At 74.5% G+C, this 95,023-nt stretch carries 81 protein-coding genes, 1 tRNA gene and 3 riboswitches; of the genes, 48 read left to right on the top strand and 34 right to left on the bottom strand.

The genetic code is table 11. The features are described 5' to 3' along the window. Positions 1-122: 122 nt before the first annotated feature. A complete protein-coding gene (locus ABKW28_RS03285; RefSeq protein ID WP_348606333.1) occupies positions 123-1,337 on the top strand; it encodes an MFS transporter in 1,215 nt (404 codons plus the stop codon). On the opposite strand, the gene ABKW28_RS03280 is transcribed toward ABKW28_RS03285, so the two are convergent. Together ABKW28_RS03280 and ABKW28_RS03275 are read right to left on the bottom strand one after the other, a co-directional pair. Beyond that, the gene (locus ABKW28_RS03280) at positions 1,334-2,089 is read right to left on the bottom strand and encodes a hypothetical protein (protein ID WP_193667492.1); all 756 of its coding nucleotides are present in this window, start codon (positions 2,087-2,089) and stop codon (positions 1,334-1,336) included. The two genes, ABKW28_RS03285 and ABKW28_RS03280, sit on opposite strands and share 4 nt — an antisense overlap. A gap of 9 nt (positions 2,090-2,098) precedes the next feature. Continuing rightward, entirely contained in the window at positions 2,099-2,671 is a 573-nt protein-coding gene (locus tag ABKW28_RS03275; RefSeq protein WP_193667491.1) for a cob(I)yrinic acid a,c-diamide adenosyltransferase, read from the bottom strand. A gap of 58 nt (positions 2,672-2,729) precedes the next feature. On the opposite strand from ABKW28_RS03275, the gene ABKW28_RS03270 reads away from it, so the two are divergent. The 5 genes from ABKW28_RS03270 to ABKW28_RS03250 are packed head-to-tail and all read left to right on the top strand — an operon-like array spanning position 2,730 to position 6,646. Continuing rightward, on the top strand, positions 2,730-3,368 hold the full coding sequence (locus ABKW28_RS03270) for a hypothetical protein (RefSeq protein WP_348606331.1): 639 nt from the start codon (positions 2,730-2,732) through the stop codon (positions 3,366-3,368). A gap of 59 nt (positions 3,369-3,427) precedes the next feature. Continuing rightward, on the top strand, positions 3,428-3,736 hold the full coding sequence (locus ABKW28_RS03265) for an STAS domain-containing protein (protein ID WP_193667489.1): 309 nt from the start codon (positions 3,428-3,430) through the stop codon (positions 3,734-3,736). Between the two features lie 51 nt (positions 3,737-3,787). After that, positions 3,788-5,815, top strand: a complete 2,028-nt coding sequence (locus ABKW28_RS03260) for a protein meaA (RefSeq protein WP_193667488.1) — start codon at positions 3,788-3,790, stop codon at positions 5,813-5,815. Between the two features lie 49 nt (positions 5,816-5,864). Beyond that, a complete protein-coding gene (locus ABKW28_RS03255) occupies positions 5,865-6,095 on the top strand; it encodes a hypothetical protein (RefSeq protein WP_193667718.1) in 231 nt (76 codons plus the stop codon). 35 nt (positions 6,096-6,130) lie between these two features. Further along, positions 6,131-6,646: a ferritin gene (locus tag ABKW28_RS03250; protein WP_348606329.1), complete on the top strand. Its 516-nt coding sequence runs from the start codon at positions 6,131-6,133 to the stop codon at positions 6,644-6,646. A 31-nt stretch (positions 6,647-6,677) separates the two neighbouring features. Here ABKW28_RS03250 and ABKW28_RS03245 read toward each other — a convergent pair whose 3' ends face one another. After that, entirely contained in the window at positions 6,678-7,748 is a 1,071-nt protein-coding gene (locus ABKW28_RS03245; RefSeq protein ID WP_348606327.1) for a hypothetical protein, read from the bottom strand. 112 nt (positions 7,749-7,860) lie between these two features. Between ABKW28_RS03245 and ABKW28_RS03240 the strand changes: the two genes are divergently transcribed. Then, positions 7,861-8,778, top strand: a complete 918-nt coding sequence (locus tag ABKW28_RS03240) for an FAD-dependent oxidoreductase (RefSeq protein WP_193667485.1) — start codon at positions 7,861-7,863, stop codon at positions 8,776-8,778. Positions 8,779-8,783: 5 nt separating this feature from the next. Here ABKW28_RS03240 and ABKW28_RS03235 read toward each other — a convergent pair whose 3' ends face one another. Further along, the gene (locus ABKW28_RS03235) at positions 8,784-9,314 is read right to left on the bottom strand and encodes a DUF952 domain-containing protein (protein ID WP_348606325.1); all 531 of its coding nucleotides are present in this window, start codon (positions 9,312-9,314) and stop codon (positions 8,784-8,786) included. 39 nt (positions 9,315-9,353) lie between these two features. Then, on the bottom strand, positions 9,354-10,031 hold the full coding sequence (gene nucS / locus ABKW28_RS03230) for an endonuclease NucS (protein ID WP_193667484.1): 678 nt from the start codon (positions 10,029-10,031) through the stop codon (positions 9,354-9,356). A gap of 93 nt (positions 10,032-10,124) precedes the next feature. Here nucS and ABKW28_RS03225 point away from each other — a divergent pair, with 93 nt between their 5' ends. From ABKW28_RS03225 to ABKW28_RS03210, 4 genes are all read left to right on the top strand, one after another. Beyond that, positions 10,125-11,678 (top strand): alanine/glycine:cation symporter family protein, encoded by a 1,554-nt coding sequence (locus tag ABKW28_RS03225; RefSeq protein WP_348606323.1) that lies wholly within the window; start codon positions 10,125-10,127, stop codon positions 11,676-11,678. 59 nt (positions 11,679-11,737) lie between these two features. Continuing rightward, the gene (locus ABKW28_RS03220) at positions 11,738-12,211 is read left to right on the top strand and encodes a GNAT family N-acetyltransferase (RefSeq protein ID WP_348606321.1); all 474 of its coding nucleotides are present in this window, start codon (positions 11,738-11,740) and stop codon (positions 12,209-12,211) included. A gap of 76 nt (positions 12,212-12,287) precedes the next feature. Beyond that, positions 12,288-14,105, top strand: a complete 1,818-nt coding sequence (locus ABKW28_RS03215) for a 3-hydroxybutyryl-CoA dehydrogenase (RefSeq protein ID WP_348606319.1) — start codon at positions 12,288-12,290, stop codon at positions 14,103-14,105. Positions 14,106-14,144: 39 nt separating this feature from the next. Then, positions 14,145-14,894: a hypothetical protein gene (locus ABKW28_RS03210; protein WP_348606317.1), complete on the top strand. Its 750-nt coding sequence runs from the start codon at positions 14,145-14,147 to the stop codon at positions 14,892-14,894. On the opposite strand, the gene ABKW28_RS03205 is transcribed toward ABKW28_RS03210, so the two are convergent. Both ABKW28_RS03205 and ABKW28_RS03200 read right to left on the bottom strand, forming a co-directional pair. Beyond that, entirely contained in the window at positions 14,891-15,250 is a 360-nt protein-coding gene (locus ABKW28_RS03205; RefSeq protein WP_193667480.1) for a response regulator transcription factor, read from the bottom strand. The two genes, ABKW28_RS03210 and ABKW28_RS03205, sit on opposite strands and share 4 nt — an antisense overlap. 113 nt (positions 15,251-15,363) lie before the next feature. Beyond that, positions 15,364-15,879, bottom strand: coding sequence for a CGNR zinc finger domain-containing protein (locus tag ABKW28_RS03200; RefSeq protein ID WP_227491273.1), 516 nt, complete (start codon positions 15,877-15,879; stop codon positions 15,364-15,366). Between the two features lie 62 nt (positions 15,880-15,941). Between ABKW28_RS03200 and ABKW28_RS03195 the strand changes: the two genes are divergently transcribed. Both ABKW28_RS03195 and ABKW28_RS03190 read left to right on the top strand, forming a co-directional pair. After that, positions 15,942-16,913 carry a DMT family transporter gene (locus ABKW28_RS03195; RefSeq protein WP_348606315.1) on the top strand — a complete coding sequence of 324 codons (972 nt, stop codon included), beginning with the start codon at positions 15,942-15,944 and terminating at the stop codon, positions 16,911-16,913. A 188-nt stretch (positions 16,914-17,101) separates the two neighbouring features. Beyond that, the gene (locus ABKW28_RS03190) at positions 17,102-17,503 is read left to right on the top strand and encodes a GNAT family N-acetyltransferase (RefSeq protein WP_348606313.1); all 402 of its coding nucleotides are present in this window, start codon (positions 17,102-17,104) and stop codon (positions 17,501-17,503) included. Between the two features lie 25 nt (positions 17,504-17,528). Here ABKW28_RS03190 and ABKW28_RS03185 read toward each other — a convergent pair whose 3' ends face one another. The 4 genes from ABKW28_RS03185 to mce form a co-directional block, all read right to left on the bottom strand. Then, on the bottom strand, positions 17,529-18,695 hold the full coding sequence (locus ABKW28_RS03185) for an AI-2E family transporter (protein WP_348606311.1): 1,167 nt from the start codon (positions 18,693-18,695) through the stop codon (positions 17,529-17,531). Beyond that, positions 18,692-19,930: a hypothetical protein gene (locus ABKW28_RS03180; protein WP_348606309.1), complete on the bottom strand. Its 1,239-nt coding sequence runs from the start codon at positions 19,928-19,930 to the stop codon at positions 18,692-18,694. The genes ABKW28_RS03185 and ABKW28_RS03180 overlap by 4 nt, the downstream gene beginning before the upstream one ends. 271 nt (positions 19,931-20,201) lie before the next feature. Then, positions 20,202-21,539, bottom strand: a complete 1,338-nt coding sequence (gene ccrA, locus ABKW28_RS03175; RefSeq protein ID WP_348606307.1) for a crotonyl-CoA carboxylase/reductase — start codon at positions 21,537-21,539, stop codon at positions 20,202-20,204. A gap of 93 nt (positions 21,540-21,632) precedes the next feature. Continuing rightward, on the bottom strand, positions 21,633-22,100 hold the full coding sequence (gene mce / locus ABKW28_RS03170; RefSeq protein ID WP_204797312.1) for a methylmalonyl-CoA epimerase: 468 nt from the start codon (positions 22,098-22,100) through the stop codon (positions 21,633-21,635). 180 nt (positions 22,101-22,280) lie between these two features. Here mce and ABKW28_RS03165 point away from each other — a divergent pair, with 180 nt between their 5' ends. From ABKW28_RS03165 to ABKW28_RS03150, 4 genes are read left to right on the top strand one after another with little or no spacing between them, the layout of a single operon-like run. After that, positions 22,281-23,471 carry an acetyl-CoA C-acetyltransferase gene (locus tag ABKW28_RS03165; protein WP_348606305.1) on the top strand — a complete coding sequence of 397 codons (1,191 nt, stop codon included), beginning with the start codon at positions 22,281-22,283 and terminating at the stop codon, positions 23,469-23,471. Further along, positions 23,455-24,420 (top strand): methylmalonyl Co-A mutase-associated GTPase MeaB, encoded by a 966-nt coding sequence (meaB, locus tag ABKW28_RS03160; RefSeq protein ID WP_348606301.1) that lies wholly within the window; start codon positions 23,455-23,457, stop codon positions 24,418-24,420. Before ABKW28_RS03165 ends, meaB begins: the two co-directional genes overlap by 17 nt. 60 nt (positions 24,421-24,480) lie before the next feature. Further along, the gene (locus tag ABKW28_RS03155) at positions 24,481-25,599 is read left to right on the top strand and encodes a glycosyltransferase family 1 protein (RefSeq protein WP_348606299.1); all 1,119 of its coding nucleotides are present in this window, start codon (positions 24,481-24,483) and stop codon (positions 25,597-25,599) included. Positions 25,600-25,603: 4 nt separating this feature from the next. Beyond that, on the top strand, positions 25,604-26,764 hold the full coding sequence (locus tag ABKW28_RS03150; RefSeq protein WP_348606297.1) for a glycosyltransferase: 1,161 nt from the start codon (positions 25,604-25,606) through the stop codon (positions 26,762-26,764). On the opposite strand, the gene mptB is transcribed toward ABKW28_RS03150, so the two are convergent. After that, positions 26,703-28,118, bottom strand: coding sequence for a polyprenol phosphomannose-dependent alpha 1,6 mannosyltransferase MptB (gene mptB, locus ABKW28_RS03145; protein ID WP_348606295.1), 1,416 nt, complete (start codon positions 28,116-28,118; stop codon positions 26,703-26,705). The genes ABKW28_RS03150 and mptB overlap by 62 nt on opposite strands. Positions 28,119-28,275: 157 nt before the next feature. Between mptB and ABKW28_RS03140 the strand changes: the two genes are divergently transcribed. Further along, positions 28,276-29,589, top strand: a complete 1,314-nt coding sequence (locus ABKW28_RS03140) for a UDP-glucose/GDP-mannose dehydrogenase family protein (protein ID WP_348606293.1) — start codon at positions 28,276-28,278, stop codon at positions 29,587-29,589. A 37-nt stretch (positions 29,590-29,626) separates the two neighbouring features. On the opposite strand, the gene ABKW28_RS03135 is transcribed toward ABKW28_RS03140, so the two are convergent. Both ABKW28_RS03135 and ABKW28_RS03130 read right to left on the bottom strand, forming a co-directional pair. Next, positions 29,627-31,048 carry an FAD-binding oxidoreductase gene (locus ABKW28_RS03135; protein WP_348606291.1) on the bottom strand — a complete coding sequence of 474 codons (1,422 nt, stop codon included), beginning with the start codon at positions 31,046-31,048 and terminating at the stop codon, positions 29,627-29,629. Positions 31,049-31,102: 54 nt separating this feature from the next. Continuing rightward, on the bottom strand, positions 31,103-34,228 hold the full coding sequence (locus ABKW28_RS03130) for an AAA family ATPase (RefSeq protein ID WP_348606289.1): 3,126 nt from the start codon (positions 34,226-34,228) through the stop codon (positions 31,103-31,105). A 91-nt stretch (positions 34,229-34,319) separates the two neighbouring features. Here ABKW28_RS03130 and ABKW28_RS03125 point away from each other — a divergent pair, with 91 nt between their 5' ends. The 4 genes from ABKW28_RS03125 to ABKW28_RS03110 all read left to right on the top strand — a co-directional run bounded on the left by ABKW28_RS03125 (position 34,320) and on the right by ABKW28_RS03110 (position 38,397). Beyond that, positions 34,320-35,291: a tetratricopeptide repeat protein gene (locus ABKW28_RS03125; protein ID WP_193667465.1), complete on the top strand. Its 972-nt coding sequence runs from the start codon at positions 34,320-34,322 to the stop codon at positions 35,289-35,291. Positions 35,292-35,295: 4 nt separating this feature from the next. Beyond that, positions 35,296-36,054, top strand: coding sequence for an EI24 domain-containing protein (locus ABKW28_RS03120; protein ID WP_348606287.1), 759 nt, complete (start codon positions 35,296-35,298; stop codon positions 36,052-36,054). 74 nt (positions 36,055-36,128) lie between these two features. After that, positions 36,129-37,301 carry an ATP-grasp domain-containing protein gene (locus ABKW28_RS03115; RefSeq protein ID WP_348606285.1) on the top strand — a complete coding sequence of 391 codons (1,173 nt, stop codon included), beginning with the start codon at positions 36,129-36,131 and terminating at the stop codon, positions 37,299-37,301. Continuing rightward, entirely contained in the window at positions 37,294-38,397 is a 1,104-nt protein-coding gene (locus ABKW28_RS03110; RefSeq protein WP_348606283.1) for a GNAT family N-acetyltransferase, read from the top strand. The genes ABKW28_RS03115 and ABKW28_RS03110 overlap by 8 nt, the downstream gene beginning before the upstream one ends. A 125-nt stretch (positions 38,398-38,522) precedes the next feature. Here the strand turns inward: ABKW28_RS03110 and ABKW28_RS03105 are convergent, their stop codons facing one another. From ABKW28_RS03105 to ABKW28_RS03080, 6 genes are all read right to left on the bottom strand, one after another. After that, the gene (locus tag ABKW28_RS03105; RefSeq protein WP_348606281.1) at positions 38,523-39,455 is read right to left on the bottom strand and encodes an NUDIX hydrolase; all 933 of its coding nucleotides are present in this window, start codon (positions 39,453-39,455) and stop codon (positions 38,523-38,525) included. Positions 39,456-39,519: 64 nt separating this feature from the next. Then, positions 39,520-41,727 (bottom strand): 1,4-alpha-glucan branching protein GlgB, encoded by a 2,208-nt coding sequence (gene glgB, locus ABKW28_RS03100; RefSeq protein WP_348606279.1) that lies wholly within the window; start codon positions 41,725-41,727, stop codon positions 39,520-39,522. Beyond that, positions 41,724-43,241 carry a hypothetical protein gene (locus tag ABKW28_RS03095; protein ID WP_348606277.1) on the bottom strand — a complete coding sequence of 506 codons (1,518 nt, stop codon included), beginning with the start codon at positions 43,239-43,241 and terminating at the stop codon, positions 41,724-41,726. The genes glgB and ABKW28_RS03095 overlap by 4 nt, the downstream gene beginning before the upstream one ends. Next, positions 43,238-45,043: a maltose alpha-D-glucosyltransferase gene (treS, locus tag ABKW28_RS03090; RefSeq protein WP_348606275.1), complete on the bottom strand. Its 1,806-nt coding sequence runs from the start codon at positions 45,041-45,043 to the stop codon at positions 43,238-43,240. Before treS ends, ABKW28_RS03095 begins: the two co-directional genes overlap by 4 nt. Continuing rightward, positions 45,040-47,025: an alpha-1,4-glucan--maltose-1-phosphate maltosyltransferase gene (locus ABKW28_RS03085; protein ID WP_348606274.1), complete on the bottom strand. Its 1,986-nt coding sequence runs from the start codon at positions 47,023-47,025 to the stop codon at positions 45,040-45,042. The genes treS and ABKW28_RS03085 overlap by 4 nt, the downstream gene beginning before the upstream one ends. Before the next feature lie 317 nt (positions 47,026-47,342). Then, positions 47,343-50,804: a M36 family metallopeptidase gene (locus ABKW28_RS03080; RefSeq protein ID WP_348606272.1), complete on the bottom strand. Its 3,462-nt coding sequence runs from the start codon at positions 50,802-50,804 to the stop codon at positions 47,343-47,345. A gap of 143 nt (positions 50,805-50,947) precedes the next feature. On the opposite strand from ABKW28_RS03080, the gene glgP reads away from it, so the two are divergent. Continuing rightward, positions 50,948-53,551, top strand: a complete 2,604-nt coding sequence (glgP, locus tag ABKW28_RS03075) for an alpha-glucan family phosphorylase (RefSeq protein WP_348606270.1) — start codon at positions 50,948-50,950, stop codon at positions 53,549-53,551. 10 nt (positions 53,552-53,561) lie between these two features. Here the strand turns inward: glgP and glgX are convergent, their stop codons facing one another. Continuing rightward, positions 53,562-55,769: a glycogen debranching protein GlgX gene (glgX, locus tag ABKW28_RS03070; RefSeq protein ID WP_348606268.1), complete on the bottom strand. Its 2,208-nt coding sequence runs from the start codon at positions 55,767-55,769 to the stop codon at positions 53,562-53,564. A gap of 97 nt (positions 55,770-55,866) precedes the next feature. Here glgX and ABKW28_RS03065 point away from each other — a divergent pair, with 97 nt between their 5' ends. The 4 genes from ABKW28_RS03065 to ABKW28_RS03050 all read left to right on the top strand — a co-directional run bounded on the left by ABKW28_RS03065 (position 55,867) and on the right by ABKW28_RS03050 (position 59,030). Next, positions 55,867-56,655 carry an enoyl-CoA hydratase-related protein gene (locus tag ABKW28_RS03065; protein ID WP_348606266.1) on the top strand — a complete coding sequence of 263 codons (789 nt, stop codon included), beginning with the start codon at positions 55,867-55,869 and terminating at the stop codon, positions 56,653-56,655. 36 nt (positions 56,656-56,691) lie between these two features. Further along, positions 56,692-57,114 carry a hypothetical protein gene (locus tag ABKW28_RS03060; RefSeq protein ID WP_307823094.1) on the top strand — a complete coding sequence of 141 codons (423 nt, stop codon included), beginning with the start codon at positions 56,692-56,694 and terminating at the stop codon, positions 57,112-57,114. A 152-nt stretch (positions 57,115-57,266) separates the two neighbouring features. After that, positions 57,267-58,064 (top strand): electron transfer flavoprotein subunit beta/FixA family protein, encoded by a 798-nt coding sequence (locus tag ABKW28_RS03055; protein WP_193667455.1) that lies wholly within the window; start codon positions 57,267-57,269, stop codon positions 58,062-58,064. Between the two features lie 12 nt (positions 58,065-58,076). After that, positions 58,077-59,030: an electron transfer flavoprotein subunit alpha/FixB family protein gene (locus ABKW28_RS03050; RefSeq protein ID WP_348606264.1), complete on the top strand. Its 954-nt coding sequence runs from the start codon at positions 58,077-58,079 to the stop codon at positions 59,028-59,030. Between the two features lie 143 nt (positions 59,031-59,173). Here the strand turns inward: ABKW28_RS03050 and ABKW28_RS03045 are convergent, their stop codons facing one another. Beyond that, positions 59,174-59,716 carry an SGNH/GDSL hydrolase family protein gene (locus tag ABKW28_RS03045; protein WP_348606262.1) on the bottom strand — a complete coding sequence of 181 codons (543 nt, stop codon included), beginning with the start codon at positions 59,714-59,716 and terminating at the stop codon, positions 59,174-59,176. Positions 59,717-59,772: 56 nt separating this feature from the next. On the opposite strand from ABKW28_RS03045, the gene ABKW28_RS03040 reads away from it, so the two are divergent. The 7 genes from ABKW28_RS03040 to ABKW28_RS03010 all read left to right on the top strand — a co-directional run bounded on the left by ABKW28_RS03040 (position 59,773) and on the right by ABKW28_RS03010 (position 65,756). Continuing rightward, positions 59,773-61,041, top strand: a complete 1,269-nt coding sequence (locus ABKW28_RS03040) for a glutamate-5-semialdehyde dehydrogenase (RefSeq protein ID WP_348606260.1) — start codon at positions 59,773-59,775, stop codon at positions 61,039-61,041. A gap of 42 nt (positions 61,042-61,083) precedes the next feature. Further along, positions 61,084-61,248, top strand: a complete 165-nt coding sequence (locus ABKW28_RS03035; protein WP_348606259.1) for a hypothetical protein — start codon at positions 61,084-61,086, stop codon at positions 61,246-61,248. 10 nt (positions 61,249-61,258) lie between these two features. Next, positions 61,259-61,891: a nicotinate-nucleotide adenylyltransferase gene (nadD, locus tag ABKW28_RS03030; protein ID WP_193667450.1), complete on the top strand. Its 633-nt coding sequence runs from the start codon at positions 61,259-61,261 to the stop codon at positions 61,889-61,891. Then, positions 61,888-62,280 (top strand): ribosome silencing factor, encoded by a 393-nt coding sequence (gene rsfS, locus ABKW28_RS03025; protein ID WP_193667449.1) that lies wholly within the window; start codon positions 61,888-61,890, stop codon positions 62,278-62,280. Before nadD ends, rsfS begins: the two co-directional genes overlap by 4 nt. Continuing rightward, positions 62,277-62,897, top strand: a complete 621-nt coding sequence (locus ABKW28_RS03020) for a histidine phosphatase family protein (RefSeq protein WP_348606257.1) — start codon at positions 62,277-62,279, stop codon at positions 62,895-62,897. Before rsfS ends, ABKW28_RS03020 begins: the two co-directional genes overlap by 4 nt. 77 nt (positions 62,898-62,974) lie before the next feature. Next, a tRNA-Ala gene (locus ABKW28_RS03015) sits at positions 62,975-63,047 on the top strand. Between the two features lie 102 nt (positions 63,048-63,149). Further along, on the top strand, positions 63,150-65,756 hold the full coding sequence (locus ABKW28_RS03010; protein ID WP_348606255.1) for a hypothetical protein: 2,607 nt from the start codon (positions 63,150-63,152) through the stop codon (positions 65,754-65,756). On the opposite strand, the gene ABKW28_RS03005 is transcribed toward ABKW28_RS03010, so the two are convergent. After that, entirely contained in the window at positions 65,728-67,107 is a 1,380-nt protein-coding gene (locus ABKW28_RS03005; protein ID WP_348606253.1) for an FAD-linked oxidase C-terminal domain-containing protein, read from the bottom strand. The genes ABKW28_RS03010 and ABKW28_RS03005 overlap by 29 nt on opposite strands. 16 nt (positions 67,108-67,123) lie before the next feature. Continuing rightward, a complete protein-coding gene (locus tag ABKW28_RS03000; protein WP_193667445.1) occupies positions 67,124-67,447 on the bottom strand; it encodes a putative quinol monooxygenase in 324 nt (107 codons plus the stop codon). Positions 67,448-67,541: 94 nt separating this feature from the next. Next, a riboswitch (cobalamin riboswitch) is annotated at positions 67,542-67,662 on the top strand. 27 nt (positions 67,663-67,689) lie between these two features. Here ABKW28_RS03000 and ABKW28_RS02995 point away from each other — a divergent pair. The 9 genes from ABKW28_RS02995 (at position 67,690) to ABKW28_RS02955 (ending at position 78,617) form a co-directional block, all read left to right on the top strand. Next, positions 67,690-68,727 (top strand): ABC transporter substrate-binding protein, encoded by a 1,038-nt coding sequence (locus tag ABKW28_RS02995; RefSeq protein WP_348606251.1) that lies wholly within the window; start codon positions 67,690-67,692, stop codon positions 68,725-68,727. A gap of 68 nt (positions 68,728-68,795) precedes the next feature. Further along, positions 68,796-69,770 (top strand): iron chelate uptake ABC transporter family permease subunit, encoded by a 975-nt coding sequence (locus ABKW28_RS02990; RefSeq protein ID WP_348606335.1) that lies wholly within the window; start codon positions 68,796-68,798, stop codon positions 69,768-69,770. After that, positions 69,767-70,585, top strand: coding sequence for an ABC transporter ATP-binding protein (locus ABKW28_RS02985; RefSeq protein ID WP_348606249.1), 819 nt, complete (start codon positions 69,767-69,769; stop codon positions 70,583-70,585). The genes ABKW28_RS02990 and ABKW28_RS02985 overlap by 4 nt, the downstream gene beginning before the upstream one ends. Then, entirely contained in the window at positions 70,582-71,328 is a 747-nt protein-coding gene (locus ABKW28_RS02980) for a (2Fe-2S) ferredoxin domain-containing protein (protein ID WP_348606247.1), read from the top strand. Before ABKW28_RS02985 ends, ABKW28_RS02980 begins: the two co-directional genes overlap by 4 nt. Position 71,329: 1 nt before the next feature. Next, positions 71,330-71,450, top strand: a riboswitch (cobalamin riboswitch). Between the two features lie 44 nt (positions 71,451-71,494). After that, positions 71,495-75,106, top strand: coding sequence for a cobaltochelatase subunit CobN (gene cobN / locus ABKW28_RS02975; RefSeq protein WP_348606245.1), 3,612 nt, complete (start codon positions 71,495-71,497; stop codon positions 75,104-75,106). After that, positions 75,099-75,872, top strand: coding sequence for a precorrin-6A synthase (deacetylating) (gene cobF / locus ABKW28_RS02970; protein ID WP_348606243.1), 774 nt, complete (start codon positions 75,099-75,101; stop codon positions 75,870-75,872). The genes cobN and cobF overlap by 8 nt, the downstream gene beginning before the upstream one ends. A 32-nt stretch (positions 75,873-75,904) precedes the next feature. Then, positions 75,905-76,438 (top strand): 2'-5' RNA ligase family protein, encoded by a 534-nt coding sequence (locus ABKW28_RS02965; protein ID WP_348606241.1) that lies wholly within the window; start codon positions 75,905-75,907, stop codon positions 76,436-76,438. Then, complete coding sequence (locus ABKW28_RS02960; protein ID WP_348606237.1) at positions 76,438-77,898, top strand: cobyric acid synthase; 1,461 nt, start codon at positions 76,438-76,440, stop codon at positions 77,896-77,898. Before ABKW28_RS02965 ends, ABKW28_RS02960 begins: the two co-directional genes overlap by 1 nt. After that, positions 77,895-78,617, top strand: a complete 723-nt coding sequence (locus ABKW28_RS02955) for a cobalt-precorrin-6A reductase (protein ID WP_348606235.1) — start codon at positions 77,895-77,897, stop codon at positions 78,615-78,617. The genes ABKW28_RS02960 and ABKW28_RS02955 overlap by 4 nt, the downstream gene beginning before the upstream one ends. Here the strand turns inward: ABKW28_RS02955 and ABKW28_RS02950 are convergent. Continuing rightward, on the bottom strand, positions 78,565-79,509 hold the full coding sequence (locus tag ABKW28_RS02950; protein WP_348606233.1) for a cobalamin biosynthesis protein: 945 nt from the start codon (positions 79,507-79,509) through the stop codon (positions 78,565-78,567). The genes ABKW28_RS02955 and ABKW28_RS02950 overlap by 53 nt on opposite strands. An 11-nt stretch (positions 79,510-79,520) precedes the next feature. On the opposite strand from ABKW28_RS02950, the gene ABKW28_RS02945 reads away from it, so the two are divergent. Further along, positions 79,521-80,045 carry a bifunctional adenosylcobinamide kinase/adenosylcobinamide-phosphate guanylyltransferase gene (locus ABKW28_RS02945; protein WP_348606231.1) on the top strand — a complete coding sequence of 175 codons (525 nt, stop codon included), beginning with the start codon at positions 79,521-79,523 and terminating at the stop codon, positions 80,043-80,045. Positions 80,046-80,050: 5 nt separating this feature from the next. On the opposite strand, the gene ABKW28_RS02940 is transcribed toward ABKW28_RS02945, so the two are convergent. Genes ABKW28_RS02940 through ABKW28_RS02915 form a run of 6 tightly spaced genes read right to left on the bottom strand, consistent with a single transcriptional unit; the run spans position 80,051 to position 87,593 of the window. After that, positions 80,051-80,806: an adenosylcobinamide-GDP ribazoletransferase gene (locus ABKW28_RS02940; RefSeq protein ID WP_348606229.1), complete on the bottom strand. Its 756-nt coding sequence runs from the start codon at positions 80,804-80,806 to the stop codon at positions 80,051-80,053. Beyond that, positions 80,799-82,940, bottom strand: a complete 2,142-nt coding sequence (gene cobC / locus ABKW28_RS02935; protein WP_348606227.1) for an Rv2231c family pyridoxal phosphate-dependent protein CobC — start codon at positions 82,938-82,940, stop codon at positions 80,799-80,801. Before cobC ends, ABKW28_RS02940 begins: the two co-directional genes overlap by 8 nt. Further along, positions 82,933-84,300, bottom strand: coding sequence for a cobyrinate a,c-diamide synthase (locus ABKW28_RS02930; RefSeq protein WP_348606225.1), 1,368 nt, complete (start codon positions 84,298-84,300; stop codon positions 82,933-82,935). Before ABKW28_RS02930 ends, cobC begins: the two co-directional genes overlap by 8 nt. Continuing rightward, a complete protein-coding gene (cobO, locus tag ABKW28_RS02925) occupies positions 84,297-84,911 on the bottom strand; it encodes a cob(I)yrinic acid a,c-diamide adenosyltransferase (RefSeq protein ID WP_348606223.1) in 615 nt (204 codons plus the stop codon). The genes ABKW28_RS02930 and cobO overlap by 4 nt, the downstream gene beginning before the upstream one ends. 1 nt (position 84,912) lies before the next feature. Then, positions 84,913-85,533, bottom strand: a complete 621-nt coding sequence (gene bluB, locus ABKW28_RS02920; RefSeq protein WP_348606221.1) for a 5,6-dimethylbenzimidazole synthase — start codon at positions 85,531-85,533, stop codon at positions 84,913-84,915. Between the two features lie 23 nt (positions 85,534-85,556). Further along, positions 85,557-87,593, bottom strand: a complete 2,037-nt coding sequence (locus tag ABKW28_RS02915; RefSeq protein ID WP_348606219.1) for a VWA domain-containing protein — start codon at positions 87,591-87,593, stop codon at positions 85,557-85,559. A gap of 22 nt (positions 87,594-87,615) precedes the next feature. Next, a riboswitch (cobalamin riboswitch) is annotated at positions 87,616-87,785 on the bottom strand. Between the two features lie 16 nt (positions 87,786-87,801). On the opposite strand from ABKW28_RS02915, the gene cbiE reads away from it, so the two are divergent. The 4 genes from cbiE (at position 87,802) to ABKW28_RS02895 (ending at position 91,983) form a co-directional block, all read left to right on the top strand. Beyond that, a complete protein-coding gene (gene cbiE / locus ABKW28_RS02910) occupies positions 87,802-89,049 on the top strand; it encodes a precorrin-6y C5,15-methyltransferase (decarboxylating) subunit CbiE (protein WP_348606217.1) in 1,248 nt (415 codons plus the stop codon). After that, a complete protein-coding gene (locus tag ABKW28_RS02905; RefSeq protein ID WP_348606215.1) occupies positions 89,046-89,792 on the top strand; it encodes an SAM-dependent methyltransferase in 747 nt (248 codons plus the stop codon). Before cbiE ends, ABKW28_RS02905 begins: the two co-directional genes overlap by 4 nt. 126 nt (positions 89,793-89,918) lie before the next feature. After that, positions 89,919-90,446 (top strand): GNAT family N-acetyltransferase, encoded by a 528-nt coding sequence (locus tag ABKW28_RS02900; RefSeq protein WP_348606213.1) that lies wholly within the window; start codon positions 89,919-89,921, stop codon positions 90,444-90,446. Between the two features lie 193 nt (positions 90,447-90,639). Next, positions 90,640-91,983 carry a DUF222 domain-containing protein gene (locus ABKW28_RS02895; RefSeq protein WP_348606211.1) on the top strand — a complete coding sequence of 448 codons (1,344 nt, stop codon included), beginning with the start codon at positions 90,640-90,642 and terminating at the stop codon, positions 91,981-91,983. On the opposite strand, the gene ABKW28_RS02890 is transcribed toward ABKW28_RS02895, so the two are convergent. From ABKW28_RS02890 to ABKW28_RS02880, 3 genes are all read right to left on the bottom strand, one after another. Beyond that, positions 91,965-93,497, bottom strand: coding sequence for a precorrin-2 C(20)-methyltransferase (locus ABKW28_RS02890; RefSeq protein WP_348606209.1), 1,533 nt, complete (start codon positions 93,495-93,497; stop codon positions 91,965-91,967). The two genes, ABKW28_RS02895 and ABKW28_RS02890, sit on opposite strands and share 19 nt — an antisense overlap. Then, on the bottom strand, positions 93,494-94,159 hold the full coding sequence (locus ABKW28_RS02885; RefSeq protein ID WP_348606207.1) for a precorrin-8X methylmutase: 666 nt from the start codon (positions 94,157-94,159) through the stop codon (positions 93,494-93,496). Before ABKW28_RS02885 ends, ABKW28_RS02890 begins: the two co-directional genes overlap by 4 nt. Continuing rightward, positions 94,156-95,023 (bottom strand): precorrin-3B synthase (locus ABKW28_RS02880; RefSeq protein ID WP_348606205.1); only part of this gene is annotated, 868 nt, incomplete at its 5' end. The genes ABKW28_RS02880 and ABKW28_RS02885, both read right to left, overlap by 4 nt.

Genomic DNA, 95,023 nt, shown 5'->3' with positions numbered 1-95,023 from the left:
GTCACTCCAGGCCAACGGCGTCTCAGGAGTGTCGTACTTCCGTATCAGACGGTTGCTGCGCAACCTCCTCAACCAACAGGGGCGCCTTGGCTGGTTGACCGGTCAACTGGCACGATGGGCGGATGCCCCGCACCGCCGAGCGGGCCGTCGATCGGCCCGATACGACCCTGCTGCGTGCCCGCAACGCGGTGGCGCTGACCTTCGTGCTCAACGGGCTGGTCTTCGCCTCCCTCGTCTCCCGGCTGCCCGACGTGCGCGAGCGGCTGGCCCTGAGCAACGGCTCGCTGGGGCTGCTGCTGCTCGCCGTCGCGGCGGGCTCGCTGGTGGCCCTGCCCAGCACCGGCCACGTGATCAACCGGATCGGCGCCGGTGCCACCGTGCGGCTGGGGGCCGGGCTCGACACGTGCGGGCTGGGCCTGGCAGCGCTCGGGGTGAGCACCGGGTCGGTCCCGGTCACCGCGGCGGGGCTGCTGGTGCACGGCACCGGCACCGGCGTGTGGGACGTGGCCATGAACGTCGAGGCCGCCGAGGTGGAGCGGGGCCTGGCCCGCACGATCATGCCGCGCTTCCACGCCGGCTGGAGCCTGGGCTCGATGATCGGCGCGGGCCTGGGGGTGCTGGTCGTGGCCCTGGACGTGCCGCTGCTCGTCCACCTGACCGGCGTCGCCGGCCTCGCCTGGGCGCTGGCCTGGGGGAGCGCCGCGCGCTTCGCCCCCGCCCGCCCGGCGGCCGGTGGCCACGACCCGGCGCCCGGGTCCCCGGCGCGCCGCTCGGCGTGGACCGAGCCGCGCACCCTGGCGATCGGCCTGATGGTGCTCTGCTTCGCGATGGTCGAGGGCACCGCCAACGACTGGCTCTCGCTGGCCCTCATCGACGGCTACGGGGTCGAGACGTGGGTCGGGGTGTCCGGGTTCGCGCTCTTCGTGGTGGCGATGACCACCGGTCGCCTGCTGGGCCCGCTGCTGCTGGACCGCTGGGGCCGCTCCCCGGTGCTGCTGGGCTGCGCCGCCCTGGCGGGCGCCGGGACCCTGGCCACGGTGCTGGGCGGCTCGCCCGTCGTGGTCGCCGCCGGCATCCTGGCCTGGGGGCTGGGCGCCTCGCTGGGTTTCCCGGTCGGGATGAGCGCAGCCGCCGACGACCCGCAGGGCGCCGCGCTGCGCGTCTCGGTGGTCTCGACGATCGGGTACGGCGCGTTCCTCGCCGGCCCGCCGCTGCTGGGTCGGCTCGCCGACCGGGTCGGGACCCTCGAGGTGCTGCTGGTCGTCGCCGTGCTCATGCTTCCCGCGGCGCTCAGCGTCGGCGCCACGCGGGACCGCACGGCCGGCGTGGCGTCCTAGTCCTCGGTCAACGAGACGAGCATGGTGACCACGGCCTCGACGTAGGCCTCGGCGCGGTGGGGGTCGGCGGTCATCGCCTCGACCGGGACGACGAGCACGACGTGCTCGGCGGCGTCGGCGTCGGGGAAGGCGCTCAGCGTCGCCTCGTCGGTGTCGCGCACCACGACGTGCAGCTCGAGGCCGGCCACGGCGGCTCGACGGTGGTGGAACTCGGGGTCCTCGGCGAGGCGCTGCAGCGCCTCGTGCCAGTGCGGGTCGTCGGCGGGGACGCGTCCGAAGGCGGGGTCGTCGCCGAGGACCCCGTCGATCTCGGCGACCTCCTCGCCCCAGCTGGTGAGCACCCCGTCCGGCACCTGCACCGAGCGCCACTGCAGGTGGACGCCCAGCTGCTCGGCGAGGTCGCCGACGCCGTCGTGGGGCTCCTCCTCCGCGACGAGCCCGGCCACCAGGAGCCTCTCGGCCTCCTCCCAGCGCCACCGGCCGGGGTCGAGGGGGGTGTCGAGGGCGAGCTCGCGCTCGTAGGTGTCGCGCCCCGCGGCGACCACGGCGGCCGCGAGGTGCTCGGCGGTGTCGCCGGCGTGCGAGCCCGGCACCTCCCGTCGCGCCAGCAACCGGTCGACGTGGTCCTGCACCGCGTCGGCGAAGGTCTCGTGCTCACCGGGCGCCAGGGCCGCCTCCAGCCGGGGGACGGTCTCCTCGTCGGCGGTGCCGGCGAGCAGCTCGACGAGGCGCCAGAACCGGTCAGGGGTCACGACGTCGCCTCAGCGCTCGCCGCCGGGCACCCACAGCACGTCGCCGCGCTCTCGGTTGGCGTGGCGGGCCAGGATGAAGACCAGGTCGGAGAGCCGGTTGAGGTAGGTGATGGCCAGCGGGTTCATGCTCTCGCCGTGCTCGGCGTGCGCCGCCCAGGCCGAGCGCTCCGCGCGGCGTACGACCGTGCGCGCGACGTGCAGGTGGGCGCCGCCGACGGTGCCGCCGGAGAGGATGAAGGAGCGCAGCTTCTCCAGCGGCTCGTTGTAGTGGTCGCACCAGCCCTCGAGCCGGTCGACGTAGTCCTGGGTGATGCGCAGCGGCGGGTACTCCGGCTCGGCGACCACCGGGGTGCAGAAGTCGGCCCCGACGTCGAAGAGGTCGTTCTGCACGTGCACGAGCAGCTGCACGACGTCGTCCTCGAGGCCGCCCTGGGCCACGGCCAGGCCCAGGTGGGCGTTGGCCTCGTCGACGTCGGCGTAGGCCTGCAACCGGGTGTCGGTCTTCGTCGTGACGCTCATGTCGCCGAGCCGGGTCTCGCCGGCGTCGCCGGTGCGGGTGTAGATGCGCGTCAGGTTGACCATGGCTGAAGGGTAGCCACGGGTGGGTGCAGCGCCTCCGGGGCGTGCGTAGGTTCGGCGCATGGCACGCCGACTCCTCTGGCCGCTGGCGCTGGCACTGCCGGGCCTGACCCTGGCCGCCGCCGGCCTGTTCCACCCCCACGGGCTCTCCTACGACACCGCGTGGCGGTGGTTCGCGCTGCACGTGCCGGGCCTGCTGGTCTTCCCGCTGGTCGGCGTGGCCCTGGCGGTGCTGGTGCGGGGGCGCACCGACGCGGTCGCCTGGGTGGTGCGCCTGTCGGCCTACGTCTACGCCACGTTCTACACCGCGCTCGACGTGGTGAGCGGCATCGGCGCCGGCTGGGTGACCCACCAGCTCGGGCCGGGCGTGGAGCGACCGGCCGCGGTCAGCCAGATGTTCCGCATCGGCACGCCGCTGGGTGAGGTGGGCTCGTGGGCGCTGCTGGTCTGCGTGGGGGTGCTGGTCGTCGACCAGGTCGTGCGCCTGCGCGCGCCCGTGCTGGTCGGCCTGGTCGGGGTGGTGCTGCTGGCGGGGGCCTGGCTGGTGCACGTCGGGCACATCTTCGCGCCCGAGGGGGTGGCCGGGATGGCCCTGCTGGGGCTCGGCACGGGTGCGCTCGCGCTGGTCGGTCGCGACACGGAGCAGAAAAGTGGCCGCGCGGTGCAACCATCCGGGCCGCCGACACGTCAAGGTGTGTGAGGACGACCACGCCGAGTCGCGTTCCACCGGGGGAGCGGGGCCAGCGGGCGGGAGGGCACATGCGGATCAGCAGGGACGGAGCCACGCTGCGGCTCGAGGGCGACCTCGACGTGCGCAGCACCACCGAGGTGCGTGCCGCGGTCTACGACCACCTGGCCCGCCACGGGCACGTCGTGGTCGACCTCTCCGCGGTCTCGGGCGCCGACGTCACGGCCCTGCGGGTGCTGGCCGTGGCCAGCAGGGCGGCCGACCTGCGCGGGGGGCACCTGACCCTGCGCGGCTGCGGCCCGGCGGTGCGTCGGCTGCTGCACCTCTCGCACCTGATCCGGGTCGTCGACGTCGACCGCGCGGCCCTGGGTGTCGGATAAGCCACACCCGAGCCGGTTACCAGCGCGTAGATCCCGTTCTACCCTCTGTCCATGACGGAGAAGGACCGACCCCTGCTCGCGCGTCCTGAGAAGGACCGCCCCTGGGTGATGCGCACGTACGCCGGCCACTCGACCGCGCAGGCGTCGAACGAGCTGTACCGCAACAACCTGTCCAAGGGGCAGACCGGGCTGTCGGTGGCCTTCGACCTGCCGACCCAGACCGGCTACGACCCCGACTCGGTGATGTCGACCGGCGAGGTCGGCAAGGTCGGGGTGCCGGTGCCGCACCTGGGCGAGATGCGCCACCTCTTCGCCGACATCCCCCTGACGTCGATGAACACGTCGATGACCATCAACGCCACCGCGATGTGGCTGCTGGCGATGTACCAGGTGGTGGCCGAGGAGCAGAACCCCGACCTGACGCCCGAGGAGGTCGCCGCCCAGCTGGCCGGGACCACCCAGAACGACATCATCAAGGAGTACCTCTCCCGGGGCACCTACGTGTTCCCGCCCGAGCACTCCCTGCGCCTGATCAGCGACATGATCGCCTACACCGTCCACCAGATCCCGAAGTGGAACCCGATCAACATCTGCAGCTACCACCTGCAGGAGGCCGGGGCCACGCCCACCCAGGAGCTGGCCTACGCGCTGTGCACCGCGATCGCGGTGCTCGACCAGGTCAAGGAGTCCGGCCAGGTCGCCGACGAGGACTTCGAGAAGGTCGTGGGCCGGATCAGCTTCTTCGTCAACGCCGGGGTGCGCTTCATCGAGGAGACGTGCAAGATGCGCGCCTTCGTCGAGCTGTGGGACGAGATCACCCGCGAGCGCTACGGCGTGCAGGACCCCAAGATGCGCCGCTTCCGCTACGGCGTGCAGGTCAACTCGCTCGGCCTGACCGAGGCCCAGCCCGAGAACAACGTGCAGCGCATCGTGCTCGAGATGCTCGGGGTCACGCTCTCCAAGAACGCGCGCGCCCGCGCCGTGCAGCTGCCGGCCTGGAACGAGGCCCTCGGGCTGCCGCGCCCGTGGGACCAGCAGTGGTCGCTGCGGCTGCAGCAGGTCCTGGCCTTCGAGTCCGACCTGCTCGAGTACGACGACATCTTCGACGGCTCGACCGTCATCGAGGCCAAGGTCGCCGAGCTGGTCGCCGGCGCCAAGGCCGAGATCGACCGGGTGCAGGCGATGGGTGGCGCGATCGCCGCGGTCGAGTCCGGCTACATGAAGGAGGAGCTGGTCTCGGCGCACGCCGCCCGCCGCGCGCGCATCGAGGAGGGCCAGGAGGTCATCGTCGGTGTCAACCGCTACGAGACCACCGAGCCGTCGCCGCTGACCTCCGACCTCGACGGGGCGATCATGACCGCCGACCCCCGCGCCGAGCAGTCGGCGCGTGACTCGGTCGAGGCCTGGAAGGCCCAGCGCGACGAGCAGGAGGTCGCCGCAGCCCTGGCCGCGCTGGCCGAGGCCGCCCAGGGCGACGAGAACCTGATGGGGCCCACCCTGGCCGCCGCCCGCGCGGGGGCGACCACCGGTGAGTGGGCCGGCACGCTGCGCGAGGTGTTCGGCGAGTTCCGGGCCCCGACCGGCGTCTCCGGCGCCGTGGGCGTGGCCGAGGCCGGCACCGAGCTGACCGCCGTGCGGGAGCGTGTGCGGGCCACCGGCGACGAGCTCGGCGGCCGACTGCGCCTGCTGGTCGGCAAGCCGGGCCTCGACGGCCACTCCAACGGCGCCGAGCAGGTCGCCGTGCGCGCCCGCGACGCCGGCTTCGAGGTCGTCTACCAGGGCATCCGCCTGACCCCGCAGCAGATCGTCTCCGCGGCCGTGGCCGAGGACGTGCACTGCGTGGGGCTCTCGATCCTGTCGGGCTCGCACATGGAGCTGGTGCCCGCCATCCTGGCGGGGCTGCGCGAGGCCGGCGCCGGGGACATCCCGGTCATCGTCGGCGGGATCATCCCCGACTCCGACGCCCGCCGGCTCGCCGAGCTGGGTGTCGGCGCGGTCTACACGCCCAAGGACTTCGGGCTGACCGAGATCATGGGCGGCATCGTCGACGTCATCCGCGCGGCCAACGACCTGGACTGACGCGGAACGGCAGGTAAGCCTCACCTAACCCCGTGCTACCGTGAGCGGCATGGGCAAGGGCAAGGGCGCCAAGCACGGCTCCAAGAAGAGCGGCAAGGGCTCGACGGTGGTCAAGCTGCCGAAGACCGAGTGCTGCGAGTCGCGCAGCAAGTGCGGTCGCTGTCCCCTGCGGATGCTCAAGGAGGGCACCCTGCCCTCCGGCTACACCGTCAAGAAGCGCAAGCTCGTGCGCCTCGACGGCTCGAAGGTGACCAAGAAGCAGCTGGCCGCCTCGGCCTGAGGGCCACCAGCCCCGCCAGACCACCGGAGGAACCCGTGCCCGCACCGCGCTTCGTCGAGCAGCTCAACGCCCAGATCGGCAACGAGCTGGCCGCGCACCAGCAGTACCTGGCCTGCGCCGTTCACTACGACGCCGAGACGATGCCGCAGATGGCGGCGTTCTTCTACGCCCAGGCGCTCGAGGAGCGCGACCACGCCATGATGATGGTGCAGTACCTGCTCGACACCGACTCGGCCGTGGTGATCCCCGGGGTCCCCGCGCCGCTCTCCTCCTTCGACGACGTCGTGGGCCCGGTCGCCCTGGCCCTGGAGCAGGAGCGCCAGGTCGCCGAGCAGATCTACGACCTGGTGCGCACCGCCCGCGAGGAGCAGGACTTCGCCTCCGAGCAGTTCCTGCAGTGGTTCATCAAGGAGCAGGTCGCCACGATGTCGGACCTGCTGGCCGTGGTGCGCCGCAACCTCGACGACGTCGAGGACATCGAGGAGTACGTCGCGCGCGAGCAGGACTCCGGGCTCGACGACCCGACCGCACCTCGGGTCGCCGGCGCGTAGGCGCGGACCCGGCCGTCCCCGTCCGGGGTGCCTAGCCGCGCTCGCCGAGCGCGGCCAGGAAGGCCAGCACCTCGCGACGCACCTGCGGGGCTCGGCGCTCGAGGGGGAGCGCGCTGGCCGTGCCGCGGAAGGTGCGGGTGCGCACGGACTCGCTGGAGCGGAAGCGACCGGCCTGCTGCTCGGCGGCGCCCGCGCGGGTGCGCGCGTCCTGGTCGCCGTACAGCAGCAGGGCCGGGGCCTCAATGTCGCCGGTGCCCAGGGTCAGGGCCGTCACCATGCCGGCGAGGCTCAGCACGTCGCCGCACGGCACGTCGTTGCGCAGTCGGGCGGCGCGGCGCTGCACCTGCGCGGGGGCGGAGCCGAAGAGGAGCGAGCGGAAGTCGGCGCGGCTCTCCCCGTAGCGGGCGTAGTCGGCGCTCAGGCAGGTGGTGCCCTGGCGGGCGGACTCGGCGAGCGCACGCTGCGAGAACTGGTTGTCGGTCCACGACATCAGGACCAGCCCCTCGACGTCGTCGAAGGTGGAGGCCTCGAGCTGGGCGACGGCGGCGCCGGTGCCGTGCCCGTGGACGACCACGTGGCCGGCGTGCGGGGTCGTGGTCCCGACGGCACCGGTGAAGCGGTACTGGCCCGACCTCAGGTGCTGGACCACCTGGTGCAGCATCGTGGCCTGGGCGCCCAGGCAGGTGTCGCGCCCCGAGCCCAGCCGGTTCTCGTCGTAGCCGAGCCGGGTGAGCACCAGCGAGGTCTCGCCGCGGCGGGCCAGCTGGCGGGCGTAGTCGTAGCGGCGCGGCGAGCCCGCGCCCCAGAACCAGCCGCCGGTGCCGGCGTCGTGGACGAGCAGGTTGATGCGCCGCGCGCCGGCCCGGCCCAGCACCTGCTGGCGCGGGCCGACGAGCCGGGCGCGCACGACGTAGTCCTCGCCGTCGGGCAGGCAGAGCAGGTCGGTGTCGTTGGTGTTGACCAGGTCGAAGGCCACCTCGCGCGAGATCACCGTGGGCCGGGCGCCTTCGGCGCTGGCCTGGCCGGCCAGGGCCCCGAGCAGGGCGCCGCTGAGCGCTCCCACGACGAGACCGACGAGAAGGGTGCGCAGGGTCCGGGTCATGGTGTTGAACGTATGTCAACAAGGCCCGCGTTCACAGACCGTCGGTATGTGACGTGTGTGACGTCCGTCGAGGCGGCTGCGGCGCGACGGGCGCGGTGCCAGACTCTGGGCCATGAGCAGGGTCGTGGTGGTCGGTGCCGGTGTCGTGGGGCTCAGCTGTGCGGTGCGGCTGCTCGAGGCGGGTCACCGGGTCGACGTCGTCGCCCGTGACCTGCCGCTCGAGACGACGAGCGCGGTGGCCGCGGCCATCTGGTACCCCTACCGGGCGCTGCCGCAGGACCGGGTCACGGCGTGGTCGGCGACCTGCTTCACCGAGCTGGCCCGCCTGGCCGAGGTGCCGGGCACGGGGGTGCGCCTCCAGGAGGGCTCCGAGCTGCTCCGGCTGCCGGCGCCCGACCCGTGGTGGCGCTCGGCGGTGCCCGACCTGACCAGGGTCGCCTCGCCCCCGGAGGGGTACGCCGACGGCTGGTCGTTCGTGGCCCCGGTGGTCGAGATGCCGGTCTACCTGCGCTGGCTGCTGGGGCGGGTCGAGGAGCTCGGCGGCACGGTCTCGCGGCTCAACCTGTCGGCGCTTCCCGTGCCCGGGCGGGCCTCCGGGCTGGACCTGGTGGTCTCCTGCGTGGGCATCGGCGCGCGGCTGCTCGGCGCCGACCCGAGCGTGGTGCCGGTGCGGGGGCAGGTGGTGCGCCTGGCCCAGGTCGGGCTCGAGCGGTGGGTGCTCGACGGCGAGGGACCGACGTACGTGGTGCCGCGCGAGCACGACGTCGTGGTCGGCGGGACCGCGCAGGAGGGGGAATGGAGCCGCACGCCCGACCCGCGGACCGCCGAGCAGGTCCTGGCCCGCGCGACGCGGCTGGTGCCGCAGCTGGAGGGGGCGCGGGTGCTGGCGCACCGGGTCGGGCTGCGCCCGGCCCGGCCCTCGGTGCGCCTGGAGCGGGTGGGCGACGTCGTGCACTGCTACGGGCACGGCGGCGCCGGGGTCACCCTGAGCTGGGGCTGCGCCGACGAGGTCGCCTCGCTGGTGGGCTGAGGCCCTCAGGTCCGGGCGCGTCGCCGGCCCAGGACCCGCGCCACGACGACGCCCAGCGCGGCACCGGCGACGGCGCCCACCAGGACGCCCCACCCCCCGAGGGTCTCGTCGAGGAGCAGCGCGCCGACGGCGGCCAGGACGACCACGAGCAGGCCGAGCAGTGCGGCTCGCACCAGCTCGCGCAGGAACAGGCTGCTGAAGGACGTGGCGGCGAGCGCCTCGGGCACCGGCACGGCGCGCAGCACCGCCGCGGGCTCGATGGGCCCGTAGACGTGCGGGAAGGTCTCGGCGCCCCCGGCGAGGGCCGGCTCCTCCACCACCCGGCTGCGCAGGCGGTCGGTGTCGATCTCGAGCAGCACCAGCGGCTCGTCGGCGTCCGCGTAGTAGCGCGCGTGCACGTCGCGCCACTGCTCGGCACGGGCCGCGTGGACGAAGCCCTCCTGCTCGAGCGTGCGGCCTCGCGTGGAGGTGGTGTAGGCCCCGCTGGCCAGCGCCGCGCTCCAGTCTGCCGCCGTGGCGATGTGGAAGATCAGCACGCCCCGACCCTACGGGCCCCGGGGCTCGCAGGGGGGGGCTCAGAAGAGGCGAGCCTCGGCGTCGTCCATGCCGCGCAGCGCGTCGTAGTCGACGACCGCGCACGAGATGCCGCGGTCGGTGGCCAGCACCCGCGCCTGCGGCTTGATCGCCTGGGCGGCGAAGATGCCGCGCACCGGCGCGAGCAGCGGGTCGCGGTTGAGCAGCTCGAGGTAGCGGGTCAGCTGCTCGACGCCGTCGATCTCGCCGCGGCGCTTGATCTCGACCGCCACCGAGCGGCCCTCGCCGTCGCGGCACATCAGGTCGACCGGGCCGATCGCGGTGGGGTACTCGCGGCGCACGAGCACCAGGCCCTCGGCCAGCGTGGCCGGGTGCTCGGCCAGCAGCTCCTGCAGGTGCTTCTCGACGCCGTCCTTGACCAGGCCGGGGTCGACGCCCAGCTCGTGGGAGGAGTCGCTGTGCACCTCCTCGAGCAGGATCCGCAGGCTGTCGCCGGTCTTGGTGGAGGTGACCACCCACTCGGCGGTGCCGTGCTCGTCGTGGCCCTCGGCCAGCGTGCACGGCGGCGACATCCAGTTCAGCGGCTTGTAGGAGCCGCCGTCGGAGTGCACCAGCACCGACCCGTCGGCCTTGATCATCAGCACCCGGGTCGCCATCGGCAGGTGCGCGGTGAGCCGACCGGCGTAGTCGACCTGGCAGCGGGCAACGACGAGTCTCACGGGGCCGGAATCTACCTCCCGACGAGATCCGGGCCGGTCCCGGGCGGTGTGGATGATTGCGCTCACAGGTCTGGTCGGGTTGAGTAAACGTCCATGACGACCATGCTGATCCCGCTCGCAGCGGAGTCCGACGGTTTCCTGGGCGGTGTGGAAGAGGCGATCAACAGCGCCTTCGAGCCGGTCGCGACCGCCGTGACGGATGTGATCTTCTGGCAGGTCCCCCTGGGGGACTACTCCTTCCCCCTCATCGTGTTCTGGCTCGTCGCCGCGGCCACGATCTTCACGATCTACTTCCGGGGCATCCAGTTCACCTCCCTGAAGACCGCCAAGGACCTCGTGCTGGGCAAGTACTCCCGGGCCAGCGACCCCGGTGAGGTCACCCACTTCGCTGCGCTGTCGTCCGCGGTCTCGGGCACGGTCGGGCTCGGCAACATCGCCGGTGTCGCGGTCGCGGTCACCGTCGGCGGGCCGGGTGCGACGCTGTGGATGATCCTGGCCGGCCTGCTCGGCATGTGCACCAAGTTCGTGGAGTGCACGCTCGGGGTGCGCTACCGCGAGGTGCACGAGGACGGCACCGTCACCGGTGGCCCCTTCAAGTACCTGCCGGTGGCCTTCGAGCGCTTCGGCGCGACGGCCAGCAAGATCGGTGTCAGCATCTTCGCCGTCGCGCTGATCCTCTTCGGCGCCCTGGGCGGCAACGCCTTCCAGTCCAACCAGACCTACGCCCAGGCGGTCGAGATCACCGGTGGCGAGGACGGCTGGCTGGCCTCCGACGGCGCCGCCCTGATCTTCGGCATCGTCCTGGCCTCGCTGGTCGGGCTGGTCATCCTGGGCGGCGTGCGCTCCATCGCCCGGGTCACCTCCAAGCTGGTGCCGCTGATGGGCATCCTCTACATCGGCGCCTGCCTGCTGGTGATCTTCGGCAACGTCACGCAGATCCCCGACGCGGTCGGCACGATCGTCTCCAGCGCCTTCAACCCCGAGGGTGTGACCGGTGGTGCGCTCGGTGTGCTCATCGTGGGCTTCCAGCGTGCGGCCTTCTCCAACGAGGCCGGTGTCGGCTCCGCGCCGATCGTGCACTCGGCGGTCAAGACCAAGCACCCGGTCTCCGAGGGCTTCGTGGCGATGCTCGAGCCCTTCATCGACACTGTCGTCGTCTGCTCGGCGACCGCACTGACGATCGTCATCGCCGACGTGCCGCTCTACAACGACCTGCTCGACCGGGCCGCTGCCGGCGAGTCGGTCACCAGCGACACCGGCGTGGTGCTGACCTCGCGCTCCTTCGACTCCTTCCTGCCGGGCTTCGACAACGTGCTCGCCGTCGCCGTGGCGCTGTTCGCCTTCTCGACGTTGATCACCTGGAGCTACTACACGCTCAAGGCCTGGACCACGCTGGTGGGCCGCAGCAAGGGCAAGGAGAACGCCTTCAAGCTCATCTTCTGCATCTTCACCGCGCTGGGCGCGGTCGTGAACCTGGGCTCGGTGCTCAGCTTCGCCGACGGCATGCTCTTCGTCTGCGCGATCTTCAACCTGCTCGGCTGCTACCTGCTGCTGCCGAAGGTCAAGGAGGAGGTCCGCAAGTGGCGCGAGGGTCGCGCCAGCGGCGAGATCACCGAGGTCCCCTACGACGAGCGAGCGACCACCTGAGCGGCTCGGGCCCGGTCCTGCGTGCCGCCCGTCCCTCCGACCTGCGCCACCTGGCGTCGGTGGAGGAGGCGGGCGGTGCGCTGTTCCGCGAGCACCTCGACCAGCTGCCGCCGGCCCTGACCGGCCCGGCCCCGTCGGGTGGGCAGCGCGCCGACCAGCCCGGCCACCTGCTGGTGGCGGTCGTGGACGGCGAGGTGGTCGGCTTCGCCCACGTCGTGCTGCTCGACGACGGCCACGAGACCAGGGCGCACCTCGAGCAGGTCTCCGTGCTGCCGGAGCACGGGCGGCGCGGCACCGGTGCCCGACTGGTGCGGGCCGCGGCGGAGGAGGCACGGTGGGACGGGTTCGGCGAGCTGAGCCTGTGCACCTACCGCGAGGTGCCCTGGAACGCGCCGTTCTACGCGCGGCTGGGCTTCGAGGTGGTGCGGCCGGTCGGCGTCCTGGCCGATCTGCGGGTCCGGGAGCAGGAGCGGGGCCTCGACGAGGCGGGGGAGCGGGTCGTGATGCGACTGGTGCTGCGCCGCCAGGAGTGAGTGTGGCGGGCATCACGTTACTCGCGAGTGAACTACGCCACGGTGCGACGGCCCTCCGCGTGCCATGATGCGGGCCATGACGACCTCCCCTGAGACCGCCGCCACACCCGCCGCCTCCCGCGAGTTCACGACCATCGGGGTCGTGGGCCTCGGCACGATGGGCGCCGGGATCGCCGAGGTCTTCGCCCGCCACGGCTTCGACGTCGTGGGTGTCGAGCTCGACGACGAGGGCGCGGCTCGCGGCCGCCGCCACCTCGAGGCGTCGACCGGGCGCGCGGTCGCGCGCGGCAAGCTCACCGAGGAGGAGGCCGCCGAGCTGGTCGGGCGGATCCGGACCACCACCTCGCTCGGCGACCTGGCCGGCGCCGACCTGGTCATCGAGGCCGTCGTCGAGTCGGTCGCGACCAAGCAGCAGATCTTCCGCGAGCTCGACTCGATCGTCGACGCGAGCACGATCCTGGCGACCAACACCTCGTCGCTCTCGGTGACCGAGCTGTCGACCGCCACGTCCCACCCCGGTCGCGTCGTGGGCATCCACTTCTTCAACCCGGCCCCGGTCCAGCAGCTCGTCGAGGTGGTGCGCACGGTCGTCACCGACCCGGTCGTGCTGGCCGACGTGCAGGCCGTGCTGGGCCGCCTGGGCAAGAGCCCGGTGGTGTGCGGCGACAAGGCGGGGTTCATCGCCAACACGCTGCTCTTCGGCTACCTCAACCACGCCGCCTCGATGTTCGAGGGCAAGTACGCCTCGCGCGAGGACATCGACGCCGCGATGCGCTTCGGATGCGGCTACCCGATGGGCCCGCTGGCGCTGCTCGACCTGATCGGTCTCGACACGGCGTACGAGATCCTCGAGACGATGTACCGCCAGGGCCGCGACCGGCTGCACGCGCCCACGCCGATCCTCAAGCAGATGGTCACCGCGGGCCTGCTGGGCCGCAAGACCGGCCGCGGCTTCTACACCTACGAGGCGCCCGACAGCCCGACCGTGGTGCCCGACGCGGCGACCCCGTCGGCCGACGACGCGGCGCAGCTCAAGCACGACATCCGCACCGTCGGCGTCGTCGGCACCGGCACCATGGCCGCCGGCATCGTCGAGGTCTTCGCCAAGGCCGGCCACGACGTGGTGTGCGTGGGGCGCGCCGAGTCGAAGGTCGAGGGCGTGCGCGCGGCGATCACCAAGAACTTCGACAAGCAGATCCAGCGCGGCCGGGCCACCGAGGAGCAGAAGAGCGAGGTGCTGGCGCGCGTCAGCGGCACGACCAGCCTCGACGACCTCGCGCAGGTCGACCTGGTCGTCGAGGCGATCGCCGAGGACCTGGCGATCAAGACCACGCTCTTCGAGAACCTCGACGAGATCTGCCGGCCCGGCGCCATCCTGGCCACGACCACCTCGTCGCTGCCGATCATCGAGATGGCCCGGGTGACCTCGCGTCCCCAGGACGTCATCGGGATGCACTTCTTCAACCCCGCCACGATCATGAAGCTGGTCGAGGTGGTCTCGACCGTGGCCACCGACGACGACGTCGCGGAGACCACGCGGGCGCTGTGCGCCAAGATCGGGAAGGTCGCGGTCTCCTGCGCCGACCGTGCCGGGTTCATCGTCAACGCGCTGCTCTTCCCCTACCTCAACGACGCGGTGAAGATGCTCGAGGCGCACTACGCGACCGCCGACGACATCGACACCGCCATGAAGCAGGGCTGTGCGCTGCCGATGGGTCCCTTCGAGCTGCTCGACGTGGTGGGCAACGACGTGTCGCTGGCCATCCAGCGCGAGCTCTACCTGGAGTTCCGGGAGCCCGGCTTCGCGCCCGCGCCGCTGCTGGAGCACCTGGTGACGGCCGGCTACCTGGGTCGCAAGACCAAGCGCGGCTTCCGCGACTACAGCAGCCGCTGAGGCCCGCCCGCCCGCGGTGGGGGTCCGTAGGATGACGGCATGCCCGACCTGCTGATCGTCCTGCTGGCCCTCGCCGCCGGCGGCGGCCTGCTGCTGTGGGTGACCCAGGCGGGCCGGCGGCGTGCGGAGCAGGCGCGGCAGGCCGAGCTGGCGCCGGTGCGCCAGCTCGTCTTCGAGGATGTCACCGCGCTGGGCACCGAGCTGCAGGACCTCGACGGCGAGATGCTGGGGCACACGCTGGACGCGGGGGCCAACGCCGACTACCAGCGCGCCCTCGACGCCTACGAGGCCGCGAAGGCGGCCGGCGAGGCGATCACCAGCCCGGACCAGGTCGAGGACGTCACGAGGATCATCGAGGACGGGCGCTACGCCGTCGCGTGCGTGCAGGCCCGCGTGCACGGCGAACCGCTGCCGACGCGGCGACCACCGTGCTTCTTCGACCCGCGCCACGGCCTGTCCACCACCGACGTGCCGTTCACCCCGTCCGGCGGCGCCCGCCGCGAGGTGCCCGCCTGCGCGTTGGACGCCGAGCGGGTGCGGGCGGGGGCCGAGCCCGACGCACGCCAGGTGATGGTCGGGACCCGGCGAGTGCCCTACTGGCAGGGCGGTCGCGCCTACCAGCCCTACGCGCAGGGCTACTACGGCGCCTTCACGCCCATGGACTGGATGTTCGCGGGCCTGCTCTTCAGCGGGATGGGCGGCTTCGACGCCCTCGGCGGGATCGGCGAGGGCATCGGTGAGGGGCTGGGCGGGATCGGCGAGGGCTTCGGGGACCTCTTCGACTTCTAGGCCGGCTGGGCCAGGCCGTCCACCGCGCCGAGCAGCGCGGAGGTGCTGAACGGCTTGCCGAGCACCTGGTCGATGCCGGCGGCCCGCGCCGTGGCGTGGTCGGGGAGCGCGGTGACCATCAGCAGCGGGAGGTCGGGTCGCTGCAGGTCGCCCCGGATGGCCGCGCACAGGCCGAGGCCGTCGAGCCGCGGCATGTTCCAGTCCAGCACCACGATGTCGTAGTCGCTGGTGCCCAGGAGCGCGAGCGCCTCCACGCCGTCGCCGGCGGTGTCGACCTCGTGACCGCCCTGGCGCGAGAGCACCAGCGCCATCAGCATCGACAGGTCCGGATCGTCGTCGACGACGAGCACGCGCATCAGGGCCTCCTTCTCGTTCGGGGCCAGTGTGGCACCCGCAGGCTCCGGATGGCGGGATTCGCCGACGCCGACGCCGACGTCGACGTCGACGGGAGGCGGGCGGCGAGCGGAGCTCAGGCCGTGTCGCTCTGGCGCGCCCGGTAGGCGGCGACGGCGTTGCGGTTGCCGCAGGTGGTCGAGCAGAAGCGCCGCGACCGGTTGCGCGAGAGGTCCAGGACGATGCCGTCGCAGTCGTCGTCGGCGCACACGCCCAGGCGCGACATCTCGTCGGTGCGGATGACGTCGATCATCGCCATGGCCGTCTCGACGCTCATGCGTGTGACGAGGTCGGCGTCGGGGTCGCAGGCGTGGATGTGCCAGTCGTAGCCCTCGTGGCGCACCAGGCGGGGCACGGCTCCGGCCTCGGCGAGCATGGTGTTGACCAGCTCGACGGCGTCGTCGCGCTCGGCCAGCATCAGCCCGCGCAGGACCGGGCGCAGCGCGCGCACCTCGTCGAGCTCGTCGAGCGTCTGCTCGTGCCGCCCGCTGTACTGGTGGGTGCTGTAGAACTCGTCGAGCTCCCCGACGGTCGTCAGCGTGTCCGGCTCGAGGGCGGTGTTGGCCAGGGTCACGGCGGCCTGGAGGGACATCTCGGTGTCATGAGCGAAAACCACATTGACACGTTACCAAACCCCCTCTAGCGTCATGACCCATGACGACGTTGACCCATGACGCACCGGTGCCCGCCGCCGCGACGTCCCGCCTGGGGGCCGGCCTGGCCTTCGCCCTGGTCTCGGCCCTCTCCTTCGGGCTCTCGGGCGCCCTGGCCCGGGGCCTGCTCGACACCGGGTGGAGCCCGGGCGCGACCGTGCTGATCAGGGTCGCCATCGCCGCGGTCGTCGTGCTGCCGCTCGGACTGGTCTCGCTGCGGGGACGGTGGGGGCTGCTGCGGCGCAACACCGGCCTGGTGGTGACCTACGGCGTGCTGGCGGTGGCCGGAGCGCAGTTCTGCTACTTCTCGGCCGTGCAGTACATGCAGGTCGGGCCGGCGCTCCTCATCGAGTACACCGCCCCGGCCGCGGTGGTCGTGTGGCTGTGGCTGCGCCACGGCCAGCGGCCCAGCGCCGTCACCCTGGTCGGCGCCGCGCTGGCCGCCGCGGGCCTGGTGCTGGTGCTCGACGTGGTCTCCGGGGCCGACATCAGCCTGCCGGGCGTGGCCTGGGGCCTGGGCGCCATGGTGGGCGCGGCGACGTACTTCGTGATCTCCGCCGACGAGGACAACGGGCTGCCGCCCTTCGCGCTCGCGGCGGGCGGGCTGGTGGTCGGGTCGCTGGTGCTGGCCGGGCTGGGCCTGTCCGGGCTGATGCCGATGACGGCCGGCACCGCCCCGGCGACGTACGCCGTCGGCGAGGTCGCCTGGTGGGTGCCGGTGCTGCTGCTGGGCCTGGTCACCGCGGGGCTGTCCTACACGAGCGGGATCGCGGCCGGGCGGCGCCTCGGCTCGCGCCTGGCCTCCTTCGTCGCGCTGACCGAGGTGTTGGCGGCCGTGGTCTTCGCGTGGGTGCTGCTCGACGAGCTGCCGCGCCTGGTCCAGCTGCTCGGGGGCGTGCTGGTGCTCGCGGGCGTGGTCGTGGTCAAGCTGGGGGAGTCGCGCGTGGTGCGCACCGAGCCCGTCGTCACCTGAGCCTCCCGGGCGGTCCGTCGGGACGGCTCTCCCGATTCGTCGATCGTTCGATCAACGGGATGGGCCGTTGGTCGAACGATCGACGAACTCGCAGACGGCTCTCTGGTGAAGCTGTTGTCGTGGGTCGCCCAGGCCGCTCCGCGACCTCCTCGCCCAGGGCGGTCGGGGTCGCGCATACCCTGCCTGCCATGGCGATCGCCGACATCCGCCCCTACCGCGACCAGGACCACCGTGACGCCCGGGCCATCTCCCGGCTCTCCACCACCGTGCAGTGGCCGTCGCTGACCGACGCCGAGGTCGTGCACCGGGTCTGCACCGCGCCGGGGGCGGCGGCGTACGTCGCCGACGTCGACGGCGAGCTGGTCGGCTGGGCGCAGGCGCTGGGCGACGGGGTGCTGCAGTCGCACCTGGGTTTCGTGGCCGTGCACCCCGACCACCGCGGCCGGGGCATCGCGCGGCTGCTGGTGGTCGCGACCTTCCAGGCCACCGGGACGCTGCGGATGGACCTGATCACCGACACCGCCACCGGCCTCTACGAGTCCTTCAGCCACACCCGGATGCAGGGCTACCGGATCTACCCCGGCGCCTGAGCGAGGAACTGGCGCCGGCTCGGGGCTACGCGGTGTCCTGGCGGCGGACGAAGACCTCGCGGACCAGCATCAGGATCGCCGCGGCCGTCGGGATGGCCAGCAGCGCACCGACGACGCCGAGCAGGGCCGCGCCCACCAGTGCCGCGATCACGATGACCGCGCCGGGCAGGTCGACCGAGCGCGACATCACCCGCGGGTAGATCACGTAGTTCTCGACCTGCTGGTAGACCACGTAGAAGATCAGGCACGCCAGCCCGATCGTCGGGTCGGTGGCGAAGCCGATGGCGGTCACGATCACCGCGCCGATGGTCGCGCCGATCATCGGGATCACGTCGAGCAGCGCCACCACGAAGGCCAGCGCGACGGCGTACTCACCCAGGCCCACGACGAACAGGAAGACCAGCGAGGACAGCCCGGCGGCCAGGGCCACCACGAAGGCGCCCGAGACGTAGCCGCCGACCCCGGCCAGCACCCGGTCGCCCAGCTTGGCGACGCGCTCGCGGCGCGAGGCGGGGGCGAGCTGGTAGAGCGCGGCCTTGGTCGAGTTCATCGAGGCCAGGAAGTAGAGGGTCAGCACCACGATGATGAACGCGTTGAACAGCGCCCCGAGCACCGCGAGCCCGATGCCCAGCGCCCCTCCGAAGAGGGTGCCGACGAAGTCGCCGCCGCTGAGGTAGTCGCGGGCCTTGTCGAGGACCTGGTACTCCTCGTTGAGCTGCTGGACCCGTTCGTTGCGCTGCAGCTGGTCGAACCAGCCGGGTGCGTTCTGGGTGATCGCGGCCACCTGGTCGGTGATCACCGGCACGATGGCCACGGTGAACAGCCCCACGGCCACCAGGAACACCACGATGACGGTGAGCACCGCCAGCGAGCGGCGCATGCCGCGACGCACCAGCGCCTCGACCGCCGGGTGCAGCCCGGCGGCGAGGAAGAGCGAGACCACGACGAGCAGCAGCGTGCTGCTGATCGAGAGCAGCGTCGAGCCCAGCCACCACGCGGTCAGCGCGCCGAGACCGCCGAAGAAGCCCAGGTAGAACGGGGCGCGCCGGTCGAGCGGGGGCCCGGGGGTGCCCAGGTCCTCGCGGTCGCCGGGCTTGGGCCCCGAGTCCGCGGCGGCCCCGTCGGGCGCGGGGGTCTCCTCTGCTGGGGCCTCCGGCCCGTCGGCGACCTCGTCCGCGTGCGTCCCGCTCACGAGGCGGGGCCGTCTGCCTTGGTCTCCTCGTCGTCGCCGAAGGCGTTGACCAGGTCGGCCAGCGAGGCCAGCTGGGCGGTGATGCCGTCGCGGCGCTTGCGCAGCCGCTCGACCTCGGCCCGGACCTTGGCCAGCTCGCGCTCGGCCTCGGCGGTGCTGGTCGAGCTGATCGACTCCGACTGGGTGCGCGCCGAGACCACGATCTGCTCGGCCTCGCGGCGCGCCCGTCCCAGCAGCGCCTCGGCCTCCTTGGTGACCTGCTCGCGGTGCTGGGTGGCCCGGGCGGTGGCCTGGGCGGCCCGCTCCTCGGCGGAGCTGGCGCGCTGCTCGGCCTCGGCCACCAGCCGCTGGGTCTCGGCCATCGCGGTGTGGTGGTGGTCGCTGGCCTCGCGGGCCAGGCGCTCCTTCTCCACCGCCAGGGTGCGTCGCGCCTCCTGGACCTCGCGGTCGGCGGCCGCGCGGGCCTGCTCGACGGCGCGCTGGGCGGAGGTGCGCATCTCGGTCGACTCCTGCTCGGCGGCCAGGCGCAGCTGGTCGGACTCGCGGCGTGCGGCCGCGAGCACGTCGGCGGCCTCGCTGCGAGCCAGGCTCAGCTCCTGCTCGGCGTCGGCGAGGACCCGGGTGCGGTGCTCCTCGAGCTCCTTGAGCTGCACCATCCGCATGTCCTCGGCCTCGCGGGAGGCGTCGGCCCGGATCGCCTGGGCGTCGCGGGTGGCCTGCCCGCGGATCTCCTCGGCGTCGCGCTCGGCGGTGTCGCGGATCTCGGCGGCCTCCTCCTCGGCCAGGCGCAGCATCGAGCTGGCCCGCCCGCCCAGCCCGGCGTACGACGGCCGCTCGCTCTCGGCGAGCTCCTCGCGCGCCGTGGCGACCTCGCGCTGCAGCTCGGCCACCCGGCGCTCCGACTCGGCGAGCGCGCTGGAGAGCCCGCTCTTCTCGCCGACCAGCTGGCGCACCTTGGTGTCGACCGCGGCGGCGTCGTAGCCGCCGCGCCGCACGGTGGGGAAGGTCGGCGTCTCGGGACGGCCCGCCCCGGCCGCCGCGCCACCGGTGGTGCCGCCCGAGGGCTTGGCCGCCGACGCGCCGCGCTGGGCGCCGGCGCCGGGCCGGGAGCCCGACGTCGCGCCCGCCGGCGCAGCCGGACCGCTGCCGACGGTGGGGATCACCTGGGTCTTGTCGCCGTCGCCCGAGGGGCGCTCCGGCTCGTCGTCGAAGATGGACAGGCCCTGGTCGCTCATCGAGAAAAACCCTTCTTGCCGCGCTGGGGGGAGGAACTGGTGTCGCGCGCCCGAGTCGGCGTGCTCCCGGTGCTCATCTTTGCCGATCCGCGGCCCGGATCACACCTCGCCACCCCTGCTGGCGCCTGAGATCTCGCTGTGAGTGCGACGGAGTGGGCGCGGCGCTACGCCCGGACGCGCAGCGACCCGCCTGCAGGGCCTGCAGGCGGGTCGCCGGACGGTCCCGGACGGGCCCGGGACAGAGGTGGGAGAGGGGTGGGAGACGGGTGGGTCAGACCCCGCGGAACCGGTTGATCGCGTCGAGGTGCTTCTCGCGCATCTCGTGGTCGCGCACGCCCAGGCCCTCCTCGGGGGCCAGGCACAGCACGCCGACCTTGCCCTGGTGCAGGTTGTGGTGCACGTCGAGCGAGGCCTGGCCGACCTCGTCCATCGTGTAGGTGCGCGACAGGGTCGGGTGGATCATGCCCTTGGCCACCAGGCGGTTGGCCTCCCACGACTCGCGGTAGTTGGCGAAGTGGCTGGAGACGATCCGCTTGAGGTTCATCCACAGGTAGCGGTTGTCGTACTCGTGCATGTAGCCCGAGGTCGAGGCGCAGGTGGTGATGGTGCCGCCCTTGCGGGTCACGTAGACCGAGGCGCCGAAGGTCTCGCGGCCCGGGTGCTCGAAGACGATGTCGATGTCCTCCCCGCCGGTGAGCTCACGGATCTTGGCGCCGAAGCGCTTCCACTCCTGGGGGTCCTGGGTGTGCTCGTCCTTCCAGAACCGGTAGCCCTCCTCGGAGCGGTTGATGATCAGCTCGGCGCCCATCGAGCGCGCGATCGCGGCCTTCTCCTCGTTGGAGACCACGCAGATCGGCACGGCGCCGCCGTTGAGGGCGTACTGGGTGGCGAACCCGCCGAGGCCGCCCGAGGCGCCCCAGATCAGCACGTTGTCGCCCTGCTTCATCTGCCCGGCGTTGCGGGAGACCAGCTGGCGGTAGGCGGTGGAGTTCACCAGGCCCGGCGAGGCGGCCTCCTCCCACGTGAGGTGGGCCGGCTTGGGCATCAGCTGGTTGGACTTGACCAGGGCGATGTGGGCCAGGCCGCCGAAGTTGGTCTCGAAGCCCCAGATCCGCTGCTGCGGGTCCATCATCGAGTCGTCGTGGCCCTCGGCGTCCTCGAGCTCGACGGACAGGCAGTGGGCCACGACCTCGGTGCCGGGCTTCCACTTGGTCACGCCGGGGCCGGTCTGCAGCACCACGCCGGCGAGGTCGGAGCCGACCACGTGGTAGGGCAGGTCGTGGCGCTTGGTCAGCTCGGAGAGGCGGCCGTAGCGCTTGAGGAAGCCGAAGGTGGAGACGGGCTCGAAGATCGAGGTCCACACGGTGTTGTAGTTGATCGCCGAGGCCATCACCGCGACGTACGCCTCGCCCGGGCCGAGCTCGGGCAGCGCGACGTCCTCGACGTGCAGCGACTTGCGCGGGTCCTTGTCACGGGTGGCGACGCCCTCGAACATGTCGACCTCGTCCTCGTGCACCGTCACGGCGCGGTAGGACTCGGGCAGGTCGAGGTTCGCGAAGTCGTCCGGGGCGGTGCCGCCCGCCATGATCGCGTCGAGGATGTGCTGCACGTGGGCTCCTGTGGGTTGGCCGGGCTCTGCGGGGTGTTGGTCGCGAAGATTACTGCTGGGTAACCACGGGGTCGACCCCGTGTGACCCACGGCTCAGTGCTGGGCGGCGGGTTCCACGATCTCGACGAGCACGCCGCCGGCGTCCTTGGGGTGCACGAAGTTGATCCGGCTGTCGGAGGTGCCGCGGCGCGGCTCGTCGTAGAGCATCCGCACGCCGCGCTCGCGCAGCACCGCGCTGACGGCCTCGACGTCGGTGACGCGGTAGGCCACCTGCTGGCAGCCGGGGCCGTTGCGGTCGATGAACTTCGCGATCGTCGACTCCGGCGACAGCGGGGCGAGCAGCTGCACGTGGGAGGTCGAGTCGCCCACGGCCATCATCGCCTCGCGCACGCCCTGCTCCTCGTTGACCTCCTCGTGGGCCAGGCGCATCCCGAAGGTGTCGCGGTAGAACGCGATCGCCTCGTCGAGGTCGGGCACCGCCATCCCGACGTGGTCGATGGCGGTGAAGAGGTGGCCGGGCACGCCCAGCGGACCGGGTGCCGGAGCAGGGGAGGAGGTCATGGCCAGCATGGTCGTACGCCGGGGCGCTCCGCGACAACGGTCCCGGCACAGTTGTGACGTGTGCCTCACGACCGGGGCCCGGCGCCCGGTACCCACCGAAGTGACTCGTCGGTATCGTCGAGGTGAGGCGTGGTCCGCACCACTGCCGACCCGCCCGCAGTCGTCGTCCTTGGAGGAAACATGTCCGGAACCGTCATCGTCGCGGGGGCCCGCACCCCGATCGGCCGCCTGCTCGGCGGGCTGAAGAGCCAGACCGCCGCCGACCTCGGTGGCGTGGCCATCAAGGGGGCCCTCGAGAAGGCCGGTGTCACCGGCGAGCAGGTCGACTACCTGATCATGGGCCAGGTGATCCTGGCCGGTGCCGGCCAGAACCCCGCCCGCACCGCCGGGCTGCTGGCCGGCCTGCCCGCCAGCGTCCCCTCGATCACCGTCAACAAGGTCTGCCTCTCGGGCCTGAACGCGATCGCGACGGCCGACCAGATGATCCGCGCGGGCGAGGCCGACATCATCGTGGCCGGCGGCATGGAGTCGATGACCAACGCACCGCACGTGCTGCCCAAGTCGCGCGAGGGGTTCAAGTACGGCGACGTCTCCCTCGTCGACTCGATGGCCTACGACGCCCTCTTCGACCAGGCCACCCAGCAGGCCATGGGCGGGCTGACCGAGCAGTGCAACGCCCAGGGCACCAACCTGACCCGCGAGGAGCAGGACGAGTTCTCGGCCCGCTCCCACCAGCGCGCCGCCGAGGCGTGGAAGAACGGCGTCTTCGACGACGAGGTCGTGCCGGTCGAGATCCCGCAGCGCAAGGGCGACCCGGTCGTGGTCTCCCAGGACGAGGGCGTGCGCGGCGAGACGACCGCGGAGTCGCTCGGCAAGCTGCGCGCCGCCTTCGCCAAGGACGGCACCATCACCGCCGGCTCGGCCTCGCAGATCTCGGACGGCGCCTGCGCCGTGGTCGTGATGAGCAAGGCCAAGGCCGAGGAGCTCGGCCTGACCTGGCTCGCCGAGATCGGCGCCCACGGCATGGTCGCCGGGCCCGACTCCACCCTGCAGATGCAGCCCGCCAACGCCACCGCCAAGGCCTGCGAGAAGGAGGGCATCGCGCCCGCCGACCTCGACCTGGTCGAGTTCAACGAGGCGTTCGCGGCCGTGGGCATCGAGTCGGCGCGCAGCCTGGGCCTCGACGAGGCCAAGGTCAACGTCAACGGCGGCGCCATCGCGCTGGGCCACCCGGTCGGCATGTCCGGCGCCCGCGTGGTGCTGCACCTGGCCCTCGAGCTGCAGCGCCGCGGCGGCGGCGTCGGCGCGGCCGCCCTGTGCGGCGGCGGCGGCCAGGGCGACGCCCTCATCGTGCGTGTCCCGACGAGCTGACCACCTGGTCCCGGACCTCGTCGAGCGCGCCCGCGCCGGCGAGGTCCGGGCCGTGGCACGCCTGATCTCGCTGGTCGAGGACGAGTCCCCGGCGCTGCGCGAGGTGATGGCCGCGCTGGCCCCGCACACCGGCCACGCCCAGGTCGTGGGCATCACCGGCTCGCCCGGCGTGGGCAAGTCGACCTCCACCAACGCCCTGGTCGGCGCCCTGCGCGCCACCGGCAGGCGGGTCGGGGTGCTGGCCGTCGACCCGTCGTCGCCGTTCTCGGGCGGGGCACTGCTGGGCGACCGCATCCGGATGCAGGACCACGCCTCCGACGACGGCGTCTACATCCGCTCGATGGCCTCGCGCGGCCACCTCGGCGGGCTCGCCTGGAGCACCCCCCAGGCCGTCCGGGTGCTCGACGCCTCCGGCTTCGACGTGGTGCTGGTCGAGACCGTCGGCGTGGGCCAGAGCGAGGTCGAGGTGGCCGCGGCCGCCGACACCACCGTCGTGCTGCTCGCGCCGGGCATGGGCGACGGCATCCAGGCCGCCAAGGCCGGCATCCTCGAGGTCGGCGACGTCTTCGTCGTCAACAAGGCCGACCGCGAGGGCGCCGACCGGGTGCGCCGCGACCTGCGCTCGATGCTCTCCCTGGGCGACCGGCCCGCCGACGCGTGGCGACCCGGCATCGTCAAGACCGTCGCGCAGACCGGCCAGGGCGTCGACGAGGTCGTCGCCGAGCTCGACCGGCACCGCGAGTGGTCGCAGCGCACCGGTGCCCTGGGGCGGCGGCGTACCCGACGGGCGCGCGTCGAGGTCGAGGCGATCGCCGTCACGACCCTGCGCCGGCGCTGGGCCGACGTGGGCGGTCGCGAGGAGCTCGACGAGCTCGCCGTGGCGGTCGCCGAGGGCCGCACCGACCCCTACACCGCGGCCGACGGGCTGCTCTCGGCGTTCACCGACTGATCACCCGCGCGCCGCCCCGCCGCTCCTGAGCCGTCCACCGGCGCCCCCGAGCCTGGGGGCATGCGAGTCGCCGTGGTCACCGAGTCGTTCCTGCCCCAGGTCAACGGGGTCACCAACACCGTGCGCCAGGTCGTCGACCACCTGCGCCGCACCGGGCACGAGGCGATCATCGTCGCGCCCGGCCCCGGCCCCGCGTCGTACGACGGGGTGCCGGTGGTGCGGGTGCGCTCGGTCGGGCTGCCGACCTACCGCTCGTTCCCGATCGGGCTGCCCGATGCCGCGGTGCACCGGGCGCTGGTCGACTTCGACCCCGACGTGGTGCACCTGGCCTCCCCGATCGCGCTCGGGGCGGTCGGGCTGCGTGCCGCGCGGCGGCTGGGCGTGCCGACGGTGGCGGTCTACCAGACCGACGTGGCCGGCTTCGCGCGCCACTACCGCGTGCGCGCCGACCTGCTCGCGGGTGCGTGGGTGGGGCGCCTGCACCGGCGCGTCGACCGCACCCTGGTGCCCTCGACGACCTCCTACCGCCAGCTCGCCGCGCTGGGCGTCGGCGACCTGCACCTGTGGCGGCGCGGGGTCTCCCTCGACCTCTTCGGGCCCGCGCGGCGCAGCGCCGCGCTGCACGAGCGGTGGGCACCGGGTGGCGAGACCCTGGTGGGCTACGTGGGCCGGCTGGCCCCCGAGAAGCAGGTACGCCGCCTGGTCGAGGTCTCCCGGCTGCCCGGCGTGCGGGTGGTCGTCGTCGGCGACGGGCCGGAGCGGGAGTCGCTGGAGCGGCGGATGCCCGACGCCGTGTTCACCGGGATGCTCGGCGGAGCCGACCTGGCCCGGGCCTTCGCGACCCTCGACGTCTTCGTGCACCCCGGCGAGTCGGAGACCTTCTGCCAGACCGTGCAGGAGGCCCAGGCCAGCGGGGTGCCCGTGGTGGCGGTGGCCGCCGGGGGGCCGCTGGACCTCGTCGAGCACGGCCGCACCGGGCTGCTCTACGACCCGCGCGCCGAGGGCGCGCTCGCGCAGCAGGTCGCCCGGCTGGTGGCCGACCCGGTGCTGCGCCACGAGCTGGCCGACCGGGCCGCGCGCGAGGTGGCCCAGCGCGGCTGGGCGGCCGTCGTCGACCAGCTCGTCGAGCAGCACTACCGGGCGGTGCTGCGCCCGGGACCGCACCGAGCGGCGGCCTGAGCGGGTGCGGATCGCCCAGCTGGCCAACTTCGTCGGGCCCGCCTCCGGTGGCATGAAGACGGCCGTGCAGACCCTCGGCGCGGGCTACGCGGCCGCCGGGGTGCCCCGGCTGCTGGTGGTGCCGGGCCCGCGCGACCGGCGCACCACCACCGAGCACGGCGACGTCGTGCAGCTGCGGGCCCCGCGCGTCGGCGGCGGCTACCGGCTGATCGTCGAGCCCTGGCGGGTCGGGGAGGTCCTCGAGCAGTTCGCACCGACGTCGGTGGAGGTCTCCGACAAGGCGACCCTGTGGCCGGTGGCGCACTGGGCGCGGCGCCGCGGGGTGCGCTCGGTGCTGTTCTCCCACGAGCGGCTCGACGCGATGCTCTCGCTGCGCACCGGCCGCGAGGCCGGGACCCCCGGGATCGCCGCGCCGGTCTCGGTGCTCAACCGGCTGCTCGCACGCAGCTTCGACGAGATCGTGGTGACCTCCGAGTTCGCCCGCCGTGAGCTGCAGGAGGTCGCCGGCGCCGCCGGCACCCGGCTGCACCGGGTCGCCCTGGGCGTCGACCTCGCCACCTTCGCCCCGCCCGAGGCCCGCGATCCCCGTGGCCCGGTGCTGCGGCTGGTGCACGCGGGACGGCTCTCCCGGGAGAAGAGCCCGCACCTGGCGGTCGGTGCCGCCGTCGCCCTGCACCGGCGCGGGGTCGCGGTGCACCTCGACGTCTACGGCACCGGGCCGCACCGCGCCGAGCTCGTCGAGCTGGCCGGCGGCGCGCCGGTCACCTTCCACGGCCACGTCGCCGGGCGCCGGGCGCTGGCCCAGCACCTGGGCCGCGCCGACGTCGCGCTCTCGGTCTGCCCCGGCGAGACCTTCGGCCTGGCCGTGCTCGAGGCACTGGCCTGCGGCACCCCCGTGGTGACGGCGTCGTACGGCGGGGCGCGCGAGCTGGTCGACGACGTGTGCGGCGCCTGGGGGCGCCCGGTCCCCGACGACCTGGCCGACGCGGTGCTCGCCCTGGCCGCGCGACCCGAGGCGGTGGCGCGCCCCGCGGCCCGGGCGCGCGCCGAGCACTTCGCCTGGGACCGCACCGTGCACGACATGCTGGCCGTGCACGCCGGGCTCACCCCGGCAGCGAGGGACGGACGCGACGACGAGCCGGGGGCGGCAGCGCGGACGGCCTGACCGCCCAGGTCAGCGCGATCGCCAGGCCCACCACCAGGGTGGCCGTCAGCGCGATCGCCACGTGCAGGCCGCGCAGCTCGGAGTCGAGGGGCGCGGTGATGCCCAGCGCGAACGAGAACCACACCAGCAGCGCCAGTGCCCGGCCCCGCAGGTGGCAGGCCGCCGCCAGCGGCAGGCACCACAGGGCGTACCAGGGGTGCACCACCGGGCTGAGCAGCACCGTCGCGGTCAGCGCCAGCGCGCTCGCGCGCAGCGCCGCCCCGGGGTCGCCGGTGCGCCCGCGCAGCGCCAGCCAGGCCACCAGCGCCAGCGCGGCGGCCTGCGCCAGCAGCCGGGCGCCGGGCAGCAGCAGCTCGAGGGTGGCGCTGAGCGCCAGCGGCGTGTGCACGGTGCCGGGCACGCCCAGGGCGTGCACCCAGCCGCTGCCGGTGCCGGCCACCACGCCCACCCCGACCAGCGTCGCCACGCTGACGAGCGCGACCTGGGCCCCGCGACCCACGCGCTCGCGCAGGCCGGCGTCGACGGGCAGCGACACGAGCAGGACCCCCAGGCAGACCAGGCCGCCGGGCAGCTTGACCGCCGCGGCCAGCCCGCCCGTGGCGGCGCCGAGCAGCCAGCCCCGCTCGGTGGCCACGACCAGCGCCGCCGCCCCGAGCCCGGCCACCAGCAGGTCGTTGTGGAGGCCCCCGACGCCGTGGGCCAGCACCAGCGGGCTCGGCAGCACCAGCGCCGAGACGAGCGCGGCGTCGTACCGGGTCCACGCCGCCAGGCGCGGCAGCGCCCAGGCCAGCACCGCCAGCCCGGCCAGGGCGAGCACGCGGTGGCCCACGACCATCGCCCACGGCGAGTCCACCAGCCGCGCGGTGCCCGCGCCCCACAGCAGCGGCAGCGGACCGTACGGCGTCGGGGTGCCCAGCCAGCGGGGGTCGACGGCCTCGACCACCGGGCCCGAGAGCACGCCCGGGCCCCAGCGGTAGGGCGAGAGGCCGAGCCGGGTCAGCTCGCCCTGGGCGGCGTAGCTCCAGCCGTCCCGGCTGAACAGGGGAGGGGCGAGCAGCAGGGGTGCGCTCCACAGCACGGTGGCCGTGCGCACCAGGCGCAGGTCGGCCCGGCCGTGCCCGGCGGCCCGCCAGAGCCGGATCCAGGCGGCGCTGAGCAGACCCAGGCCGCCGACCACGACCACCAGCCCGCTCATCCGCCCCGGCATCGAGTGCCGCCACGGCAGGTCGGCCACCCACGAGCTGGCGGGCACCGCGCTGATCACCAGGCCACCGACGAGCACCAGCAGCGAGCCGAGGACGCCGAGGTGCAGGGTGCGCCGTGAGGGGCTCGACCGGCGGGCGGGGTGGGGCACGCGGTGACGCTAGGGGCCCCCGGCGGCCGGTGGCGCACACGCCGGTGAACGCTGCGGCAACGGCGCGCGACCGGGCCCCGCAACCGTTCCGCAGCCGTTCACCGCACCTCCACGGCGGCGCTGCGCGGGTGTCGGGCGCGCTGCCCACGGTGGGTCCATGCGACTCACCGTGATCGGCACCGGCTACCTGGGCGCGACGCACGCCATCTGCATGGCGGTCCTCGGCCACGACGTCCTGGCCCTCGACCGCGACGGCGAGCGGCTCGCCGCCCTGGCCGCCGGGCGGGTCCCCTTCCACGAGCCCGGCCTGCCCGAGATGCTGCGCAAGGCGCTCGACTCGGGCCGCCTGCGCTTCACCGACGACGTCGTGGAGGTCGCGGCCTTCGGCGAGGTGCACTTCGTGTGCACCGGCACCCCCCAGCTGGCCGGCTCGATGGGCGCCGACCTGTCCCAGGTCGAGGGTGCGGTCGCCGCGCTCGCCCCGCACCTCGAGCGACCCTGCCTGGTCGTGGGCAAGTCGACGGTGCCGGTCGGCACCGCCCAGCGGCTCGCCGGCCTCCTCGCCCGGCTCGCGCCGGCGGGTGCGGCGGCCGAGCTCGCCTGGAACCCCGAGTTCCTGCGCGAGGGCCACGCGATCGAGGACACCCTGCGGCCCTCGCGCCTGGTGCTGGGCGTCGCCTCCGAGACGGCCCGGGCCGTCCTCGAGGCCGTCTTCGCGCCGCTGCTCGCCGCGCAGGTGCCCTGCGTGGTCACCGACCTGGCCACCGCCGAGCTGGTCAAGGGGGCGGCCAACTCGTTCCTGGCCACCAAGATCTCCTTCATCAACGCCATGGCCGAGGTGTGCGAGGCCTCCGGCGCCGACGTGCACCAGCTCGCCGCGGCCCTCGCCCTCGACGACCGCATCGGCGGGCGCTTCCTCAAGCCCGGACTGGGCTTCGGCGGTGGCTGCCTGCCCAAGGACATCCGGGCCTTCGTGCACCGCGCCGAGGAGCTCGGCACCGGGCGCAGCGTGCGCTTCCTGCGCGAGGTCGACGACATCAACCGGCGTCGTCGCCTGCGCACCGTCGAGCTGGTCCGCGAGCAGGCCGGCGGCGACCTGCGCGGGGTCCGCGTGTGTGTGCTGGGCGCCGCCTTCAAGCCGCACTCCGACGACGTGCGCGACGCCCCCGCGCTCGAGGTGGCCCAGCGGCTGCACGACGAGGGTGCCCAGGTGGTGGTCGTCGACCCGCAGGCGCTCGACAACGCCCGCCGCACCCACCCCGACCTCGAGTACGCCGACTCCGCGCTCGAGGCCGCGGCGGGCGCCCGCGTGGTGGCGCTGCTGACCGAGTGGGACCAGTTCCGCGGGCTCGACCCGCTGCGCCTGGGAGAGGTCGTGGCGCAGCGTGCGGTCGTCGACGCGCGGGGCGCCCTCGACCCCGACGCCTGGCGCGCCGCCGGGTGGAGCGTCCGGGCGCTGGGCGCCGCCTGAGCGACGCCCGGCGCGACGGCTCGGCGGCTCCCGCGGCTCAGGCGGGCCGGATGTTCTGGTTGACGTGGAAGAAGTTGGTCGGGTCGTAGGCCGTCTTGACCTGGACCAGGCGGGCGTAGTTGCCGCGGTAGGCGGCCCGCACCCGGTCCTCGCCCTCGTCCATCATGAAGTTGACGTAGGCGCCCCCGGCGGAGGTCGGGTGCAGCTCGGACCAGTAGCCCTTGGCCCACTCGGTCATCGCCGGGTTGTCGGCGGGGTCGGGGCTGACGCCGACCATCACCCCGGCCCAGCCGCCCGAGCGGTAGGCGAAGGCCGTGGCGTCCTGCGCCACCCGCGAGGCGGCGCCGTCGATGGGGTAGAGGTGCATGGTGGAGTGCCCGGTCGGCAGCGCCTCGCCGAACCGGCTGTGCACGTCGACCGCCTCGTCGCTGATGGACTCGTACATGTCCGCCCGCCAGTACCACTGCAGCCCGGCGGGGTAGAGGGCGTTGAAGGCCGACTGCAGCACGTTGAAGGGCATCTCGTGCATGCCCACGACCAGCGGCCGGCCGAAGGAGCGGACCGGGTCGAGCAGCTCGTCGGCGCGGTCGTGCGGACCCGTGTAGCACCAGACGATGCCGCACGCCTTGCGGCCCCACAGCTCCTCAGGGAAGGGGGCGGCGGGCGGGATGGTCAGCACCCCGAACCAGCCGCTGAGCTCCTCGGGCAGCGAGGGCAGCAGCTCGCGGTACCAGCGCAGCACCTCGCTGGTGTCCCCGATTTCGTAGAGGACCGGGCCGCCGATCACCACGCCCCCCTCGCCGACCGGGTGGCAGCGGAACTCGAAGGAGGTGACGACACCGAAGTTGCCCCCGCCCCCGCGCAGCGCCCAGAACAGGTCGGGGTGGTGCTCGGCGTCGGCGGTCACCAGGCGCCCGTCGGCGAGCACCACGTCGGCCGAGAGCAGGTTGTCGACCGTGAGGCCGTAGCGACGGCTCAGGTAGCCGACCCCGCCGCCCAGCGTCAGGCCGCCGACGCCGGTGGAGCTGAGGAACCCCGCGGGGGTGGCCAGGCCGAAGCCCACGGTCGCGTGGTCGACGTCCTGCCAGGTGCAGCCGCCGTCGACGCGCACGGTGGCCGCGGTGGGGTCGACCCGCACCGAGCGCATCAGCGACAGGTCGACGACCAGGGCGTCGTCCCAGACCCCGAGGCCGCCGGCGTTGTGGCCGCCCCCGCGCACGGCGACGTCGAGGCCGTGCTCGCGGGCGAAGCCGACCGCCGCCACCACGTCGACGGTGTCGCGGCAGCGCGCGAGCGCCGCCGGCCGCCGGTCGATCATGCCGTTGTAGACCGCGCGGGCCTCGTCGTAGTCGTCGTCCCCGGGCAGCACGAGCGGGCCGCGCAGCAGCGGTGCCAGCTCCTCCCAGGGCACGGGGCCCGCGGCGTGGGTGCCGGGACTGGTGGGTGCGGTCGTGGTCATGTCAGGGCTCCTGGATCGGTGGTGGGACGAGCCGTTGCCCGTCGCCGACCGACGCTAGGGAGCGGGGCGTTCGGCCAGCGTTCGGCCGGTGTCGAGGTCGTCGCAGCAGCGTCGGAGCAGCGTCACGCTGCCGTGGTCGCGCGCCAGCGCCGCGGCCTGCTCGAGCATCGCCGTCGCCGCCGAGGGGGGCAGCAGGGCGGCCCGGCGGCGCAGCACCTCCGGGAGCCACCAGACGTCGTGGTGGGTGCGCGCACTGACGGTGGCGGCGTCGAGCAGCGCCACCACCCGGACCGGGTCGGTGGTGCGCTGGGCCAGCAGCTCGAGCCAGTACGGCATCCGGGTGAAGGCCCCGGCCCGGCGCAGCCGGGCGACCGCGTGCTCCATCCGGGCCGTCCCGGCGCTGCTGTCGGCGCTCCACCCGGCGAGCACCTCGCCCCAGTCGGCGTAGTAGGCGAAGCCGTGCCGCCGGCTCAGGGCCGCCAGCTCGTCGGTGCAGGCGGTGAGCCGGGCGGCGTCGTCGAGCAGCTGCTGGGTGAGCGCGGCGTAGCCCAGGGCGATGGCCAGGCTGTAAGGGTGGGCGAGGGCCCGGGCCCGCTCGACCGCCTCCTCGGCGTGCCGACGCGCGGTCGCCGGGTCGCCGAGCAGCCAGTGGGCGTGGGCCGACCAGGCGTGGGCGTGCACCGTGGGGTGGCTGCCGATGCTCAGCGACGCCTCGTCGGCGGCGAGGGCGGTGGCGCCGTCGAAGTGCTGCAGGGAGTCCGCCGCGCCGCCCAGGGAGAGCAGCGAGCCGGCGCAGGCGAAGTGGGCCTGCGAGCGCAGCAGGTCGGCCGCCGGGTCGGCGTCGCCGGCGGCCTCGCTCAGGGCCAGGGCGCGCAGGGCGATCGCGTGGGCGCGCGGGATGTCGCCCTGCACGAAGCGGGCCGCCCACAGGCCCACCAGGGCGTCCATGGTGGCGCCCACCAGGCCGGCACGCTCGCCCAGGTCGACCGCCCGGGTCAGCGTCGCGGCGAGCTCGGGGTCGGAGTAGCCCCGCGAGGCGTTGAGCGCGCGCGCCAGCCCCGACAGCGCCTGCAGCTCGCGCCGGTCCCGGCCCGGGCCCGTGGGCAGGTCGGCCAGGAGCCGCAGCGTGCGACGGTGCAGGCGGGCGGCGTCGGCGTGGGCGAAGACGGAGTCGGCCAGCAGGGCAGCACGCTGGTAGAGCTCGCAGGCGCGCTGCGTCGAGCCCGCCCGGGCGTACTGGTCGGCGAGCTGGTCGGCCACCGGGTCGAGGTCGCCGGCGTGCAGCTCCTCGAGGCCGGCGGCGAGCCGGCGGTGCAGGAGCCAGCGCGCCGCCGGCGTCAGCTGCTCGTACGCCGCCTGGCGCAGCAGGTCGTGGGAGAAGTCGTAGCGCTCGCGGTGGACGGAGAGGATGCGCAGCCGCCACAGCTCGTCGACGGCCGAGACCACCGCCTCGGCGGACAGCTCGCACGACGCGCGCAGCAGGTCGAGCGGGAAGTCGCGTCCCACCGCGGAGGCCAGCTCGACGACGGCCCGGCAGTCGGGGCCCAGGTCGTCGAAGCGGCCCCGCAGCAGCGCGGCCAGGTCGGGGGAGGCGGCGTGCAGCCGCGCCAGCCCCGGGTCCCGGCGCACCGCCTCGACCAGGTGGAGCGGGAAGCCCCCGGTGACGTCGTGGAGCAGCCGGGCCTGCTCGTCGCCGGCCTGCGGGCAGAGCTGGCGCAGCAGGTCGGCGCTGGCGGCGGGGGGCAGCGGCCGCAGCGCCAGCTCGCGCAGGGGGGCCACCGCGCGGGCGCGGCGTACCCACCCGTCGAGGGCGCGGTCGGCCGTCGGGTCGCCGCTGCGCGCGGTGAGCACCAGCAGGAGCGGCCAGTGGGGCTCGAGGCTGCGCAGGAACCCCAGCAGGTCGAGGGTCTCCAGGTCGCACCACTGCGCGTTCTCCAGGACCAGCACCACCGCTCGTCCGGGTGGTCGCAGGGCCTCGGCGAGGCCACGGAAGAAGTGGTGGCGACGCCAGGTGTCGACCACGCCGCGGGTGTCGCCCCCGGCGGCCGCGCCCCCGCCGGGCAGCAGCCGGTCGACCTCGTCGCGCCAGCGGGCGGGCAGCGCCTCGAGCCACCGCTCCAGCGCGGGCTCGCCGAGCCACTGCACGACCGGTGCCAGGGGCATCGGGTCGAGACCCGCGTAGCACTGGGCGAGCGCCACGCAGGCGCCGTCGGCGGTGGCACGGTGGGCCAGCTCGGCGACCAGCCGGGTCTTGCCGACCCCGGGCTCGCCACTGACCAGCACGGTGCGCACGCCGCCGCGCTCGACGTCGTCGAGGGCCCGCTCGAGCCAGGCCAGCTCCTGGTCGCGGCCGACCAGGCCCACCGGTCCCACCGGTCCCACCGGCGCCGGCCCCGCCGGCGCCGGGGACCCGGCCGAGCGGGGCACCGTCTGCGGTGTCGACCCCCGGTCCCCGCTCACGAGGGTGTCGCGCAGCTCGCGGGTGGCCGGGTCGGGCGCCACCCCCAGCTGCTCCTCGAGCACGTCGGCGCAGCGGTGGTAGGTGCTCAGCGCCCCGGCCCGGTCGCCCTGCGCGGCCTGCAGGCGCATCAGGTCGCGGTGCGCCGTCTCGTCGAGGGGGTCCAGCGCGACCCGGCGGCGGGCCGCGCGCACGGCCAGGTCCCAGCGCTGCGCGGCCCCCGCGGCCACGGCCAGCGCGCCGCACAGCTCGCGGGCGCCCTCGACCAGGCTCGCGCGCTGGGCGAGCACCCACTCGTCGTACAGGCCCGGCAGCAGGTCGCCGCCGTACGCCGCCAGCGCGAGCTCGCCGTGCTCCAGCAGGGCGCCCGGGCCGTCCGTCGCGTGGACGAGCGCCCGGTCCCGCGCCGTGAGGTGCTCCACGAGGTCGACGACCACGTCACCCTCGCCCGTCCACGTCAGGTCGGTGCCGCTCACCACCACGGCCTCGCCCGCGCCGGGCAGCCGCCGCAGCTGGTGCAGCTCGCGGCGCAGGTTGGTCAGCGACTGCTGCTGGGCCGAGTCGGGCCAGAACGCCTCGGCGATCCGGACCCGGGGCTGGGGGGTGCCCCGGTGCAGCGCCAGGTAGGCGACCAGCGCGATCGAGCGCGCCGAACGGGTGAGCACCTCGCCGGTCGCGTCGTCGACGGCGCTGCGCTCTCCGAGGACCCGCACGCGGAGCATGCCTACGAGACTGCGCCCTCGCGGGCCCCGCGTCGAGACATGGGCCGGACCGGTCCTCGCGACGCGCGCGAGGATCCCTAGCATGGGGGACATGACGCAGCAGCCGTTCTCCCGTCCCGGTGCGATCGACCTCTCCGCGCTGAAGCGCCCTGCCCAGGCGCCCCCGGCCGCCCCCGGAGCGCCCGGTGCGCCCGGCGCGCCCGCCGCCGGTGGTGCCCCGGGAGGCGCCGGCGGCAGCGGCGCCTACGCCGTGCAGGTCGACGAGCAGAACTTCCAGACCACCATCGAGTCGTCGATGACCGCGCCGGTGCTGCTGGCCTTCTACTCACGCACCCAGCTGCCCGAGAGCGGCCAGATGGCCGACGACCTGGCCTCCCTGGCCGACGAGTTCGACGGCCGCTTCCTGGTCGGTCTCGTCGACGTCGACACCTCCCCGCAGATCGCCCAGGCCGTGCAGGTGCAGTCGCTGCCCTACGTCGTGGCCGTCCTCGAGGGCCGCCCCGCGCCGCTGCTGCAGGACGTCGTGCCGCTCGAGGAGCTGCGCGGCGCGCTCACCCAGGTCGTCCAGCAGCTCACCGCGCAGGGGATGACCGGGCGGCACCAGCCGCGGGCGGGTGCCCCGGCGGGTGACGAGGAGGAGACCGAGCAGGTCGACCCGCGCTACGCCGCCGCCCAGGACGCCCTCGGGTCGGGCGACATCGACGCCGCGGTCGCGGAGTACCAGAAGCTCGTCGACGCCAACCCCGCCGACGCCGAGGCCGTCGCCGGCCTGGCGATCGCCAAGGTCATGCAGCGCACCCAGGGCGTCGACCTCCACGCGGCTCGCGCGGCCGCGGCGGCCGACCCCGACGACGTCGAGGCGCAGACGCTCTGCGCCGACCTCGACCTGGCCGGCGGGCACGTCGAGGACGCCTTCAACCGGCTCGTCGACCTGGTGCGGCGCACCAGCGGCGACGACCGCACCAAGGCGCGCGAGCACCTGCTGGGCCTCTTCGCGGCCGTCGGCAACGACGATGAGCGGGTGCTGCGCGGGCGCGGCAACCTCGCCTCCGCGCTCTTCTGAGCCGGTGGGCCTGCTCGCCGGGGCGGCGTACGTCGGCGCCGGCCTGGGCATGTGGCGGCGGCGCCCGCGGCTGATGCTGCTGGGGATCGTGCCGGCGCTGCTGGTGCTGCTCGCGGTCCTGGCGGCCCTGGTGGGGCTGCTGGTCAACCTCGGCGACCTGGTGGCGTGGGCGACCCCGTTCGCCGACGGGTGGGCGGAGGTGCTGCGCGGGCTGCTGCGGCTGGGGCTGGCCCTGCTGGTGGTCGTCGGCTTCCTGGTGCTGACCTCGGTCACCTTCACCGCGGTGACGCTGACGGTCGGCGACCCGTTCTACGAGCGGATCTGGGTCGCCACCGAGACGATGCTGGGCGGGCCGGTCCCCGACGAGGGGTCCTCGGCCTGGCGCTCGCTGGGCGACTCGGCGGTGCTGGTGCTGCTGGGCCTGGTGACGGCGGTGGGCGTCTTCGCGGTCGGGCTGCTGCCGGTCGTCGGTGCCGTCGTCGGCGCCGGCGTCGGCCTCGTGGTCTCCGGGCGGCTGCTGGCCGGTGAGCTGCTCTCGCGGCCGCTGGCGGCCCGGGGGATGGACCGCGCCGCCCGGCGCGAGCTCCTGCGCGCCCACCCCGGCCGGGTGCTGGGCTTCGGGGTCGCCACGCAGGCGTGCTTCCTGGTGCCGCTGGGCGCCGTGGTCGTGATGCCCGCCGCGGTGGTGGGCGCCACGATGCTGGCCCGCGACCTGCTGACCCGGCCCGGATCTCGCGCTGACCCGGCCCGGATCTCGCGCTGACCCGGCCCGTATCTCCACCTGCGCCCCCTGCCCACGGTGGTGGTGGGCGGGCTGCCGGCTGGCAGGATGTCCCGGTGCTCCACTCCTCCGGCCGGGCCTCGGCGACCGGCCAGGCGCCTCGTCGTGCCCTCGTCGTGCACAGCGGCGGGGTGCACGTGCTGGCCGCGGCGCGCTCGCTGCACGCCGCCGGCTGGGAGGTCGGGGTGGCCTCCGCCCACGGTCAGCTGGCCCGGTCCCGGGCCGTGCACCGGGACTTCTCCGTGCCGGCGCCCGAGCACGACCCGGACGCGTTCGTCGCCACCGTCGCGGCGCTGGTGGCCGAGCACGGCTACCACGTGGTCTTCGGTGCCGACGACATCGAGGTGCTCCTGCTCTCGGCCCGTCGCCACGAGATCGGCTGCGTCGTGCCGTACGCCGCACACGCCGACGTGGTGCGCGCCATCGACAAGCTGGCCCTGGTCGAGGCGGCCGGACGCGTCGGGCTGGCCGTGCCGCACACCGAGGTCGCGACGCCCGCCTCGCTGGCGTCGGTCGACGGCCCGGTGGTGGTCAAGGCCCGGCTGCACTGGGACCCCGCCGCCGGCGGCAGCGCCCGGCACCTGATGGCCCGCGTCTGCGCGGGGCGCGACGAGGCCAGGCAGGTCGCCGACCAGATGGCCGCCGCCGGTGGGGGGCCGCTGCTGCAGGAGGTCGTCGACGGGCGGCTCTCGGCCCTCAGCGTCGTGGTCGACCAGCAGGGCCGGCTGCTCGGGGCGGCGCAGCAGTGGAGCCCACGGCTCTCCAGCCGCCTCACCAGCTGCCGCGCCGTCACCGTGCCCGTCGACCCCGAGCTGCTCGACGGGGTGCGCCGGCTGCTCGACGAGATGGGTTGGTGGGGCCTGGCCAACCTGCAGTTCATGTCGGCGCCGGACGGACCGCCTCGGCTGATCGACCTCAACGGCCGCTTCTACGGCAGCCTCGCGCTGGCCGTCGGCAGCGGCGTACCCCTGCCCGACCTGTGGGCGCGCGCGGCGCTCGGCGACGACGTCGCCCCGGTCGCTCCCGGACGGGTGGGAGTGCGGTTCCAGTCGTTCTTCGAGGACGTGTCGCGGGCCCGGCGAGAGCGGCGCGGCGGCCTCCTGCGCGACCTGGCCTCCACCCTGGCGCACGCGCCGGGGGCCGTGCACCCGCACGCCGACCTGCGCGACCCCGGGCCGTTGCTGGCGGCACTGCGCGAGCGGGGCCGGCGCCGGGGGAGCCATGACTGAGCCGGCGCGCCGCCACGCCCGCCTGGTGCCGCTGCGCGAGGTCGACCCGCCGCTGCGCGACGCGTGGGACGCCCTCGCCGCCCGCGCCGTCGAGCCGAACCCGTACGTCGAGGCCGGGCCGGTGCTGGCCGCCGCACGGCACCTGCCCGACGGCGCCGGCGCCGAGCTGCTCGTCGTCGAGCGCGCCGGCCGGCTCGAGCTGGCGCTGCCGCTGCTGCGCTCGCGCGGCTACCGCCGCGTGCCGGTGCCGACCTACCGCGCCTGGGGCCACGACGACTGCTTCCTCGAGACCCCGCTGCTCGACAGCCCCGACCCCGAGGCGACCTGGGCGAGCGCGCTGGGCCGGCTGGCGTCGGGCACGACCGGCTGGCTCTCCTTCGAGCAGCTGCCCGGCGACGGGGTGGTGCGCTCCTCGCTCGATGCGGCGCTCAGCCGCCGTGCCGACGCCGTGGTGCTGGCCTCGACGGAGCGTCCGGTGGTGCACCGCCGCGCGGAGGCGACGTACCTCGACGGTCGGCTGAGCTCCTCGCGGCGCCGCAAGCTCGGTCGCACCCGTCGACGGCTCGAGCGCCAGCTCGGTGCTGAGGTGTCGCTCGTCGACCGCAGCGGCGTGGACCCGCAGGCTGCGCTGGGTCGCTTCCTGGAGCTCGAGGCCGGTGGCTGGAAGGGCGAGGCGGGCACGGCCGTGGCGGCCTCGTCGGCCCGGGGGACGGCGTTCACCGAGACCTTCGTGGAGGCCTGCGCCGCCGGGCGCGCCCAGCTGTGGGAGCTGCGCGGCGGCGAGACGGTCGTCGCCTCGCTGTGCGTGCTGGTCAGAGGCGGCGGTGCCTTCCACGTCAAGACGGCCTTCGACGAGGCCTACTCGTCGAGCTCCCCGGGCCTGCAGCTGGAGGTGGCGGTGCTGGAGGACTTCCACGACGACCCGGCGCTCGGGTGGATCGACTCGGGTGCGGTGGAGGACTCCTCGAGCCCCTCCACGCTGCTCTACCCCGACCGGCGCCGCCTCGACGCCGTGGTCGTCCCGCTGCGCGGGCGCTCCTCGCGCCTTCCCGCCCTGGCCCTGCGCCGCTGGCTGCAGCACCGCGCCCGCCGCTGACCCGGCCCGAACTTCGCACTGACCCGGCGCAAACTTCGCACTGACCCGGCCCGGTTCGTCCAGCGGGAAGTTCGGGCCGGCTCGGCGGGAAGTATGGGCCGGCTCGGCGGGAAGTATGGGCCGGGTCAGGGGTGGCTGCGGCCGCTCTCGGTGTACGCCGCGGCCTCGCCGTCGAGGTTGGCGAGCGCGGCCGCGACCCGTCGGGCGGTGAACTCGGCCGCGTGCTCGTGGACCTCGTCCATGGTGCAGAAGCGGGCGCTGCGGATCTCGCGGGCCTGCTCGACGATCTGCTCGGTGATCGAGGCGTCGTGCTCGCCCCCGTCGAAGACCAGGCAGATGGCGTCGTCCCAGCCGCCCCACGTGGGCAGCCAGTCGGTGAGCAGCAGCCGGCCGGCGGGGATCTCGAGAGCCAGCTCCTCGGTGACCTCGCGGGCCACCGCCAGCTGCGGCGACTCGCCGACCTCGACCACGCCGCCGGGCAGGTCCCAGTCCTGCTTGTAGGTCAGCTGGCACATCAGCACCCGGCCGTCGCGGTCGCGCACCAGCATCTGGCTGATGGCGCGCTTGCGGGGCAGGAAGGAGTTGAGCAGCGCCCGGAACGCCCCGGGGTCGCTCAGCGGCGGGTCGGTGGCCAGTCGTGCCAGCACGACGTACCCCTCGGTCGTGCTCTCGCCCGGCACCACCCGCTCGACGCCCTCGCGGCGCAGCCCCGCCCGGGTCGCGGCGCGCAGGGCGCCCTCGGCGTCGACGGGGATGCGCGACTCGACGCGGGTGGCTCCCAGCCCGCCCTCGTGCTCGGCGGTCAGCGACCAGTCGACCAGCACCCGCAGGGCACGGGTGGCGTAGCCGTGGCCCCGGTGGGCGTCGTCGAGGCCACCCTCGAGCCAGACGGTGGTGGCGTCCTTGCGCACCACGCCGAGGCTGCCGACGGTCTCGTCGTCGACGACGACCGAGAACAGCAGCGCCGCATCGTCGTGGGGCGACATCGGGTGGTCGGCCGGGGCCGCCGGCCGCAGGGTGACCGTGCCGTCGGTGAGTGTGGGGTGCTCGTCGGTCACGCCGCCACCCTAGCCAGCCGCTGCCAGCCCCGCCCCGCGCCCGGCCCCGTGCCCAGCCGCGCGCTCAGGACCGCGCCCGGAACCACACCGTGGCCAGCGGCGGCACCGAGATGTCGGCGTGCGCCGGCTGGCCGGCGTGCTCACCGGCGACCGCGGTCACCGAGCCGTAGTTGCCCACCCCCGAGCCGGTGTAGGTCTCGGCGTCGGTGTTGAGCACCTCGTCCCACTCGCCGGTGGCCGGCAGCGCGAGCCGGTAGCCGTGGTACGGCACGGCGGAGAAGTTCGAGACGCACACCAGGTCGGGCTCGCCCGGGGCGCGGCGCACGAACGAGAAGGTGTTGCGCCCGGCGTCGTTGCCGTCGAGCCACATGAAGCCCTCGGGGGAGCTGTCGCGCGCCCACAGCGCCGCCGAGTCGGCGTACGTGCTGTTGAGGTCGCGCACCAGGCTGTGCACGCCGCGGTGCTCGGGGTGGTCGAGCAGCCACCAGTCGAGCTCGCGGGCCTCGGCCCACTCCGACTCCTGGCCCAGCTCGACGCCCATGAACAGCAGCTGCTTGCCCGGGTGGGCCCACATGAAGCCGAGGTAGGCGCGCAGGTTGGCCAGCTGCTGCCAGCGGTCGCCCGGCATCTTGCGCAGCAGCGAGCCCTTGCCGTGCACGACCTCGTCGTGGCTGATCGGCAGCACGTAGTTCTCGGAGAAGGCGTAGACCAGCGAGAAGGTCATCTCGCCGTGGTGGTAGGAGCGGTGCACCGGGTCGTTGGCCAGGTAGGCCAGCGAGTCGTTCATCCAGCCCATGTTCCACTTGAACCCGAAGCCCAGCCCGTCGTGCTCGGTCGGGCGGGTCACACCCGGCCACGACGTCGACTCCTCGGCGATGGTGACCACGCCGGGCACCCGCCGGTAGACGGTGGCGTTCATCTCCTGCAGGAACTGCACGGCCTCGAGGTTCTCGCGCCCGCCGTGGATGTTGGGGGTCCACTCGCCCTCCTCGCGCGAGTAGTCGAGGTAGAGCATCGAGGCCACGCCGTCGACGCGCAGACCGTCGGCGTGGAACTCCTCGCACCAGTAGATGGCGTTGGCGTAGAGGAAGTTGCGCACCTCGCGGCGCCCGAAGTTGAAGATGTGGCTGCCCCACTCCTTGTGCCAGCCGCGCTGCGGGTTGGGGTCCTCGTAGAGGGGGGTGCCGTCGAAGCGGGCCAGCGCCCACTCGTCGGTGGCGAAGTGGCCGGGCACCCAGTCGAGGATGACGCCGACGCCGGCCTGGTGCAGCCGGTCGACGAGCAGCCGGAAGCCGTCGGGGTCGCCGAAGCGGGCGTCGGGGGCGAAGTACGACGTCACGTGGTAGCCCCACGAGCCGCCGAAGGGGTGCTGCATCACCGGCATCATCTCGACGTGGGTGAAGCCGAGGTCGACGACGTAGGCGACCAGGTCCTCGGCCATCTGCTCCCACGACCACATCGACTGGTCGTAGTTCTTCTTCCACGAGGCCAGGTGCACCTCGTAGACGCTCATCGGCGCCTGCACCGCGGCCTTGTCGGCCCGCGCGGCCATCCACTCCTCGTCGCCCCAGGTGTAGGAGGACTCGAAGACGCGCGAGGCGGTGCTGGCCGGCTTCTCCGCCCAGGAGGCCATCGGGTCGGCCTTGTCGCGCCACTGCCCGTCGGGGCCCAGCACCGCGAACTTGTACGACGTCCCGGTCCCGGCCTCGGGCACGAACAGCTCCCAGACCCCCGAGGTGCCGAGCTGGCGCATCGGGTGCTCGCGCCCGTCCCAGGAGTTGAAGTCGGCCTTGACCCGCACCCCGCGCGCGGAGGGCGCCCACACCGCGAACGAGGTGCCGGAGACGGTCCCGCCGGCTGCGTCGTAGTGGTGCACGTGGGCGCCGAGGACGGTCCACAGCTGCTCGTGGCGGCCCTCGTTGATCAGGTGCAGGTCCATCTCGCCCAGCGTGGGCAGGAACCGGTAGGGGTCGTCGGAGTCCCACGGCTCGCCCTCGTAGCTGACCGACAGCGAGTACGCCGGCACCTCGGCGACCGGCAGCACGCCGACCCACACGCCCTCGTGCTCGTGGTCGAGCGGCGTCTCGCCCCACTCGCCGCACACGGTGACCGAGGAGGCCAGCGGGCGCAGCACGCGCACGGTGACCGCGCCCTGGTGCGGGTGCGGGCCGAGGACGGCGTGCGGGTGGCCGTGCTCGCCGCGCACGAGCTGGTCGAGCTCGGCGCGGTCGACCGGCTTCGGGGTGGTCTGGACGGGCTGCTGCGGGGTCATGGTGCTCCGATCTCGGCGACGGCCTGGAGCGGGATGTCCACCCAGGTCGGCCGGTTGCGGGTCTCGTAGACGGTCTCGTAGACGGCCTTGTCGGCGACGTAGGCGTCGAGCAGGGTCCGCTGCTCGTCGCCGATGTCGCCGTCGGCGTAGGCGTACAGGAAGTGGTTCTTGCTGCGGTTGGCCCACTCGGCGGCCTTGAGGGCGCGGACGTCGGCGCCGTCGGGGTCGTCCTCGGCCCAGGTGCGCTCGACCACGCGCGGGGCGTAGTCGAAGGAGCGCAGCATCCCGGCGACGTCGCGCCAGGGGGAGTCGGGCAGCAGCCGCTCGGCGAGCGGCTTGGCGGGCTCGCCCTCGAAGTCGACGACCTTCCAGCCCAGCGCGGTGCGCAGGGTCTGGCCCAGGTGCAGGTCGCCGTGGATGCGGGTCACCGGCACCTCGCCGAGCTCGCGGACCCGGGCGAAGAGCGCCTCGAGCGACGCGCGGTGCTCCTCGAGGCCCGGCGCGGCCGCAAGGGCAGCGGGCAGCCGCCCGGCCATGGTGTCGGCCAGGTCGGCGCCCCGCACCGTCGCTGTGGGGAAGTGCTCGGCCATCAGCAGGTGCACCTCGCGCAGGGTGCGCCCGAGCCGGGTCGCCTCGCCGGCGAAGTCGCCGCCGGCCTCGGAGGCGTGCAGCTCGGGCTGGCGGAACAGGTCGCGCACGCTGGACAGCGCCAGGTCCCAGCCGTCGGAGGCGGTGCGCAGGAACTGCTGGAGCATCGCCAGCTGCATCACCCCGCCGCCGGTGTCGGCCGGGTCGTCGGCGTCGTGCCGGTCGCCGGCCCGCTGCTCGGGGTCGACCCAGTCGAGCCAGCCGTAGAGCGCGGCCACGTCGGGGGAGCCGACCCGGCTCAGCACCTCGTGGACCTGCACGTCGGGGTTGACCCCCGGCGTGACCTTGCGGAAGACCTTCATCAGGGCGTCCTCGCCGAAGGCCACCGACGAGTTCGACTGCTCGCCCGAGAACAGCGTCGAGTGCGACTCCAGGTCGAGGTCGTGGCCCGGCAGCCGGTGGAAGGCCAGCGAGCTGGCCTCGTCGACCAGGTTGCCGCCCGGCTCACCGCCCGCGCGGTCGAAGGAGCGCAGCCAGCAGGCCATCGCCTCGCGGTCGTGCAGCGCGTCGTAGCCGTGCACCCGCCCGGCACCCGGGTCGTCCCAGGTGGCGACCAGCGCGTGCTCGAGCCGCTGCTGCGGCTCGGGGTAGAGCGCCAGCGGCACCTGGTAGTGCTCGACCTTGTCGTCGGCGTCGTCACCCACGTCGTCGTAGGTCACCTCGGCCAGGCACAGCAGCACCACGGGACCGCCCGGCACCGAGCCGGGCACCGTGCCCACGCGGCGTACGCCGGTGACGGCGAAGGGCCGGCCCTTGCCGCCGAACCAGCGGGTGCGGCCCAGGTAGTCGACGAAGACCTCGGGGTCGGGGGTGCTCGTCGGGGCGTCCATCGGGGCGTCCATCGGGTCGGTCGTCTGGTCGTTCACAGCAGCTGGCCCTCCTCGTGGTGCTCGGGCGTGGTCAGCCGGAACCAGTAGAAGCCGTAGCCGGCCAGGGTGAGCAGGTAGGGCAGCTCGCCGATCTCGGGGAACGGCACGCCGCCGATGATCTCGATCGGGCGCCGGCCCTCGAAGCGCCGCAGGTCGAGCTCGACCGGCTGCGGGAACCGCGAGAGGTTGTTGACGCAGAGGATGACGTCCTCGTGGCCGTCCTCGTCGGTGTGGGTGCGTACGTAGGAGAGCACCGTGGAGTTCGAGCCGCCGAGGTCGTGGAACTCCCCGAGCCCGAACGCCGGGTGGTGGCGGCGGGCCTGCAGCATCCGGCGGGTCCAGTGCAGCAGCGAGGAGGGGTTCTCCATCTGCGCCTCGACGTTGACCGACTCGTAGCCGTAGATCGCGTCCTGGACCACCGGCAGGTCGAGCCGGCCGGGGTTGGCCGAGGAGAAGCCCGCGTTGCGGTCGGAGGTCCACTGCATCGGGGTGCGGACCCCGTCGCGGTCGCCCAGCCAGATGTTGTCGCCCATCCCGATCTCGTCGCCGTAGTAGAGGACGGGGGAGCCGGGCAGGCTCAGCAGCAGCGCGTTGAACAGCTCGATCTGGTTGGTGTCGTTGTCGAGCAGCGGGGCCAGGCGCCGGCGGATGCCGATGTTGGCCTTCATCCGCGGGTCCTTGGCGTACTCCGACCACATGTAGTCGCGGTCCTCGTCGGTGACCATCTCGAGCGTCAGCTCGTCGTGGTTGCGCAGGAAGATGCCCCACTGGCAGTTGTGCGGGATCGCCGGGGTCTGCTCGAGGATCTCCGAGATCGGGTAGCGCGACTCGCGGCGCACCGCCATGAAGATGCGCGGCATGACCGGGAAGTGGAAGGCCATGTGGCACTCGTCGCCGCCGGACTCGAAGTCGCCGAAGTACTCCACGACGTCCTGCGGCCACTGGTTGGCCTCGCAGAGCAGCACCCGCCCGGGGTACTCCTCGTCGACGATGCGGCGCACCTTCCTGAGGAAGTCGTGGGTCTCGGGCAGGTTCTCGCCGTCGGTGCCGGGGCGCTCGTAGAGGTAGGGCACCGCGTCGAGCCGGAAGCCGTCGAGGCCCATGTCGAGCCAGACCTTCATCGCCTCGATCATCGCGTCGTGCACAGCGGGGTTGTCGAAGTTCAGGTCGGGCTGGTGGTGGAAGAACCGGTGCCAGTAGTACTGCTGGCGCACCGGGTCCCAGGTCCAGTTCGACGGCTCGGTGTCGACGAAGATGATCCGCGCGTCCTGGTAGAGCTCGTCGGTGTCGGACCAGACGTAGAAGTCGCCGTACGGGCCGTCGGGGTCGGAGCGGCTGGCCTGGAACCACGGGTGCTGGTCGCTGGTGTGGTTCATGACGAAGTCGATGATCACGCGGATGCCGCGGTCGTGGGCGGCGTCGAGGAAGTAGTGGAAGTCCTCCATCGTGCCGATGGCCGGGAGCACCCCGGTGTAGTCGGCCACGTCGTACCCGCCGTCGCGCAGCGGGCTGGGGAAGAACGGCGGCACCCACAGGCAGTCGACGCCGAGCCACTCCAGGTAGTCGAGCTTCTCGACCAGGCCCTTGAAGTCGCCGGTGCCGTCGCCGTTGGAGTCGCGGAAGGAGCGGACCAGGACCTCGTAGAAGACCGCCGACTTGAACCAGTCGGGCGTCGCGTGGGCGGCGTGGTCCGCGTCGACGCCGGAGTCGGTGTGGCCGTCGACGACCGGGTCGTCGCCCAGGGGCGGCCCGTCGAGGTGGGTGACCTGGGCGCCCTGGCCGGGCTGGGCGTCGTTCACGCGGTCCTCCTGACGCTCAGCACGTGAGCGGGTTCGTGGTGGGGGTCGAGTCGTACGTAGTTGTGCTGGCTCCAGCTCCAGGCCTCGCCGGAGATCTCGTCGTGGACGACGTAGGAGTCGCCCCAGTCCATGCCCAGGCTGGGCAGGTCGATGTGCACGGTGGTCTCACGGGTGGCGTGCGGGTCGAGGTTGACCACGACGATCACAGTGTCGCTGCTGGGGTCGCCGGCCACCGCCTGCTTGCTGAAGACCAGCACGTTCTCGTCGTCGCTGTGGTGGACCACCACGGTGCGCAGCAGCTGCAGCGCGCGGTGCTGGCGGCGCAGGTGGTTGAGCCGGGTCAGGTACGGCGCGAGGGTGCGGCCCTCAGCCTCGGCGCCCTCCCAGTCGCGCACCCGGACCTGGTACTTCTCCGAGTCCAGGTACTCCTCGCTGCCCGGCTTGACCGCCACGTGCTCGAACAGCTCGTAGCCGGCGTACACGCCCCAGGTGGGCGAGCCGGTGGCCGCCAGGACCGCGCGGATCTTGAACGCCGCGGGGCCGCCGTACTGCAGGTAGGAGTGCAGGATGTCGGGGGTGTTGACGAAGAAGTTGGGTCGCATCATGTGGTCGGTCTCGGTGGCGAGCTCGGTGAGGTACTCCTCGAGCTCCCACTTGGCCGTGCGCCACGTGAAGTAGGTGTAGCTCTGGTGGTAGCCGACCGCGCCGAGGCCGCGCATCATCGCCGGGCGGGTGAAGGCCTCGGCCAGGAAGATCACGTCGGGATCGGTGCGGCGCACCTCCTCGAGCAGCCACTCCCAGAACGCCACCGGCTTGGTGTGCGGGTTGTCGACCCGGAAGATCCGCACGCCGTGCGACATCCACAGCCGCACGATGCGCAGCACCTCGCGGCGGATGCCCTCGGGGTCGTTGTCGAAGTTGATCGGGTAGATGTCCTGGTACTTCTTCGGCGGGTTCTCGGCGTAGGCGATCGAGCCGTCGGCGCGGGTGGTGAAGAAGTCGGGGTGCTCGGTGACCCACGGGTGGTCGGGCGCGGCCTGCAGGGCCAGGTCGAGCGCGACCTCCAGGCCCAGCTCGCCGGCGCGCGCGACGAACGCGTCGAAGTCGTCGAAGTCGCCCAGGTCGGGGTGGATGGCGTCGTGGCCGCCGTCCTTCGACCCGATCGCCCACGGGGAGCCGGTGTCGTCGGGGCCGGGGGTCAGGGTGTTGTTGGGGCCCTTGCGGTTGACCTCGCCGATCGGGTGGATCGGCGGCAGGTAGATGACGTCGAAGCCCATCTCGGCCACCGCGTCGAGCCGCTTCGCGGCGGTGCGCAGGGTGCCGCTGGTGACCTTGCCGGTGGCCTCGTCGCGGGTCGCGCCCTCCGAGCGCGGGAAGAACTCGTACCAGCTGCCGAAGAGCGCGCGCTCGCGGTCGGCGTACGCCGGGAACGGGCCCTCGACGCTGACCAGCTCGCGGATCGGGTGGGCGTGCAGCACCTCGAGCAGCGCGGGGTCCTGCAGCGCCGCCAGCCGGGCCTCGGCGGGACGCTCGGTGTCCTGCGCAGCGGTGATCGCGGGTCGCAGCACCTCGCGACCGGGGTCGGTGGCCGGCAGGTCGGCCAGCACCCGCTCGAGCAGCAGCCGGCCCTCGGTGAACATCAGCTCCACGTCGACCCCGGCGGGGATCTTCAGCCCCGCGTCGTGCTGCCAGGTGGCCAACGGGTCCGACCAGGCCTGCACCTCGAAGGTCCAGGCGCCCTCGGCGTCGGGGGTCACCCAGGCGCGGTAGCGGTCGGGAGGGTCCGGGAGCTTCTCCATCCGCACCGGCGCGGCGCGTCGGCCGTCGGGCCCGGTCAGCACCACCTCGGCCGACAGCTTGTCGTGGCCCTCGCGGAACACGGTGGCGGCGACGGGAAAGGGTTCACCGACGGTCGCCTTCGCCGGCTGGCGACCGAGGTCGACCAGCGGGCTGACGTCCATGACAGGGATGCGTCCGACCATGGGCTCCACCCTTCCGGCCAGCGCCCCCACCTGCAAGCCGCCACCAGGGTGAGAGGCCTCCGCCCCTCGTTGGTCGAGCAGTGACGAGCGCCAGCGAGGAGCGTCGCTGAGACCCGGTGAGGGCCGCGCTCGCCGTACGCCGGGGAGAGGTCATCAACCTCCGTTGGTCGAGCAGTGAGGAGCGCCAGCGACGAGCGTCGCCGAGACCCGGTGAGCTGCCCACTCGTCGTACGCCGGGTGGTTGCGGGGTCTCGGCGTCGCCCGAGCCTTCGGCCCTCGCTGCTCGACCAACGGCGGTGGTGCGTGGTGCGGGTGGGTCAGCGGGCGTAGACCTGCAGCTCGGAGGCGTGCACGATCGTGCCGCGGTCGGAGGCCGTGGCGCAGTCGGTGTCGTTGAGCGGGTCGTTGTCCTGCTCACCGGCGTAGCCCGGGGTGCCGGTGCACTGGTTCTCCAGGGTCACCAGGCGCACCGCGGCGGCGCGGCTGGCCGGCACCTTGAAGGAGCGCAGCGTCTGGTCGGGCGCGACGGGGCGGGGACGACCGGCCGGGAAGGCGTTGGCCTTCGAGGTGAAGATCCGCTTCCACGACGCCTTGGCCGAGTCGCAGCCGCTGGTGCAGACCTCGATGGCGAAGCGGCGCAGCGCGGTGAAGCGCGAGCCGGAGGCCGGGTCCTCGTCGGTGGCGAGCGGGATCGTCTCGTCCGTGGCGGGGGCGGGGGTCAGCAGCGCGCTGACCTGCACCCGACGGATCGTGTGCGTGCCCTTGGCCAGGTCGACGGAGACGAACGGCTTCGACTCGTCGACGTTGGTCTCGGTGACCGCGCCCCAGTTGGTCGCCTCCTTGCCGTCGATGAGGTGGGCGGTGTTGAGCGAGCCCTCGGTCGCGTCGATGACCGTCGCGCCGTTGGCGGCCGCGGCCAGGTTCTTCTGCTTGGTCAGGCGCACCGTCCTGCTCTGGCCGGCCTTGACGCGCAGGGTGAACCGCTTGAAGCCGCCCTTGCCGGAGGTGTAGAGCATCCGGTACCTGCCGGGGACCATCTGGACGGTGGCGTCGAGCTTCGTCTTCGGCGAGGTGTCGGCCACGGGGGTCACCCGGGCCTGGTAGTCGCCCACGTAGATCTTGCCGGCGCCGCGCGAGGCCTTGAAGGTGACCTTGCCGTTGCGCTGCTTGGGGGAGGCGAAGCCGCCCTTGACGTGCTCGGAGTCGGCGTCGGGGGTGGAGGCGTCCTTGCCCATGCCGCGCTGTGCGAAGGCCTTCCACATCAGCTTGACGTCCTCGCCGCCGAAGCGCATCCGGTCGGCGGCGAGCATCGCGTCGCGGGCGTCGAGCATCGAGGTGGCGCCCTGCTGGAGCAGGAAGGCGTCGAACATCAGCTGCACCCAGCGGCGGTTGCCGGGGCAGACCTGCGGGGCCAGCGGGCTGGCGTCGTCGGTGGCCTGGGCGCACCGCAGCTGCAGGCCCTCGTCGGCGTACGGGAACCGGCGGTCGTGCTTCTTGACCAGCGCCTGTCGCACCGACCACTGGGTGCCGCTCCAGATCTCGCCGTCGGCGTGCACCTGCTGGCCGGTCGTGTCGAAGCCGACGTTGCTGAAGTTCAGCGGGTTGCGGTTGATGGCGTAGTCGCGGATGGCGGTGCGCTTGTTGCCGGTGGCGTAGACGCCGACGGCCCAGATGTTGCCGCCGTTGTCGTAGCCGTGGCTGAACTGGTACTCCGCGGCGACCAGGTCGCCCCACGACTCGCCCATCGCGCCGCCCTGGGCGGAGGTCAGGCCCTCGTCGGGCCCGGCGACCATCCGGTTGCTGATGGCGTGGGTGTACTCGTGTCCCACGATGCCCATGTCGAGCCCGCCGTCGGTGCACGGGGCGTAGAAGGCGCCGGCGATCGGCTGGAAGAGGTACTGGTTGGTGATGCCCGGCACGCCGTCCTGCAGGGTGATCTGGTTGGCGTTGTCACGACCCAGGTACGTGGGCTGGCCGCCGCTGAGGGCGCCGGCCTGCACGTTGCCGACCTCCTGGTCGCCCTCGACCCCGCCGCGCCCGAAGTTCTCGAGCTGCAGGTTGTAGTTCGACTCGGTGAAGCCCAGGTAGTAGCTGTAGTCGTGCATCCGGTTGTGGGAGACGAAGAGGTTCTGCGTCGAGAACTCGATGTCGTTGCCGCCGGGGACCAGCTGCGCCGGGTCGCACTTGGAGTTGTTCCACGCGTCGGTGAACTCGCCCGTGTACTCCCGGGTGGGGGAGACCGGGGCCTGGAACAGCCCGCCGGGGGTCAGGGGGCTGGCCCACGCCTCGTGGGTGTTGGCGTTGTTGCCGACCGTGGTCGCGGTGGTGGCGCCGGTGGCGTCCAGCGCGTCCCAGGGGTAGGTCGAGGCGACGTTCTTGAACGGGCCGGAGGGCAGCGTGCAGCCGGGCCCGGCGACCCAGCAGCCGATCACCGAGTTCCTGGGGGTCGACTCGTCGTCGACCGAGCTCATCGACGGGTTCGCGGTGAAGTAGCGCCACCTCGGCGAGAACAGCTCGCCGCCGGTGGAGGGCGCGCCCTGGTCGCTGGTCGTCAGCAGCAGCGAGTAGGTGCCGCTCACCGCGGAGGCGGAGTCGAAGGGGCAGACCTGGACGCCGTAGATGCCGGCTGCCAGATCGTCCGAGGAGTACGTCGCCAGCTCGGGGCTGGTGAGCAGGTCCTGGGTCAGGAGCAGCTCCTTGCCGGGACCGAAGATCTTGACGGTGATGTCGTCGGCCGGCGTGCTCAGGCCCAGCGCGTTGATGGTGCGGGTCTTGTCGTCGGCCAGCTCGAAGTCGTGCACGGGCCCGCACTGGTCGCCGGTGAAGGCGCCGGTGAAGACGTCGTTGACCTGGTCGTGCTCGACCTTGTTCTCGCGGTGCAACACCTCGCCGCTCACCGCGTCGACCAGCAGCGTGTAGGCGAAGGCCTCCCCGGCGCCGCTGTCGACCACGTTGGCCTCCAGGACCGGGCGCACCGAGCCGTCGGCCTTGGCCAACGCCCGCAGGCGGACCTGCTGGGGCTGGGCGAAGCCCGGCACCGTGAGCATTGTCCAGTCGTCGGTGACGCTGCTGACGATGTCGCCCACCGTGCCGGCGCCCAGGTCGCGACCGACGTTGCGGGCCGCGGCCAGCCAGCCCTGCAGCGGGCTCAGCGTGGCCGACGAGGCGTCGAGGTCGGCCTCGGCGCGCACCAGCGAGGAGGAGACGTAGGCGATCTCGCCGCGGGCGACGCCCACGGTGACCATCGAGCCCAGGGCGGGGGTCAGGTCGCCGAAGCGCTGGCGCAGCAGCACGGCGTACCCGGGGTGCGGGGCGCCGTCGTAGGCGGCGAGCTCCTGGGCGTTGACCAGCTCGAGGCCCCGCATCTGCGAGGCGTCGAGCCCGAAGACCGCGGCGTTGGCCTCGAGCCAGGCGCGGGCGGACTTCTCGGCGTTCGCGGCGCCGGCGCCGGGGAAGGCCGCCTTCGCGAGCACGCCGCCGGTCGGCAGGATCGAGGCGGGGGTGCCGAAGTCGTTCCAGCGCAGGCTGATCGCGCCCAGGTCCTCGGCGACCCGGCGCTGGGCCAGGCTCGGCAGCACGCTGCCGCGCGCATCGAGGTCGGAGAGGCCGGGCACCGAGTCGGCGAGCGTGGTGACGTCGTCGGCGCCGAGGGGCGCGGGAGCGGCGGCGGTGCTGGTGGCGAGGGCGGGGAGCTGCGCGAGGCCGGGGACCAGGGTGGCGGTCACCAGGGCCAGCGCCGCCGTCCTGCGGCGGCGGCTGCGCACGGGGTCAAGGGTCATGGCCTCTCAACGGCGGGCGCCGTGAGCGGTTATGCGCCCGGCCGCCGAAACGGCCTAAAACCTGACTATGTGACAGGTTCGTGACCTCAAAGAAATCTTCTGAAGCCTTTTGGATCGTTCCACACAGCCGCTAGCGTCAGCGGGTGCGCGCCATCCGACGATTCACCGTCCGCCCTGTCCTCCCCGCCCGCCTGGGCGCCCTCAGCGAGCTCGCGGGCAACCTGCGCTGGTCGTGGCACCCCCCGACCCAGGACGTCTTCGCCACCGTCGACGCCGCGCTGTGGGAGTCCACCGGCCACGACCCGGTGCGGCTGCTGGCCTCCGTGGGTGCCGACCGGCTCGAGGAGCTGGCCGCCGACGAGGCGTTCGTGGCCCGGCTCGACGCCGCCCGCGCCGACCTGGCGGCCTACGTCGAGGGGGAGCGGTGGTACCAGCAGCGCACCGCCGCCGGCACCCTCGCCGGCCCGGCCGGCGGCGCCGCCCCGCGCGCCATCGGCTACTTCTCGCCCGAGTTCGGCATCACCGCGGTGCTGCCGCAGTACTCCGGCGGCCTGGGCATCCTGGCCGGCGACCACCTCAAGGCCGCCAGCGACCTGGGCGTGCCGATCATCGGCGTCGGGCTGCTCTACCGCCACGGCTACTTCCGCCAGTCGCTCTCGCGCGAGGGCTGGCAGCAGGAGACCTACCCCGTCCTGGACCCCGACGAGCTGCCGATCTCGCTGCTGCGCGAGGAGAACGGCACGCCGGCCACGATCGCCATCGCGATGCCGGGCGGGCCCGACCTGGTCGCCCGCATCTGGGTCGCCTCGGTCGGGCGGGTGCCGCTGCTGATGCTCGACACCGAGGTCGAGGGCAACCCCGAGCACTACGTCGACGTCACCGACCGCCTGTACGGCGGCACCTCCGAGCACCGTCTGCGCCAGGAGCTGCTGCTCGGCGTCGGTGGCGTGCGCGCGCTGCGGGTCTTCTCGCGCCTGACCGGCCACCCCGAGCCCGAGGTCTTCCACACCAACGAGGGCCACGCGGGCTTCCTGGGCCTGGAGCGCATCCGCGAGCTGACCGCGGCCGCCGACGGCCCCGGTCTCGACTTCGACACCGCGCTCGAGATCGGGCGCGCCTCGACCGTCTTCACCACCCACACCCCGGTGCCCGCGGGCATCGACCGCTTCGAGCGCACCCTGGTCGAGCAGTACTTCAGCGAGGGCGGCGCGACCCCGGGAGTCCCCCTGGAGCGCATCCTGGCGCTCGGCGCCGAGGACTACGACGGTGGCGACGGCGCGGTCTTCAACATGGCGGTGATGGGCTTCCGCCTGGCCCAGCGCGCCAACGGCGTCTCCGAGCTGCACGGCCACGTCTCCCGCGGGATGTTCCGCGGCCTGTGGCCGGCCTTCGACGAGGCCGAGGTGCCGATCACCTCGATCACCAACGGCGTGCACGCCCCGACCTGGGTGGCCCGCGAGGTCTTCGGCCTGGCCGAGGGCGTCGACCCGGACTCCGACGACGCCGGCGCGTTCCTGGCCGCCGCCGACGAGGTCGACGCCGGCCGGATCTGGGCGGTCAAGCGCGAGCTGCGCCAGCGCCTGGTCGACGACGCCCGCGCCCGCCTGTCCCGCTCGTGGGTCGAGCGGGGCGCCGCGCCCGCCGAGCTCGGCTGGATCGACTCCGCGCTCGACCCCGACGTGCTGACCATCGGCTTCGCGCGGCGGGTGCCGTCGTACAAGCGGCTGACGCTGATGCTGCGCGACCCCGCCCGCCTCAAGCGGCTGCTGCTCGACCCCGAGCGGCCCGTGCAGCTGGTGATCGCCGGCAAGTCCCACCCCGCCGACGACGGCGGCAAGCGGCTGATCCAGGAGATGGTGCGCTTCGCCGACGACCCCGAGGTGCGCCACCGGATCGTCTTCCTGCCCAACTACGACATCGCGATGGCACAGCCGCTCTACCCGGGCTGCGACGTGTGGCTCAACAACCCGCTGCGCCCCTACGAGGCGTGCGGCACCTCGGGCATGAAGGCGGCCCTCAACGGCGGGCTCAACCTCTCCATCCTCGACGGCTGGTGGGACGAGTGGTACGACGGCGGCAACGGCTGGGCGATCCCCTCGGCCGACGGGCTCGACGACCCCGACCGCCGCGACGACCTCGAGGCCACCGCGCTCTACGACCTCCTCGAGAACCAGGTCGCCCCGCGCTTCTACGACGTCGACGACGCCGGCGTGCCGACCGGGTGGGTCGAGATGCTGCGCCACACGCTGCGCTCGCTGGGGCCCAAGGTGCTGGCGACCCGGATGGTGCGCGACTACGTGCGCGAGCTCTACGCCCCGGCCACCGGCCACGCCCGCGAGCTCAACAGCGACTACGCGGGCGCCGTCGACCTGGCCGCCTGGAAGCGCCGGGTGCTGGGGGCGTGGCCCGCGGTGCGCGTCGAGCACGTCGAGAGCAGCGGGGTGGGCGACTCGCCGGAGGTCGGCGCGGTGCTCTCGACCCGGGCGTTCGTGTCGCTGGGCGAGCTGGACCCCGCCGACGTGACGGTGCAGCTGGTGCACGGCCGCGCCGACGCCGAGGACGCCATCATCGACTCCCACCGGGCCGAGCTGGTGCTCGCCGAGACCTACGGCGGCGGCCGGTTCCGCTTCGACGGCGACGTGGCGCTGAGCCACGCCGGCGCGTTCGGCTACACGGTGCGGGTGCTGCCGCAGCACCCGCTGCTGGCCTCCGACGCCGAGCTCGGGGTCGTCGCGCTGCCCGTGTGAGGGTGCCGGCTCAGGTCGTGGTGCTGCAGAGCACCACGACGCTGCGCCGGCCCACGGTGAGCTCGCCACCGGCCTCGACCACGGTGCCCACCGCGAGGCGGGGGTCGGTGGAGAGCACGACCTCGCCGCGCTGGACCCAGTCGTTCTCGGGCAGCGAGACCCGCTGGGGCAGCCAGCCCGAGCCGAACCAGATCATGAACGACGCGTCGACCTGCTGCTCGCCGCGCGGCCCGGGGGCGCGCAGCGGCTGGCCGGAGACGAACATGCCGACGGTGCGCAGCTCGGGGTCGTGCCAGTCCTCCGGTGACATCTCGCGCCCGCTCGGGTGCAGCCACGCGAGGTCCTTGGGCCCACCGCGGATGGTGGGTCGGCCCTCGAACCAGTGCCGCTGGCGCAGGGCGGGGTGCTCGCGGCGCAGGGCGAGGGCCGCGCGCGTCACCTCGTAGACGTCGAGCCACGCGTCGTCGGGGCGCCAGTCGACGTACGAGATCTCGTTGTCCTGGCAGTAGGCGTTGTTGTTGCCGCGCTGGGTGCGGCCCCGCTCGTCGCCGGCGGTGATCATCGGCACGCCGTTCGACAGGCACAGCGTGGCCATGATGTTGGCGGCCTGGCGCCGGCGCACCGCCAGCATCGCCGGGTCGTCGGTCTCGCCCTCGACGCCGTGGTTCCACGAGCGGTTGTTGTCGGTGCCGTCGCGGTTGCGCTCGCCGTTGGCCTCGTTGTGCTTGTGCTCGTAGCTGACCAGGTCGCGCAGCGTGAAGCCGTCGTGGGCGGTGACGAAGTTGATCGAGGCGTACGCCGAGCGGCCGTCGTCGGCGTACAGGTCGGAGGAGCCGGCCAGCCGGGTCGCCACCGCATGCGTGCCCTGGTTGTGGTTGCGCCAGAAGTCGCGGATCTCGTCGCGGTACTGGTCGTTCCACTCCACCCACGGCGGGGGCATGCCGCCCACCAGGTAGCCGTCCATCGAGGCGTCCCACGGCTCGGCGATCAGCTTGACGTGGCGCAGCACCGGGTCCTGGCCGATGGCCACCAGCAGGTCGGAGTTCATGTCGACGTCGTAGCCGGTGCGGGTCAGCGCCGACATCAGGTCGAAGCGGAAGCCGTCGACGTGCATCTCGGTGACCCAGTAGCGCAGCGAGTCGAGGATCAGCCGCAGCGCCAGCGGGTTGTTGGAGTCGACGGTGTTGCCGCAGCCCGTGACGTCCCAGTAGGTGTCGTCGAAGGCGCTCTCGCCGGTGAGCGGGTCGAGCGTCGGGGCCACGCGCTTGTAGAAGCCGCGGTCGTCGAGGCCGCGGAAGCTCAGCGTCGGGCCGAGCGGGCCCGCCTCGGCGGTGTGGTTGTAGACGACGTCGAGGATCACCTCGAGCCCGGCGCGGTGCAGCGCGCGCACCATCTCCTTGAACTCGCGCACCTGCTGGCCGCGCTCGCCCGAGCTCGAGTACGCCGCGTGCGGGGCGAAGTAGCCGATCGAGTTGTAGCCCCAGTAGTTGGTGGTGCCGCGCTCGGTCAGCGACGGCTCGGAGACGAACTGGTGCACCGGCAGCAGCTCGACGGCCGTCACCCCGAGGTCGCGCAGGTAGTCGGTCACCGCCGGGTGGGCGAGCCCGGCGTACGTGCCGCGCAGGTGCTCGGGCACCCGGTCGTGCAGGGCGGTGAGGCCCTTGACGTGCGCCTCGTAGATCACCGTGTCGCGCCAGCGGCGGCGCATCGGGGTGTCGCCCTCCCAGTCGAAGGGGCCCTCGGGGGAGTCGGAGAAGGCCGGGTCGACGACCACGCCGCGCGGCACGTGCCCGGCCGAGTCGTGGTCGTCGCGCACGTCGGTGCGCCCCCACACGTGCGCGAACGCGGCCTGACCGGGCACCAGGTCACCGGTCGCGGCCAGCGCGTAGGGGTCCAGCAGCAGCTTGGCGGGGTTGAAGCGCAGCCCCTCGGCGGGGTCCCACGGCCCGTCGACGCGATAGCCGTACGGCGTGCCGGGGCGCACCCCGGGCAGCGCGCCGTGCCAGATGCCCAGCGACTGCTCGGTCAGCTGGTGGCGCACCTCGAGCTCGCCGCCGTCGGGGCCCTCCTCGAACAGGCACAGCCACACCTCGGTGGCCGCCGGGGCGTAGACGGCGAAGTTCGTCGACTCCGCCGACCAGGTGGCCCCCAGGGGCCAGTTGCGCCCGGGCCAGACCTGTGCGGTCTGGCCGAGGTGGGTCCACGTCGAAGGAGTCACACGCACCAGTCTCCCAGGCCGGTGCGCGCCAGTGGCACGATGCCCGGGTGCGCCCTGCGCACGCCGTCGATCTTTACCGACCAGAGAGGTTGTGCCCGTGGCCGATCAAGCCGAGTTCGTGCGTCTCGAGGTGGCCGACGGGGTCGCCACCATCCGCCTGGACCGCCCGAAGATGAACGCCATCTCCATCCAGGTCCAGGAGGAGCTGGTCGCGGTCGCCGCCGAGGTCACCGAGCGCGACGACGTCAAGGCCGTCGTGCTGACCGGTGGCGAGCGGGTCTTCGCCGCCGGCAACGACGTCAAGGAGATGGCCGAGATGTCGCACACCGACATGATCAAGCGCTCCGGCCCGTTGCAGGCCGCCGTCACCGCCGTGGCGCGCATCCCCAAGCCGGTCGTCGCCGCGGTCAACGGCTACGCGCTGGGCGGCGGCTGCGAGCTCGCGCTGGCCGCCGACATCCGGGTCGCGGGGGAGCGCACCGTGATGGGCCAGCCCGAGGTGCTGCTGGGCATCATCCCCGGCGCCGGCGGCACCCAGCGGCTCTCACGGCTGGTGGGCCCGAGCAAGGCCAAGGACATCATCTTCACCGGTCGCTTCGTGAAGGCCGACGAGGCGCTGGCGATCGGGCTGGTCGACAAGGTGGTGCCCGACGAGAGCGTGCTGGAGGAGGCCACCGCCTGGGCGCGCCAGTTCGCCGGGGCGGCGACGTACGCCGTGCGCGCGGCCAAGGAGAGCATCGACCGGGGCCTCGAGGTCGACCTCGACACGGGCCTGGAGATCGAGCGGATGCAGTTCGCCTCGTTGTTCGCCACCGAGGACCGGACCATCGGTATGTCATCCTTCGTCGAGAACGGACCGGGCAAGGCTCAGTTCACGGGTAGCTGAGCCGGCTCGTCGCTCCCCCCTTCGAAGGAGACGCACGTGGCACTGGGCAGGCTGGGCAAGCGCACCGAGAAGGGCTCCGACGAGAGCACCGAGAAGGGCGCCGGCAAGGAGAGCGCCGCGGCCGCGGCGCCGGCGAAGCGGGGCGGCTCGTCGATGAGCGTGGCCGCGCTGCGCTCGCGGGTCGGCACGCTGGTCTGGACCGTCTTCGTGCTGCTGGCGCTGGTGCTGGCCGTCGGCGCGCTCCTGATCGCGATCGACGCCAACCGTGACAACGCCCTGGTCTCCGCCGTCCTCGACCTCGCCGACGGCGTCGACCTGGGGGTCTTCTCCCGCGAGAACGGCATCCGCGAGTTCGACGGATCCAACGCCGAGACCAAGAACGCCCTGTTCAACTGGGGCCTCGGCGCGGTCGCCTACCTCGTGGTGGGCCGGCTCCTCGAGCGCGTCATCAAGCCCTGACCACCCCGTTCCACCCCGTACGACCGTGACAGCACCGCTGTCATGCATGTGAGATACCCAACCGCGGACGGTGTACCGCCGCACTGCAACTCACGGGTAACCTCGCCGAGACCACCGAGTGCACAGGAGGGGCCCTGACCGGGCCAGATCCCATGAACATTGTTGTCTGTGTGAAGTACGTGCCCGATGCCACCGCCGACCGCCAGTTCGAGTCGGACAACACCGTCGACCGCGTGGGCGTCGACGGCCTGCTGTCCGAGCTCGACGAGTACGCCGTCGAGCAGGCGCTGCAGCTCAAGGAGAAGGCCGGCGACGACACCGAGGTGACCGCGCTGTGCGTGGGCCCCGAGAAGGCTGTCGACGCCGTGCGCAAGGCGCTGCAGATGGGTGCCGACAAGGGCATCCACGTCTCCGACGAGGCCATCGCCGGCTCCGACTACGTCGCCACCTCGCTGGTGCTGGCCAAGGCCATCGAGAAGGCCGGCGCCGAGAAGCCGGTCGACCTCGTCATGTGCGGCATGGCCTCGACCGACGCCTCCGGCTCGGTCATCCCGGCCATGCTCGCCGAGCGCCTCGACCTGCCCCAGGTCACCTTCGCCTCGGTCATCGAGTCGCAGGGCGACCAGGTGCGCATCAAGCGCGACTCCGACACCGCCACCGAGGTGATCGGCGCCAGCATGCCGCTGGTGCTCTCGGTCACCGACCAGACCGGCGAGGCCCGCTACCCCTCCTTCAAGGGGATCATGGCGGCCAAGAAGAAGCCGATGGAGACCTGGGCGCTGTCCGACATCGGCGTCGAGGCCGACCAGGTCGGCCTGTCCGTGGCGTGGTCGCAGGTCGAGGAGACCGCCGCCCGCCCGCCGCGCACCGCCGGCGAGATCGTCACCGACGAGGACGGCTCGGGCGCCGAGGCGCTCACCGGCTTCCTCGCCTCCAAGAAGTTCATCTGAGGAGCGACCGACATGTCTGAAGTCCTGGTTGTCGTCGACCACGTCGACGGCGCGATCCGCAAGCCCACCTTCGAGCTCCTCGCCCTGGCCAAGCGGCTCGGCGAGCCCGCCGCGGTCGTCTTCGGCGGCTCCGACGTGGCCGCGGCCGCGGCCGAGAAGCTGAAGTCCTTCGGCGCCGAGAAGATCTACGTGGTCGACGACGCCGAGATCAAGGGCTACCTGGTGGCCCCCAAGGCCGAGGCGCTGGCCCAGCTGGTGGAGAAGAGCAGCCCCGCCGCGGTGCTGCTGGTCTCCGGCTACGAGGGCAAGGAGGTGGCGGCCCGCCTGGCGATCAAGACCGGCTCGGGCCTGATCACCGACGCCGTCGACGTCGAGGAGGGTGGCGTGACCACCCAGTCGGTCTTCGCCGGCAACTTCACCGTCAAGGCCAAGGTCACCCACGGCACCCCGATCATCACGGTCAAGCCCAACTCCACCTCCCCGGTGGAGGAGGCCGGTGCCGGCACCGTCGAGGAGTTCGCGGCGACGATCTCCGACTCGGCCAAGAAGGCCCAGATCGTGGCCGCCCAGCCGCGCAAGGCCTCGGGTCGCCCCGAGCTGACCGAGGCCGCGATCGTGGTCTCCGGCGGCCGTGGCACCGGCGGCGACTTCGCCCCGATCGAGGGCCTGGCCGACGCGCTGGGCGCCGCCGTGGGCGCCTCGCGCGCCGCGGTCGACTCGGGCTGGATGCCGCACTCCTTCCAGGTCGGCCAGACCGGCAAGACCGTCTCCCCGCAGCTCTACGTGGCCAACGGCATCTCCGGTGCGATCCAGCACCGCGCCGGCATGCAGACCTCGAAGACGATCGTGGCGGTCAACAAGGACGAGGAGGCCCCGATCTTCGAGCTCGTGGACTTCGGCGTCGTGGGTGACCTCAAGGAGGTCCTGCCCGCCGCCACCGAGAAGATCAACCAGCGCAAGGGCTGAGCCCCGGCTCACCTCACCGAGGGCCCCGACCACGACGTGGTCGGGGCCCTTCGGCGTCTCCGGCCGCACGACGTCATACCTTCCGCAGCGACGGACGTCCCGCCCGTATGACGTCCCGCCGGGGCCCCGCCCGTGGAGGAGCGTCAGCGCAGGGCGTCGGCGAGGGCGGGGAGCAGGAGGTCGTAGGCGGCGCCGGTCAGGTGCACGCCGTCGTCGAGGTACGCCGCCGCGCCGAGCGGGGCGAGCAGGCCCAGGGCGTCGACGACGCGGCCACCCGCCTCGGTGGCGAGCCGGGCGCCGATGGCGGCGTACGACGCCACGACGGCGCCGGTGCGGTCGCCGGGCCCGCCGAGCCGCGCCTCGTCGACCCCGGGCGGGGTGAGGTAGACCAGGCGGCCCAGGCGCGGCGTGCCCAGCTCGACGAGGTGGTCGAGCAGCTCGCGCAGGTTGGCCTCGAAGTCGTAGGGCGGCACGGCCTTCCACGGCGCGGCGTCGTTGGTGCCGACGGAGACGACCACGGCGTCCTCGGGCCGCAGGTGCACGCCGTGGGCCTGGCCCAGCAGCTCGAAGGCGAAGGAGCCGCCGACGGCGGCGTTGACCACCTCGTCGCCGGGCTCCGGAGCCAGGCGGTGCAGGTCGCGGCGGACCCGGTCGAGGTGGCTGTCGCCGAGCAGCACGATGCGCATGTCCGCAGCCTAGGAGGGCGCCCGGCGGGCCACCCCGCCACGTCTACGATCGCGCCATGACCGACGCCAGCACCGACGCCAGCACCGACCCCGTGCTCCTCCTGGCCGACCGCGCCCGCGCGGCCAGCCACGGCCTCGCGCAGGCCACCCGCGCCACCAAGGACGCCGCGCTGCACGCCATGGCCGACGCGCTGCTCGAGCGGGCCGGGCAGGTGCTCGAGGCCAACGCCGACGACGTGCGCCGCGCCGAGCAGGACGGCACGCCCGAGGGCATCGTCGACCGGCTGCGGCTGAGCACCGAGCGGCTCGAGGCGATGGCCCAGGGGCTGCGCGACGTCGCGGGCCTGCCCGACCCGGTGGGGGAGGTGGTGCGCGGCGGCACCCTGGCCAACGGGCTGGAGATGCGCCAGGTGCGGGTGCCGTTCGGGGTGGTGGCGATGGTCTACGAGGCCAGGCCCAACGTCACCGCCGACGCCGCCGGCATCTGCCTGAAGTCGGGCAACGCCGTGCTGCTGCGCGGCTCCTCGAGCGCCGCGGCGAGCAACGCGGCGATCGTCGAGGTGCTGCGCGACGCGGCGGCCGGGGCCGGCCTCGACCCCGACGTGGTGCAGCTGGTGCCGGCCGACTCGCGCGAGAGCGTGACCACGCTGATGCGCGCCCGGGGCCGCGTCGACGTGCTGATCCCGCGCGGGGGAGCGGGGCTGATCCGCAGCGTCGTCGAGGGGTCGACGGTGCCGGTGATCGAGACCGGGGTCGGCAACTGCCACGTCTACGTCGACCGGGCCGCCGACCTCGACAAGGCCCTGGCCGTGGTGCTCAACGCCAAGACCCACCGCCCCAGCGTGTGCAACGCCGCCGAGACGCTGCTGGTGCACGCCGACCTCGCCGACACCTTCCTGCCCCGGGTCGTGGCCGCGCTGCAGGATGCCGGGGTCACCGTCCACGGGGACCCCACCACCGCGGCGCTGCCGGGCGTGGTGCCGGCCACCGACGACGACTGGGACACCGAGTACCTCACGCTCGACCTGGCGGTGGGCGTCGTCGGCTCGATCGACGCGGCCATCGACCACGTGCGCCGCCACTCCAGCGCCCACAGCGAGGCGATCCTCACCGAGGACCAGTCGGCCGCGCGCCGCTTCGTGGCCGCGGTCGACTCCGCGGCGGTGCTGGTCAACGCCAGCACCCGCTTCACCGACGGCGGCGAGCTCGGCTTCGGTGCCGAGATCGGGATCAGCACCCAGAAGCTGCACGCGCGGGGGCCGATGGGGCTGCCCGAGATGACCTCGACCAAGTACGTCGTCACCGGCGACGGCCACGTGCGCTGAGGCGGTGCCGGCCGGGTGCCGGCCCGGCGGTAGTCTTGCGCCATGACCGCTGCCCAGATCCTGCAGAGCACCGTCGTCCTGGCCTCCGAGGCCGAGCACGAGGTCAGCCACGTGCTGTCCTACGGCATCGGCCTGCTGGTCCTGGTGATCATGCTCGGCCTGCTGGCTGCGCTGCTGGGCTTCGGCAACGGCCGCGAGCACAGCTGAGCCTCGGCTCATGACGCGTCGGCGCCGGGTCGGCGTCATGGGCGGCACCTTCGACCCCATCCACCACGGGCACCTCGTGGCGGCCTCGGAGGTCCAGGCGTGGTTCGACCTCGACGAGGTCGTCTTCGTGCCCACCGGCGACCCCTGGCAGAAGGCCGACCGCGAGGTCACCACCGCCGAGCACCGCTACCTGATGACGGTGATCGCGACCGCGGCCAACCCGCGCTTCAACGTCAGCCGCGTCGACATCGACCGCAGCGGTCGCACCTACACCATCGACACCCTGCGCGACCTGCGCGAGCGGCTGCCCGAGGCCGACCTCTACTTCATCACCGGCGCCGACGCGCTCGCCGAGATCTTCACCTGGCGCGACGCCGACGAGCTCTTCGACCTGGCCCAGTTCGTGGGCTGCACCCGTCCCGGGTACGAGATGGACGAGGAGACGTTGCGGGCGATCCCCGCCGACCGTGTCACGATGGTGGAGATCCCTGCGCTGGCGATCTCCTCGACCGACTGCCGTGCGCGGACCCAGCGCGGGGAGCCGGTGTGGTACCTCGTGCCCGACGGCGTCGTGCAGTACATCGCCAAGCACGAGCTCTACCCCGCCACCGAGACACCATCCACCGACACCGGAGCCACATGACCGCCACCGACCACGCCATCGAGCTGGTGCACGCCGCCGCGCGCGCAGCCGGCGACAAGCTCGGCCAGGACCTCCTCGCCTACGACGTGAGCGAGCAGCTGGCCATCACCGACGCCTTCCTCCTCGTCTCCGCCTCCAACGACCGCCAGGTCAAGGCGATCGTCGACGAGGTCGAGGACAAGCTGCGCGAGGTCGGCGCCAAGCCGATCCGCCGCGAGGGCGAGCGCGACGGGCGCTGGGTCCTCATCGACTACGGCGAGATCGTCGTGCACGTCCAGCACGAGGAGGAGCGCGAGTTCTACGCCCTCGAGCGGCTCTGGCGCGACTGCCCGGTGATCGCCCTGCCGGCCGACGCCACGGGCCCCAGCGCTCCGCGCGACCCGGCGTGAGCCGCACCCTGGTCCTGCTCCGGCACGGCCAGACCGCCTCCAACCGCGAGAAGCGGATCCAGGGCCAGCTCGACGTCGACCTCGACGACACCGGGCGCGAGCAGGCCGCGCGCACCGCGCCGGTCGTGGCCGCGCTGCGTCCCGACGTCGTGTGGTGCTCCGACCTGGCCCGGGCCCGGGCCACCGTCGCCCCGGTGCTGCGCGAGCTGGGCCGCGAGCCCGCGTGGGCGGCGTACGACGCCCGGCTGCGCGAGTTCCACCTCGGCGAGCGCCAGGGTCTCACCCACGAGGACTACCGCACGCTCGACGCCGAGGAGTTCGCGGCGTTCCGGGCCGGCGAGTACGACGTGGTGCCGGGCGCCGAGAAGGCCGCCGAGGTCGGCCTGCGGATGAGCGAGGCGCTCGGCGAGCTGCTGCGCGCGACGCCCGAGGGCGGGACCGCGCTGGCGGTCTCCCACGGCGCCGCCATCCGGGTCGCCACCGGCGCCCTCCTGGGCTGGCCCGAGACGCAGTTCGCCAGCCTCCAGGGGCTGGTCAACTGCGGCTGGGTGGTCTTCCGCGAGCACGCGGGCGACGGTCGGCTGCGCCTCGAGGCGTACAACCGCACCGTCTCCTGACCCCGGATTTCACATCGTCGGAGCCGTCGGCTAATGTTCCGCAGGTCGCTCACCGGCAACGGGGAGGCAGACGGACTGGGGCTGTGGCGCAGCTGGTAGCGCATCTGCATGGCATGCAGAGGGTCAGGGGTTCGAGTCCCCTCAGCTCCACAACGAGGACAGACCCCCGGCACAGCGCGAGAGCGCTGAGCCGGGGGTCTTCGTCGTCGTGGCGCTCCCTTAACCTGACGGTCCTCGACCTCTGGAGCTGCCGTGCGTCCTCGTCCCCGTCCCGCCCCGCGCAGGGTCGCGTCCCCCGTCCCGCTCGGCGTGGCCCGCCGGCTGGTCGTGCCGGGGCTGCTGGCGGCCCTGGCAGTGGCCCTCACACTGGTCGTGCCGCTGCCGGTCGGGCCGTCGACGGCGCCCCCTGCCCGGGCCGCCGACGCGGCGTACAGCTGGGAGTCGGAGGGCGGGACCCTGCTCGCCGGGTCGTGGTCGGGCGGCACCGTCCAGGCGCGGGCCACGGACTCCGACGACGCGCGCACCCCGCTCTACGCCGCCGACCCCGCCGACCTCGCCTACACCTCGCTGGAGGCCGTGGACTGGTCCCCTGACCGCCGACGGGTGCTGGCGCTCGACCACGCGGCCCCCGGAGACCAGGACGCGATGGCGGTGGACGTCGTGACCGGTGAGCGCCGGCCGGTGCGGGTGCCCGACCGCTTCGTCGACGAGATGGTCTGGGCCGGGTCCCAGCACGCGGCGGTGCTGGTGCGCACCGGCGCGGGCAGCGAGCTGTGGGAGGTCGCCGTCGACTCCGGCGTCGCCCGCCTGGTGCACTCGTTCGTGGGAGGGACCGGGGGCCTGACCTCCTCGCCCGACGGCTCGCGCCTGGGTGTCCTGCGCTCCTACTCGCGAGGTGCGGACGCGACCCCGAGGTGGGGCTTCGAGGTGGTGGCCGTGGACCGCGCGACTGGCGCGACCACGGTGTTGGCTGAGCTCGACGAGGCACCGCAGGACCTCGCCTGGTCCCCGACGGGGGAACGGCTGCTGCTCTCCACGCAGGACGAGCTGCTGGTGGTCGACCTCGACTCCGCCGGCGGCCCGGCCGCCGAGCCCCGGCCCGTGCCCGGGCCGCCCGGTTCCCTCGTGTGGGCCCCCAGCGGCGAGCGGGTGCTGGTGCGGACCTACGGGGGCCGGCGGGTGGTCGAGGTCGACACGGGACGCAGCGAGCCCGGTCCGCTGCTCACTGGTTCGTACGAGATCGTGGACTGGCAGCCGGACCCGCGCTGCACGATCACCGGCACCGACGGCGACGACGACCTGGCCGGCACTCCGGGGGACGACGTGATCTGCGCGGGCGCCGGCGACGACCACGTGCGTGCCAGCGCGGGTCGCGACCTCGTCCTGGCCGGACCCGGTCAGGACCGGCTGGACCACGCCGACGACCCCGCGCCGGTGCGGGCCCACCTCGACCGGTGGCTGGTGCGCGGGCACGGTGACACGGAGGTCTACGGGATCGAGGAGCTGCGCGGCACCGACTTCGACGACCTGGTGCTCGGCTCGCGGGGCGACGAGGTGCTGGTCGGTGGCGGCGGGGACGACGAGATCGACGGCAGCCTCGGTGACGACGAGCTGCGCGGTGGACCGGGGCGAGACGTAGCGACGTTCGCGCACCGCGACCTGGAGAGCAGGGGCAGCTGGCGGCGGGTCGCGGCCGACCTGCGCACCGGGCTGGCCCGGGGCGACTCCGGCCACGACCGGCTCAGCGGCATCGAGGACCTGACGGCGTGGGACGGCGGCACCCTGGTCGGCGACGACGGACCGAACCGCCTCAGCACCCACTTCGGGGGGATCTTGGCGCCCCGGGGCGGCGACGACGTGCTGGCCGGCGGCGGGCGCGTCGACTACGCGGGCGCGCCGCGCGGCGTCGTCGTCGACCAGGCGGCCGGGGTGGTGACGGGCTGGGGCCGCGACCGGTTGGTCGGCTTCGGCGACCACGGTGCGCCGCGCGGGTTCACCGGCTCCAGCCACGACGACGTGTTCCACCTCGTGCGGGGAGGCGCCAAGAGACGTGGCGGCGACGACCTGGTCACGGTGTCCCAGGAGGCGGCCTACGCGCTGGGCGGCAAGGGCTACGACAGGGTCGACCTGTCGGCCATGTCCGAGGGGGTGCAGGTCGCCGTGCACGACCCGCCCGACCGCTTCCCCGGCGGTGTGGAGGTGACGGGGGTGGAGGAGGTCACGCTCACCGCCCACGACGACGTCAGCCTGGGCGGCCCCCGCGTGGTGCGGGCCGGCGCGGGCGACGACGTGATCACCACCACCCCGGTCACCGAGAGGATCCTGGCCGGTCCGGGCGACGACGTGGTGGGCCGCAGCCGCGGTGACGACGTCGTGCGCGGCGGTGGCGGCGACGACCTGCTGGGCTTCTCGGCCTTCACCCGCCTCGTGCACGGCGGCGCCGGACAGGACGCGCTGGTCGCCACGGGGTCGCGGGCCCGGGTGCGGGTCGACCTCGGGGCGGGGCGCGCCCGCGTCCTGGACCGCTGGGTGCGCAAGCGCGTGGTGCGCATCCGGGCTGTCGAGGGGGCGGTGGGGACGACCCACGACGACCTGCTCGTCGGTGACGGTGGCCCCAACCTCCTGGTGCCCGGCCCCGGGCGTGACGAGGTGCGCGGCCGCGGCGGGCGGGACCAGCTGTGGGGCGTCGACGAGAGCAGGGACCTGCTGCACGGCGGTGCGGGGCGCGACGAGTGCCTCGCCGACACCCGCGACCGGCTGGTGTCCTGCGAGCGCGAGAGCGTGGAGGGCGGGGACCTCGCCCGTGACTGGCGCCGGCGCTGGGAGGCCCTCAGGGCTCCAGGACGCACCCGGGGTTGAGGATGCCTCGCGGGTCCAGCGCCGCCTTGACCGCCCGCGACATCGCCATCGCCCCGGGGTCGAGCTCGCGGGCCAGCCAGTCGCGCTTGAGCCGGCCCACGCCGTGCTCGCCGGTGATGGTGCCGCCGAGGTCGAGGGCCAGCGAGGTGATCGCGTCGAACGCGCGGGCCGCGGCCGCCACCGAGGCCGGGTCGGCGGCGTCGTGGACGATCGTCGGGTGCATGTTGCCGTCGCCGGCGTGCCCGAAGACCCCGATGGTCAGCGCCTGGGCGGCGGCGACCCGCTCGATCCCCTCGAGCAGGTCGACGACCCGTCCGCGGGGCACGCACACGTCGTCGAGGATCCAGTCGCCGAGCCGCTCGAGCGCCGGCAGCGCCTGGCGGCGCGCCTCGAGCAGGGCCTCGCCCTCGACCGCGTCGTCGGCGACCACGACGTCGTCGGCGCCGGCGTCGCCGCAGAGCACCGCCATCGCCTCGAGCACGGCGGCCGCGGACCCGCCGTCGCCCTGCGCCAGCAGCATCGCCGCCGGGGTGCCGTCGGCGCCCAGGCCCATCCCGGTGAGCCGGTCGACCGCGTCGAGGGTGGTGCGGTCCATGACCTCGAGCATCGACAGGTCGAGCCCGGCCCGGGTCACGGCGGCCACCGCGGCGCCGGCCGCGCCCAGCGAGGGGAACGTCGCGACCAGCGTGCGGGCCGGGCCCGGCGCCGGCAGCAGCCGCACGGTGATCTCGGTGATCACGCCCAGGGTGCCCTCGGAGCCGACCACCAGCGCGGTGAGGTCGTAGCCGGCCACGCCCTTGGCCGTACGCCGCCCGGTGCGGGCCACGGTGCCGTCGGCCAGCACCACCTCGAGGCCGAGCACGAAGTCGCCGGTGACGCCGTACTTCACGCAGCACATGCCGCCGGCGTTCGTCGCGACGTTGCCGCCGACGGTCGAGAACGCGACGCTGCCGGGATCGGGCGGGTAGAAGAGGCCGGCCTCGGCGGCGGCCGCGCGGAGGTCGGCGGTGACCACCCCGGGCTGCACCACGGCCAGCCGCTCGACCGGGTCGACCTCGAGCACCCGCGCCAGTCGCCGGGTGGAGAGCACCACTGATCCGTCGGGCGCGGCCGCGGCGCCGGACAGGCCGCTGCCGGCGCCGCGCACCACCACCGGCACCCGGTGCTCGTGGGCGATCGCGAGGACGGCCGCCACGTCGGCGGTGCTGCGGGGGCTGACCACGGCGAGCGGCCCGGCCCCGCCCGCCCCGCCCTGCACCCCGAGGGCCGCCTCGTCGCGCGCGAAGGACGCGACGACCTCGGGGTCGGTGGTGACCAGGTCGGGGCCGAGCCGGTCGAAGGGGGTGCTCACGCGGGTCGTCGCGCCGTCAGTCGACGCGCATCTCGCCGAGCTCGGACCAGCCGGTGCCCTCGACCTCGGTGCTGACGATGCGCGGCGTCTCGACGAGGTAGGCCGGCAGCTCGCGCGTCGCCTTCTGGAAGTGCTCGGACTGCACGTGGGCCGCACCGGCGTCACCGTCGGCGAAGGCCTCGGTGAGGAAGTACTCGTCGCTGTCGTCGAGCGCCCGCGCCCAGTCGAACCACAGGCAGCCCGGCTCGGCGCGGGTCGACTCGGTGAACTCGCGCGAGATCTCGGGCCAGGCGTCGGCGTGCTCGGGCCGGACGCGGAAGCGGGCGGTGATGAAGATCAAGACTCTCTCCTCATGGGACTCGTGGGGGGACGGGCGGCAGGGTGACCAGCGGTCGGACCTGCCGCTGCGAGCCTAGGCGCGCCGGGGCTACGCTGCGGCACACACGTCTCGTGGTGACCAGGAACCCGGCGCAAGTCCGGGGCGGTTCCGCCACTGTGAGCCCGCAGCAGCACCGCGGGCGTAGCCAGACACTGGCCACGGGACCTCCGTCGAGCAAGGGGCGAGAACCCCGAGGAGAAACCATGAGGCCCTACCGGTCCACGTCCACCCACCCCCGGCGCGGCCCGCGATCCCTGCGGCCCCTGGCGGCCCCGGCGGCGCTCGCGCTCGTCCTGGTGGCCTCCGGCTGCGCCGGCGCGCCCGAGCCGCGGGCCGGCGCGAGCACCGCCGAGGCCGCCGGCTTCCCGGTCGAGATCAGCAGCTGCGGCCACACCAGCACGCTCGAGCGCCCCGCCGAGCGCGCCGTGACGATGAACCAGGGCGCCACCGAGGTCGCCCTCGCGCTGGGCGTCGAGGACCGGCTCGTCGGCACCGCCTACCTCGACGACCGGGTGCCCCGGCGCTGGGCGGCGGCCTACGCCGGTGTGCGGGTGCTGTCGCCGGAGTACCCCACGCGCGAGGAGCTCCTCGCGGTCGAGCCCGACCTGGTCTACGGCGCCTACGCCAGCGCCTTCGACGCGGGCGCCGCCGGCAGCCGGGCCGAGCTCGAGAGCTCGGGCACCCACGCCTACCTCTCGCCCTTCGGCTGCGACGACGCCGACCAGCGCCCCGACGCGTCCTTCGCGGCGGTGTGGGAGGAGGTCGACGCCGTCGCGGCGGCGTTCGGGGTGCCGGCGCGCGCCGCGCGGCTGCGCGCCGAGCAGGAGCAGCAGCTGGCCGCGCTCGAGGCCGAGCGGGCCGGCGCCGGCCTCGCCGTGCTCTGGTACGACTCCGGCGACAAGACGCCGTACGTCGGTGCGGGCGCCGGCGGCCCCCAGCTGGTGCTCGACGCGGTGGGGGCGACCAACGTCTTCGCCGACCAGCCCGGCAGCTGGGTCGAGGCGAGCTGGGAGAAGGTCGTCGAGGCCGATCCCGACGTGGTCGTGCTGGCCGACGCCTCGTGGTCGAGCGCCGCCGAGAAGGTCGCCTACCTCGAGGCCGACCCGGTGCTCGGCGGGCTGCGGGCCGTGCGCGAGCAGCGCTTCGTCACCGTCGCGTTCTCGGAGTCCACCGCGGGTGTGCGCCTGGTCGACGGCGCGGTGTCGGTGGCGCAGCAGCTGGCGGGCCTGGACGCCTCGTGAGGCGGGGCCGGCCGGCCCTCCCCACGACGCTCGTGCTGCTGCTCGCGGCCGCCGTCCTGGTGGCGAGCATGGCCGCGGCGCTGGGCATCGGGGCGGTCCCGGTGCCGCTGTCGACCGTCGTCGACGTGGTGGCGCGACGGCTGGGCGCCCCGGGCCTCGACGTGCGGCTGCTGGACGACCAGATCGTGTGGCAGCTGCGGATGCCGCGGGTGCTGGGCGCGGCGGCAGTGGGGGCGGCGCTGGCCTGCTGCGGCGCGGTGCTGCAGGCGCTGACCCGCAACGACCTGGCCGACCCCTACCTGCTCGGGATCTCCAGCGGGGCGGCGGTCGGTGCGGTCACGGTGATCGTGCTCGGCGTCTCGGTCGCCGGGCTGGCCGGCTCGACCGCCGTCGCCGCGGCCGGCTTCGCCGGCGCGCTGGGCGCGCTGGTGCTGGTGCTGGTGCTGGCGGCCGGTCGCGGCGGCAGCCTCTCGCCGGGGCGCACGGTCCTGGCGGGGGTCGCCACGGCCCAGGTGTGCGGCGCCTACACCTCGATGGTGGTGATCCTGGCCGGTGACGCCGACGCCGCACGGCGGGTGCTGACCTGGACCCTCGGGTCGGTGGCCGGGCTGCGCTGGGGCAGCGCCCTGGCCGTGGCGGCGGTGGCGGTGCTCTCGACGGTGGCGTTCGTGGCCATGGCGGGCCAGCTCGACGCCCTGGCCTTCGGCGAGGCGTCGGCACGCTCGCTGGGCATCGAGGTCGAGCGGCTGCGCTGGGTGCTGATGGTGCTCACCGCCCTGGTCACCGCCTGCCTGGTCGCCTTCTCGGGCGCGATCGGCTTCGTGGGGCTGGTCGTCCCCCACGTGGTGCGCTTCCTGACCGGCCCCCAGCACCGGCTGCTGCTCCCGCTCGCGGCGCTGCTGGGCGCCGTGCTGCTGGTCTGGGCCGACACACTGGCCCGCTCGCTGGTGCAGGGCCAGGAGATCCCGATCGGCGTCGTGACCGCACTGGTGGGGGCGCCGTTCTTCGCCCACCTGCTGCGTCGCGGGCGGGTGGCGTCGTGAGCCCCGCGGTGCTCGAGGCGGGCGACGTCGGGCTGCGGGTGGCGGGTCGCGCGCAGCCGGTCCTCGCCGGTGTCGACCTGGTCTGCCGCCCGGGCCGGGTCACCGGCCTGCTGGGGCCCAACGGGTCGGGGAAGACGTCGCTGCTGCACGTCGTCGCGGGGCTGCGACGGCCCGGTGCCGGCGCGGTGCACCTCGACGGCGCCGACGTGCACCGGATGCCCGCCCGGCTGCGGGCCCGGCGCCTCGCGCTCGTCGAGCAGCACGCGGAGACCACCCTGGCGCTGAGCGTGCAGCAGGTCGTCGCGCTCGGGCGGACGCCGCACCGCTCGCGCTGGGGCGCCGGGTCCCTGGACGGCCAGGACGCCCGGGCGGTGGAGCAGGCGATGCGCCTGGTCAGCGTCGACCACCTCGCCGACCGCGGCTGGGACCGCCTCTCGGGCGGGGAGCGGCAGCGCACCCAGCTGGCCCGTGCCCTGGCCCAGGAGCCCGCCGTGCTGCTGCTCGACGAGCCGACCAACCATCTCGACCTGCGTCACCAGCTCGACTTCCTCGAGCGGGTGCGCGAGCGCGGACTGACCACCCTGGCCGCGCTGCACGACCTCGAGATGGCGGCGGCCTACTGCGACGACGTCGTCGTGCTGCGCGAGGGCCGGGTGGCCGCGGCCGGCCCGGTGGCTCGCGTGCTCACCCCCGCCCTGGTCGCCGACGTCTACGGCGTCGACGTCGACGTCGAGACGCACCCACGGCGCACGGCACCGCACGTGCGCTGGAACGGCGTGCTCGCGGCCCGCCCGGTGAGGGAGGCGACCCGGTGAGCCCGGCGGCCGGTGACGACCGCGAGCGGCTGGTGCTGGTGGGCATGTCGGCGCACGAGGCCGCCCAGCCCCGGCGGGTCGCCGACCTGGCCGGCGACCGCGCCGCGACCGTGGCCTTCCTGCAGGTCGGCGATCCGTCGCTCGCACGCGAGCTGACCCGCCTGGCCGACCTCGGCGCCGAGCGCGTGGTGCTCGTCGGGGTGCGCCTGGGCGCCACCGGTCCCGGCGCGTCCTGGCTGCGCCGCGTCGCCGCGCACTGGCGGCGCGAGCAGGAGGGGCAGCAGCCGGTGCAGCATCCCGAGGCCCCGGACATCACCGTGGCCGCCGACCTGCTGCGCCACGACGGCGAGCTGGCAACCGTGCTGGCCCGCGCCGTCCGCCCGCTCACCGGCCGGGAGGCCGGGCTGACCTCCGCGGCGTGGGACGACCTGCCGGGCCACCGCCACCAGGTGCTGGTGTGCCGGGGCCCGCGCTGCACCGCACGGGGCGCCGAGACGACCGCGACGGCCCTGGCCCGCGCCCTGGTCGAGCAGGGCCTGGGCGACGACGAGGTGCTGGTCACCCAGACCGGGTGCCTGTTCCCCTGCAACCACGCGCCCGTGGTGGCGGTGCAGCCCGACGACGTCTGGTACGCCGGCGTCGACGAGGCCCTGGCGGCGCGCCTGGTCGGCGAGCACCTGCTCCACGACCGCCCGCTGACCGAGCAGCGGCTGCCGCGCCGGCGCGGGGCCCGGGGCGACTAGGGTGGCCGCACACGTCTCGTGGTGACCAGGAACCCGGTGCCGGCAGCGATGCCGAAGTCCGGGGCGGTTCCGCCACTGTGAGCCCGCTGCGAGAGCAGCGGGCGTAGCCAGACACTGGCCACGGGACCTCCGCCGACCAGGGGCGAGAACCCCGAGGAGAAACACGATGAACCGACGCGCGCGCATCGCGCTGCTCTCCACCTCCGACACCGACCTGCTCTCCGCCCGGGCCAGCGGCGTCGACTACGTCGTGGCCAACCCGGCGCGGCCCGGCCACCAGTCCATGGCCGAGACGATCGAGGGCTGCGACCTCGTCGTCGGGCGCGTGCTGGGCTCGCCGCAGGACCTGTGCTCGGGCTTCGCCCGGATCGCTGTCACGGGGATGCCGACCGTGTTGCTGGGCGGCGAGCAGCAGCCCAGCGCCGAGCTGATGGAGCTCTCCTCGGTGCCGATGGGCGTGGCTGCCGAGGCGCACCGCTACCTCGCCGAGGGCGGGCCGGCGAACCTGGCCCAGCTGCACGCCTTCCTCTCCGACACGGTGCTGCTGACCGGCGAGGGCTTCGAGCCGCCGGTCGCGCTGCCGCAGTGGGGCTGGGCGCGCCCGCACGTCGACAGCGACCTGCCGCGGGTGGGCGTCCTCTACTACCGGGCCCACGAGGCCAGCGGCAACACCGCCTTCGCGCACGCGCTGGCCGACGCGGTCGACGCGACCGGTCTCGCCGTCGGCGTCCCGGTCTTCGCGGGCTCGCTGCGCGCCGCCCCCGACGCGCTCTACGACGCGCTGGGCACCCTCGACGCGCTCGTGGTCACCGTGCTCGCCGCCGGCGGCAGCACTCCTGCCTCGGCGAGCGCCGGCGAGCACGACGAGGCGTGGGACGTGGAGCGGATGGCGGCCCTCGACATCCCGGTGCTCCAGGGCCTGTGCCTGACCAGCAGCCGCGCCGAGTGGGAGGACAGCGACGACGGGGTCACCCCCCTCGACTCGGCCACCCAGATCGCGATCCCCGAGTTCGACGGGCGCATCATCACCGTGCCGTTCTCCTTCAAGGAGGTCGACGCCGACGGGCTGCCGCGCTACGTCGCCGACCCCGAGCGCTGCGCCCGGGTGGCCCGCACCGCGGTCAACCACGCCCGGCTGCGGCGTACGCCGCCCGCGCAGCGCAAGGTCGCGCTGATGCTCTCGGCCTACCCGACCAAGCACTCCCGGGTCGGCAACGCCGTCGGGCTGGACACCCCGGTCTCGACGATCCGGCTGCTGCGCCGGATGCGGGAGGCCGGCTACGACCTCGGCGCGCCCGGCCGAGTGCCGGGCCTCGAGCTCGACGACGACACCGAGGCGGGCGACGCGCTGATCCACGCCCTGATCGCGGCGGGCGGGCAGGACGAGGAGTGGCTGACCCACGCCCAGCTCAGCGACGCGCACGTGCGGATCACCGCCGAGCAGTACGCCGCGTGGACCGCCGACCTGCCCGCCGACCTGCGCGCGCAGGTCGTCGACGCATGGGGCGCCGCGCCGGGCACCCTGTTCACCAACGAGGCCGGCGAGATCGTGCTGGCCACCATCACCGCCGGCAACGTGGTGCTGCTGATCCAGCCGCCGCGCGGCTTCGGGGAGAACCCGGTCGCGATCTACCACGACCCCGACCTGGCCCCCAGCCACCACTACCTGGCCGCCTACCGCTGGCTCGAGGCGCCCGAGGAGTCCGGCGGGTTCGGCGCCCACGCGGTCGTGCACCTGGGCAAGCACGGGTCGATGGAGTGGCTGCCGGGCAAGAACGCGGCGCTGTCGGCCTCCTGCGCCACCGACGCCGCGATCGGCAGCCTGCCGCTGGTCTACCCGTTCCTGGTCAACGACCCGGGGGAGGGCGCGCAGGCCAAGCGGCGCGCGCACGCCACCATCGTCGACCACCTGGTCCCGCCGATGGCGCGCGCCGAGACCTACGGCGACATCGCCCGGCTCGAGCAGCTGCTCGACGAGCACGCCAACATCGCGGCGATGGATCCCGCCAAGCTGCCGGCGGTGCGCGGCGAGATCTGGCAGCTCATGCACGCCGCCGAGATGCACCGCGACCTCGGGCTCGACGACAGGCCGGACGACACCGAGTTCGACGACTTCCTGCTGCACGTCGACGGCTGGCTCTGCGAGATCAAGGACGCCCAGATCCGCGACGGCCTGCACGTGCTCGGCCAGGCGCCCGACGGGGAGGCCCGGGTCAACCTGGTGCTGGCGATCCTGCGCGCCTCGCAGGTGTGGGGCGGGGAGTCGGCGGCGGTGCCCGGCCTGCGGGTCGCGCTCGGGCTCAAGGAGGGCCACGAGGCCACCGGCGCCGTCGACGCCGCCGAGCAGCAGGCCCGCGAGCTGGTGCTCGCCATGGAGGCGGCGCACTGGGACCCGGCGGCGGTCACCGGGCTGCACGACGACCCCGAGGTGCAGCGCGTCCTCGCCTTCGCCGCCGACCAGGTGGTGCCCCGGCTGGGGCGCACGACCGACGAGCTCGACGCGGTGCTGCACGCCCTCGACGGCGGCTTCGTGCCGGCCGGCCCCTCCGGCTCCCCGCTGCGCGGCCTGGTCAACGTGCTGCCCACCGGACGCAACTTCTACACCGTCGACCCGCGTGCGGTGCCCAGCAGGCTGGCCTGGCAGACCGGCGTCGCGATGGCCGACTCGCTGCTGCAGCGCCACCTCGACGACACCGGCACCCACCCCACGTCGGTGGGGCTGTCGGTGTGGGGCACCAGTGCGATGCGCACCTCCGGCGACGACGTGGCCGAGGTGCTCGCGCTGCTGGGCGTCCGTCCGCTCTGGGACGAGGCCTCGCGGCGGGTGCGCGAGCTGCAGGTCGTCCCCCTCGAGGAGCTCGGCCGCCCCCGCATCGACGTGACCGTGCGGATCTCCGGGTTCTTCCGCGACGCCTTCCCGCACGTGGTGGCCATGCTCGACGACGCCGTGCGGCTGGTCGCCGACCTCGACGAGCCGCCCGAGCAGAACTTCGTGCGCGCCCACGTCGAGGCCGACCTCGCCGAGCACGGCGACCGGCGCCGGGCCACCACCCGTGTCTTCGGCTCCAAGCCGGGGTCGTACGGCGCCGGCATCCTGCAGGTCGTCGAGTCGGGGTCGTGGCGCGACGACGCCGACCTGGCCGAGGTCTACACCGCCTGGGGTGGCTTCGCCTACGGCCGCGACCTCGACGGTGCCCCGGCCGCCGACGACATGCGCACGGCGTACCGGCGCATCCAGGTGGCGGCCAAGAACATCGACACCCGCGAGCACGACATCGCCGACTCCGACGACTACTTCCAGTACCACGGCGGGATGGTCGCCACCGTGCGCGCGCTGACCGGCTCCGACCCGCGCGCCTACGTCGGCGACTCCACGAGCCCCGACGCGGTGCGCACCCGCACCCTGCAGGAGGAGACCAACCGGGTCTTCCGGGCCCGGGTGGTCAACCCGCGCTGGATCACCGCGATGCAGCGCCACGGCTACAAGGGCGCCTTCGAGCTGGCCGCCACCGTCGACTACCTCTTCGGCTTCGACGCCACCGCCGGGGTCGTGCACGACTGGATGTACGAGTCGCTGGCCCGCGAGTACGTGCTCGACGAGACCAACCAGCAGTTCATGCGCCGCTCCAACCCGTGGGCGCTGCGCGGCATCGTGGAGAAGCTGCACGAGGCGGCCGACCGCGGGCTGTGGCAGGCCCCCGACGCCGACACGCTGGCGCGGATGCAGGCGGTCTACCTCGACCTGGAGGGCGACCTGGAGGACCGCGCCGATGGCTGAGGTGGTGGTCGACCCGGTGGTGCGGCCGGTGGCGACCCGTCGCGTCGTGGTCGTCGGGATCGGGATGGGCCCCCAGCACGTGACCCCCGAGGCGTCGGCCGCGATCGGCTCGGTCGACGTCGTGCTGGCCTTCGTGAAGTCGGCCGGCGACCCGCTGCTCGAGGTGCGCCGCGAGATCTGCGCCCGGCACGACGTCGAGCTGGTGGTGCTCGAGGACCCGCCGCGCGCCCGCCACGACGACGTCGACTACGAGGCGGCGGTGGAGACGTGGCACGCCGCCCGCACCGACGCCTGGGAGGTCGCGCTGGCCGAGCACCCCGGCGACGTGGGCCTGCTGGTGTGGGGCGACCCCGGCCTCTACGACTCGACGCTGCGGCTGCTCGACCGGCTGCAGGACCGGGTGCGGCTGGCGGTCGAGGTGGTGCCCGGCATCAGCAGCCTCCAGCTGCTCGCGGCCCGGCACCGCCTGGTGCTGCACGAGGTCGGTGCCCCCCTGCACGTCACCACGGCCCGTCGCCTGCCCGAGGCGCTCGCCGCGGGGGAGCGCAACGTCGTCGTCGTGCTGACCCGGCGCCTCGAGCTGCTCGGCACCGAGCCCGACGTCACCGGCTGGTCGATCTGGTGGGGAGCCAACCTGGGTGCCCCCGGCGAGCAGCTGGTCGCCGGCCGGGTCGCCGACGTGCTCGACGACGTCGCCGCGGCCCGGGAGCGCGCGCGTGCCCTCGACGGCTGGGTGCTCGACCTCTACCTGCTGCGGGCGCCGTGAGCGGGCGGTGGCCGGGCCACAGCGTGCTGGCCGTGCCGGTGCCCGCCCTCGACGACTGGGTGCGTGAGCGGACCCGCGGCCACGACCCGGCCTGGGTCTCGACCGACCCGGGGTTCGTGCACGCCCACGTCACCGTGCTCGGGCCCTGGCTGCCCGCACCCGCCGAGGGCGACCTCGAGCGCGTGGCGGAGCTGCTGTCGGCGGTCCCGGCCTTCGACGCCGAGCTGGACGACCCGGCGGTCTTCCCCGAGGGGATGGTGCACCTGCGGCCCGAGCCGGTCGCCGCCTTCGCCGAGCTCACCGAGCTGCTGGCCGGGGCCTACCCGCAGTGCCCGCCCTACGAGGGCAGGTACGCCGACGTGGTGCCGCACCTGAGCCTCGACCAGGTCGGCGCCCGCGGTGCCGCCGGGCCGGTGACCCGCGAGCAGGTGGTCGCCGACGTGGCGCCGCTGCTGCCCGCCCGCGCCCGGGTCGACCGGGTCGACCTGCAGTGGTGGCAGGCCGGCGGCTGCCGGCTGCTGCGCTCCTTCCCGCTGGCGCACGCACCGGCCCGGGCGGAGGCCTGATGGCCGGCCTGCTGGTCGCCGGCACCACCTCCGACGCGGGCAAGAGCGTGGTCACCACGGGACTGTGCCGGGCCCTGGCGGCGCGCGGGGTGGCGGTGGCGCCGTACAAGGCGCAGAACATGTCGAACAACTCGATGGTCGTGGCGCACCCCGACGGCGGCACCGCCGAGATCGGCCGGGCGCAGTGGGTGCAGGCGCTGGCCGCCCGGGTCGAGCCCGAGCCCGCGATGAACCCGGTGCTGCTCAAGCCGGGCGGCGAGCGCCGCAGCCACGTGGTGGTGCTGGGGCGGCCCGCCGGCGAGGTGTCCTCGCGCGAGTGGAGCACCGGTCGCGCGCACCTGGCGCGCGCCGCGCACGCGGCGTACGACGACCTGGCCGCGCGCCACGACGTCGTGGTCGCCGAGGGGGCCGGCAGCCCCGCCGAGATCAACCTGCGCGCCGGCGACTACGTCAACATGGGCCTCGCGCGGCACGCCGACCTGCCCACGGTGGTCGTCGGCGACATCGACCGGGGCGGGGTCCTCGCGGCGTTCCTCGGCACCGTCGCGCTGCTCGCGCCGGAGGACCAGGCGCTGGTGGCCGGCTTCGTGGTCAACAAGTTCCGCGGCGACCTCGGGCTGCTGCGACCGGGCCTCGAGCAGCTGGTCGGGGCGACGGGGCGGCGTACCTTCGGCGTGCTGCCGTACAGCTCCGACCTGTGGCTGGACTCCGAGGACGCCCTCGACCTCGAGGGCCGCCGCGCGGGCGCCGGGGCGGCCGGGGCGACGGCGGCGCGGGTGGTCGTGGTGCGGCTGCCACGCATCTCCAACCTCACCGACGTCGACGCGCTGGGCCTCGAGCCCGGGCTCGACGTGGTCTTCGCCTCCACCCCGCAGGGGCTCTCGGACGCCGACCTGGTGGTGCTGCCCGGCACCCGCGCCACCCTCGCCGACCTGGCCTGGCTGCGCGAGCGCGGGCTCGACACCGCCCTGCGCACGCACGCGCGAGCCGGCCGGCCGCTGCTCGGCATCTGCGGCGGTGCGCAGATGCTGGGGCGCCGGATCCGCGACCCGCAGGGCGTCGAGGGACCGGCGGGCGCCGACGTCGAGGGCCTGGGGCTGCTCGACGCCGTCACCGACTTCACCCCCGACAAGGTGCTGCGGCTCCACGCGCCTGCCGGCTACGAGATCCACCACGGCCGGCTCGAGGGCGAGCGCGAGGCGGGTGCGGTCACCGCCACGATGGTGCACGGCGCCCTCGAGGACGACGCCCACCGTGCCGCCTACCTGGCGCGCGCGCTGGGAGTGGCCTCGTCGGTCTCCTTCCCGGCGGCCAGGGAGCGCCGGCTCGACCTGCTCGGGGAGCTCGTCGAGACCCACCTCGACGTCGACGCCCTGCTGGCGCTCGCGCTCGACGGCGCCCCGGCCGGGCTGCCGTTCCTGCCACCGGGGGCCCCGAGGGCCCCGGGGGACCAGCGGTGAGGGTGCTGCTGCTCGGCGGCACCGGCGAGGCCCGGGCCCTGGCGGCCGCGCTGGTCGAGGCGGGCGTCGACGTGGAGTCCTCGCTGGCCGGCCGGGTGGCGCGCCCACGGCTGCCGGTGGGCCGGGTGCGGATCGGCGGCTTCGGGGGCGCCGAGGCGCTGCGCGCGTACGCCGCCGGCCTCGACGCCGTCGTCGACGCCACGCACCCCTTCGCCGCCACCATCTCGTCGCACGCGGCCGGCGTCGACGTGCCGCTGCTGCTGCTGCAGCGACCCGGCTGGAGCGACCCGACCGGTCGCTGGCACTGGGTCGACGACCACGACGAGGCCGCGCTCACGGCCGCTCGGCTCGGGCGCCGACCCGTGCTCACCGTCGGACGCCAGCAGCTGGCCGCCTTCACCGGCCCGCTGGCCGACCACGCGGTGCTGGCCCGGGTCGTCGACGAGCCCGACGTGGCGCTGCCACCCGCCTGGACGCTGCTGCGCAGCCGGGGCCCCTACGAGACGGCGGGGGAGCAGGCCCTGCTGCGCGGGCACCGGGCCGACGTGCTGGTCACCAAGGACTCGGGCGGGTCGCTGACCTGGCCCAAGATGCGGGCCGCCGCCGAGCTCGAGGTCGCCACCGTCGTGGTGCGCCGCCCCGCGCCCCCGGCGGGCGTGCCCACCGTCAGCGACGTCGCCGGCGCGCTGGCCTGGCTGCGATCGGTGCCAGCACGATGAGCGCCCCCAGCCCCACCCGGTCGGCCAGCCGGCGACCCCGGGCCACGTCGTGAGCCACCGTGGCACGCCCCTCGCCGAGCACCGGCCGCAGCTCGACCCGGGCCTCGGCGCCGTGGCCGTAGACGGTGCGCCCGCCCAGCCGCACGCCCAGCGCACCGGCGAAGGCGGCCTCCACCGGCCCCGCGTTGGGGCTGGGGTGCGCGCCGGCGTCATGGCGCCAGGCGCGCAGGCTGGCGGCCGGGTCGGCGCCCAGCAGCGTGGCCAGGCTCGCGGTGAGGCGCGCCCCCGGCAGGTTCAGCAGGTCGTCGAGACGCGCCGCGGCCCAGCCGTAGCGGGCGTGGCGGGGGCTGCGGTGGCCCACCATGGCGTCGAGCGTGTTGGCCGCGCGGTAGCCCAGCAGCCCCGGCACCCCGGCCACCGCACCCAGCACCAGCGGGGCCACGACCGCGTCGGAGGTGTTCTCGGCGAGCGACTCGAGCGCGGCGCGGGCCACCTCGTCGAGGGTCAGCGTGCGGGTGTCGCGGCCCACCAGCCGCGCCACCTGCGTCCGCGCCTCGGGGAGCCGGCCGGTCTCCAGGAGGCGGGCGACCTCCGCGGCCTCGCGGCCCAGGCTGGTGCCGCCGAGCACCGTCCAGGTCGCGGCGGCCGTGACCAGGGCGTGGGCCACCGGCCGGCCCCGGGTCGCGCGCTCGACCGCGCCGCCCAGCGCCACGCAGCCCCCGACGAGCACCAGCACGTGGGCCGCGCCCGCGCCGCGCCGGTCGGCGTACGTCGTGTGCTCGAGGCGGGCGGCCAGGGTGCCGAAGCCGGCGACGGGGTGCCATCGTGCGGGGTCGGCCAGCACGCGGTCGAGGCCGACCCCCAGCACCATCCCCACCGATCTGCTCAGCACTGGAGGCTCCCGTGAAGGTCCTGGTCACCGGCGGCGTGCGCTCGGGCAAGTCCCGCCACGCCGAGTCGCTCGTGGGCACCGGACCCGCCACCTACGTCGCTCCGGGCCCGGTGCCCGAGGACGACGACGCCGACTGGGCGGCGCGCGTCGCGGCCCACCGCGAGCGGCGCCCGGCGTCGTGGCGCACGCGCGAGACCCACGACCTGGCCGGCGCGCTGGCGGGGGCCGACGGACCGCTGCTCGTCGACTGCCTGGGCACCTGGGTGACCGCCCTCCTCGACGCCGACGGGGCGTGGGACCTGGCCTCCGACGAGGTGGGCGTGCTGCTCGAGGCGCGGCTGGCCGCGGTCGTGGTGGCGCTGCGCGACTGCGCCCACGACGTGGTGCTGGTGACCAACGAGGTGGGCCTGGGCGTGGTGCCCGCGCACCGGTCGGGCCGGCTCTTCCGCGACCTGCTCGGCACCACCAACCAGCGGGTGGCCGAGGCCTGCGACGAGGTGCACCTGGTGGTCGCCGGCCGGGTGCTGCGCCTCTGAGCCGCTCACCCGACCGGGCCCCCGGTGAGCACGCCGAGCAGCATCGCGGCCAGCGAGAGCTCGACGGCGGCGCCCAGCACGTCGCCGGTCACCCCGCCGAGGCGTCGCACCACCCTGCGCACCAGCGCGGCCACCACCCCGGCCGCCACCGCGAGCGCGACGAGGCCCGGCCAGCCGGCCGCGAGCAGCAGCGCGAGGGCCGCGACCGACCACAGTCCCAGCGCGGGCAGCAGCCGCACCGTGCCGACGTACGCCGCTCCCAGCCCGTCGCGGCGAGCGCCCGGCACCCCGCGCAGGCAGCACCCGGCCAGCGCGGCCCGGGAGGCGCAGACCAGCAGCCCGGCCACGAGCGCGCCGCGGGTGCTGGTGAGCAGCGGGGCCAGGCAGGCGACCTGCACGCCGAGGACCACGACGCTCGCCAGCACCCCGGCGGGGCCGGACGCGCCCGACCTCATCACCTCCAGCGACCGCGCGGGGTCGTAGGAGGCGGTGAGGCCGTCGGCGACGTCGGAGAGCCCGTCCCAGTGCAGGGCGCGGCTGCCGGCGGCGAGCGCGCCGACCGCGACCAGTGCCACGGCGAGCGGGGGCAGGGTGAGCCGGGCGCCGAGCAGGCCGACCACGGTCACCAGGAGACCCAGCGGCAGCACCGCCAGCGGGGCCAGCAGCATCGCGCGGCCGGCGACGACCGGTGTGACCGCACGCGGTGGTGGCACCCGCAGCACGGTCAGGGTGCCGAGCGCCAGGCGCCAGGAGTCAGGCATCCGTGGGCACCAGGTCACGCAGCTGCGCGACGTCGCGCAGCAGCGCCACCGCGCTGCGCAGCAGCGGCACGGCGGTGACCGCTCCGCTGCCCTCGCCCAGGCGCAGCCCGAGGTCGAGCAGCGGCTCGAGCCCCAGCCGATCCAGGGCCAGCGCCTGGGCCGGCTCGGGGGAGCGGTGCCCGGCCACGCACCAGCCGGCGGTGCCGGGGGCGATCCGCTCGGCGACCAGCGCGCAGGCCACCGACATCAGCCCGTCGAGCAGCACCGGCACCCCGGCGTGCGTCGCCCCCAGCAGGTAGCCCACGGTCGCGGCCAGGTCGGCGCTGCCCAGGGCGGTGAGCGACTCCACGGGGTCGGCGGCCCGGTCACCGACCCGCTCGAGCGCGGCGCCCAGCACCTCGCGCTTGCGGGCCAGGCCGGCGTCGTCGACACCGGTGCCCCGGCCGGCGACCGCGGCCACGTCGCTCGCGCCGAGCCCCAGGTTGGCGGCCACGAGGGCCGCCGCCGGAGTGGTGTTGCCGATGCCCATGTCGCCGCTGAGCAGCAGCTGCGCCCCGGCTGCGACCTCCTGCTCGGCCACGCCGCGTCCCACGGCCATGGCCCGCTGCGTCTCGTCGGCGGTGAGGGCGTCCTCGAGGTGGATCGCGCCGCTGCCGCGACGGATCTTGTGCGCGCCGACATCGGCGGGCAGCCCGTCGAGGTCGGCGTCGACGCCGAGGTCGAGCACCCGCACCCGCACGCCGTGGGCGGCGGCCAGCGCGTTGACGCCGGCGCGCCCGGCCACGAAGGTGCGCACCATGGCGCCGGTGATCTCGGGCGGGTACGCCGACACCCCGTGCCGGGCCACCCCGTGGTCGCCGGCGAAGATCACCAGCCGCACGTCGTCGAGCGGGCGCGGCGGCACCTGGCCCTGCACGGCGCAGAGCCAGGTGGCCAGCTCGCCGAGCCGGCCCAGCGCGCCCGCCGGCACGGCGAGGCCCGCCAGCCGCTCGGCGCCGGCGCGGGCGCTGGGCGCGTGCGGTGGCTGGACGGGGACGGGTGTGGGGACGGTGGTCACGGGACCTCCAGGAGGGGTGGTGGGACGGCCGCCAGGGCTGGTGGCGAGGGCGGTGACGAGCTGGTCGGTGACTTCGGGCGGACGCACCGCGACGCGCACCCAGCCGGCGTCGAGGCCGGGGAAGGTGTCGCAGCGGCGTACGGCGACGCCCCGGGCGCGCAGCCGCTCGCGACCTCCTGCACCGAGCCGGGCCAGCAGGAACGAGGTGTCCGAGGGCAGGGTCGTCACACCGGCCGCCGCCAGCGACGCGGCCAGGTGCGCGCGCCACGCGGCGATCGTGCGGGCCCGGCGGTCGGCCTCGGCGCGCGCCACGACGGTGCAGCAGGCCTCGATCGCCGCCGTGGCGGTGGTCGAGACCGACCACGGCACCTGCTCGCGCCGCAGGGCGGCCACGACGTCGGGCGCCCCGAGCAGGTAGCCGGCCCGCACCCCGGGGATCGACCAGTGCTTGGTCAGGCTGCGCAGCACCACCAGGCCGTCGAGCGGCTCGCCGGCCAGAGTCCCGGCCTCGCCGGGCACCGTGTCGATGAACGCCTCGTCGACGACCACGAGGCGTCCCGGCCGGCGCAGCGCGAGCAGGTCGGCGGCCGGGTGCAGGCGACCGGTGGGGTTGGTGGGGTTGCCGACCACGACGAGGTCGGCGTCGTGAGGCATCGCGGCGGGGTCGAGCGCGAAGCCGTCCTCGGGCCGGGTGAGGACGCTGGTGACCCGGTGGCCGGCCTGCTCGAGCGCCGCGTGCGGCTCGGTGAACTGCGGGTGCACCACGACAGGGCGCTGCCAGCGCCGCAGCCGTGCCACCAGCGAGAAGGCCTCGGCGGCGCCGGCGGTTGCCAGCACATGGGCCGCCGGTACGCCGTGGCGTGCGGCCACGGCCCGCTCGGCCGGGGCCGGGTCGGGGTAGGCGCCGACGTCGTCGAGGCTGGCGCGCAGCGCGGCGTCGAGCCACCCCGGGCGTGGGCCGGGGTAGACGTTGACGGCCAGGTCGAGCAGGCCGGCGCCGCGCACCTCCGCGTCGCCGTGGTGGCGCAGCGGGTCGGCCCACGGGGTCGACGGGTCGCTGGCGGCGGCGTCACCCACGGTGCACCGCGTCGACGAAACGCTGCGCCAGCCGCGGGTGCCCCGCCCAGTGCACGTGCAGGTACGCCGCGTGCAGGCTGGCGCTGGTGAAACCGACCGTGTGCCCCTCGCCGCTCCAGGCCGGCGCGCTGCCGGCGACCGGCTCGACGTGGGTGCGGTGGAACTCGTGGCCGGTGACGCGTTCCCCGGCGCGGGTCAGCAGCGAGTCGGAGACCGCGGTCATCTCGGGGTAGGCGAGCGTCAGCCGCTCGGTCATCCGTCCCCGCGCGGGCACCGCGCCGACCATCGCGACGTCGTCGAGGCTCTCGCAGAGGTAGAGCAGCCCGGCGCACTCGGCGACCGTCGGCACGCCCGCGGCCACCGCGGCCGCCACCTCGGCGCGCAGCGACGCGTTGTCGCCCAGGGCGGCGGCGTGCACCTCGGGGAACCCGCCGCCGAGGTAGATCCCACGGGTGCCGGCCGGCAGCGCGGCGTCGGTCGCGGGGTCGAAGGTGACGACCTCGCAGCCACCGGCCCGCAGCAGCTCGTCGGTCTCGGTGTAGCGGAAGGTGAAGGAGCGTCCGCCGGCGACGGCGACGACAGGCCGGTCCCCGGTCGTCGTGGCGCCTGCGGGTGGCCGCACCTGGACCGCCGGGTCCCAGGGTGCGGCCTCGAGGTCGGGGGCGCTGCGCGCGATCGCCAGCACCGCGTCGAGGTCGACCTGCTCGGCCACCTGCCCGGCCAGCCGGTCCAGCGACTCGGCCGCCAGGCCGCGCTCGGCGGCGGGCACCAGCCCGAGGTGGCGCGAGGGCGCCTCGACGGCCTCGTCGCGCCCGATGGTGCCGAGCACCGGGATGCCCGTCGGTGCGATCGAGTCGGCCACCTCGCGGGCGTGGCGGGGCGAGCCGGCCTTGTTGAGCACCACGCCGGCGACCTGCACGGTCGGGTCGTAGGTGGCCATCCCGTGCACCACCGCGCCGATCGAGCGGGAGGAGCGTGAGATGTCGACCACGAGCACGATCGGCGAGCGGGTCAGCGCCGCGACGTGCGCGGTCGAGGCGTAGCCCTCGGTGCCCACGCGGCCGTCGTACAGGCCCATCACCCCCTCGACGACCGCGACGTCGGCGCCGCGGGCGCCGTGCAGCAGCAGCGGCGCGAGCAGGTCCTCGCCGACCAGGTGCGGGTCGAGGTTGCGGCCGGGGCGCCCGCACGCCAGCGCGTGGTAGCCGGGGTCGATGTAGTCGGGGCCGACCTTGTGGCCCGACACCTCGTGCCCGGCCCGGGCGAGCGCGGCCATCAGCCCGGTCGCGACCGTGGTCTTGCCCGCGCCCGTGGCCGGGGCTGCCACGACGACCCGAGGCAGGGGGGTGGGGGCGCTCACCACTCGATGCCCCGCTGGCCCTTCTGGCCGCGGTCCATCTGGTGCTTGACCTTGGTCATCTCGGTGACCAGGTCGGCGGCCTCGACCAGCGCCGGGTGGGCGCGGCGCCCGGTGACGACGACGTACTGGCGCCCGGGGCGCTCGCGCAGCGTGGTGACGACGTCGTCGACGTCGACCCAGCCCCACTCCATCGGGTAGGTGAACTCGTCGAGCACGTAGAGGTCGTGGCGCTCCTCGGCCAGCGCCCGCTTGACCTCGGCCCAGCCCTCGGCGGCGTCGGCGGCGTGGTCGTCGGCCGAGCCCTCCTTGCGGCTCCACGACCAGCCGGCGCCCATCTTGTGCCAGGCCACCGGCCCGCCCTCGCCGGTCTGCTCGTGCAGCTCGCCGAGCCGCTCGAGCACGCTCTGCTCGCCGATGCGCCACTTCGCGGACTTCACGAACTGGAAGACGCCGACGTCCCAGCCCTGGTTCCAGGCGCGCAGCGCGACGCCGAAGGCGGCGGTCGACTTCCCCTTGCCGTCGCCGGTGTGCACCATCAGCAGCGGCAGCGAGCGGCGCTGCGCGGTGGTCAGACCGTCGTCGGGGACGGTGGTGGGGCGGCCCTGCGGCATGTCAGCTCCGGTATCTGTCGTGGTGGACGGCCTCGGCCAGCGGGCGGCGGCCGCGCCACCGGTGGCGTTCGAGGTCGGGGACGTCGTGCAGGCCGCTGGTGCGGCCGACGCAGAGCCAGGCGACCGGGCGCACCCGCGGCGGGATGCCCAGCAGGTCGCGCAGGTGCTGCTCGCGGTAGAAGGAGACCCAGCCGACGCCCAGGCCCTCGGCGGTGGCCGCCAGCCAGAGGTTCTCGATGGCCAGGCAGGTCGAGTAGAGGCCGGTGTCGTCGATGCTGTGCCGGCCCAGCACCTGCGGGCCGCCGCGGTCGGGGTCGTGGGTGACGACCACGCCGAGGCCGGCCTCGCGGATGCCCTCGACCTTGATGCGGGCGAACGTCTCGGCGCGCCCGGCGTCGAGGCCGGCGGCGTACGACGCCCGCTCGCCGGCGACGTGGGTGGCGAAGCGCTCGCGGGTGGTGCGGTCGCGCACGACGACGAAGTCCCAGGGCTGGCTCATCCCGACGCTGGGGGCACGGTGCGCGGCCGCCAGCACCCGGGTCAGGGTGGCGTCGTCGGGAGCCTCGCCGGTGAACTCGGCCCGCACGTCGCGGCGTCGCTCGATCGCCTCGTAGAGCGACATCGGCACGCTGTCCGGGGCCGGCATCAGGCCGCACGCGCGACGTCGGCGAGCGCCTCGGCGCTCACCTCGCCGACCGGCAGGTGCTCCGCGCCCAGGTGGGCGGCCAGGGCGCCGGCGAGGCCGAGACGCATCGCGCCGCTCTCGCAGTCGACGACCACGCTGGCCACTCCCTGGGCGGCCAGGAGGCCGGCGGCCAGGCGGGAGCGGTCGACCGCGTCGGGGCCGCTGGTGGCGCGGCCGTCGGTGACGACCACCAGCAGCGGCCGGCGCCGCGGGTCGCGCAGCCGCTCGACCGCGAGCACCCGGGCGGCCTCGAGCAGGCCCTCGGCCAGCGGGGTGCGCCCTCCGGCCGGCAGCTCCTCCAGGCGGGCGGCGGCGACGTCGACCGAGTGCGTCGGCGGCAGCGCCAGCTCGGCGCCGGTGCCGCGGAAGGTCACCAGCCCGACCTTGTCGCGGCGGCGGTAGGCGTCGAGCAGCAGCGAGAGGATCGCGGTCTTGACCTGATCCATCCGGCGCCGCGCTGCCATCGAGCCGGAGGCATCGACGCAGAAGAGCACCAGGTTGGCCTCCTTGCCCTCGCGGGTGGCGAAGCGCAGGTCGGTGGGGCGCAGCAGCAGCCGGCCCCCGTCGCGGCCGCGGGCGGCCTGGTGGGGCGCGGCGGCACGCAGGGTCTCCAGCAGGTGCACCGATCCGCTGCCCGTGGCGCTCGCGCCCACGCGGCGTCCGCGCTCGGTGATGGCGCGGCTGCGCCGCCCCGCCTCGCCCGTGCCGGTGCCGTGGGCGGTGAGCAGGCGGGTGCGGTAGGGCTGCCCGGCGCTGACGGGGGAGCCCCCGCCGGCCGGTCGGTCGCCGGCGCCGGCGCTGGCGTCGTTGTCGGCCGGGTCGCTGCTGCCGGGCTCGGCGTCGTCCTCCGGCTCCTGCGGAACGTCATACGGGCGGGACGTCCCCTCGTCCTCACCGTATGACGTCCCGCCGGGGTCGCCGGGGCCGTCCGGATCCGGCTCGGGGTCGGGGTCGGGCGGCTCGGGGAGGTCGTCGCCCAGCACCTGGTCGAGCAGCTCGTCGTCCATGCCGGGCGCGTCGAAGGGGTTGCGGCGGCGCCGGTGGGGCAGCGCCAGCCTGGCCGCGGCGCGGATGTCGTCGAGCACGACGCGGTCGCGTCCCTGCCAGGCGGCGTGCGCGACCGCGGTGCGCGCGGTGACGATGTCGGCGCGCAGCCCGTCGACGCCGAAGGCGGCGCACAGCTCGGCGATGCGCAGCAGCGCGGCGTCGGTGAGCTCGACGTGGACGACCTGCTCCTGCGCGGCGCGCACCCGCTCGGTCAGCGCTGCCTGAGCGGCGGCGTACGACGCGCTGAAGCCGGCCGGGTCGGCGTCGAAGGCGATCCGCCGGCGCACCACCTCGGCGCGCAGGGCCGGGTCGTCGGGGGCGGCGACCTCGACGCTGAGCCCGAACCGGTCGAGCAGCTGGGGGCGCAGCTCGCCCTCCTCGGGGTTCATCGTGCCGACCAGCACGAAGCGGGCGGCGTGGGTCAGCGAGACGCCGTCGCGCTCCACGGTGGCGCGGCCCATCGCGGCGGCGTCGAGGAGCACGTCGACGAGGTGGTCGTGCAGCAGGTTGACCTCGTCGACGTAGAGCAGCCCGCGGTGGGCGCGGGCCAGCAGGCCGGGCTCGTACTCGGTGCGGCCCTCCGACAGGGCGCGCTCGAGGTGCAGCGAGCCGAGCACCCGGTCCTCGGTGGCCCCGACCGGCAGCTCGACCAGGCGCACCGGCCGCGACTCGACCGCGACGTCGGCGGCGAAGGGGCCGTCGGGGGAGAGGTGGGTGTCGTCGCGGGGGTCGCTGGAGAACCGGTCGCCGGCGACGACGTCGATGTGCGGCAGCACCTCGGCGAGGGCCCGTACGATGGTCGACTTGGCCGTGCCCTTCTGCCCGCGCACGAGCACGCCGCCGACCTCGGGCGAGATCGTGGTGAGGAGGAGGGCGAGGGCCATCTCGCCGAAGGGGCCGTCGGGCTCGTCGGCGCCGACGACGGCGCAGAAGGGGTACTGCTGTGGCATGGGAGGCTCCCGCTCGTCCGCCATCGGATAGGCGCCACGAGGCCGGTCTTCGGACTTCCCGGCTCGGCGCTCTCGCGCCCTCCAGGTCACCGCAGCGGGCCTGTGCCGGACTCTCACCGGCTTCCCAGATTCTCCCCTCCGCGCCGGCTTGTCTCTACCGGGCCTCGGGGCACCTCGTGGCTTCGCCGTCACGATAGCGTCAGCGCCCGTGACCTCGACCAGCCCGTCCACCGTCGTCGTGATCGGGGTCGGCGACGACGGCTGGGAGGGCCTCCCCGAGCCGCTGCAGCGCACCGTGCTGGAGGCCGAGGTGGTCCTCGGCGGCGACCGGCACCTGGCCATGCTGCCCGCCGATGTCGACCAGCTGCGCCTGGCCTGGCCCTCGCCGCTGCGCGAGGGGCTGCCGGCGCTGCTGTGGCAGCACGACGGGCGCCGGGTCGTGGCGCTGGCCTCCGGCGACCCGTTCGTCTCCGGCATCGCCGGCACCCTCGTCGGGCTGCTCGGCGCCGAGGCGGTGGAGGTGCACCCGGCCGTGTCGTCGGTGGCGCTGGCCCGGGCCCGGATGCGGTGGCCCGCAGAGACCGTCGAGGTCGTCACCGTGGTCGGTCGTCGTCCCGAGACCGTCGTGCGCCAGCTGGCGCCGGGTCGGCGCCTCGTCGTGCTCTCCTCCGACGCCACCACCCCGTCGGTGCTGGCGCGGCTGCTGGTCGAGCACGGGTACGCCGGCTCGACCATGAGCGTGCTGAGCCACCTCGGCGGCGAGCGCGAGGCGCGGGTCGACGCCACGGCCGAGGCCTGGCACGCCGACCCGCCCGCGGGCGTGCCCGACCTGAATCTCGTCGCGCTCGAGCTGCGCGGGCCGGTGGTCGGCTCGTGGGCCACGGGGCTGCCCGACGACTCCTTCGAGCACGACGGCCAGCTCACCAAGCGCGACCTGCGTGCCGCGGCGCTCTCGCGGCTCGCGCCCCAGCCCGGCCAGCTGCTGTGGGACGTCGGCGCCGGCGCCGGCTCGGTGGGCATCGAGTGGATGCGCGCCCACCCCACCTGCCGCGCGGTCGCGGTCGAGGCCGACGGCACCCGCGTCGAGCGGGTGGCCCGCAACGCGGCCCGGCTGGGTGTCCCGGGGCTCGAGGTGGTGGCCGGGCGGGCTCCCGAGGCGCTGGTCGACCTGCCCGACCCGCACGCCGTCTTCGTCGGCGGGGGCGCCACCGCCCCGGGGCTGCTCGACCTGTGCCGCGAACGGCTCCGACCGGGGGGAAGGCTGGTGGCGCACGGGGTGACGCTCGAGAGCGAGCAGCTGCTGGCGGCGGCGTACGCCGCGCACGGCGGCGAGCTGACCCGCACGTCGGTCGAGCACGCCGCGCCGCTCGGCTCGTTCACGGGCTGGACCCCCGCTCGCGCCGTGACCCAGTGGGCGTGGACCAGGCCCCTCCCGACCGACCAGGAGACCCCGTGACCGTGCACTTCGTGGGCGCCGGCCCCGGCGCCGCCGACCTGATCACCCTGCGCGCCGCGGCGCTGATCGGTGCGGCCGACGTGGTGCTCTACCCCGGCACCTACCTCGACGCCGCCGTGCTCGGCCACGCCCGCGACGACGCGCGCCTGGTCGACACCCAGCACCTCGACCTCGACACCATGGTCGCCGAGATGGTGGCCGCCACCCGCGACGGGCTCGATGTGGTGCGGCTGACCTCGGGCGACCCGTCGCTCTACTCCGCGGTGGCCGAGCAGTCGCGGCGCCTCGACGCCGCCGGGGTCGCGTGGGACGTCACCCCGGGCGTCCCGGCGTACGCCGCCGCCGCGGCGCTCGCCGGGCGCGAGCTGACCGTGCCGCTGGTGGCGCAGTCGGTGGTGCTGACCCGCACCCAGGCCCGTTCGACCGCGATGCCCGAGGGCGAGTCGCTCGCGGCGTACGCCGCCACCGGCGCCACGCTGGTGCTGCACCTGGCCATCACCCGCACCCGCGAGCTGATGGCCGAGGTGGAGGAGTTCTACGGCAGCGACTGCCCCGTGGTCGTGGTGCACCGCGCCAGCCAGCCCGACGAGCTGCTGCTGCGCGGCACCGTCGCCGACATCGCCGACCTGGTCGAGGAGGCCGGGCTGCGACAGGCCGCGGTGATCCTGGTCGGCCGGGCGCTGGCCCGCGACGGTGGGGAGTCCTACCTCTACGACGCGGCGCGGGAGCGGACGAAGCCGTAGGGGCTCGCCGGGGGCGGTGAGCCAGCGACTGGACCGCGGAGGCCCTGCTCACAGGCGGTGCTCGTCGACGCGTCCACGCGCCACCGTGGCACGAGCGTGCGGTTCGCGGGTGAGACTCTTGTTGCCATGGCAGGTGGAGCGGCTGGGAACGGGCGGGTCGTGCTTGGAACGGGTCGGCTGCTGCTCAGGCCGTGGCGGGTGGGCGAGGGCGCCGTCCAGCGTGAGATGTGGATGGAACGCGATCCACGTGTGCCCCCGCACCGCCGCATCGACTCGGCCGGACACCCCACGGTCGCCGAGCTCGAGGAGACCATTCGCGCTGTCGAGCCATCGTCAGTCGGGTTGCTGGCGGTGGAGCGGAAGGTCGCCGGCGACGCCATCGGCTGCTGCGGCCTGGTCGGCAGCGGCCGAGGTGTGCGCGAACCGCAGCTGGCCTTCGAGTTCCTGCGTCGATCCTGGGGACAGGGGTACGCGACCGAGGCGTCGTGGGCGGTGCTGGACTGGGCGAGATCGTCTGGGCACGAGCAGCTGTGGGCCTCCGTCTGGGACTGGAACACCGCTTCTGGCCGTGTGCTGGCGAAGGTCGGATTCACCGAGGTGGACCGTGAGGAAACCACCTACGGGACCAACCTCGTCGCGACGCGACCACTCTGACCCGCGCGCGTCCGCGCATCGGCAGCTGGGTGCTGCTCTTGGAGCTGCCGTTGAGCCGACGGCCCGGGTAGGTGGGGCAACGGGTCGAGGGGTGCGGGCGGCGCGGCCAGGAGAGGCAGGGACGGCCCCGACGGGCCCGAATAGGTCTCTGCAGACCCTTGCGCTCGAACACATGTTCGAGTAAAGTGTCGTCATGGCACTCGCTCCCGCACCCGGTCTCGACCTGGCCGACCTCTCCGAGGTCGAGCTGGTCGAGGTGCTGCGCGCGGCCGAGGAGGAGAAGTGCCGCCTGGAGGCGTTGCAGGTCGAGGTGACGGCGCGTCTGGACGAGGTCGTACGCCGCCGCCACGCCGCCGCGGGTGTGCGTGCGGAGAAGCAGGGCGCCGGGGTGGCCTCGCAGGTCGCGCTGGCCCGACGGGAGTCACCCAACCGGGGTGCTTGCCACCTGGGGTTGGCGAAGATCCTGGTGGCCGAGATGCCGCACACGCTGGCTGCGATGCGCGCGGGTTGGTGCGGCGAATGGCGCGCCACCCTCATGGCCCGCGAGACCGCCTGCCTGTCGTTGGAAGACCGGCGTCGGGTCGATGCGGAGCTGATGGCCGACCCCGAGACGACCGAGGGGTGGGGTGACAAGCGGCTGGTGGCCGCTGCCCGGGCTCGCGCCTATGAGCTCGACCCGCACGCCGCCCTGAAGCGCTCACGCAGGGCCGAGGGCGAGCGGCACGTCTCGCTGCGACCCGCCCCCGACACGATGACCTGGTTGACCGCGCTGCTCCCGGTCGCCCAAGGAGTCTCGGTCTACGCCGCCCTGACCCGCGCCGCCGACCAGGCCCGTGCCGCCGGGGACGAGCGCTCCCGCGGCCAGGTGATGGCCGACGCCCTCGTCGCCTCCCTCACCACCCCGGCCGCCACCAGCTCAGAGCCCGCCGAGCCGGCGCCAGTTCCTGGCCCGGCCCGCGCGTCGGTGCCGGTGGCGGTCAACCTGACCGTCTCGGATGCCACCCTCCTCGGCGGCGGCCACGCCCCGGGCTGGATCGCCGGGTACGGACCCGTACCGGCCGGGTACGCCCGCGACCTGGTCGCCACCGCCCTCGAGCAGGCGCAAGCCACGCTCCGGCGGCTCTACACCACCAGCACCGGCGCCCTGGTCACGATGGACTCCCGCTCCCGCGCCTTCCCGGCCGCGCTGGGACTCTTCATCGACCTGCGTGACCAGTCGTGCCGCACCCCGTGGTGCGACGCCCCCATCCGCCACCGCGACCACGTCGTCCCCGACCACGCCGGCGGCCCCACCAGCGCAGTGAACGGTCAAGGGCTGTGCGAGGCCTGCAACCAGGCCAAGGAAGCACCCGGCTTCACCGCGACCGCCCACGGCGGCGTCGTCACCGCGACGACCCCCACCGGCCACCAGGTCCGCTCCAGGGCACCCGCCCTGCCACCCGGCGACCCACCAGCCGAGCAGCGACCGCAACCGCAGGTCGACGTCGTCCGGGCGCGCCTGCAGCTCGTGCTCGACGACTACCCGCCGGCGGCCTGAGGCTCGACGTACCGCGGCGTCCAGACGGCCCCGCCCGCCCCCACGCGGGTCGAGGTCGCCCCGACGAGCAGCAGGCACTTCATGTCGATCCCGGCAGGGTCGAGCGCGCCCAGGGTGGTCACCTCGAGCGACTCCTCGGCGCGACCCACGTCGCGGCCGACGACCACGACGGTGTCGGGGGAGCGGTGCTCGAGCAGCACCTTCTGCATCGCGACCACCTGCTCGGTGCGCGAGCGGCTCGCCGGGTTGTAGACGGCCAGCACCAGGTCGGCCTCGGCGATGGCGCGCAGCCGCTTCTCGACCACCGACCAGGGCTTGAGCCGGTCCGACAGGCTGACCACCGCGAAGTCGGCGCCCACCGGTGCCCCCGCCCGCGCCGCCACCGCCTGCACCGCCGAGACCCCGGGCAGCACCCTGACCGGCACGTCGGCCAGCGCGGGGTCGGCGTCGACGGCCTCGTAGACCGCCGAGGCCATCCCGAAGACACCCGCGTCACCCCCCGAGACCACGGCCACCCGCTCGCCGCCGCGCGCCAGACCGAGCGCCAACCGGGCCCGGTCGACCTCGACGGTGTTGCCCGAGGCGTGCCGGGTAAGGCCGGGGCGCTGCGGGACCCGGGCGACGTACGGCGCGTAGCCGACCACGTGGTCGACCTCCGCCAGGGCCGTCTCGACCTCCGGGGTCAGCCACCGCTCGGGCCCCGGCCCCAGGCCGACGACCAGCAGCTCGGCGGCCGGTGCCGTGCGGTCGGCCGAGACCTGCGGCTCCGCCCGCGGCCCGCGGCGGCCGCGACCGGCCAGCGAGTCACCCGGCACCACCACCAGCGAGAAGTACGGCACGCTCGCGGGGTCGACGTCGGCCACGGGCAGCCAGCGTTCCTCGGGCATGGCCGCCCGCTCGACGTACAGCGCGTGGTCGAGGCGGCCGGCCTCGGCGAGCGCCTCGCGCACCCCCGGGAAGGTGCGCCCCAGCTTCATGATCACCGCCGCGTCGGTGTCGGCGAGCCGGCGCGCGAGCTCGGCCTTCGGCAGCGTGCCGGGCAGCACCGTCAGCACGTCGGTCTGGCGCACCAGCGGCGTCGCCGTGGCCGCGGTGGCCGCGGCGAAGGCCGGCACCCCCGGCACGATCTCGGTCTCGAACCGCTCCGCGAGCTGGTCGTGGAGGTACATGAACGAGCCGTAGAACAGCGGGTCGCCCTCGGCGAGCACCACGACGTCGCGCCCGGCCTCCAGGTGCGCGGCCAGCCGCTCGCCGCACTCGGCGTAGAAGTCGGCCATCGCCCCGGCGTACCCGCCCGGGTGGTCGGTGGCCCCGGTGGTCACCGGGTAGCGCAGCTCCTCCTCGACCGCGCCCGGCGGGACGAGGTCGTCTGCGATGCGTCGCGCGTTCGACCGCTTGCTCACGCCCGCGTGGTAGGCCACCACGTCGGCCGACCCGATCAGCCGAGCCGCCTTGAGGGTCACCAGCTCGGGGTCACCGGGCCCCAGCCCGACGCCGTACAGCCGCCCGCTCACTCCTGCTCCTGGGCCAGCGCGTTGACGGCCGAGGAGGCCATCGCCGAGCCGCCGCGGCGACCGCGCACGGTCACGAACGGCAGGTCGATGCCGTGGTCGTCGCCGAACGAGGCCAGCGCCTCCTTCGACTCCCGCGCCCCGATGAAGCCCACGGGGCAGCCGATCACCGCCGCCGGGCGCGGCCCGCCGTCGAGGATCGTCTCGAGCAGGTGGAACAGGGCGGTCGGCGCGTTGCCGATGGCCACGACCGCGCCCTCCAGCCGCGGCTCCCACAGCGACACCGCCGCAGCCGTGCGCGTCGTGCCCCACCGGCGCGCCAGCTCGGGCACCTCGGGGTCGGTGAGGTGGCAGAGCACCTCGTTGCCGGCCGGCAGCCGGCTGGCGGTGACCCCCATGGCCACCATCCGTGCGTCGCACAGCACCGGCGCGCCCGCGGCCAGCGCCTCGCGCGCGGCGGCGACGAGGCCGGGGTGGATCACCAGGTCGGGCACCAGGTCGACCTGGCCGCTGCCGTGCACCATCCGCACCGCCAGCTTCTCCGCGTCGGCCGGCACGCCCGACAGGTCCGCCTCGCGGCGGATCGTGGCGAAGGAGTCGACGTAGATCGCCGGCCCGTCGCTGACGTAGTCGTAGCGCCGCGGCGGCGCGACCGGCCGGCTCATCGTGCGACCTCCGGCACCAGCACGCCGCGCCACGGCGTGACGACCAGGTCGGCGTCGGGGCCACCCGCCCGCTCGACCAGGGTGTCGACGTCGGCGGCGCACAGCACTCCGTCGACGGCCTCCTGGTGCCACCCGCCGGCCACCGCGCCGTACGCCGGCGGCGCGCTGCGCACCAGCGCCCGCTCGTCCGGCGGCCTGGGTGGGACCATCGGCCCGGCCAGCTCGTCGACGTGCCAGGCGGCCCCGGGGCCGGTGCCGCGGGCGTCGAGGAACGCGCGGGCCAGCCCGACCAGCCGGGCCGGCGCCTCGGCCAGGGCGACGACCTCGCCCCAGGCGCCGCCCACCCGCAGCTGGGCGGTCCGCGCGTCGAGCGCCACCAGGCCCAGGTCGCACCCGCGCCCGGCCACGTCGCCGCGGCCGTCGTCGAGCACGTGCAGGAAGCGCCCCGGCAGGGCGGCCAGCGCCGGGTCGGCGCAGAGCAGGGCGTCGAGCCGCGCGGCGACGGGCCGCAGGTCGGCGCGGCCGCCGGCCAGGCCGGTCTGCGGCGAGACCACCACGTTGCGCGCCAGGTCGTGCGAGGGCGCCGGGAGCAGGCCGGTCGCCACGATCGCGTCGACCACCTCGGGCGGCAGCACCGGACCGTCGACCGTCGCGACCGACGGCAGGGCGCGCAGCTGCAGGTTGGCGCGACCGGTCAGGTGCAGCCGACCGTCACCGTGCGCCAGCGCCACCCGTCCCAGCGCCCGCAGCGACGAGCCGGGCAGCCGACCGCCCACGAGGCGCACCCGCACCAGTGCGCCGTCGTCGGCGGGCCAGGGGCGCAGCACCCCGGGGCAGCGGTCCGGGCGCGAGCGGGGGGAGGAG

It is taken from the genome of Nocardioides sp. 31GB23, assembly GCF_040012395.1.
Taxonomy (GTDB): domain Bacteria; phylum Actinomycetota; class Actinomycetes; order Propionibacteriales; family Nocardioidaceae; genus Nocardioides; species Nocardioides salarius.
Note: the sequence above shows the minus strand (reverse complement) of the source record. Positions and strands in the feature narration are given on the sequence as shown.

Excerpts from the sequence above, each read along its gene's own strand:
- ABKW28_RS03285 (WP_348606333.1), top strand. The coding sequence starts at position 123 with ATGCCCCGCACCGCCGAGCGGGCCGTCGATCGGCCCGATACGACCCTG.
- ABKW28_RS03275 (WP_193667491.1), bottom strand. The coding sequence starts at position 2,671 with ATGGTCAACCTGACGCGCATCTACACCCGCACCGGCGACGCCGGCGAG.
- ABKW28_RS03270 (WP_348606331.1), top strand. The coding sequence starts at position 2,730 with ATGGCACGCCGACTCCTCTGGCCGCTGGCGCTGGCACTGCCGGGCCTG.
- ABKW28_RS03265 (WP_193667489.1), top strand. The coding sequence starts at position 3,428 with ATGCGGATCAGCAGGGACGGAGCCACGCTGCGGCTCGAGGGCGACCTC.
- ABKW28_RS03260 (WP_193667488.1), top strand. The coding sequence starts at position 3,788 with ATGACGGAGAAGGACCGACCCCTGCTCGCGCGTCCTGAGAAGGACCGC.
- ABKW28_RS03255 (WP_193667718.1), top strand. The coding sequence starts at position 5,865 with ATGGGCAAGGGCAAGGGCGCCAAGCACGGCTCCAAGAAGAGCGGCAAG.
- ABKW28_RS03245 (WP_348606327.1), bottom strand. The coding sequence starts at position 7,748 with ATGACCCGGACCCTGCGCACCCTTCTCGTCGGTCTCGTCGTGGGAGCG.
- ABKW28_RS03240 (WP_193667485.1), top strand. The coding sequence starts at position 7,861 with ATGAGCAGGGTCGTGGTGGTCGGTGCCGGTGTCGTGGGGCTCAGCTGT.
- ABKW28_RS03225 (WP_348606323.1), top strand. The coding sequence starts at position 10,125 with ATGACGACCATGCTGATCCCGCTCGCAGCGGAGTCCGACGGTTTCCTG.
- ABKW28_RS03215 (WP_348606319.1), top strand. The coding sequence starts at position 12,288 with ATGACGACCTCCCCTGAGACCGCCGCCACACCCGCCGCCTCCCGCGAG.
- ABKW28_RS03210 (WP_348606317.1), top strand. The coding sequence starts at position 14,145 with ATGCCCGACCTGCTGATCGTCCTGCTGGCCCTCGCCGCCGGCGGCGGC.
- ABKW28_RS03205 (WP_193667480.1), bottom strand. The coding sequence starts at position 15,250 with ATGCGCGTGCTCGTCGTCGACGACGATCCGGACCTGTCGATGCTGATG.
- ABKW28_RS03200 (WP_227491273.1), bottom strand. The coding sequence starts at position 15,879 with ATGTCCCTCCAGGCCGCCGTGACCCTGGCCAACACCGCCCTCGAGCCG.
- ABKW28_RS03195 (WP_348606315.1), top strand. The coding sequence starts at position 15,942 with ATGACGACGTTGACCCATGACGCACCGGTGCCCGCCGCCGCGACGTCC.
- ABKW28_RS03190 (WP_348606313.1), top strand. The coding sequence starts at position 17,102 with ATGGCGATCGCCGACATCCGCCCCTACCGCGACCAGGACCACCGTGAC.
- ABKW28_RS03180 (WP_348606309.1), bottom strand. The coding sequence starts at position 19,930 with ATGAGCGACCAGGGCCTGTCCATCTTCGACGACGAGCCGGAGCGCCCC.
- mce (WP_204797312.1), bottom strand. The coding sequence starts at position 22,100 with ATGACCTCCTCCCCTGCTCCGGCACCCGGTCCGCTGGGCGTGCCCGGC.
- ABKW28_RS03165 (WP_348606305.1), top strand. The coding sequence starts at position 22,281 with ATGTCCGGAACCGTCATCGTCGCGGGGGCCCGCACCCCGATCGGCCGC.
- ABKW28_RS03155 (WP_348606299.1), top strand. The coding sequence starts at position 24,481 with ATGCGAGTCGCCGTGGTCACCGAGTCGTTCCTGCCCCAGGTCAACGGG.
- ABKW28_RS03140 (WP_348606293.1), top strand. The coding sequence starts at position 28,276 with ATGCGACTCACCGTGATCGGCACCGGCTACCTGGGCGCGACGCACGCC.
- ABKW28_RS03135 (WP_348606291.1), bottom strand. The coding sequence starts at position 31,048 with ATGACCACGACCGCACCCACCAGTCCCGGCACCCACGCCGCGGGCCCC.
- ABKW28_RS03130 (WP_348606289.1), bottom strand. The coding sequence starts at position 34,228 with ATGCTCCGCGTGCGGGTCCTCGGAGAGCGCAGCGCCGTCGACGACGCG.
- ABKW28_RS03125 (WP_193667465.1), top strand. The coding sequence starts at position 34,320 with ATGACGCAGCAGCCGTTCTCCCGTCCCGGTGCGATCGACCTCTCCGCG.
- ABKW28_RS03110 (WP_348606283.1), top strand. The coding sequence starts at position 37,294 with ATGACTGAGCCGGCGCGCCGCCACGCCCGCCTGGTGCCGCTGCGCGAG.
- glgB (WP_348606279.1), bottom strand. The coding sequence starts at position 41,727 with ATGACCCCGCAGCAGCCCGTCCAGACCACCCCGAAGCCGGTCGACCGC.
- ABKW28_RS03085 (WP_348606274.1), bottom strand. The coding sequence starts at position 47,025 with ATGGTCGGACGCATCCCTGTCATGGACGTCAGCCCGCTGGTCGACCTC.
- ABKW28_RS03080 (WP_348606272.1), bottom strand. The coding sequence starts at position 50,804 with ATGACCCTTGACCCCGTGCGCAGCCGCCGCCGCAGGACGGCGGCGCTG.
- ABKW28_RS03055 (WP_193667455.1), top strand. The coding sequence starts at position 57,267 with ATGAACATTGTTGTCTGTGTGAAGTACGTGCCCGATGCCACCGCCGAC.
- ABKW28_RS03050 (WP_348606264.1), top strand. The coding sequence starts at position 58,077 with ATGTCTGAAGTCCTGGTTGTCGTCGACCACGTCGACGGCGCGATCCGC.
- ABKW28_RS03045 (WP_348606262.1), bottom strand. The coding sequence starts at position 59,716 with ATGCGCATCGTGCTGCTCGGCGACAGCCACCTCGACCGGGTCCGCCGC.
- ABKW28_RS03040 (WP_348606260.1), top strand. The coding sequence starts at position 59,773 with ATGACCGACGCCAGCACCGACGCCAGCACCGACCCCGTGCTCCTCCTG.
- ABKW28_RS03035 (WP_348606259.1), top strand. The coding sequence starts at position 61,084 with ATGACCGCTGCCCAGATCCTGCAGAGCACCGTCGTCCTGGCCTCCGAG.
- nadD (WP_193667450.1), top strand. The coding sequence starts at position 61,259 with ATGACGCGTCGGCGCCGGGTCGGCGTCATGGGCGGCACCTTCGACCCC.
- rsfS (WP_193667449.1), top strand. The coding sequence starts at position 61,888 with ATGACCGCCACCGACCACGCCATCGAGCTGGTGCACGCCGCCGCGCGC.
- ABKW28_RS02995 (WP_348606251.1), top strand. The coding sequence starts at position 67,690 with ATGAGGCCCTACCGGTCCACGTCCACCCACCCCCGGCGCGGCCCGCGA.
- ABKW28_RS02990 (WP_348606335.1), top strand. The coding sequence starts at position 68,796 with ATGGCCGCGGCGCTGGGCATCGGGGCGGTCCCGGTGCCGCTGTCGACC.
- cobN (WP_348606245.1), top strand. The coding sequence starts at position 71,495 with ATGAACCGACGCGCGCGCATCGCGCTGCTCTCCACCTCCGACACCGAC.
- cobF (WP_348606243.1), top strand. The coding sequence starts at position 75,099 with ATGGCTGAGGTGGTGGTCGACCCGGTGGTGCGGCCGGTGGCGACCCGT.
- ABKW28_RS02960 (WP_348606237.1), top strand. The coding sequence starts at position 76,438 with ATGGCCGGCCTGCTGGTCGCCGGCACCACCTCCGACGCGGGCAAGAGC.
- ABKW28_RS02940 (WP_348606229.1), bottom strand. The coding sequence starts at position 80,806 with ATGCCTGACTCCTGGCGCCTGGCGCTCGGCACCCTGACCGTGCTGCGG.
- cobO (WP_348606223.1), bottom strand. The coding sequence starts at position 84,911 with ATGCCGCAGGGCCGCCCCACCACCGTCCCCGACGACGGTCTGACCACC.
- bluB (WP_348606221.1), bottom strand. The coding sequence starts at position 85,533 with ATGTCGCTCTACGAGGCGATCGAGCGACGCCGCGACGTGCGGGCCGAG.
- ABKW28_RS02915 (WP_348606219.1), bottom strand. The coding sequence starts at position 87,593 with ATGCCACAGCAGTACCCCTTCTGCGCCGTCGTCGGCGCCGACGAGCCC.
- ABKW28_RS02900 (WP_348606213.1), top strand. The coding sequence starts at position 89,919 with ATGGCAGGTGGAGCGGCTGGGAACGGGCGGGTCGTGCTTGGAACGGGT.
- ABKW28_RS02895 (WP_348606211.1), top strand. The coding sequence starts at position 90,640 with ATGGCACTCGCTCCCGCACCCGGTCTCGACCTGGCCGACCTCTCCGAG.
- ABKW28_RS02885 (WP_348606207.1), bottom strand. The coding sequence starts at position 94,159 with ATGAGCCGGCCGGTCGCGCCGCCGCGGCGCTACGACTACGTCAGCGAC.